The following is a 115343-nucleotide window of genomic DNA, read 5'->3' on the forward strand; positions in this document are numbered from 1 at the left end:
CTGTGCGCGATCAAGGCCGACGGCATGATGCGGCGGCTCGGCCTTCCGGCTCTCCCGATGCGGGAGCTGTACCGGCATCCGAGCATTCGCGGAATCTGCGGCACTCTCGCGCGGCTCTATCCGCCCCGACCGGATACGTAGGTTTCGACGAGTACGCCGATCGCCCGTGCCGGACCCGGTTTCATCATGTCGTTGTGTGCGCAATCGACGCGTTCGTCCTGCACGGTGCCGGTGATCGAGTGGCCCAATCCGGCGTTGACGGACGGCGCACCGCCGGCGCGGGAACTGTCCGCTGCGGTGAGCAGGAGCGCGTCACCGCGGAAGACTCTCGGGGCGAATCTCGTCGACAGCCGGGTCGACCGGGCATATCCCTCGGCGATTCGCCGCAGCTGGTCTGCCGTCAGAGCCGCGGCGGGACCGTAGGACTCGCCGAGACGGCGGCCGACGTCCGCGTACGTGAGAGACCGGGCGTCCTCGCCGGGGCTGCCGTCGACTCCCAGACCACGCAGAAGGTCGCCGGCATCCAAGGCTTCGGGATCGGCCGTCGCGCCGCCAGGGTGACTGTCCAGGAGCACAAGGGACCCGACCTCCTCACCCCGGTCCTGCAGCTCGGTGGCCATGGCATGCGCGATCAGCCCGCCGAGCGACCAGCCGAGCAGATGATACGGTCCCGCCGGCTGGACGGTACGGACCTCGTCGAGGTATCGGTGTGCCAGTTCCTCGATGGAGTCGTACTCGGGACCGCCGCCGAGGGAGGGCAATTGCAGTCCCCACACGGGCCGGTCCGGTGAGAGATGGCGGACCATGCCGGTGTACGCCCAGGCCAGGCCCATTCCGGCATGGACACAGAACAGTGGTGCGAGCCGACCACCACGGCGCAGCGGCACGACAACCCGGAGCGCATCCTCGACCGACGCGGGCAGCGCTTCGGTCGTGAGGCGGGCCGCCAGACCTGCGGGGGTGGGGTCGAGGAAGAGGGCGGGAAGCGGAACTGGCCGGCCCAGTCGCCGCTGCAGGGCCGCGGCGACGCGGACCGCGGACAGTGACGTGCCGCCGAGCGTGAAGAAGTCGTCGTCCACTCCGATCGCGCGGTCCTCGCCGGTGTCGACGACTTTCGCGAAAGCCTCGACGACGGCTCGCTCCACTGCCGTGGACGGGGCACGGAATCGTTCGGGCCGGGGGCCGAACTCGGGTTCGGGGAGGGCCGAGCGGTCGAGCTTGCCGGCCGGGGTGAGCGGCACCTCGTCGAGTACGACGACCGCGGCGGGAACCAGGTACGGCGGAAGCTGCGCGGACAACGCCGTGCGCACCGCACTCGCGTCTACGTCCGCGCCGGTCGCACCGCGGACGTAGGTGACGAGTATCGGTTCCCCGTCTGGTCCGGTTCGCCCGACGGTGGCCGCGAAACCGATGTCCGTGCGCGCCGCGAGGATCGAATCGACCTCGCCCGGCTCGACCCGGAATCCGCGCACCTTGATCTGGAAGTCGGTACGCCCGAGGTGTTCGAGCGTGAGGTCGGGCCGGGTGCGTACCAGGTCACCTGTGCGGTACATCCGCGACCCGGGGGCGGCGAACGGGCAGGCGACGAAATGGGTCGCCGTCGTGGCCGGGCGGGCGTGGTAGCCGCGGGCCAGGCCGGGCCCTGCCAGGTACAGCTCACCCGGGGTGCCCGGGGGAACGGGATGCAGCCGGGCGTCGAGGACGGCGGCGGTGAACCCGCGGACGGGGCGCCCGATGGTGACGGGTTCCGCCGGTGCCAGCGGTTCACTGACATGCGACCAGATCGTCGTCTCGGTGGGACCGTACGCATCGAGCATGCGCCGGGCGGACGCCCATCGCCGGACCAGGTCCGCCGGGCACGGTTCACCGGCGACGGTGAGGACCTGCAGCGAGTCGAGCCCCGTCGGATCGAGCGATGCCAGCGCGGTCGGGGTGATGAACGCGTGGGTGATCCGCTCGCCGGCCAGGATATCCGCCAGCGCCGCACCGCCATACGTCAGCGGGGGGACGAGCACGACCCGCGCCCCCGCGCAGAACGCCATCGTCAACTCGAACAGCGCCGCGTCGAAACTGGGGGACGCGAGATGCGAGACCCTCGCATCGGGGGTGACCTGCAGGTGGTGACGTTCCTGCTCGAACAGGTTCGAAAGACCCCGATGCGACACCACAACCCCCTTCGGAGTGCCGGTCGATCCGGACGTGTAGATCAGATAGGCGGGGTTGTCCGGGTGCAGCGGACCCGCGCGGTCGAGGTCGGTCACCGGGGTGGCAGGAAGGTGCCGCATCTGCGTCTCGAGGTCGGGATCGTCGAGCACCAGCCACTCGACCGTGTCCGGCAACTGTGTGCGGTACCGGGCGACGGTGACGCCGAGTACCGCTCCGCAGTCGTCGAGCATGTGGGTGATCCGGGTGGGCGGATACGTCGGGTCGACGGGTACCGACGCCGAACCCGAGCGGGCGACCGCCCACACGGCGCGGACCCACGCGAGGGATCGCGGCAATGCGAGGGCGACGAACCTTTCCGGTGCGGCACCCCGAGCGATGAGCAGCCGGGCGAACTGCGCGGAGTCGGCGTCGAGTTGGCGATAGGCGAGCGTGCGACCGGCGTCGCACACGGCCACCCGGTCGGAGTGCCGCTCCGCCGCCCCGGCCAGCAGGTCGGGCCACACCCGCGCCGGGAGGCCGGGCGGTCCGGAGACCGATGCGTCCTCGTCCTCGTCGCCGAGCGTCAGATCCCCGACCGGGTCGTCGGGGTCGGAGACGACCGCCGCGACGAGACGGGTCAGACGATCGGCGAAGCCCTGCACGGTCGCGGCGTCGAAGATGTCGGTGGCGTAGGTGAATCCGGCGGCGATCCCGTCCGGGGCACCGGACTCGTCGAACGTCTCGGCGACCACCAGTTCGAGATCGACCTTGGCGACGGGCGGCGTGTACTCCGCGACCGTGACGGTCAGGTCCGGCAGCGTGATCTCGGGTCGTAGGACGCTCTCGAATTCGAGGGACACCTGGAACAGCGGTGAGCGGGAGGTCGACCGCGGCGGGTCCACGGCCTCGACGACGCGCTCGAAAGGCAGGTCGGCGTGGAGGAAGGCACCGAGGTCGACGTCCCTGGTGCGGTCGAGTACCTCGGTGAACGACCGGGAGCCGTCGACAGGTGTGCGCAGGACGAGTGTGTTGACGAACATGCCGACGAGTTGGTCCAGCCGGGGATCGGGGCGGCCGGCGACGGGGGTGCCGATCACGATGTCGGAACTGCCGCTGAGGCGGGCGAGGAGGACAGCGAATAGCGCGTGGATCGCCATGAAGAGCGTCGAGTTGTTCTGCCGCGCGAGCGTCGATAGTGACCGGTGCAGGTCCCGTCCGATGCGGAACGCGACCCGGTCCCCGTGGTGGGTGCGGTGGGTGGGTCGGGGTCGGTCGGTGGGGAGGGGGAGGGTGTCGGGGAGGTTGGTGAGTGTGGTGGTCCAGTAGGTGGTTTGGGTTTGGGTGGTGGGGGTGGGGTGGTCGGGTGTGCCGAGGAGTTGGTGTTGCCAGTGGGTGTAGTCGGTGTAGGTGAGGGGTGGGGGTGTGGGGTGGGGTTGTTGGTGGTGGGTGTGGGCGGTGTAGGCGGTGGTGAGGTCGTGGGTGAGTGGGGTGAGGGAGTGGCCGTCGGCGGCGATGTGGTGGAGGACGAGGGTGAGGGTGTGGTGGGTGGTGTCGAGTTGGTAGAGGTGGGTGTGGAGGGGGGTGTCGGTGGTGAGGTCGAAGGGTTGGGTGGTGTCTGCGTTGATGTGGTGGGGGAGTTGGGTTTCGGTGGTGGGGGTGGGTGTGAGTGGTGGTGTGGTGGGGTGGGGGTGGATGTGTTGGGTGGGGTGTCCGTGGTGGAGGGGGTAGGTGGTGTGGAGGGGTTGGTGGCGGTGGATGAGGTCGGTGAGGGCGTGGTGGAGGGCGGTGGTGTCGAGGTGTCCGGTGAGGTGGAGGGTGAGGGGGATGTTGTAGGTGGGGGTGGTGGTGTCGTATTGGTTGAGGAACCAGATGCGTTGCTGGGCGGGCGACAACGGCACGAACTCGGGTTGGTTCCCCGGAGTGGGCACCGGCAACGGGGCATCGTTCGAGTCGTGGTCGAGGTGGGTGGACAGGACCCGTGGTGTCCGGTCCTCGAACACGGCCCGGACGTCGATGTGGGTGTGCAGCATCGAATTGACCCGCGCCACCACCCGTGTCGCCGTCAGCGAGTTGCCGCCCGCCTCGAAGAAGTTGTCGTCGACACCGACGTGCTCGAGCCCCAGAGCGGCCGCGAACGCGTTCGCGACGGTCTCCTCGACGGGCGACGTCGGTCGGTGCGCGGGATCGGCCGGGGAGTCGAACCGGGGAGCGGGCAGCGCGGCGCGATCGAGTTTGCCGACGGGGGTCAGCGGGATCCGGTCGATCGGCACGATCGCACCGGGCACCATGTGCGCCGGAAGTCGTTCGGTGAGATAGGCAGAGAGTCGTGCCGGGGCGAGCTCCGCGGAACCGACGACATAGGAGACGAGGATCGGGTCCCCGGCGGGCCCGGTGCGGGTGAGTGTCGCGGCGTATTCCACGTCCGGGTGGTCGCCGAGGACGGAGTCGATCTCGCCGGGTTCGATGCGGAACCCGCGCACCTTCACCTGGAAGTCGGCGCGGCCGAGGTACTCGACCACCCGACCGCCGGACGTGTCGGCGACCCAGCGGACGATGTCGCCGGTCCGGTACATCCGCTCGCCCGCCGGGCCGTATGGGGCGGCGACGAAGCGTCCGGCGGTCAGCCCCGGCCTCCGGTGGTATCCGCGGGCCAGACCCGACCCGGCAATGTACAACTCACCCGGAACGCCGTCCGGGACCGGCTGCAGCCGCGCATCCAGCACCACTTCGTCCGCACCGGCGACCGGGCCGCCGATCGTCACTTCGGACCCGGGTGTGAGCGGCGCGCTGATATTGGACATCACGGTGGTTTCGGTGGGGCCGTAGCCGTTCCGCAGAGCACGGCCACGGGACCACCGGGTCACCAGACCGGGCGGACACGCTTCTCCGGCCACGAGAATTTCGCCGAACCCGTCGTATCCGTCGAGGTCGTCGGGATCGGCCGAGGCTAGTGCGGCAGTCGGGACGAAGGCATGCGTCACCCGTTGGGCGGCGACGAAGCGGGACAGTTCCGTGCCGCCGACGATGGTCGGCGGGCTGATCACCAGAGTCGCGCCACAGCCGAACGCCAGAAGGTAGTCGAACACCGATCCGTCGAACGAGGGTGACGAGAAGTGGAGCACGCGCGAGTGCCGCCCCGGACCGAGGCCGGCCGCCTGCGCCGCGGCCAGCGTGGCCAGCCCGCGGTGCGGAACCACCACGCCTTTCGGGACACCGGTCGATCCGGACGTGTAGATCAGGTACGCGGGATGGTCGGGTAGCAATGGCACGCGGCGATCGGCGTCACCGAGGGCACCGCTCGACTGTTGTTCGACCGTCGTGATCGTCCCGGGTTCGTCCAGGACGAGCCACGGCACCGTGTCCGGGAGCCGTTCACGTTGCGGTGTCAGTGTGACGCCGAGCGCGACACCCGAATCGGCGATCATGTCGGCGATGCGTGCGGCGGGATAGCCCGGGTCGATCGGGACGAAAGCGGCCCCGGTCTTGGCGATCGCCCAGACCGCGAGCACCGAGTCGGCGGAACGCGGAATCGCCAGGGCAACGTAGCGTTCCGGGCCGGCGCCGTGCGTGATCAGCAGGCGCGCGAGCCGGTTCGACGCCTCGTCGAGGTCGCGGTAACTCACCGCGCGACCGGAGTCCTCGAGCGCGACGGCGTCCGGATCGAGGGCTGCGGCGTCGGTGACGATCGCGGCGAGAGTGCGGGTGGCGGGTGCGGGACCACCGCGCACGGGCGCGAGCGCACGGAACTCGTCGTAGCCGAGAAGCCGCACCGACGCGACGGTCGTCTCCGGTGCCGTCGCGATGACCTCCAGTGCCCGGCACATGCGCGCCGCGATCGCCTCGGTGTCGTTGCGGCTGAGGAACTCCGGCAGAAACTCGAACTTGAGGTGGAGTGTGGTGTCGGTGGTGGTGGCGGCGAGTGCGAGGGGGTAGTGGGTGGCGTCGGTGGCGGAGGTGGTGGTGATCATGAGGTCGGTGGGTGGGGTGGTGGTGTGGTGGGGGTAGTTCTCGTGGACGGTGATGGTGTCGAAGGTGGTGGCGTGGGGGTTGGGGATGTGGGTGAGGGGGAGGTGGTGGTGGTCGAGGAGTTGTGTGTGGGTGGTGTGGGTGTGGTGGAGGAGGGTGGTGAGGGTGTCGGTGGGGTGGAGGGTGATGCGGACGGGGATGGTGTTGATGAAGAGTCCGATCATGGTTTCGATGCCGGGGATGTGGGGTGGGCGTCCGGAGACGGTGGTGCCGAAGGTGATGTCGGTGGTGCCGGTGTGGGTGGCGAGGACGAGGGCCCAGGCGGTGTCGAGGATGGTGTGGAGGGTGAGGTCGTGGGTGCGGGCCACGGTCCGCAACCCATCGGTGTGCTCCCTTGACAGCGAGACCCGATACTCGTCGGGAAACGTGGAGGGGACGCGGCCGCGCGCGGACGGCAGCAGGATCGTCGGTCCCTCGAGTCCGTCGAGGACGTCGGCCCACGCGGCCCGGCTCTCCTCGAGGGACTGCTGGGTGAGCCACTCCAGGTAGCGGCGATACGGGAGGGGTCGAGGCACGGCGCCGGGGTCGGCGTGGTGCTCGTACAACTGGAGGAGTTCGTGCAGGAGAAGGGGCGTGGACCAGCCGTCGAGCAGGATGTGGTGATGAGTGAGTGCGATCTGGTGGTGGGTCGGTCCGTGGGTGATGAGCGTGAGCCGGAGCAGGGGTGGCTCGGTCAGGTCGAACGCGGTGGTGCGGTCGGCGGTGACGATATCGTGAGCGACCGTCCCGTCGCGTTCGTCGCTGAGATCGTGGTGATTCCAGGGAAGTGCTGCAGGAGTGACGATTTGAATCGGTGTGCCGTCGGGAGTGTGTCCGAAAGCGGCGCGGAGGTTCGGGTGACGGCCGAGAAGGGTGTCCGCGGCGTCGCGGAGGCGGTCAGGATCGAGGGGTCCGTCGATGTCGAGGACGAGTTGCACGACGTAGGTGTCGAGGGCCTGGCTGGTCAGTTCGTGGTGGAACAGCAGACCGGCCTGCAAGGGGGTGAGGGGCCAGACGTCGGTGAGGGTGGGGTAGTGGTGGTGGAGTGCGTCGAGGGTGGTTTGGTCGAGGTGGACGAGGTCGAGGTCGCTGGGGGTGAGCCGGCCGGCGCCGGGTCGGCTGATGTGGTCGGCGAGGGCGGTGAGCGCTTCGGTCCACAGGTCGGTGAGCTCGTCGACGTCGGCCGCCGGGAGCACACCGGGCGGATACACCCAGGTGGCGCGCAGGATCGGGACGCCCCCTGATTCGTAGACGTAGGCGTTGACGTCGAGAATCGCTGTGACGGGCACGTTTCCGAGGATCGTGGTGTCGAACTCGATGCTGGTTACCGGTTCCCAGCCGGTTCCGTTCGAGGGCCCGTGCGGCGGGTAGTCGAAGCGGCCGAGGTAGTTGAGGGTGGTTTGGGGTTGGGGGAGGTTGCGGAGTTGGGTTGCGGTGTGGGGGTTGAGGTAGCGGAGGGGGCCGTATCCGGTGCCGTGGTCGGGGGTGTTGTGGAGTTGTTCTTTGATGGTGGTGAGGGCGTGTCCGGTGGCGGGTCCGCCGGTGAGTGCGTTGTCGAGGTCGATGTCGGTGAGGTCGAGGAGGGTTGGGTGGATGGTGGTGAACCAGCCGATTGTTCGGGTGAGGTCGGCGCCGGGGATGAGGGGGTCGGTGCGGCCGTGGCCTTCGATGTTGACGAGCAGTGTGTGGGTGGGGGTGTGGTGGCGGTGGCGCCAGGTGGTGATGGCGAGGGCGAGGGCGGTGAGGAGGGCGTCGTCGATGCCGCAGTGGTAGGTGGTGGGGAGGGTGGTGAGGAGGGTGTGGGTGGTGTGGGGTGGGAGTTCGACGGTGGTGTGGGTGGTGGTGTTTTCGGTGTCGTGGGTGGGGTCGAGGGGTCTGGTGCCGAGTGGGGGGTCGGGGGTGGTGAGGATGTTGCGCCAGTGGGGGAGTTCGTGTTCGCGGTGGGTGGTGGTGTCGGTGAGGGCGTGGGCGTAGCGGCGTGCGGTGGTGTTGACGGGTGGGAGTGTGGGGGTGGTGCCGGTGGTGTGGGCGTGGTGGGCGGTGGCGAGGTCGGGGATGAGGATGCGCCAGGAGACGCCGTCGGTGGCGAGGTGGTGGATGGTGATGAGGAGGTGTCCGGGTTGGGTGCGGGGGTCGAGCCAGACGAGTTGGAGCATGATCCCGTTCTCGGGATCGAGTCGGTGCGTTGCGGCGTCGAGTTGCGCGCGTGCCATCGCGGCGAGGTCGTTGTCGGAGTGCGTCTCGACCGCGACGTGGGTGATGAGGGGTGCGGCCGCGATTGTTCCGGCCGGTGGGATCTCGAGGACGGTGTCCTGGTCCGATATCCCGCGCCGGAGTCGGGCTCGGAGCATGTCGTGGTGGTCGAGGACCGTCTGCACGGTGGCGGTGAGGGTGTCGGTGTCCAGGTCGGGTGGTGCGGTGAGCAGGACTGCTTGGCAGTACGTGTCGAGGTTGCCGCCGCGTTCGAGCAACCACCGCGCGATCGGCACGAGCGGTGCGGTCCCGACACCACCGCCGGGAAGCTCGGCCAGCACGTCCGGGTTCCGGGTGGCCGCCACCTCGGCGAGTGCGGCCACGGTCTGGTGCTCGAAAACGTCTCGGGGAGTAACGAAGACACCGTCCTCGTGGGCACGGGCCACCAATTGGATGGCCATGATGCTGTCGCCACCGAGTGCGAAGAAGGATTCGTCGGCACTCACGGACGGCACGCCGAGGACCTCCGCGAAAACCGCGGCGAGGGCCGTCTCCGTCACGGTCGCCGGAGCGCGACCCGTGGCGACGTGTTCGGCGAAGTCGGGTGCGGGCAACTGCCGGCGATCGAGCTTGCCGTTCGGGGTCAGCGGCAGGCGGTCCAGGACCACCAGCGTTGCCGGCACCATCTGCGGTGCGAGAGTCGTTCGGGCGAAGCCGAGGACGCGATCGATGTCGACAGTCCTCGTCTGTGCACCGTCCCGGGCGGGCACGACGTACCCGATCAGGCGCTCGGCGCCTCGGTCGTCGGAACGAACCGACACCGCGGCCTGTGCGACATCCGGGTGGCGGACGAGCGTGGCCTCGACCTCGCCGGGCTCGATTCGGTAGCCGTGCAGCTGAACTTGGGCGTCACTACGTCCGAGGAACTCGAGTTGACCCTGCGCGGTCCAACGTGCGAGGTCACCGGTGCGGTACATGCGTTCTCCGCGCCCGGCCGGGTCCGCCACGTACCGGGTCACCGTCAGCCCGGATCGGTGCAGGTACCCACGGGTGACCTGGTTCCCGGCAACGTACATCTCGCCGGTCACTCCGGTGGGTACGGGGTGGAGCCGCCGGTCGAGGACGTACACGCGCAGCCCCGGAACGGCCCGGCCGATGACCGACCGCGCAGCGGGACGGGTATCGCCGAGGGGATGCCTGGTCACGTGCACGGTGGTCTCGGTGATGCCGTACATGTTCACGAGCTGCGGCCGGGTTGGTTGGTGCCGGTCGAGCCAGTCGACGAGGTGACCGTGCTCGAGGGCTTCGCCGCCGAAGACGACGCACCGCAACGCCAGGTCGGTCGGCTGGTTCCGTTCCGCCGCGGCCAACTGGGCGAACGCGGTGGGCGTCTGGCACAGGACCGTCACCCGCTCCCGGCCGAGCAGGCCCAGGAACTCGTCGGGTGACCGCGCGGTGACGGTGTCGACGACGACGAGGCGGCCACCGTGCAGGAGGGCGCCCCACAACTCCCATACCGAGAAGTCGAAGGCGGCCGAGTGGAAGAGCGTCCACACGTCGGTCTCGGCGAACTCGAACGCAGTCCGCGCGTTGTCGAACAGCGTCGCGACATTACGGTGTGTCACCACGACACCTTTCGGGCGTCCGGTCGACCCCGACGTGTACACGACGTACGCGACCGCGTCGGGGGTGAGCGCGGCCCGTCGCTCCGGATCGGTGATCGGTTCCGGCGACAGATCCATCAGGCACCCGCGTGTGTCCGCGTCGTCGACGAGCACCGTGGGCAGGTCCCTCCGCAAGCGGGCCGCGTGGTCGGTGGAGGAGACGAGACACACCGGGGCAGCGTCGGACATCGTGGCGTCGAGCCGGTCCGCCGGGTGACCGACGTCGAGGGCGAGGTAGCCGGCTCCCGCTTGCTGTGCGGCCAGCAGGGCGACGACCAGATCGATCGAGGGTGGCAGTGCTACGGCGACGACCGTGTCGGGGGCGGCGCCCAGTTCGACGAGATGCCGGGCGAGTCGGTAGACGCGGGCACCGAGTGCCGCGTAGGTGAGCGTTTCGTCGGCATCGGTCAGCGCCGATTCGCCGGCGAAGCGGTGGACGGACCGAGTGAACCGGTCGGCGAGTGTGGCCTCGGCTGGTTCCGCCACCGGCGAAGGGGTATTCCACCCGGTCGTCAGCGTGGCCCGTTCGGTGACGTCGAGGAGGTCGACGTCCCCGACTGGCCGGGCGGGGTCCGCGGTCACCGAGTCGAGGAGCCGGAGGAAGCGCACCGCGACACTCTCGACGGTGGCGCGGTCGAAGATGTCGGTGGCATAGGTCAACGCGGCCGACAGGCCGGGGTGTGTGGGGTCCGCATGTTCGCGGAGGGTGAGCTGAAGGTCGAACTTCGCGAGGGGCAGAGCGTCCTCGGCGACCGTCACCGTCAGGTCCGGCAGCTCGAGGTGGAGTGGTACCTCGGTCCCATAGTCGATCAGGACCTGGAACAACGGTGTGTGCGTCGTGGACCGCTCCGGCGCCAGCACGTCGACGAGCATCTCGAAGGGCACGTCGGCGTGCATGAATGCACCGAGGTCCGCATCGCGGGTTCTGGTCAGCACTTCGCGGAACGAATCGGCCGAGTCGACCGGGGTCCGGAGGACGAGCGTCCCGACGAACATGCCGACGAGTTGGTCCAGCCGGGGATCGGGGCGGCCGGCGACGGGGGTGCCGATCACGACGTCGTCCGTGTCGCACAGGCGGGCGAGGAGGACCGCGAAGGCCGCATGCAGAGTCATGAACGTGGTCGCCCCGGTGCTCCGCGCGAGCGCACGCAGGCGGCGGTGTACGTCGGCGGGGATCTCGAATCGGACCGACTGGCCGTGGTGGGTGCGGTGGGTGGGTCGGGGTCGGTCGGTGGGGAGGGGGAGGGTGTCGGGGAGGTTGGTGAGTGTGGTGGTCCAGTAGGTGGTTTGGGTTTGGGTGGTGGGGGTGGGGTGGTCGGGTGTGCCGAGGAGTTGGTGTTGCCAGTGGGTGTAGTCGGTGTAGGTGAGGGGTGGGGGTGTGGGGTGGGGTTGTTGGTGGTGGGTGTGGGCGGTGTAGGCGGTGGTGAGGTCGTGGGTGAGTGGGGTGAGGGAGTGGCCGTCGGCGGCGATGTGGTGGAGGACGAGGGTGAGGGTGTGGTGGGTGGTGTCGAGTTGGTAGAGGTGGGTGTGGAGGGGGGTGTCGGTGGTGAGGTCGAAGGGTTGGGTGGTGTCTGCGTTGATGTGTTGGGGGAGTTGGGTTTCGGTGGTGGGGGTGGGTGTGAGTGGTGGTGTGGTGGGGTGGGGGTGGATGTGTTGGGTGGGGTGTCCGTGGTGGAGGGGGTAGGTGGTGTGGAGGGGTTGGTGGCGGTGGATGAGGTCGGTGAGGGCGTGGTGGAGGGCGGTGGTGTCGAGGTGTCCGGTGAGGTGGAGGGTGAGGGGGATGTTGTAGGTGGGGGTGGTGGTGTCGTATTGGTTGAGGAACCAGATGCGTCGCTGGGCGGGCGACAACGGCACGAACTCCGGCTCCCTCGCGGCGGCGGTCAGCGAGGGTCGCGGCTCCGATTCGGTGTCGTCCAGGAGCAGTCGCGCCAGAGAACGCGGGGTGGGGGCATCGAACAGACTGCGCACGGCGAGTTCCGTGTGCAGGGTCGCGTTCACGCGGGCGACTGCCCGGGTCGCCGTCAGCGAGTCTCCACCTGCTGCGAAGAAGTCGTCGTCCACTCCCAGACTCGACAGGTCGAGTGACGCGGCGAGGATTTCCGCGACGGTCTGTTCGAGTGGGGTGGTCGCCGAAAGCTGCGCGGGGAGCGGGGTGGATCGGAGGGTGCGGAGCGCGTCGCGGTCGAGCTTTCCCGACGGCGTCCGCGGAATGTCGTCGATCTCGACGACCGCGGACGGAACGAGCTGTGCGGGAAGCCGACTCGTCAGGTAGTCGCGGAGTTCGCGGGGTCCGGTCGCGCCGGTGGTCGTCACGTAGGAGACCAGTGTCGCGTCCTGGCCGCGCGTGTCCGGGCCGCCCGTCGAGGGGAGCGTCGCGCTGAACGTGACCGCCGGATGACCGGACAGCGCGGCGTCGATCTCGCCGGGTTCGATCCGGTACCCACGCACTTTCACCTGCGAGTCGCTGCGACCCAGGTATTCGAGGACGGCACACCGCTCGCTCCCGGTGTTCCAGCGGACGACATCACCGCTGCGATACATGCGACCACCCGGTGGGCCGAACGGATCGGCCACGAATCGGGTGGCGGTGAGTGCGGGCTTGCCGTGGTAGCCGCGGGCGATCGCATCGCCCGCGATGTACAACTCCCCCCGGGCCCGGATCGGGACCGGTTGCATCCGGGCATCGAGCACGACCTCGGTGACGCCGTGGATCGGGCCGCCGATCACATTCGCACCGTCGGTGGCCGGATCGTCCGAGATATCTGCCGCCACGGTACTTTCCGTAGGTCCGTACGCGTTGATGAGTCGACGGTGCGGAGACCACCGGCGGATCACGTCGGGGGTGCACTTCTCCCCGCCGGTCACGACGCACTCGAGGTCGTCGAGGCCCCCGGGGTCCAGGGTGGCCAGAGTCGTGGGGGTCAGGAAAGAATGGGTCACCCGGCTGTCGGCGAGATGCCGACGCAGTTCATCCCCGCCGTAGATCGTGGTGGGCACGATCACCGCCGTGGCTCCCGCAGACCACGTGAGCAGATACTCGAGTACCGACGCGTCGAAGCTGGGAGACGCGAAATGCGCCACCCGGGACGCTGCGGTCACCCCGGTACGTTCGCGCAACGTGGTTGCGAGTGAGTTCAATCCACGGTGACCGACCACCACGCCTTTCGGAACCCCGGTGGACCCGGACGTATAGATCAGGTACGCAGCATTGTCGGGGCGGATCGTGGGCGCCTGACGAGCCCCCGTGTCACCGGTGTGCGGTGTCCGGCCGGCATCCGTGCCCTCGATGTCGATCCACGTGACGGTGTCCGGCAGCGCGTCGCGACGACTGCTCGTGGTGAGGCCGACGAGGACTCCGGAATCGGTGAGCATGTGCTGGATGCGGATCTGCGGATACGTCGGGTCGACGGGCAGGAACGCGGCGCCGGTTCCGGCGACGGCCCAGACGGCGAGGACTGATTCGAGGGACCGCGGTATCGCGATGGCGACCACACTTTCCGGACCGATGCCCGTCTCGACGAGGCGGTCGGCAAGGATCAATGCGCGGGCCTGCAGCTCGGCGTACGTCAGCCGGCGGGCCCCGTCGTCTACGGCGATGGCGTCGGGCGAGCGCTCAGCGGCGTCCGCGAGGATCGCGCCCAGGGTCCGCGGCTCGTCGGCTGCCTCGCCCCGGGCCGGCACCACCGCTCGGTGCTCCGCGGCGTCCAGCAGGTTCAGGCGGGCGATCGGCAGGGACGCGTCGGATCCCATGGCGACGAGCACACGTGCCAGTTGCCCGAGGATCGCGTCGACGCTGTCGGCATCGAATGCCGACAGCTGAAAGATGCACCGCAGGTGGAGTGTGGTGTCGGTGGTGGTGGTGGCGAGTGCGAGGGGGTAGTGGGTGGCGTCGGTGGCGGAGGTGGTGGTGATGGTGAGGTCGGTGGGTGGGGTGGTGGTGTGGTGGGGGTAGTTCTCGTGGACGGTGATGGTGTCGAAGGTGGTGGCGTGGGGGTTGGGGATGTGGGTGAGGGGGAGGTGGTGGTGGTCGAGGAGTTGTGTGTGGGTGGTGTGGGTGTGGTGGAGGAGGGTGGTGAGGGTGTCGGTGGGGTGGAGGGTGATGCGGACGGGGATGGTGTTGATGAAGAGTCCGATCATGGTTTCGATGCCGGGGATGTGGGGTGGGCGTCCGGAGACGGTGGTGCCGAAGGTGATGTCGGTGGTGCCGGTGTGGGTGGCGAGGACGAGGGCCCAGGCGGTGTCGAGGATGGTGTGGAGGGTGAGGTCGTGGGTGCGGGCCATGGTCCGCAACGCATCCGTCTGGGCGGTCGTCAGTGTCACCACGCGCTCCGCGCAGGGACCCGCGTCCCGGTGAGGATCGAGACCCGGTGCGAGCCGCGTCGCGTCCTCGACCCCCTCGAGCGCACGACCCCACGTGGCGACGGACGCCGAGACATCGCGCGTGCCCAGCCATTCGAGGAAATCACGGTACGGCCGCACCGGCGCAAGCGCATCGGGATCGGCGTGGTGCTCGTAGAGCTGGAGGAGTTCGTGCAGCAGTAGCGGGGTGGACCAGCCGTCGAGTACCAGATGGTGGTTGGTGAGCACCAGGTGGTGGTCGTCGGGACCGGTCGTGACAAGGGTGAATCGCAGGAGAGGGGGCTCGGCCGGGTCGAACGGCGCGGCGCGGTCCGCGGTGAGGATGTCGTCGAGCTCTGCGGCGGGACGGTGTGCGGTGGTGACGTCGTGGTGCGCCCAGGCGAGAGCAGTGGTTGTCACGACCTGTACCGGTGTGCCGTCCGCCGTGTGGGTGAAGGCCGCGCCCAGGTTCGGGTGACGACCGAGCAGGGCTGCCACGGCGTCGCGCAGGCGGTCGTGGTCGAGGGGTCCGCTGATGTCGAGGACGAGTTGGACGACGTAGGCGTCGGCGGCGGGCCCGCCGAGTTCGGCGTGGAACAGCAGACCGGCCTGCAAGGGGGTGAGGGGCCAGACGTCGGTGAGGGTGGGGTAGTGGTGGTGGAGTGCGTCGAGGGTGGTTTGGTCGAGGTGGACGAGGTCGAGGTCGCTGGGGGTGAGCCGGCCGGCGCCGGGTCGGCTGATGTGGTCGGCGAGGGCGGTGAGCGCTTCGGTCCACAGGTCGGTGAGCTCGTCGACATCGGTCGCGGCGAGCACACCGGAGGCGTAGGACCACGTCGCCGTCAGCCGTGCAGTGCCCTCCGTGACGACCGTCGCGGCATCGATCGTCAGGACCGCGGCAGCGGCAAGGTCCGAGTCGGGGTGTCGGCCGAGATCCACATCGGTCACGGGCGTCCAGCCCGCCTCCGCACCTGACGGCGGGTAGTCGAAGCGGCCGAGGTAGTTGAGGGTGGTTTGGGGTTGGGGGAGGTTGCGGAGTTGGGTTGCGGTGTGGGGGTTGAGGTAGCGGAGGGGGCCGTATCCGGTGCCGTGGTCGGGGGTGTTGTGGAGTTGTTCTTTGATGGTGGTGAGGGCGTGTCCGGTGGCGGGTCCGCCGGTGAGTGCGTTGTCGAGGTCGATGTCGGTGAGGTCGAGGAGGGTTGGGTGGATGGTGGTGAACCAGCCGATTGTTCGGGTGAGGTCGGCGCCGGGGATGAGGGGGTCGGTGCGGCCGTGGCCTTCGATGTTGACGAGCAGTGTGTGGGTGGGGGTGTGGTGGCGGTGGCGCCAGGTGGTGATGGCGAGGGCGAGGGCGGTGAGGAGGGCGTCGTCGATGCCGCAGTGGTAGGTGGTGGGGAGGGTGGTGAGGAGGGTGTGGGTGGTGTGGGGTGGGAGTTCGACGGTGGTGTGGGTGGTGGTGTTTTCGGTGTCGTGGGTGGGGTCGAGGGGTCTGGTGCCGAGTGGGGGGTCGGGGGTGGTGAGGATGTTGCGCCAGTGGGGGAGTTCGTGTTCGCGGTGGGTGGTGGTGTCGGTGAGGGCGTGGGCGTAGCGGCGTGCGGTGGTGGTGACGGGTGGGAGTGTGGGGGTGGTGCCGGTGGTGTGGGCGTGGTGGGCGGTGGCGAGGTCGGGGATGAGGATGCGCCAGGAGACGCCGTCGGTGGCGAGGTGGTGGATGGTGATGAGGAGGTGTCCGGGTTGGGTGCGGGGGTCGAGCCAGACGAGTTGGAGCATGATCCCGTTCTCGGGATCCAAACGTGCCGCGGCAGCGCGGGACTCGACCTCGGCCCGGCCCCTCAGGTCGGCCGCATCATCGAGTGCGACCCGGCGGATCAGCGACTCGACCCGTGGAGCCTGGTCGGCGGCCAGGACCTCCAACGCCGTGTCTTCGTCCGTTGTGCCGCGCCGGAGTCGGGCTCGGAGCATGTCGTGGTGGTCGAGGACCGTCTGCACGGTGGCGGCGAGGGTGTCGGTGTCCAGGTCGGGTGGTGCGGTGAGCAGAACCGCTTGGCAGTACGTGTCGAGGTTGCCGCCGCGTTCGAGCAACCACCGCGCGGCCGGTGGCAGCGGGAAGGAGCCGATCCCGTCGCCGGGTAGTTCGGGGAGGGTCGCCCCCGGCTCCGGTCGTGTCGAGATCACGCGCGCGAGCCGGGCGATCGTCCTGTGCTCGAACACATCCCGAGGAGTGAGTGCGAGTCCGGCGGTCTTCGCGCGAGCCACCAACTGGATGGCCATGATGCTGTCGCCACCGAGCGCGAAGAAGGAGTCGTCGACGCCTACGGACTCGAGGCCGAGCACGTCGCCGACCAGCGACACCAGCGCGTCCTCGACAGCTGTTCCGGCAGCGCGGAATTCCGCGGCGCGGGTCGTGAAGTCGAGAGCCGGGAGCGCGTTCCGGTCGATCTTTCCGTGGGACGTGAGCGGCAGCGTGGACAGGGGGATCACTGCGGACGGAACCATGTGCGAGGGGAGAAGGGACCTTGTGTGGTCGATCAGTTCCTGCTCCGCCACTTCGGTGCCGGGGACCGGTACGACATACCCGACGAGGTGGTCTGCGCCGTTTCGATCGGCCCGCAGCACCACGACGGCCTGCGCGACCGCGGGGTGACGTAGGAGCACGGACTCGACCTCGCCGGGCTCGACGCGGTAGCCGTGCAGCTGTACCTGGAAGTCGGTGCGGCCGTGGTACTCCAGCCGCCCGTCGGCGTTCCAGCGGGCCAGGTCTCCGGTTCGGTACATGCGGGAGCCAGGGGCGCCGAACGGATTCGCGACGAACCGGCCGGCGGTGAGCGCGGGCCTGCCGAGATATCCCCGGGCCAACTGGGCACCGCCGAGGTACATTTCGCCGGTCACCCCGGGGACGACGGGGTGCAGACGATCGTCGACGACGTAGACCTGTGTGTTCCACACCGGCGTCCCGATGGGCGCCGTTGTGTCGGCGTGGTCGGTCGCGATGTTCTGGTACGTCGCTGTCACGGCCGCCTCTGCGGGACCGTACATGTTGCCGAGACGGACGCCCTGCGCGAGCACGCTGCTCGCCGTCCGTGCAGTGATCGCCTCACCCCCGGTCAGGACCCGTCGCATCGAACCGGGGAAGGCGTGCCGGTGATCGTTGACGAACACGTCGAGCAGGGAGGGCACGAACTCCACCAGCGTGATCTGCATGTCGTCGAGGAGGCCGGACAGGTAATCGAGGTCGAGTTGCCGTTCCGGGGGGAGGAGAACCAGGACGCTTCCCGAGCACAGAGCCGCGAAGCACTCCCAGATGGCGACGTCGAACGCGATCGGCGCCTTCTGTACCGTCCGGTCACCCTCGCGCAGTGGCAGCAGTGCCTGCGACCAGGCCAGCTGGTTCGCGATCGCCGCGTGGGATACCGCCACCCCTTTGGGCGTGCCGGTCGAGCCGGACGTGTAGACCACGTAGGCCAGGTTGTCGGGGCGCAGCGGTGCGCCGCGGTCCACGTCGGTGACCGGTGCGGTGTCTCGGGCCGAGAGGTCGACGTCGTCGAACCGCGCCACCGGAACCCCGGTCGGAACGGGTGGATCGGCGTCGGCGGTGGTGACGACGAGAGCAGCCGACGAGGATTGAATCAGCGATTCGATGCGGTCGGCGGGGTGGCCGGGATCGAGGGCGAGCACCGCCGCACCGGACTTGACCGCCGCATACATCGCCGCGAGCATCTCGAAGGAGCGTGGGATCACCAGGGCCACGACAGATTCGGCGCCGATCCCGCGGACGAGGAAGGAGCGCGCCAGCCGGGTCGACCAGGTGTCGAGTTCGGCGTAGGTGAGGGTTCGATCCTCACAGCGGACGGCAGGCGCGTCGGGTGTCGTCGCCACCCGTGCCTCGAACAGGTCCACGATCGTCGCGGCCGGAAGGTCGTGGGCCGTGGCGTTCCAGCGGTCGAGGACGAGCCCGCGCTCGGCGTCGTCGAGGATGTCGATGTCGCCGACCACGGCGTCGGGGTCGGTCAGGCCCGCGGTGATCACCCGAAGGAGCCGGCCGGCGAATGCACTGATCGTGTCGGCGTCGAACAGGTCGGTGGCATAGACGATCTGCCCGCTCATCCCCGACCCCGAATCGTCCTCGGCCGGTTGTTCGTGCAACACCACATTCAGGTCGAACGGCGACACCCGGGGGTCGAGGTCCGCGACAACTACCTCGAGGCCGGGCAGTGCGAGGCGTGGCGGCTCGATGTTCTGGAACGTCAGCATCACCTGGAACAACGGATGGCTCCCCGCCGAACGCGGTGGGTGGAGTTCGTCCACGAGGGTTTCGAACGGAATGTCGACGTGCGCGAACGCCGCCAGGTCTGCTCCCCGCACCGCCGCCAGGACGTCACCGAACGGGGCCGCGGGATCGATTGTCGTGCGCAGAACGAGTGTGCCGACGAACATGCCGACGAGGGGGTCGAGTTCCTGTTCGCCGCGGCTGGCGGTCGGGGACCCGACGACGACGTCCGTGGTGGCGGTGAGCCGGGACAGCAACACGGCCAGGGCCGCGTGGATGACGACGAATGTCGTCGTGTCGTGGGCTCGGGCGAAGTCGACGAGTCGGCGATGCGTCGTCGCGGGCAGAACGAACGGAACCGCTGCGGCCCGGTACGATGCGGTGGCGGGGCGCGGCCGATCCAGCGGCAACTCCAACCGTTCGGGAAGATCCGCGAGCGCCGTCCGCCAGAAGTCGAGTTGCCGTGCCACCGGGGACGCCGGGTTGGTGACGGACCCGAGGATCTCCCGCTGCCACACCGTGAAATCCGAGAACTGCACGGGCAACGGGTCCCACGCGGGGGCACGGCCGGCGCGGCGCGCGGTGTATGCGGTGGAGAGGTCGCGCGCCAGGGGAGCCAGCGAGGACCCGTCGGCGACGATGTGGTGCACGACGACAGCCAGGACGTGGTGGCTTTCGTCGAGTTGCCACAGTCGGACGCGAACCGGCGGACGGACGGTCACGTCGAACCCCTCGGCGACGGCCTCCTCGACGAGGCCGGAGACATGCGCTGCGTCGGCCACCGGGGACGGCGCCAGATCGACCGAAACACTCTCGGCGGGGACGACGACCTGCACCGGTCCGGTGTCGGTCAAGGGATAGAGGGTCCGCAACGGTTCGTGCCGGACGAGAACGTCGAGAAGGGCAGCGCGCAGCGCGGTGACGTCGAGGAGTCCGGTGAGCCGGACCACCATCGGAACGTTGTAGACGGCCGACGTCACGTCGAACTGATTGACGAACCACATCCGCTGCTGCGCGAACGACACCGGTGCAGGTTCGGTATGCACCCGGGGTCCCAGGGCGGGTCGATCGGGGTGTACATCGCTCGCGTCGAGGACGGCGGCCAGTCCGCGTACCGTGGGCGCCTCGAACAGGGAGCGGATCCCGATCCGGGTTCCGAACGTCGAATCGATTCGGGCGACCACCTTCGCCGCGTCGAGCGACGTGCCACCCAGTTCGAAGAAGTTGTCGTCGACACCGACGCCACCGATACCGAGAACCTGCCCGATCACCCTCGACACCGTCTCCTCGGCCGGAGTGGCGGGGGCACGGTAGACGGGCGAGTGCCGCAGTTCCTCGGGAACGGGAAGGGCATCGAGGTCGACGTCCCCGGTCTCCGTGACGGGCAGCCGATCGAGGACGACGACCGTGCCCGGGACCCAGGGCGGAGGCAGGATCATGGCGGCGTGGGCGCGGACGTCGGAGATGGCCGGCGCAGCTCCGTCGGCCGGCACGACATACGACACGAGCGCGGGCTTTCCGGATCGCGAGGTGTGGTCGACGGTGACTGCATTCGCAACGTGCGGATCCGCGGTGAGGACGGCATCGATGTCGCCGAGCGGCATGCGGTAGCCGCGCAGTGCGGCCTGGAAGTCGCGGCGCCAGAGAATGTTCAGGTTTCCGGTCGGCGTGAGGCGAGCGGCGTCGCCGGTGCGGTGCATGCGTCCGCCGGGCGGCCCGAAGGGACTCGCCACGAAGTGGGTGCTCGTCGCGGCGGCCCGGCCGTGGTAGCCACGAGCCAGTGCGGGGCCACCGACGTACAACTCGCCGACGACGCCGGGCGGGACAGGCTGAAGGCGGTCGTCGAGAACCGCGAATCTGCGTCCCCGCCCGGGCCGGTACTCCATCCGGTCGGCACCGGATTCCGGTGCACGATCCCCGGCAACGGCGAACCATACGGTCTCGACGGACGCGTATACGGCAACGACTCCGGGGGCAGCCACGACCGCGGCGTCGACGGGGTCACCGGTGAGCAGGACCGATCGACGTTCGTCCGCCCCCGGCGCGGATTCCCCTGCACGGGAGATGTACTCGTACGCGGCCGGACTCTGGGAGAGCATGGTCACGCCGCGGCGGTACAGCAGGTCGGCGAGGGCGGCCGGTGACGAGGCGGTGGTGTCGTCGACCACCTCGAGCCGGCCTCCGTGAAGGAATGCGCTCCACGGAGTCAGGACGGTGACGCCGGCCGCGAAGGCCGGGACCATTGCCCAGACATCCTCGGTCGTGACGGCGTGCGCGGGACGCGCCAGTGCGGAGAGTACTGCGCGGTGACTCACCGACACCGGTTTCGGCGGCGTCGTCGATCCGCGCGTGAGCAGGACGTACGCGGCCGCGTCGGGGGAGGGGCCGGCGCCACCGTCGACGGCGGCCAGCGGGAGACCCGACCTGCCTGCGAGGGCGGCGACGGTGCCCGGCGCGTCGAGGACGAGGGTGCGCAGGTGCCCGTGGGGAAGCCGTTCCGCCAGAGCGGACGTCGTCACGAGGGCGGCGGCATGGACGTCGGTGATCAGCCGGGAGAGTCGCGTGGGCGACGCCCATCCGGGATCGAGCGGGAGGCATACACCTCCTGCCGCGAGCACGCCCAGTGTGACGGCGACGTAGTCCACGGAGCGGGGAATCGCCACGGCGACGATGCGTTCCGGTTCCACTCCGTGCTCGACGAGAAGCCGGGCGATTCGGTTCACCCGTTCGGCGAGCTCACCGTACGACAGCGTGTCACCCGCGAACGACAGCGCGACGGCGTCCGGTTTCCTGGCCGCCATACGCGCAAACTCCTCGGGCAGAGTCGTCGCGGGGTCCGGTTCGTCCGGGGCGGCCCACGAACGGAGGGCGACGTCGCGTTCCCCGTCGGAGAGCAGATCGATGTTCCCGACCACGGCGTCCGGCTCGGTGGTCACGACGCCCAGGACGCGGACAAGTCGGTCGGCAATTCCACGCACCGTCGCTTCGTCGAACAGGTCGGTGGCGTACGCGATTCCGCCGTCGATTCCCTGCGGTGCCCCGTCGTCATCGACGCGTTCACTGAGCCACACCTGCAGGTCGAACTTACAGATCTTCGGGTCGTAGGCGACCGCCGAGACGTGCAGACCGGGCAGGTCGAGCTCACGCGCCTCGTGTCCGGCCGGAAGGATGTGCTGGAACTCGAGGAGAACCTGGAACAACGGTGAACGGCTGTCCGTGCGTTCGGGTTCGAGGGCGTCCACCAGTTTCTCGAACGGATAGTCGGCGTGTGCGAATGCGCCCAGGTCGACATCCCGCACGGTGCGCACGGTGTCCGCGAAGCCCGCCGCGGGATCGATGCGGGTGCGCAGCACGAGGGTGTTGACGAACATGCCCACCACGTCGTCGAGTGCGGGCTCCCCGCGGCCCGCAACCGGGGTGCCGATGCTCACATCGTCGGTGCCGGCGAGCCTGGCGAGCACGACGGCCAGAGCCGCGTGACACGTCATGAAGAGTGTCGATGTGCAGGTTCGGGATAGTGCCCGCATGCCGGCGTGCAGGTCCGGAGGCAGGTGGAATTCCACTCGGCCGCCGTGCAGGGACAGCCGCTGCGGGCGGGGACGGTCGGTCGGCAGCGCGAGAAGGGGCGGCGATCCACGGAGCGACTCACTCCAATAGTCGAGTTGCCGCGACGTGAGGCTGTCGGGATCGGTGGGCTGACCCAGCAAGGCGTGTTGCCACAAGGCGTAGTCGACGTACTGCACGGCCGGCGGTTCCCAGGCCGGGGCGCGTCCGCCGACCCGGGCTCGATAGGCGGCGGAGAGGTCACGGGCCAGCGGACCGGCCGACGCACCGTCGGCCGCGATGTGATGGATCACCAGCGCCAGTACGTGGTCGGTGTCGCTCATCGCGAACAGAGACGCGCGCAGCGGCCCGTCGACGGTGACGTCGAACGGCGCGGCCGCGGCCCGGGCGACGTGCTCGTCGAGGTCGGACGGACCGTCGACCTGCACGATCTCGACCCGGGGCAGCGCCCGCTCGGCGGGCAGGATCACCTGATGTGGTCCGTCGTCCGAGGACGGGTACACCGTGCGAAGCGACTCGTGCCGTTCGACGACGTCGCCGATCGCTGCGGCGAGGGCGACGACGTCGAGGTGCCCGGTGAGCCGGACGATCAGCGGAATGTCGTAGGCGGGGGAGTGTGGGTCGTACTGGTTGACGAACCACATGCGTTCCTGGGCCGGGGAGAGCGCAATCCTGGCGGGACGCGGGAACCGGCGGAGTGGAGGCCGCCCGGATCCGTCACCGCGTCGGCTGTCGACAACACCGGCGAGTGCGGCGACCGTCGGATGCTCGAAGAGATCACGGACGTCCAGCGACGTTCCCAGGGCGGAATTCAGCCGTGCCACCACCCGGGTCGCCGCCAGGGAACCTCCGCCGAGATCGACGTAGTCGTCGTCCACACCGACGCCGGTGACACCGAGCACGGTCTCGAACACCGACGCCACCGTGTCTTCCGTCGGCGTGCGCGGCCGGTGGCCGGTGCCGCTCCGCGGTTCGAACGTCGGCGCGGGGAGCGCGGCACGGTCCAGCTTGCCGCTCGGGGTACGCGGAATGACGTCGAGGGTGACGACCGCGGCCGGGAGCATGTGCGCGGGCAGCGTGCGCGCCAGCCGACGGCGCACTTCCTCGGCATCGACGCGCCACCCCTCGGCCGGGTGAATGTAGGCGATCACCGCGGCATCTCCCGTGTGCGGGTCGGTCGCGGCCGTCGCGACGGCGTACGTCACATTGGGATCGGCACGCAGGACTGCCTCGATCTCCCCGAGTTCGATGCGGAACCCGCGGACCTTTACCTGGAAATCGCTGCGCCCGACGTAGACGAGGTCGAGGGCGGCGGGTGTGTGCTCTTCGTGCCGGCCGTGCCATCGCACCAGATCGCCGGTCCGGTACATTCGCGTCCCCGGTGAGCCGAAGGGGGCGGCCACGAAACGGATGGCATCGAGTCCGGCACGGTCTCGGTACCCGCGCGCAAGGCCTGGGCCGGCGAGGTACAGCTCGCCGACGGTGCCCGGTGGAACCGGGTGTAGCCGGTCGTCGAGCACGACGACCTCGAACCCGCACACCGGCGCACCGAGGGTGACCGGCTCATCCGGCACGAGCGGTGTGCTGAGGGTCGACATGATCGTCGCCTCGGTGGGCCCGTAGGCGTTGAGGAGGCGGCGCCCCCTCGCCCATGTCGACGCGACTTCTGGCGGGCAGGCTTCGCCTGCGACGGTGAGATGCGACAGGGTCGGCACGCCAAGGGGATCGAGCGTGGCGAGGGTGGTCGGCGTGAGTACGGCGTGGGTCACCCGATGCTCGGTGAGTACTCGCTCCAGTTCCACGCCCCCGACCACTTCGGGCGGGACGATCACCACGCGCGCTCCGGATCCGAAAGCCGCGAGCAGTTCGAACAGGGAGGCGTCGAAGCTCGGCGACGCGAACTGGGCCACCCGCCCGGTCGGCGGCACGTCGAGTCCTTCACTCTGTGCGGCAATCAGATTCGCGATCCCGCGGTGGGTCACGACCACCCCTTTGGGGGCGCCGGTCGATCCCGAGGTGTAGATGAGATAGGCCGGATGGTCCGACCGCAGCGGTCGGGGGCGGTCGGCGTCGCCGACCGGTGTGGTGATCCGGTCGGACAGAGCGCTCTCGACGTCGCGGTCGTCGAGTTCGATCCACTCGACGTCGCCGGGCAGGGCGTCCCGGTGGCGACCGACCGTGACCCCGAGAGTCGCCGCGGAATCGGTGAGCAGGTGCGCGATGCGGGCTTCGGGGTATCCGGGATCGACGGGCAGGAAGGCGGCCCCCGACTTTGCGACCGCCCACACGGCGCGGACGAAATCCGCGGATCTCGGGAGAGCCAGGGCGACCACGGTTTCCGGGCCGGCGCCCCGGGAGAGGAGCAGTCGGGCGAGCCGGGTGGAGACGTCGTCCAGCCGACGGTACGCGATGCCGGTACGGTCGGCACCGTCGGCAGCGTCGATGACGGCGATCGCGTCCGGGTCACGGTGTGCCGCGTCCGTCAGCAGGTCCGGCAGCGTGCGCGGCGGAACTCCCGGATCACCGCGCGCGGGCACGAGCCGGCGCCGTTCGGCGGAACTCAACAGGTCGAGATCGGCGACCGCGATGTCGGGGTGCTCCGTGACCTGGGCGAACACTCGGATCAGACGGTCGGCGAATCCCTGGATAGTCGACGGCTCGAAGAACTCCCGCGCGAAGGTCAGCCGGAGGTCGAGCCCGGCACGATCGGGGTGTTCGACGATGTGGACCCAGAGGTCGGGGCCCTCGTCGGACCGCCCATCCGGCTCGCGCGAGTGGTCGATGGTCTGCACGTCGAACCCGGCCTGGAACGGGTGCCGGCCGCGGGAGGGTGCTGGAAACCCGAGTGCCGCGGCGACCTCGTCGAAGGTCACGTCGGCGTGTGTGAACGCGCCGAGTTCGGTCGTACGCGCGCGCTCGACGAGCTCGGTGAACGATTCGGTGCCGTCGACCCGGATACGCAGAAGCAGAGGCCATCCGCCTGAGCCCGCGGGTGTCCCGAGGACAATGTCGCGGACCCCGCCGAGACGAGCGAGCAGTGCCCCGAGGGCCGCATGCGTGACGGTGTACGCGGCGAAGGGGCAGTCCCGTCCGAGGATCTCGATCCGGTGATGCAGGTCCGCGGTCACGTGCGCCTCGACGTGCTCGCGCCGACTGTCGACGGTACCTACGCGGCGGGTGTAGTCGCGGGGAAGGGGCGTGTCGTGAGGCAGGTCGGTGAGCATCGTCCGCCAGTAGTCCAGATCGGCTGTGCGCCTGCGATTCCGCGTGCCTTCGTGTGCGGTCTCCGCGTGCACCCCTGCCACGGGATCGCCGCGATCTGCCGCCAGGAACTCCTCGAGGAGGCCCACGAACGACCGATGGTGACGAGCCAGCTCGTCCCTGGTGTAGCGGTGGGGGTTCCCGCGGAACTCGACGACCATCCGCCCGGCAGCGGCGGTGCGGTACACATTGACCAGCAGATCCTCCACCGGCCCCGAGGTGACCACGTGAAAGTCTCCGGTGAGCGGGCCGAACCGGATTCGGGGGCGGAAGAGCATGACGTTGACCATCGGCCCGGACAGCGAGTCCGCCGCGTCGGCATCGCGCCGGATGTCCTCCAGGGTGAATCGCTGATGACGGAGAGCGCCCAGAATTTCGTGGTGTACCCGGCGGGTGAGAGTCGCCACCGTGTCGTCGGGTGCGGTGGAGACCTGCAATGGAGCGAGTCCGACGAGCATCCCGCCGGATCGCTGCAGCAGCACGGTCGTGCGGCCCGACACCGGGAGTTCGACGAGCACGTCGTCCCGTCCGGTCATGCGGGCCAGATACGCGCCGAAGGTGGCGATCACGACGGTCGCCGGCGGCACACCGATCCGTTCGCCGGAACTGTCCAGTCGCTCCGTCGCGGACGCAGACAAGGTGCCCGTCTCGAGGATGCTTTCCGCGACCGCGGGTGCGACCGTCGGGGACAGGCTCGAGTTCGAACGGCGGCAGAAGAGGTGCTCCCGCCAGTAGGCGCGATCGGACGCGTAGCGCGTCGACGACCGGTACGCCTCGTCGAGGCGGTGAAGGGTGCGCAGATCTGCGGCACCGGCGGGTTCCGGCGTCCGGGCCTCCACGTGGGCGGTGTACAGCGCGGCGATCCGGTTCACGAGCGTCATCGCCCCGTAACCGTCCAGCGCGACATGGTGAATTCTGCTGTACCACAAATAGTGATCGTCACCGACTCGTAACACCGTCGATGTCGCCAGCCGATCCCGTGCCGGGTCGAGCGGCGCGGTGTAGTCCCGTGTCATCCACGTGTGGGCCGCCGCGACGGGGTCGGCCTCGGCCCCGAGGTCGACGAATCCGGTCGACAGGTCGATGGTCGGGTCGACGGTCTGGAACGGCTCCCCGTCGATCTCGAACACCCGGAGGAACGCCGACTGGAACTCGCGGCCCGCGGTCACCGACGCGTCGTCGAGGACGGCGAGGTCCAGGGCGCCGCGCACCTCGACGTACTGCGCAATGCACGTCGGGACGTCGGGAGCGAGGCGCTGGGTCAGCCAGATTCCGCGCTGCGCGTACGTCAGCGGGAAGGCCTCGGGACGACTGCGACCGGTTGTGTCGCTCCTGTTCGGCGTATCCACTTGTTCACACCTCCCGACGGCAATCAAAGAAGATGGCCCCTGGGGTCGGACGTTTTCGGCTAGCTGATCTATATCGCGGCCGCGAACAGGTCCGTTACTACCAGTATCTGCTGTCACCTGCGGCGATGCCTCGTCCGCCGCGCTGTGTGCCGTCGTTCGGGACTCGCCCGGTGCCCGCGATCGACCCGTGCGTAGGCGGTCATGGTCACGAAACGGTGACGACGGTCGCGAGTCGCAATCGACGAATTGGCATAGGCCCGTGCGAACTTGCGCGCGCTTCCTACAAATAAACCTCCTTGTCACGCGCGTTTACGGGCACGTAACCCACACCATGGTTTCCTGGCATTATCTTCAGTTTCATCACATGGTGATCGACGTACCGATCGCGCAATCCCATCCCCAGGAGGACCCCAATGACCGTTGCCGATTCGAGTGCGATCGGACAGACCGTCGCACCGTTCCGCGTCACCGCAGATTTCTGGAAGTCTCTGCCGCAGATGCCGGTTGCGGAATACCCGGGCACCGAAGGCTTCATCGACGACGTGTACGCAAACCCCGACGGGTCCGAGATGTCGGCCGGCTACTTCGAACTCCGGCGCACCGACGACCCCCTTGACTACCTCTACGAGTACGACGAAATGAAGGTTGTGCTCGAGGGCGAGTTCGTCCTCGAGAACCTCGACACCGGACAGAAGGAGGTCGCCAAGACGAAGGATGCGATTTTCTTCCCGAAGGGATCGCGGATCCGATTCAGCACCCCTGAGGGTGCGTTGGCGTTCTACGTCGGTCACCGCTCCTTCGCACCGTGATCAGCGATGGCAGTGAGCATGACCACCACCAGCGTGCCTGCTGGACGACCGCGCCGCCACAACGCGATGGTGACGTCGAGACTTCGGCGTCCTGTCACCCGGTGGCCGGGGGTGCTGGCGCGCGAATCCCGCGCACGCGCTCGGGGCCGGCGTGATCGACAGTGAATTTCGTTGTGGCGGTTGCCGAGAAACGCTGACCGTCTACCACCACTACTCCCGCCGTCACCATGCCTATCTTGGTTATCGAGCAGATTCGGAGGACCTCACGTGACCGAAGTAGTCGAGGCCGCGACAACCAGCGCCGGGGCAGGGAGCGACCTTTCCGTCGTCGTTGCCGACACCACGATGCTGTGTGAGGACATCTGTCAGGTCGTCCTGGCGCCAGTCGGCGGCGGAGCGTTGCCGTCCTTCACCCCGGGCAGTCACATCGCGGTCACCTGGAAGCCGGGGACACGCAATTCCTACTCCCTGACCGGCCCGGCGATCGAACCGGGCCACTACTCGATCTCTGTTCGACTGGACCGGGCCGGTGCCGGCGGGTCGCGGTGGGTGCACAACCTCGCCGTCGGCGACCAGGTGACCGCGTCCCGGCCGCGCAGTGCGTTCGCTCCGGTTCCGAACGCACGCCACCACGTCCTCGTCGCCGGCGGCATCGGGGTCACCCCCATCCTGTCGCACGTGCGTGCGGCGGTGCAGTGGCGTCGCTCGTTCGAGGTGATCTATTCCTTCCGCTCCGGCTTCGGCGCACACGTCGACGACCTGATGGAGCTGTGCGGGGACCGGTTGACGATGGTGGAAACCCCGGAACAATTCTGGGGCCACGTGACACCAACTTTGACCCGCCAGCCGATCGGCACCCACCTCTACACCTGCGGACCGATGCCAATGATCGACGCCGTCACAGAAGCTGCGCTCGCCCAGGGCTGGCCGCTCCAGCGTGTGCACTCGGAGCCGTTCTCCTCCGGCATCTCCGCCGGGGGTGAACCCTTCACTGCGACGCTGGGCCGCACCGGTACCGCCGTGACGGTCGGACCCGACACCAGCTTGCTCGACGCGCTGCTGGACAGCGGCTTCGACGTGCCGAATCTGTGCCGGCAGGGCGTGTGCGGGGAATGCAAGCTCCCGGTGCGCGGCGGTCAGATCGAGCACCGCGACCTCTATCTCACCGATGAGGAGAAGTCCACCGGTGACGTGATGATGCCGTGCGTGTCCCGGGCCGTTGGCGCGGATCTGGAGCTGGACCTATGACCTCCGCGGCATCAGACACCAGAGGGAATGTCATGACAAGCATCGACGACTCCGACAGCGCCACCGCGCAGGTCGGCATTACCGCGGCCAGCATGGACCTATCCGGCAGGCAGTACCTCCTGATCGCGATCGGTGATGCCCCCAGCACCACCGCCACGGTCGACAGGTGGGCGCGGGATCTCGCCTCCGCCCACCGGGCAACCGCGTTGTACAGCCTGCCCGACGGTGCGGGTGTCGAGGACCTGATCGACGCCAGCACTGTCGGGGTCCGCATCATGATTTCCGGGGCGGAGTCCGAGGTGATGAGGGCCGTTGCGGTAGCGCGCGCCGCGGGAATTCTGCCGTGCGAATTGTTCATCCACATCTCACACGTGGACGTGATCAACGTCTTCTGCCCGCACTGCGACACCGCCACCCGCGCCCTCGCGCGCCCAGACCACACCATCGAGTGCTCAGGCTGCGCCCGCGACCTCCTCGTGCGCCCGCACACCTCCTCGCATCGTGCGATGTATCTGGCATCGGTTGCCTGACGGCCGACTGGAGATCACCCCTGCACTTCCATTCCGTCCCGACACTGGAGCGAAGTACCGTGACCGAACTGCTCACAAGCGACCTGACCTGTTTGCCCTGGCCTTTCCCGGCAGGGGACGAAACCTTCCGCTACGCGGTCAATGTCGAGCCCGCACCCCGATATACCCCCACCCTCGCCGGGGGTTGGGGCCGACACGTCGTCGACCTCGGACTCGAATACGTGCCGATGATGCAGCTCAAACGGGAGATCCTGGCGAAAGATCCAGGGCGAGTGCAGATTTTGCCGCACATGATCCCTGCGTGTTGGGACGTCATGCTCTACCTCATGCGGCAGATGGCCGACTCCTACCCGGAGACCATGCAGCTGACCGGCCAGGGCGACCACTACCACTGGCGCAACGCATTGCTCGACATCGACCAACACTTCGAAATGGGTGATCTGGCCACGCTGCCGGAGGACCCGCTGACCTTCATCGGTTGCCAGGTGCCTGACGACATCCTCCTGCTCACCGAGCGCCACGACCAACTCTGGTTCGACGCGGCCATCGTCACCTTCGCAGCCGACTGGTCGATCAAGTTCGACGTCGGGATGAACTTCAACGAAATTCACCGCCCCGTACCCGGGCTGACCAGCGGCGGCATCACCAGCCGTGCGCAGCAGTTCATGCGTCATCTCACCACCGACCGCATCTTCCGCCGCGCCAACTGGACCTTCTCCGCCGTCGGCTCACCGCACCGCGACACCAGCCTCGAAACCCGGCCCGAATGGGAAGACGACATTCCGAATCTCGTCGCCGACGGAGACTACGGACGCGTGCAACTGCGCATCGAACTCGAACACCTCATCCGCCTGCCCCTCACCGGAGCACTCGTCTTCAACATCCACACCTACATGGCGCCACTGTCGGACATCGCCACCATCCCCGCGTGGGCCGAGCAACTCGCCGACATCATCACCGAACTTCCCGCCGACATCGCCACATATAAAGGAATCGACAGTTACCGCCACCACGCCGCCCGCTGGCTGCGGACACAGTCGTCGGCTCCCGCCTCCACCTGAGACAACCGAGGTCTCAGAAACACCGCGTCCGTCGATTCGGCACCGTCTGCCAGTGATCCCCGATATCACCGCGGAGTTCGACGCCGTGAGGTCGCCGCTCGGCGCCCTCAGATCAGGGTCGGGCCATTGGTCGCTGACACCGCGTCGAGAAAGGCGCTCGGGACCGGCGTCCACTCCGGCCGCCACAGCCCGTGCAGTTGATCGTCGCGGAGGCCGCGCAGGGTCGACACGACATACGGTCCTCCGTCGAGGAGGTACCGGATCATGTCGCGATCCGCGCACTGCGCCGCGATCGACGCCAGCACCTGTTTCGCTTCGTCGTTTCGGCCTGCGGCCGCGAGGCAGCTGACGAGCAGTCGATTGGCATGCAGTAGTCACCGGTGCCGTCCTCGGCCTTCGATCCTGTGTACCCCTTCCCCGGCCCAGGTGCAGGCGGCCGCGGTCGTCTCCGCCGATCGTTGACCGAGGAGAACGGTGATGGCGGTGGCGTCCTCGAGTTGCGCAGTGATCTCGTTTAATCCGTGGACCGGGTGTCGCTGTCGAGGTCCTCGGTGAGCACTTTCACCGCGACGGTGCGGTCCAGGGATGGTTGACGGCAGCGATAGACGATGCCGAACCCGCCACGCCCGGTTTCCCGGGCGTCCTCGAATCCGTCCGCGGCCAGCTCAGTGGTGATCGCGGGACGGGGAGGACGCTGAGTGGTCGGTGGATCGAACTCGGCCATCGGCGGCCGCCTCACTCCCAGACATCGGCATCACCAGACGTCGGTCCCTCGCAGGCACCGCTCGACGCGGGTGTTTGTCCGGGATAGTCCCCGAGCCCATCGGTCAGTCGTCGGATTCGGCCTCGCCGTGACGCGTACCCAGACCGGGTCGGCGCACTCCACCGCTTCGGCGCCGAGAACCTGGGTGAGCACCGTGAAAGGCGAGGTTCGCGGAAACTCCGAGCACACCAAACACCAACACCACCGTTAGCGCCTCGGGCGGTCTGCGGCTGAGCGCGTACCCATCGGGGAGCGTGTAGCCGCCGGTGGCTACGCCTGAAGTATGCGGGCGATGCCTTCGCGGGCGGTGTGTGCTTGGCGGATCAGGGGGAAGAGGGCGTAGTCGTGCTGCATCCCGATTTCCTCGGTGTAATCGACGGTAGCGCCGGCATCGCGTGCTCGCTGAGTGAGGGCGCGGGAGTCGGTGACGAGGATGTCGTGGGTACCGGTGTAGACGCTCATGGGCGCGAGGCCGGTGAGGTCGCCGAAGAGGGGGCTGACGCGCCAGTCGGTAACCTCGAGGTCGCCGGCGTAGAGTCGGCCGGCTTCTTTCAGTCCTCCGCGCGCGAGGAGGATGTCGCGCTTCTCGATGGTGGCTTGGGCGGGGTCACTCATGGTGACGTCCAGCCAGGGGGAGAGAAGGATCAGCCGCGATGGCTGTGGTGCGCCCCTACGTTTGAGTTCTTGTGCCGCGGCGAGCGCGATTCCGCCTCCGGCGGAATCGCCGATCACCGCAACGTTATCGGCGCCTTGGGTGGAGATTGCCGATTCGACGATGTCGGCGGCATCGGCGACGGTGCGGGCGGCGGTCCGGTGCGGGGCGAGGGGGTAGATCGGCAGCAGAAGCCGGACCGATGCCGCAGCGGTAATGGTTCGCGCGAACAGCCAGTGGAAGGACACTATTTCGCGGACATAGGCACCACCGTGGAAGTCGATCACAGTCTTTCCGTATCGCCCGCTGTCCGGTTCGATGGTGAAGACGGGAAACCCGCGCGTGCGGTCGGCGGAGAGCCGCACCCCGGGCAGGAGTGGAGATGGTGGCGGGTTGAACGATGCCGGCCGCAACGATGTCGCGTGGACGTCGCGGCGTGTGTCCTCGGCGGTGCGGAGTTTGGTGCGGCCCATCAGTATCCGTACTCCCGTGTGGACGATTGCGGGGCGGATGTCGGGAATGTTCACGCCACTCATTGTGACTGGGTTTGACGGATTCGGGTTGGTTTGCTGCGACGGGCGCGTATCGCGTTCTTGATGCGGCTACAACTAGGCGGAGTTGCGTTCGACGACACACTCGACGCAGGAATGCCGGGAGCGTTTCGATATCGTCCAGAGACAAATGCTGCACAGGAACACTCGATCGTGCATGTCACGGCTTCGAACATTGCTTCCTGGAAATGTCCGAACTGATCGCCGCCGGTGGAGCAGATGTCACCCAGATCGCCGCAGTTGCCGAGCGCTACGGTCTGCACTTCGGCGAACCCGACTGGTTTCCCGACGTGATCGCCCGATACGCCCTGACACGGTCGTGAGCCTTGCTCGAGCCTCGACGCTTGCGGTGTCGTTCACTGGTCCAGCGCAGACCAGAACCCTGACCATCAGGTCGATGCGCCGCGCCGCGCCGGGGTGACCGCAGCACATCCATGTCGACCACGCGGGCGGGGCGACAACCTCGCGGCCCACCCGATCTGGTGCTGCCGCGATGACGTGAGGACGACGTCCTGGCTGTAAACCGCCTGGACCGGCCGCGGCTCGCGCGATCAGTCCGACGAATTCAGCTCAGGTCGAGTTCGGTTGCGGTGGCCAGGTATTCGATCTGCTCGAACGTCACCGGGACGGTGGAACCCCTGATGGGTGGTGCTGATGATGACCTGTTGGGTGGAGGGGAGGGTGATCGAGAAGTAGGCGCTGCCGCCGTTGGCGGGGTAGTTCGCGCGGGTGACGGTGGATCCGTCCGGCGACGTGGTGGTGATGCGATTGATCTCGTTCAGGTACTCATCCTGCGGTGACGGCGCGGGCCGGCCACTGACGACGACGATATCCAGACGCCCAGCGGCCCTGGTGGGGGATACCACGGTATTCACCTCGCAGACGTTGTCCCTGCCGAAGTCGGTCAGCCGAAGTGATCCGATCGGCCGATCCAGGGTGAGATAGCGGAACTAGACCGAATTCGGTGAAGCTGGTTGGTGTGACACCGGTATTCCGACCATCGCCCCGCACCGGAGCCCGGTGCGGGGCGAACGTCGGGGTCTAGCGGTGTGTGAACTCCGGCGTGCGCTTCTCCACGAACGCGGCCATGCCTTCCTTCTGGTCCTCGGTGGCGAAGGTGGAGTGGAAGACCCGCCGTTCGAAGCGGATCCCTTCGGTGAGGGTGGTCTCGAATGCCCGGTTGACTGCTTCCTTCGCCATCATCGCGACGGGGAGTGACATCTCGGCGACGGTGGTCGCGGTCTGCAGTGCTTCGTCGAACAGGTCGGCGGCAGGGACGATGCGGGATACGAGTCCGGCGCGTTCGGCCTCCTCGGCGTCCATGGTGCGGCCGGTCAGGCACAGTTCCATGGCCTTCGCCTTGCCGATGGCGCGGGTGAGGCGTTGGGAGCCGCCGATGCCGGGGATGACGCCGAGTTTGATCTCGGGCTGACCGAACTTGGCGGTGTCGGCGGCGAGGAGGATGTCGCACATCATTGCCAACTCGCAGCCGCCGCCGAGAGCGTATCCCGCCACTGCGGCGATGATGGGCGTGCGTGCGGCGGCGATGCGGTCGCCGATGGAAAAGAAGTCGTCCAGGTAGACGTCCATGTACGACTTGGTGTGCATTTCCTTGATATCGGCGCCGGCGGCGAACGCGCGGTCGGAGCCGGTGACGAGGATGGCGCCGACATCGCTGTCGGAGTCGAGTTCTTCGACGGCGGAGACGATTTCGCGTAGAAGCTGGGTGTTCAACGCGTTGAGTGCTTTCGGGCGGTTGAGGGTGATGATCCCGACCCGGCCCTTGCGGTGGAGGAGGATGGTGTCGTAGTCGGTCATTGGTCTTCTCCGGTGGTGGTGGGTGGGGTGAGCCCGAGTTCGAGGTCGCCGAGTGGTGCGAAGAACGCGTCGACCCGCGCCGGGTCGACCTCCTCGATGGTGGCGGGCGACCACCGCGGGTTGCGGTCCTTGTCCACGACCTGCGCCCGGATGCCCTCGACGAGGTCGGGCGAGTTCAGGCAGGCGACGGACACCCGGAACTCGTCGTCGAGGACTTCCTCGAGACTGCCGGCCTGCCGGGCGCGGCGCAGCGATGTCAGGGTGACCGCGCACGCGGTCGGCGACTTCGAGCGCACCTGCTCGGCCGCCTTCTGAGCCTCGGGCACCCCACTGCCGCGCAACCGGGCGACGATGTCGGCGACACTGTCGGCGGAGTACGCGGCGTCGATCCAGCCCTGCTGGCCCAGCAACTCCGATGCCGGTGCCGGTTCGGTGAACGCGCCGAGCGCCTCCTGAACCGACGTCGCCGACAACGCGTCGATGAACTGCTCGATCTTCTCCGACGGAATGAAGTGGTCGGCGAACCCGCACGCGATCGCGTCGCCGGCACTGAGCCGGGCGGTGGTCAGGGCGATGTGGGTGCCCAACTCGCCCGGGGTGCGGGCGAGCAGGTAGGTGCCGCCGACGTCGGGGACGAAACCGATGCCGGTCTCGGGCATCCCGATCATCGACCGTTCGGTGACGATCCGCACGCTGCCGTGCGCCGACACCCCGACCCCGCCGCCCATCACGATGCCGTCCATGATCGCCACGTACGGCTTGCCGTAGCGCGCGATGGCCGCGTTGAGGAGGTACTCATCGCGCCAGAACTCCCGCGAACCGGTGCCCCCGTCCTTCGCGTCGTGGTAGATCGAGACGATGTCGCCGCCCGCGCACAGGCCCCGCTCCCCGGCACCGGTGATCACCACCGCCCGGACCGCGTCGTCGCCGGACCATTCGGCCAGGGCCGCCGCGATCTGCCGGACCATCGCATGATTGAGGGCGTTGATCGCCCTCGGCCGATTGAGCACGATCCGGCCCAGCCCGCCCCGCTTCTCGATCAGAACGTCCGGTTCCGTGGGTACCGCGTCGCTCATGCCGCTCCTCTGTTTCCGATGACGCTGCGGGCGATGACCACCCGCATGATCTCGTTGCTGCCCTCGAGGATCTGATGCACCCGCAGATCCCGGACGATCTTCTCGATTCCGTACTCGGCAAGATAGCCGTACCCCCCGTGCAGTTGCAGCGCCCGGTTCGCGACCTCGAACCCGGTGTCGGTGGCGAACCGCTTCGCCATCGCACACAGTTCGACGACGTCGGGGGCGCCGTCCTCGAGCGCCGCCGCCGCCCGCCACAGCAGGGTGCGGGCCGCCTCCAGTTCGGTGCGCATGTCGGCGAGCTGGAACTGCAGTGCCTGCGAGTCGATCAGCGGCGACCCGAACGCCTTCCGGTCCGTCAGGTAGGCGACGGCCCGCTCCAGCGCGGTCTGCGCGCCGCCCACCGAGCACGCCGCGATGTTGAGCCGGCCACCGTTCAGGCCGGCCATCGCGATCCGGAAACCACCACCCTCGGACCCGAGCAGGTTCGCCGCCGGCACCCGCACGTCCTCGAAGATCACCTGACGGGTGGGCTGGGCGTTCCAGCCCATCTTCACCTCGTTCGGCCCGAAGGACAGACCCGGCGACCCCTTCGGGACGATGAACGCCGAGATCCCGCGGGGACCGCTGTCCCCGGTGCGGGCCATCACCACGTACACCTCGGAGGTGCCGGCACCGGAGATGAACTGCTTGACCCCGGTCAGGACGTAGTCGTCGCCGTCCCGGACCGCCCGGGTGCTCAGCGCCGCCGCATCCGAACCGGCACCCGGCTCGGTGAGGCAATAACTGCCGAGCTGATCCATCGAACACAGCCCCGGCACCCACGCGCGCCGCTGCTCGTCGGTGCCGAACCGGTCGATCATCCAGGTGACCATGTTGTGGATGGAGATGTACGCGGCGATCGACGGGCACCCCTTCGCGAGCTGCTCGAAGATCCGGGCCGCGTCGACACGAGTCAACTCGGACCCACCCACGTCCTCGCGGATGTAGATCCCACCCATCCCCAAAGACGCCGCCTTACGCAGGACATCCACCGGGAAATGCTTGGCCTGATCCCACTCCACGGCATGCGGCGCGAGATGCTCGGCCGCGAAGTCGCGGGCAGTGTCGCTGATCGCCCGCTCGTCATCGGTCAAGGTGAACATATGAATCGACCCTTTCAGATCGGAGAAGTTGGAAGTACTATAGTTGGATATCCATGTAAATTGCCAATGGGTGTGACCCACTCCAAACCGAAACACTTCGACACGGGAAGTGCCGACACGGTCCCGTCGCCGAAAGCGAGATTCGCGAAATACACACTCAGGACGTTCATTCGATGCCCATTCCGGACAACTAGGAGGCTTCCGGTGGCCACTGCGCAACCACCCCACTCGGTGCCGGCTGCCGAATCTGTGCCGCCGTATACATCGCTGATCGCCGCCATACTGCAGACGCAGAAGCTGATCACCCATCACCTCAACTCCACGTTGCGACCACTCGGACTGTCGTTCGCCCGCTACGAGGTTTTGGCCATGATGGTCGCCGCGCACGCTCCACTGCCCATGGTGCGAATCGTCCGTGCTCTGGACAGGCATCCCACCACCATCGGAACGTTGATCGACGGACTGGAAGGTTCCGGATTGGCCTTTCGGACGATCAATCGGTCCGATCGCCGTTCGACCCTCGTCACGATTACCGACAAGGGTCGTGAGGTGGCAACCTCGGCGACGCGCGCCCTCGATGCCGTCGCCCTCGCGGACCCGAAGGTCATGCGCCGTCTCCACGAGGACCTGCAGCAGCTACTCTCCGCAACCCGGCGTGCATCGACCGCCGCACGGGGCGGACACCACACCACGGCGGCCGACCTACCGGGAGGCCGGCCGTGATCGACGTCCGCAACATCCGCTCGGATGACCTTCGGTACCTGCTCGCCGTCGCGCGAACCGGACGCCGCCAATCCGCGGCGCTGGACCTGGGCGTCGACCACACCACCGTCTCGAGGCGTGTGCGTGCGCTGGAGAAGGTCCTGGGTGTCCGTCTGCTGCAGCGTAGTGCCGACGGATGGGAGCTGACCGATGTCGGCCGATCGATCGCGGAGAAGGCGCGACTGATCGAGGAAGCCGTTCAGGAAACCGCCGACGTGGTCCTCGGTATCAGTGAGAATCCACTCCGGGGAACCATCCGGATCACCGCTCCGGACGGATTCGGGTCGTTGTTCGTCGCTCCCGCATTGGCCAAGCTGCGGATGAGTCACCCGCACCTTGTCGTCGAGTTGATCACGGATACAAGGCAACTGAATCTGTACCAATCAGGGTTCGACCTCGCTGTCGCGGTGGGCACACCGATCACCAGTCGGCTGGTCTCCGAACGTGTTTGCCAGTACTCGCTGGGGTTGTACGGCAGCGAAGGATACTTCCGCGAGCACGGTGAACCCGGCAGCCTGGACGAGCTGACAGCGCACCCGCTGGTCTTTTTCGTCGACTCCTTGCTGCAGGTCGGGGATCTCGACCTGAGCCGGCATCTGCCCGGTGTCGCGGCAAAGTTCATGTCCACCAACATCTTCGCTCATGTTGCTGCCACGCGTTCCGGCGGTGGCATCGGGCTGTTGCCGGCGTTCATGGCGGACCAGCACACCGATCTGCGCAGGATCTTGCCGGAGGCCGTCGATGTTCGCCTTGCCTTCTCCCTGGCCGCGCGCCGCGAAAGCCTCACCAATCCGGCGGTCCAGGCCGTCCGGCAAGCGATTCAAGAAGAGGCGCGCAGTCGGCGAGACGAACTGGTCCCCACTGTGTAGGTTCCCGGCGCACCCGGGGCGGTGTTGCACGAGGCAGACTCCTGCAACACCGCCCCGGTGTGCCAGTCGGACTCTCACCGAGTTCACGCCTGCGCGGGCACCATCGCATCGAGCGGATCGGTGGCCTCGACCGAGTCGAGCCAGTCGAGAATCTGTTCGGTGTGCTGTCCGAGCACCGGCGGCGCAACATGCGCGGACCGCACCAGCGACTCACCGCCGGCCGTTTCCATCCGCAGGGACGGACCCGGCAACTGCACCGGCCCCACCACAGGGTGCTCGACCTCGAGGAGCAGGCCCTGACTGCGGGTCTGCTCCCACTCGTAGACCTCGTCGATCGTGCGGATCGACCCGGCGGGAACACCCGCGGCCTCGAGCGCGGCGAGGACGTCAGCCCGAGGACGTCGGGCGAAATCGGCCTCGATGGCGGCGATCAACGCATCCCGCGCCGCGACCCGGTCCCGGTTGACGGCGAACCGCGGATCCCTGGCTGACAGCCCGGCCACCGGGGCGAATTTCGCCCAGATCGCCTCGCTGCCGACCGCGATCTGAACGTATCCGTCCGCGCAGCGGAAGCTTCCGTACGGCGCGATCTGCGGGTGGTGGTTACTGGACCGCTGCGCGACCTGTCCACCGACCGTCCACTTGGTGCCCTGGAAGGTGTGGGCGCTGATCGCGGCGGCCAACAGGGACGTCCGGACGACCATGCCCTTGCCGGTCTTTTCCCTCGAGGCCAGAGCGGCCGAGACTCCCGTGGCGCCATGGACACCGGCGAGGACGTCGGCGACCGGGACTCCGATCCGCGTCGGCTCCCCGTCGGGGTCACCGGTCACCGACATCAGCCCGGCCTCGCCCTGGGCGATCTGGTCGTAGCCGGCGCGGGATCCCTCCGGGCCGTCGTGCCCGAAGCCGGTGATCGACAACGTGATCAGCCGCGGGTTGAGCTCTTCGAGGACGTCGGCCGGAAAGCCCAGCCGGTCGAACGCGCCCGGCCGCAGATTCTCGATCAGCACGTCCGCCCGCCGGATCAGGCGGCGGAGTGCAACCTTGCCGTGCTCGGATTTGAGGTCGAGCACGATCGATTCCTTGTTCCGGTTCGCCGACATGAAGTACGACGACTGCGGGTCGTCGGCCGGCCCGACGAACGGCGGCCCCCACGTGCGGGAGTCGTCGCCGGTGCCCGGGACTTCGACCTTGATCACCCGGGCACCGAGGTCACCGAGCATCATCGCGGCGATGGGCCCCGCCAGCGCCCGCGAGAGGTCGAGCACGAGGATGTCGCCCAAGGGTCCGACAGTCATGGTGCGCTCCCTTCTCAGAGTGTGCGCAGGCGCACGTTGACCTGCTTGGTCTGGGTGAATCCGGCGATCATGCCCTCGAGCGACACCTCGCGGCCGAGGCCACTCTGCTTGTATCCGCCGTACGACTGGCCGACCATCTGGCCGCCGCCCTGGTTGACCTGCACCCACCCGGTTTCGAGGGCATGGGCGGTGGACAGCGCCAGATCGAGATTGTGGGTCCACACGTAGGCGGCCAGACCGTAGTGCGAGTCGTTGGCCATGTCGATGACGTCGGAGTGGTCGTTCCACGGGATCGCGACGAGCGCCGGCCCGAAGATCTCCTCACGGGACAGGCGCCAGGAGTTGTCGGCGCCGGAGAACACGGTCGGGCCCATGTAGTAGCCGTCGGAGTTGCCGAGCTTGTCCGGTGAGCCGTCGAGGACGGTGGCAACCTTGGTCGAGCTCAGGCCGTCGTCGAGGAACCCGCAGACCGAGGCGAACTGCTTGTCGTTGACGATGGCGCCCATGTCCGTGGACTCGGCGAGCGGATTCCCGACCTTCAGCCCGGCCAGGGTGTTCACCAGCCGGTCGAGGACCTCGTCGTAGACGTCCTGGTGCAGGAACAACCGGGAACCGGCGGTGCAGCTCTGTCCCTGACGGTGTACCCGGGTTGACAGCAGCAGTTGATTGATGAAGTCGTCGTCGATATCCACGTCGGGGAATACGATCGAGGGGTTCTTGCCGCCGAGTTCGAGGGAGACGTGTGCCAACCGGCCACCGGCCTCACGGGCAACATGACGTCCCACTTCGGTCGAGCCGGTGAAGGAGATCTTGTCGACGTCCGGGTGCTGGACCAGTGCTTCACCGGCCACCCTGCCGGATCCGGTGAGGACGTTGAGCACACCGGCCGGGAGGTGTTCGGCGCAGATCTCGGCGAGCAGCAACACGCTCAGCGGAGCCGCCTCGGCCGCCTTGACCACGACGGTATTTCCCGCGACGAGGGCGGCGGGGATCTTGAATCCGGCGATCATCAGCGGGGAGTTCCAGGGCAGGATGCATCCGATGACGCCGAGGGGCTCCTGGCGGGAGTACTGGAGCTGATCGTCGCCGGCGGGCAGAACCGTGCCCTTGATCTCGCCGGCGACACCGGCGAAGTACCGGAACAGGTTCGCCAGGGTGGCGACCTCGGGGCGTGCCTGGGTGCGCAGCGCGTTTCCGGTGTCGAGGGCGGTGAGACGGGCCAGTTCCTCGGAGCGGGCGTCGATGGCGTCGGCGATCTGGCTCAGGATCCGGCCTCGCGCCGTGAAGTGCTGAGACCGCCACCGAGGGAAGGCTTTCTGCGCAGCACGCACCGCGCGATCGACGTCCTCGGTGCCCGAGGACGGGACACGGCCGATCACGTGCTCACGCAGAATCGGGGTGGTCACCTCACTCCACTGACCGGAACTGGCGTCCACCCAGGCCCCGTCGACGAACATGGGGTAGTCGCGGGCCTCGGGAATATGGAGCTCAGCGAGTGAGGTTTGCGTGGAGGTCATGTCGGAATCTCCTTGATATACGGATGGCTCTGCTGGGGTGCAGGGAACAGCGTTCAGGTGGACGGAGCGACGCTTCCGCGCTCGGACAGCGCGCCGATCGCGAGGGCGTAGACCTCGTCGACCTCACCTTCCGCATCGACGGCTAGCAGAAGCGGCGCGTAGTAGTCGAGCAGCGGTCGGGTCTCGTCGTGATAGACCCGCAGACGACGACGAATGACGTCCTCGGTGTCGTCGGCGCGGCCACGGGCCAGCATCCGTTCGACGACTACATCGTCCGCTATCGAAAAGTCCAGGACGGCGTCGATCTGGCTCAGCTGTCGGCCAAGGAGCTCATCGAGGGCGATCGCCTGAACCACGGTGCGGGGGAAGCCGTCCAGAATGAATCCTGTGGCCGTGTCGTCGGCCGCGAGGCGCTCCGCGACCATCCCGATGGTGACCTCGTCCGGGACGAGTTCGCCGGCGTCGAGGAACGATTTCGCCGTCCGTCCCAGTTCCGTGCTCTGTGCGATGTGGCTGCGGAACAGATCGCCGGTCGAGATGTGGGAGAGCTGCAGCGCCGTCGAAAGCGACTGCGCCTGTGTGCCTTTACCCGCTCCCGGCGGCCCTGTCAGAATGATGCGCACAACGAGTTCCTTTCACATCGAGCAGCGTCTCACTCCCGCGGCACGGGGCGAGGTCTACGTGGGAGGGGCTACGACTGTTGTGCCTGCACGTCATATGCACCGGCACGGATTGCCGTCACGATCGCAGAGAAGTCACGGCCGGGGCCGTCCTGGGCGACGAACTGTTCGTAGAGTTCGGTGGCACGCCGTCCGAGCGTCGTTTCGACACCGTTGTCCGTCGCTGCGGACTGCGCGAGTCGGAGGTCCTTGAGCATCAATGCACTCGCGAACCCGCCGGCATAGTCGCGGTTGGCGGGGCTGGTCGGAACCGGTCCGGGAACCGGGCAGTTCGTGGTCAACGCCCAGCACTGACCGGACGCGGTCGACGAGACGTCGAACAGTGCCTGGTCGGTCAGGCCCAGCTTTGCGCCCAGCGCGAAGGCTTCGCTGACGGCGATCATGGAGATCCCCAGGACCATGTTGTTGCAGATCTTCGCAGCCTGACCTGCTCCGGAGTCGCCGCATCGGACGATACGGGACCCCATGGCGTCGAGCAGTGAGCTTGCTCGGTCCACCGCCTCGGCCGGGCCGCCGACCATGAAGGTGAGGGTTCCGCCTTCTGCGGCGACCGTGCCTCCGGACACCGGGGCGTCCACCGCCTGATGCCCGGCGCCGACAGCCAGTTCAGCGGCGGCTCGCGCGTCGCCGACATCGATCGTCGAGCAGTCGAGGAAGAGGGTTCCCTGCGATGTGGCCGGGACCAGGTCGGCGTAGACGTCGAGCACGTGCTTGCCGCTGGGCAGCATGGTGATGATCACGTCGGCACGCTCCGCTGCATCGACAGGAGATGCAGCAGAGTCGATTCCGTGTGATGACGCCTTCTCGGATGCCGCTGGGGAGGGGTCGAATCCGATGACTGTGTGGCCGTTGCGCACCAGATTCGTGGCCATACCCAGGCCCATGTTTCCGAGGCCGAGGAAAGCGATCTTGCTCATCTGTACTCCTAGCGGTGTGGTAACCGACGTTCAACGCGCGGTCCGAGTCGATGCCGGCAGGTGACGTCGACTCGGACGAGCCCATGGGATGGACCCCGGGAATCTCTTCGCTTCGCGCAGTTTCCGGCGGGGACGAATACAAGTGTGCCCGGGTATGGAGGCCGGGGGAATCACCTAACCTGCAATGGGGATGTGCAATATTGCATCACCGCGCGCCGACAGCAGACCCGAAACCGCCATCGTCGTCGGAAGGGGGCGATCACGTCGGACCGTTGGGCGGTGGGCCGAGGTCGACGGAGATTTCCACGCTCCCGAATCCGAGGTAATCCACTCGCAGCCCGCCCAGCCTCAGCGTGGCGGTCGCCTCCTGTACGTGGGTAGTCAGCGGGTGAAGCCGGGCGCGGTCCCATTCCGCGTGGAGGGGTCATCGTTGTCGAGCAGCAACGCGAACAGCTCGTCCAGTGCCCGCCGGAACTCGCGTACGTCCTGCCGGGTGGCGATGTGCTCGACCACGGTCCTCACCTCTGGTCGGTGTATCGGCGCCGGCTCTTCGCGCGTTGCACAACGACAGGAATGACCGGGTACGGCAATCGCACACCACCGTCGGACTACCCCGCGTCGGCGCGGTGCGCGGTGCCGAAGCGGCGTTGGTAGGCAGCCGGTGACATCGACAGCTCTCGCACGAAGACTCTTCGTAGGCTCTCGTAGCTCGGGAAGCCGGCGAGTGATGCTGCTTGTGTTGCGTTGTGCCCCTGGTCGAGAAGCGCCTTTGCCATGTCGAATCGGACCAGCTCGACATACCGGGCAGGTGTGGTGGACAGCTCGGTTCGAAAGAGTCGCGTGAGGTGTCGAGGGCTCACGTTGAGGTGTCCGGCGAGTTCGGCGAGCGAATGCTTCCCGGCGGGGTCCGCCGTCACCAGATCCACAATTCGACGGAGGGCTGGTGTGCGCGGCGGCGGGCCTTGGAGTGGGGCAGAGAACTGCGATTGTCCGCCGGCGCGCTGCAAGTAGACCACCAGGCGTCGGGCGACGTCGCGCGTCAGATCGGGGCCATGGTCTTCCTCGACCAGCGCCAGCGCCAGGTCGATGCCGGCGCTCACGCCCGCGGACGTGTACGTGCTGCCGTCGCGAACATAGATCGAGTCGGGTTCGACGAGGGTTGTCGGGTGCCGGGCGGCAAGTTCGTGTGCGACTTTCCAGTGCGTGGTCGCGCGTTTGCCCTCCAGGAGGCCGGCAGCCGCGAGGATGAACGCGCCTGTGCAGATGGAGCCGACCCGAGCAGATCGCGTTGCGAGCGTGCTCGTGGCCTCGACGAGGTCGCGGGAGATGGCGGTTCGCGGGTAGACGTCGCCGCCGGCCACGAGGAAGGTGTCGGGTGCCGGCTCCGATCCTGCGTCGCCGTCGACGGAGATTTTTATCCCGATAGACGACGCAACACCGGCACCGGTCGGCGACAACAACACGATCTGGTAGTCGGCGCCGCATCGATTCGCCTCCGCGAACACCTCGGCGGGGCCGGCGACATCGAGCAGCTTCACCCCGTCGTAGACCAGGACCGCGACCCGATGCGGGTGGGGGCTCGTATGCACGCTCACCGTCTGTCCGAATTCGGGTGATTCATGGCCGGACCGTGGCGGCGCCGGACGCTCGATGTTCGGCACCGTAGAGGGACGGACACATCGTCTGTTCTACAACATCGAAACCTGAAAGTGCAGGGCCCATGACCGAGATCATCGCAGGAGTAGAGATTCCCGAGACACAGGCGGCAGCCGAAGCCACTCGCCTCGTCCAGGATACGACGAGCCCCCTGATCTTCCATCACTCACGGCGCGTGTTCCTCTTCAGCACACTCCAGGCTCGCGAGCTCGGCCTGCAGCCAGACCCTGAGCTGCTCTACCTCTCTGCCCTCTTCCACGACACTGGCCTGCTCACGCCCTTCTCGAATGTCGAGCAGCGGTTCGAGCTCGATGGGGCCGATCATGCTCGCAAGTTTCTGCTCGATCGCGGTTTCTCCGCTGCTGCCGCCGAGGTGGTCTGGACGGCGATCGCGCTGCACACCACACCCGGGATTCCCGGCCGGATGGGGGACGAAGTCGCCGCCACCCACTTCGGCGTCCTCACCGATGTGGTCGGGCTGGGTCTGGCCGGACTGAACCCGGACCGGGTCGAGGAGATCACCGCTGTCCATCCGCGGGGTGACTTCAAGAACGAATTTCTGCGTGCCTTCGTCGACGGGCTCAGCAGCCGGCCGGACACCACCTACGGCACCGTCAGTGCCGACGTACTGGACCACTTCGTTCCCGGCTTCCGCAGCATGAGCATGGTTGATCGCATCACGGGGTCGCCGTGGTCTGCATGACTGGGACGCACCGGAAGACAGCGCGCGATCTTCAGGCAACCTCGTTCAGCACCATCGGTGCGGACGCCCGGACCCACAACCATTCGACAACCTACTCAGAAGGAACGTCATGACCAGCGTGAATCTGGGCAAGCAGCACCCGTCCGTCTATCGGAGCCTGACGACGCTGGACGCGGAAGTGAAAGCTGCTCTGGAAACGGCGGGAGTGGACCCGCTCCTGGTGGAGTTGGTGAAGATCCGCGTCTCCCAACTCAACGGCTGCGCCTTCTGCCTTCGCTTGCACACCCGCGACGCCCTCGCCAAGGGAGAGACGACGAATCGACTGGCCGTCGTCGCAGCGTGGTGGGAGTCGCAGTATTTCAGCGACCAGGAGCGCGCGGCTCTCGCTCTCGCCCAACAGGTCACCGCTCTCGCCGTTCCGGAACGGCGAACCTGGGATGACGGCTCCCTCACAGATGAGCAGGTGTCCGCGATCGGCTGGCTGGCAACCGTGATGAACGCCTGGAATCGGGTCGCGATCACCAGTCACTACCCGGTTGCGCCGTAAAGTTCTCGGCCCTCGGCCCTCGGCCCTCGGCCCTCGGCCCTCGGCGCTGTCGCCGAGGGCCGGCTCTCGGAAGGGCCTGCGACGACCAACTCGCCCTCTGAACGAAATGCACCGAAAGCGCTGCCGCACTGGATCCGGCGCGCTGTTGAGGTCGACCTGGGCTCGATCGCCAACGAAACATGCTCTACTACAAAGCTTGTGGAGATTCGAGAGTTTCCGGTGAGCCAGTGCGGGCGAAGGAAGGACAGAGCGTCGAAGATCGCTGTCTAGTGGAGTTGAGTGGTGACCTTGTCGCGTGCTTCGTCGCCGCTCAGCCTGCCGAGCGATGCCGCGATCGGCCGTGCATTCGTTGACGAGTTGCTCGACCCGCTGCGCGAGTTCCGGGACGGTCTGCGACTCGACGAACATGATCTTTCCGCGGCGCCGATGGTGCGATGTAGTCGGTGAAGGCGCGGACGACGTGCCGAATCAGATCGTGGGGCTGCGTGCGGCGTCTTGTGAATGTTGACATCGACCGCTGTTGACAGCGTGTGATGTCAGTTCTAGTGTCTTCGGCATGCGCGGCATCAACGAGGAGGGCGCCCGAATGGTCAGGTCTGCAATACCGGTGGAGCTTCCGGTCTACAACGTCGATCAGGCACCCGAAAGGGTCGACGTACTCATCGTCGGCGCGGGATTCGGTGGGCTGGGAACTGCGATCAGACTGAAACAAGCCGGCATCGACGACTTCGTCGTGCTCGACCGTGCGGAGGACATCGGCGGAACGTGGCGGGTCAATACCTACCCGGGAGCGCAATGCGACATCCCCTCGATCCTCTATTCGTTCTCTTTTGCTCCCAACCCGAACTGGACCAGGCTCTACCCGCTGCAGCAGGAGATTCACGACTATCTGCGCGCCTGCGCTGAGAACTTCGGCATCGTGCCGCACCTGCGGATGGGTCATGACGTGCAAGACGCGACCTGGGACGACGACTCGCAGGTGTGGCACGTGACCACCAGTCATGGAAACTGGGAGGCGCGGATTCTGGTCGGGGCGATGGGCCCGTTCAGTGAACCGGCGGTACCGAACCTTCCCGGGCTGGCGAGCTTCCAGGGCGCTGTCTTTCACTCCGCCGCCTGGGACCACGAGCACGATCTCGCCGGGGAAAGGGTCGCGGTGATCGGAACGGGTGCCTCTGCGGTGCAGATCATCCCCCGAATCCAGCCGAGCGTAGGTTCGATGACGGTGTTCCAGCGGACCCCGACGTGGATACTTCCGCACCCCGACCAACCGATGACCGGATGGCCACAAAGATTGTTCGCGCGGGTACCTGTTGCCCAGCGGCTGGCGCGGGCCGGTCTCGATCTGGTCCAAGAGGCGATGGTTCCGGGTTTCGTGTACAAGCCGGCGCTGCTGAAAGGGCTGGCGGCGGTCGGCCGCGCCCACCTGCGCCGCCAGGTCCGCAACGCGGAGCTGCGGACAAAACTCACGCCCACCTATGCGTTCGGTTGTAAACGACCGACGTTTTCCAACTCCTTCTATCCGGCGCTCGCGCAGCCGAATGTGGACGTGGTCACCGACGGAATTCGTGAAGTGCGATCGAACGGGATCGTCACCGAGGACGGCGCTCTCCACGAGGTCGACACGATCGTGATGGGAACGGGCTTCCGGCTGACCGACAATCCCGCGTTCGATGTGGTGCGAGGGCGCGACGGTCGTACCCTGGCCGAGGCGTGGAACGGCAATGCCCGAGCCTATCTCGGCACCACAATCAGTGGATTCCCCAACTTCTTCATGTTGCTCGGCCCCAATTCCGTCGTCTACACCTCGCAGGTGGTGACCATCGAAGCTCAGATTGCGTACATCCTCAGTTGCCTGCAGGAAATGAACGCGCAGGGGGCGGCGAGTATCGACGTCCGCCCCGAGGTTCAGCAGGCATTCGTCGACGAGGTCGACAAGAGGCTACAGACCTCGGTGTGGAACACCGGTGGGTGCACCAGCTATTACCTCAGCGGCGGGGGCCGCAACTTCACCTTCTACCCGGGGTTCAACCGCCGCTTCCGCGCGCGGACCCGGCGGGCGGACCTCGACCAATACATCCTCAGCGGGGTCGGAGCCTCGGCACAATCGACAGTGAGGACAGCAGGATGATGTCGTTTCCCCGAATAGGCCGAAACCCTGTGGTCGATCCGGTCGGTGCGCGGCGATACGCGGACGAAGCGCACGCGATCACCGCTCGTGACGTCGAGTTCTCCTGGGACGGAGTGCCGTTGCACTATGTTCCCGGCGAGCCGATGGCCACGCATGTCATCAACTTCATGCACTTGGTACTTCCCGAAGGCGAGCGCGCGATGTCCGCGACGTTGGCCGAGGCGCTGCCACTGATCGAGGACGAGCGGCTCCACGAGGAGGTCGTCGGGTTCGTCGGCCAGGAGGCGACTCACGCCGCGTCGCACAAGGGGGCCCGTGAACACCTCGCGGAACTGGGCATGGACATCGAACCGATGTCGAAGAAGATGGACTGGCTCGTAGACCGGATTCTGGGAGATCGAGGGCTGTCCGGCCGTGCGAAACGGGCGTGGCTGTGTGAGCGGCTGGGTTTGTTCGCCGCCATGGAGCACTACACCGCCGTGGTGGGGGAGTGGCTGCTGACGGACCCCGCACTGGAGAAGGCGGGCATGCACCCGATGATGCTCGACATGGTCCGGTGGCACGGCGCCGAGGAGGTCGAGCACCGCAACGTCGCCTTCGACGCCTACATGTACGTCGACGGCAGCTATGCCCGCCGCGTACGAACGGCACTGATCGCCAGCCTCACCCTCATCCTGCTGTTCCTGACATCGATGAACTACCTCTTCCGCACCGATCCGTCGGCGGACAAGGGGCACTTCTGGCCACTGCAATTGATCCGTGCAACCAGGCGGGGGCTCGTGCCCAACATCAAATTCCTGATCACGGAAATCCCGCCGTACCTCCGTCCCAGCTTCCATCCCTCGCAGATCGGTGACATGGATGTGGCGATGCGCTACCTCGCACAGTCGCCTGCCGCCAACCGTTCCTACCGAGAAGGCCACTCATGACAATGACGACGTCGGACAGTTCCGCAGGCTCGGACTCCGATACGCCCGACTTCGAACCCTCCAGGGTTCTCCGGCTGGCCGCACGGGCGACGGTCGCGTACCGGCACGTGTTCACCGCCAGTCGCGCTGCTCCGTGGCTGTCGAGGCCGAAGCCCGTGCGTCACTGGGGCTTCGATATGAATCTGATTGTTGCGGAGGTGCGGACCGAGGCGGCTGATGTCGTCAGCCTGACAGTGGTGTCGCCGGACGGGCGCGACCTCCCGTCCTGGATCCCAGGCGCGCACCTCGACCTGATCCTCCCGTCGGGAAAGCAACGGCAGTACTCACTGTGCGGCGACCCCGACGATCTGTCGTCCTACCGCATCGCGGTGCGTCGGATCGACACCGGCCTGGGTGGTTCGCGGGAGGTCCACGACTCCGTGCGGACCGGGACCCCGATCACCGTGCGGGGGCCTCGCAATGCCTTCCCACTGGTCGCCGCGGAATCGTATCTGTTCGTCGCGGGCGGAATCGGAATCACTCCGATCCTGCCGATGGTGAAGAGATGCCACGACCGTGAGTTGCCATGGAGGTTGGTCTATCTCGGACGCTCCCGAGAAACCATGCCGTTCCTCGACGAACTCGCCCGGTACCCCCGTGGCAAGGTCGAGATCCGGCCGGACGACGAATTCGGTCCTCCTGATGTCGCCGGCATCGTCGCCACGGCTTCCCCTGGTGCCGCCGTCTACATGTGCGGCCCGACACCGTTGATGACCACCGCGCGTCGGCTGATGTCCGAGATCGACCCGACCGGATCGCTTCACACCGAACGCTTCTCACCACTTCCGGTGGTCGATGGCCGTGAGTTCGAGATACGACTCGCCCGCCGAGGGACGACTGTGTCGGTCGGGCCGGACGAGACCGCGCTCGCGGCGATCCGCCGGGAGGTCCCGGGTGTCGCCTACTCGTGCCGGCAGGGCTTTTGCGGCACCTGCCGCGTGCGCGTCCTGGCCGGCGAGGTCGATCACCGCGACAAGATCCTGACGCACAACGAACGGGAGAATTCGATGCTGGTCTGTCTGTCCCGCTCGGCCGGTGGATCGCTGGTGATCGACCTGTGACGCGCTGGTACCCACTCGCCGCCACCGACGACGAGTTCCTGCAGACCGCCCGATTCCGGCTCGTGCACATCGTGAACGTGTCGACGGACACCGACCACGTGTGGAGTGTGTTGACCGCACACGACGCACTGGTGTCGTGGGCGCGGCTGATCACGGCAAGCGAGTGGACGTCGTCCCGGCCCTTCGGTGTCGGTACCACCAGAACCGTGACGCTCGGTCACGGCGCCGCGGCGCTGAGGGAACGCTTCTACCGCTGGGACGAGGGCAGACGGATGACCTTCACCGCCGAGTCCGCCAGCAGACCCGGATTCCGCCGGTTCGCCGAGGACATCACCCTGGAACCGACGTCCGACGGAACCCGGCTCACCTGGACCTTTGCGATGGACACCACGCCCGGGTTCGCCCCATTCCTCGTACTGTCCCTGCCAATCCTCCGTCGGGTGACACGGGGATGGGCGCGCGCGCTCGCCGACAAGACGCTCGACGAACCGAAGGGAACCCGCCGATGATCACCACCTCGGCTGCGGCCGACATGTTCGATGTGATCAGTCCGGCGACCGGGCGGGTGGTCGGAACCCACCCACGCGGGTCGGCCGACGACATCGACGACGCGGTGCGCCGAGCGCGCGAGGTCGCCGGCTGGTGGGGGTCGCTGGGATTCGACGAACGGGCCCGGCGACTCGACGCGTGGCGGGGCATCATCGCCCGTCGGGCACCGGAACTCGCGGAGCTCACCCACCTCGAGATGGGAAAGCCGCGCGCAGACGCGATGCTCGAAATTGCGATGGCCTCGGAACACCTGGCGTGGGCGGCCAAGAACGCCGCCCGCGTACTGGGTCGGCGCCCGGTCCGCTCCAGCCTGCTCACCGCCAACCAATCGGCGAGCGTCGAATATCTCCCCGTCGGAGTCGTGGGGGTGATCGGACCGTGGAACTACCCGATTTTCACCCCGCTTGGTTCTTTGTCTTTCGCGCTCGCAGCCGGGAACACCGTTGTCTACAAGCCCGGCGAGTACACCCCGGGCGTCGGTGTGTGGTTGGCCCAGGCATTGTCCGAGGTCGTGCCGGAACACCCGGTTCTACAGGTGGTCACGGGTGACGGCTCCACGGGAGCCGCGCTCTGCCGATCGGGCGTGGACAAGATCGGGTTCACCGGTTCCACCGCCACGGGAAAGAAGGTGATGACCGCGTGCGCGGAGACACTCACCCCGGTTCTGATGGAGTGCGGCGGAAAGGACGCCTTGATCGTCGATGCTGACGGCGACCTCGACGCGGCGGCCGACGCGGCCGTGTGGGGTGGGTTCTCCAACGCCGGTCAGACCTGCCTCGGGGTGGAGCGGGTGTACGTGCACGAAGAGGTATTCGACGCGTTCGTCGATCGGATGGTCACTCGTGCACGCACGATCCGGGCCGGTTCCGGCGGGAACGCCCAGATCGGTCCCATCACCATGCCCACACACATCGACGTCATCCGTCGCCACATCGACGACGCGACCGGGAGGGGTGGCCGCGCCGTACTCGGAGGGCCGGACGCCATCGAGGGCAACCTCGTGCAGCCGACCATTCTGGTGGACGTGCCGGAGGACAGTGTCGCGGTCACCGAGGAGACATTCGGGCCGACCATGACCGTGACCAGGGTGCGGGATATGGACGACGCGGTCGACCGAACCAATGCGAGCCGATACGGATTGGGGCTGAGCATCTTCTCCCGCCGACGCGGCGAGGAGATCGCGACGAGAATCCGCACCGGTGCAGTGTCGGTCAATTCGTACGTCATGTACGCCGCCGTCCCCAGCCTGCCGCTCGGTGGTGTCGGTGATTCCGGATTCGGCCGGGTCCACGGCGCTGACGGGTTGAGGGAGTTCACGTTTCCCCGTGCGATGACGAGGCAGCGATTCCCGTCGATTCTTCCGCTCACCACGTTTCGGCGCACACCGCGGATCGACACTCTGGTGCGCGTTCTCGTCAGACTGCTCCACGGAAGGCATTGATGATGGCCACGTTCAGAACCCGATCGACGATCGCTCGCACCCTGAGAGACCTGGGACTCCCACTTCCCGGTCGAGGCGCCGAGTACAACGTTGCCGGCAAGGTGGTCCTGATTACCGGCGGCGGCGACGGTATCGGTCTGGCATCGGCGCGAGCACTGCATGCCCGCGGCGCGACCGTCGCGCTGATCGATGTCAACCAATCCGCGCTGACGGCAGCCGAATTCGCGCTCGGACGACGGCGGGTCCTCACCCTGGTCGCCGACGTCCGCGACCGTCGCGGCATGGATGCAGCCGTACACCGGGTGATCGAGCGGTATGGGCGGCTCGATGTGGTGATCGCGAACGCCGGAGTGACCCCGCCCCCGTCCACCCTCCGCCAGATAGATCCGGCGGGCTTCGACCGCGTGATCGACATCAACCTCACAGGCGTCTTCAACACCGTCCACCCTGCGATCGACGAAGTGATTACGCGACGCGGCCACATCGTGGTGGTGTCGTCTGCGGCGGCCTTCGCACCCGGTCTCGGTGGTGCGTCCTACATGATCAGCAAGGCCGCCGTCGAACAACTCGGCCGGGCACTCCGTCTCGAACTCGCCGGCTACGGCGCCTCCGCGGGTGTCGCGTACTTCGGGATGGTCGACACACAACTGGCTCGGGCAACGCTGGACGACGACGAGATCGGCAGAAGGCTCGATGCGCGTCTTCCTCGTCCGCTGCGCCGCCGCATCAGTCCGGAGGACGCCGCGACTGTGATCGCGGATGCCATCGCTCGCCGCGCCGGACGCACCCTCGCTCCGGCGGCATGGCAACCGTGGGCACTGGGACGAGGACTGGTGAACGTGCTCGCCGACGGCTACCTGGCGGCCGATGCCGAATGCCACCAACTGATCCGCGAGCTCGAAGAACGCCCCGTCACCACATATCCGAGTGGATCCACAGCAGCCGGTCCTGAACCGAGGAGAACGCCATGACCATCGATGAAGCGCCCCACACCCTGTGCGCAGCATTTCAACGCACCGCCGCCATCGACCCGGACGCCATCGCACTGCGAACGGTCGGCGATTCACAGACGTTGACCTGGCGGCAATACTCGAGCCAGGTCCGGGAAGTGGCGGCCGGATTCGCCGCACTCGGAGTCCGCCGCGGCGACACCGTCGCCTTGATGATGGCCAATCGCGTGGACTTCTACCCCGTCGACGTCGGAGCGCTACATGTCGGGGCGACGTCGTTCTCGATCTACAACACGCTTCCTCCATCTGCCATCGCATACGTTCTCGGCAACGCCGAAGCCAAGGTCGTGGTGTGCGAGGCCCAGTACGTGGAGCGAATCAGGAAATCCGGCGCACTGCTGGAGCAGATCGTCGTCATCGATGCGGAGGCAGGAATTGCCCCGGCCGGGACACTCACCTTGGACGAGATGAAGGCTCTCGGCTCACCGGAGTTCGACTTCGACGCCGCGTGGCGCTCGGTGCGGCCCGACGATGTTGCAACCCTGATCTACACCTCCGGCACTACCGGCAACCCGAAAGGGGTGGAGTCGACTCATGCCGCATTGCTGTTCGAGGCCGGCGCGGTGTGCTGGATCCTCCCGATCGAGTTCGGGGACCGCATCACCTCCTTCATGCCGTCGGCACACGTCGCCGATCGGATGACGGCTCTGTACTTCCAGATGGTGTTCGGAACGCAAGTCACCGTGGTCGCGGACGTACGGCAGATCGCTGCCGCACTTCCCGACTGCCGGCCGACCATCTGGGGCGCGGTACCGCGGGTCTGGGAGAAGCTGAAAATCGCGGTCGAACGGGCGGTGGCGAACGAGCCGGACGACGCACGACGGCGCGCGTTGCAGTGGGGCCTCGAGGTCGGCGCGCGCCGGATCGAGTTGCTCCGGGTAGGTCTCCCCGTACCGGAAGAATTGGAACACGAGTTCGTCAAGGCAGAATCGGTGGTGTTGGCGCCGATGCGCGCCGAACTCGGATTCGACAAGCTCCGATGGGCCGTGTCAGGAGCGGCACCGATACCCGCCGACACGCTGGCGTTCTTCGCGGGGCTCGGGCTGCAGATCTCCGAGATCTGGGGGATGTCGGAACTGACCTGCATCGCCAGTGCGGCCCCGGCCGATCCCGCCAAACTGGGAACGGTCGGCAAGATCGTGCCCGGCATGGACATGCGGGTCGCGAACGACGGTGAGCTTTTCGTTCGTGGTCCCCTCGTCATGAAGGGTTACCGGGGCGAGCCTGCCAAGACTGCCGACGCCGTCGACGCCGACGGATGGCTGGCCACCGGTGACGTGGTGTCCATCGACCGGGACGGATACCTCACCGTCGTCGATCGGAAGAAGGAACTGATCATCAACTCCTCGGGGAAGAATATGTCCCCAGCCACCATCGAGAACGCAATCAAGGCCACCTCCTCGCTCATTGGCGGCGTGGCCACTATCGGAGATGCGCGGCCGTACAACACGGCCCTGATCTCGCTCGACCCCGAGGCCGCGGCTAGTTTCGCCGCGGCGAAGGACATCCGGGTCGATGCCGCTTCCCTGGCAGCGGACCGCGACATGATCACGATGATCGCCGCCGCGGTCGCGATGGCCAACACCGGCCTCTCTCGCGTGGAGCAGATCAAACGCTTCCTGATCCTCCCCACCTTCTGGGAGCCGGGCGGTGACGAACTCACCCTGACGATGAAGCTGCGCCGTAAACCGATTGCCGAGAAGTATGCATCGGAGATCGAGCTGCTCTACCGCGAACTCCTCGCCCAAGGTGTGTATGAGCCCGCCGCCGACCGGACGTCGGAGGTCCCGGTCGGGACCTGACATCGCTAACCCATCGTGACTTAATCGCAACAACTTTGGAGACGAACCCTTGACTTCTTCCACTGTCACTACGGAAAGCGGCGCATCCCCATGGATGGACGACGAGCTCGACGCGGTTGCCGAACTCGCACGCAACTTCTTCGCCAAAGAGGTCACCCCCCACCAACGCCGGTTCACCGAACAGGGCTTTCCGGACAAGGAGGTCTACGGCACCCTGGGTGAGCTGGGCTTGTCGGGTATGTCGATTCCTACGGAGTTCGGTGGAGGGGGAGGAACTTTCGCCCACGACGCCGTGCTCTTTCACGAACAGGTGATGGCAGGTGACCACTCGTTGCAACTCGGTGTGCACTCGGGAATCGTTCCGCACTACCTGAACGCGTACGGAAGCCACGAGCAGAAGTCGCGATGGCTTCCCAAGCTCACAAGCGGTGAATGGGTCGGTGCCATCGCCATGACCGAACCGGGAACCGGCTCAGATCTGCAAAACATCACTACCAAGGCCGTGCGCGACGGGGGCGACTATGTCATCACCGGCGCCAAGACCTTCATCTCGAACGGTCGCAACTGTGACCTCGTCATCATCGCGGCCAAGACCGATGCCACGCTCGGGGCGAAGGGGGTGTCTCTCATCGTCGCCGAGGTGAACGACGACACTCCCGGATTCTCGCGCGGACAGATCTTCGACAAGCTGGGCCAGAAGGGGCAGGACACCACTGAACTGTTCTTCGACGGTCTTCGCGTCCCCGTGGACAACCTGCTCGGAGCACGCGAGGGTGCCGGATTCGTCCAGCTGATGCAGCAACTACCACAGGAAAGATTGATCTGCGGCGTCGCTGCCGTCGCCGCGATCGAACGCGCGGTAGCCCTCACCATCGAGTACACCAAATCGCGGACAATGTTCGGGAAGACACTGTTCGATCTCCAGAACACGCGCTTCGAACTTGCCGAATGCGCTTCCCTCGCAAGGGTATCGCGCACCTTTATCGACGACTGCATCGGCAAACACCTTCGCGGCGAACTCGACGTCACCACCGCCGCGATGGCGAAGTACTGGTTGACCGATCAACAATGCGCCGTGATCGACCGCTGTCTACAACTGTTCGGAGGATACGGCTACATCCTCGAATACCCCATCGCCCAGATGTACGCCGACGCCCGCATCCAGCGCATCTACGCCGGATCCAACGAGGTCATGAAGGAATTGATCTCGAGAGCGCTGTAGCAAGCAGTCCGCTCAGCATCTTCGCGTAGTGGCCGATGCCACCAGTTCCTGGGGCACGGCGGCGGCGACGGCGGTCTTTCCCACCCCGGCGGGGGCGACGACGGGCTCGATCGTGACTGTGGGATCGCCGAGGAGTGTGAGGACTTCCGCGACGTCGTCCGCCCGACGTGACCGGTCGGTGGCGGCACAGCGCGCCGCGAACATCTGGGTCCATGGGAACCCCTCTGCGTCGAAGGTGCCGTGCGCAGCGGAGATGTGGATCGAACGGTATGCGATACCGGATCAGCGGGGCCGTTACCGCTGCCGGCGGTGGCTATTCGCGGGTGAGAGCCCTCCATGTCGAGAATGCTGCGCCGGCGAGGAGCCCACCGGTCAGCACGAAGACGGCGTCGGTCCCGGTGGAGCCTGCGATTGCGCCTGCGGTGAGTGGGATGAAGACTTGTCCGAGCCGATTGCCGGTCAGGCGAAGTGAGAGCGCCGACGCACGGTTCGAGGGAGGTACCAGTCCCGCAACCCAGGTCATGGTGAGCGGCTGTGCGAGGCCCCAGAAGAAGCCGGCAACTGCCATGAGGATGCCGACGATGATCGGTTGAGGCACAGCCGGTATCAGGGCGACTGGCAGTGCCGAGCACAATGTGCCGGAGATCAGGAGCCACCGGCGCGGTGCCAATTGCAGAAGTCTGGTCAAGAACACACGAGAAACGATCGCGGCGATCGAGCGGGCTGTCAGGATCGCGGTGACCGTCAGTACGGAAAATCCGTACTGCTCCCCGAGGACCGGCAGGTAGGCGGTGGTCAGGTCCATCGAGGTCAGCACGATCAGGCTGCTGAAGACGGCGGGGCGCATGCCGGAGGTGGACAGCATCGCCATCGTCGACTGGCGTACGGGAGCTGCGGATTTTTGCGGTGTCGCGGTCTTGGGTGTCCGAAGGTGCGGTGACAGGCTCGCGGTGGCTGCGAGTGCCGCGAGCACCAGCATCGCGAGTAGCGCGCCGTTGGTTTCGACGTGTCCTTCGTGGCTGCGGGATGCGATGATACCGGCCACCGGAATCCCGATGGATTGTCCCACGGAGATCCAGACGGTCAGGCCGCCGAATCTGCGGTCGTATTGATCGGGTGAGGACATGAGCGGTACGTATCCCTGGCCGGATACCAGGGTCAGGATGTGGCCGAATCCGAGCAGGATGCTGCCGGCGGCGAGCACGACCAGGTCAGTGCTGGTGATGATCACGACGACCGCGACGCCGGAAAGCGCTGCGCCGAGTCGCAGTACCGCGGCCGCGTGCCTGCCGTCCACGGCCCGGCCGATGGGGATCGCTGCGACGAGCGGGACGAGCGAATACAACGCGGTCAGGATCCCCACGGTCGCGCCGTTACCGCCGAGCTCGAGGGCTCGGTACGAGATCATCACGCGCACTGCCGCGTATACGGCCTGTAGGAGTGCGGTGACGAGGCAGAGGGAGACGAACCAGGACTTCACGAGTGAGTAGAAGAGATTCGGCGCTTGACGAACTCAGACATTCCCGAAGTCTTCGCGCTCGTCCGATCCGGCCGCGCGCAGTTCGGGTTGGCTCTCCCGAATCTTGTAGGCGCGCTGGATGTGCTGTGCCATGAAGTCACCAGCGGCCTGGGCGTCTTTCCGCACGATGGCCTCGAGGATCTGGTCGTGATCCTTTTCCAGTTCGTGGGCGTCGGGTGGGTGTCGCCACACAGTGGTGCTGGGTGTCAGTCTCGACCACAGCAGTTCGATGTGCTGGACGACCAGGGGAGAGGTCTGGCTGTAGATGGCGAAGTGGAAGGCCCGGTTCATCAGGGACAGGTCGGCCGCGGTTGCTGCGCCGTCGCGTTGCGCCCGGTCGAGGGCGGCGTGCTTTTCCCTGATCGTCTCGAGCCCTGCCGGTGTCATCCGTTCGACCGCCATCACGGTGGCCTCACGTTCGGCGGCGGCCCGCAGCCGGTACAGGTCGCGGGCGGTGTCCGGGGTCATCTCCCGTACGGAGGCGCCCTTGTGTGGGGAATAGCTCAGAACCCCGTCGGCCGCGAGTAGTCGCATCGCCTCCCGAACGGGTGTGGCGCTGACCCCGTACCGCTTGGCCAGTACGGTCTGCTTGATCAGTTCGCCCGGTTTGATCGCGCCGGATGCGACGTCCTGCTTCAGTCGCTCGGCGACGTATTCCGTCCGGCTCACCGGAGGAGCGGCTCCCATGTCACTCGACGTCATGACGGCTCCTTCCGGGAGCAAACCGAGCAGCGAAACCGCCACTCTATTTTCTGTACTACATAGTGTCTATCAGCCCGAACCGGAATGCGCCCACTCAGGTGGCTTTTCTATCGATAGTAGACAACACTCTATAGAGTATGTAACTTGTGTCACGCAGACACGCCGATGTGATCGGAGCCTCCACGGGGCTTCTCGGATCGCGGCCCGGAACTACTGATGGAGACCCCATGACCTCCTCTGATCGCCTGACCTGGAACATTGCCGAGTGGATCGTCGACCAGCAGCAACGCCCGCTGCCCGAAAGGATGGATCACCACGTCAGGCGGCTGCTGCTCGATCACCTTGCCGGTGTCGTTGCCAGTTCGCCGGGTGCGGTGTCCGGGGCAGTCGGCGAACACGTGCACCGCATGTACCCCGGCACCACGGCGACCGCCATCGGTCACGGCCGGAGCTCCGCGTTGGGCGCGGCCCTGATCAACGGCACCAACGGGCATGGCACCGAGACCGATGAGGGGTACACACCCGGCAGCATGCATCCCACCTCGGTGATCTTCCCGGCGGTGTTCGCGGTCGCCCAGGAGAAGGGGATCAGCGGGGATCGTGTGCTGACCGCGGCGGCCATCGGGATGGAACTGTCCTGCCGGATCGCTGCCGCCGGTCACCCGGCCACCCGGAACCGGCATTTCCACAACACCGCCATTGCGGGTGTCTTCGGGGCCGCGGCCGCAGTTGCGGTACTTCTGGAACTCGACGTCACCGGAGTGGCGAACACCCTCGGTATCGCCGGCTCACATGCGAGCGGATTGTTCGAATTCCTCGGCCAGTCGGCGGAGATCAAACGATTCCATCCCGGCAAGGCTGCCCGTGACGGCATCACCAGCGCAGATCTCGCACAGGCAGGGTTGACGGGCCCGACCACGATCCTCGAAGGCAAAGACGGATACTTCGCCGCCTACGCGGGTGTCGAGGGCACCGATTGGGACCCTGGGATCCTCCTGGGCGGCCTGGGGGAGGAGTGGGTGCTGCTCGGGACCTACGTCAAGCCGTACCCGTGCTGCCGTCACCTGCACGGGGCAATCGACGCCGCCCTTCACCTGGTCAAAACCCACACCATCGACCCGGCCGACATCGCATCGGTCACCGTCGGCACGTTCGCCATCGCCACCCGGCACGCAGGACGACAGCTCGACACCATCCTCCAAGCACAGTTGAGCCTTCCGTTCACCGTCGCCGTCGCGTTGCTCCGCGGCGGGGTGACCCTGACCGACTTCAGCGAAGACACTCGGTCGAACATCGCGGTACAGGCACTGATGAACAAGGTGCAGGTCGTCCTCGACGACGCCGCCGACGCGGCATACCCGAAGTCCGGCCGCCCGGCCGATGTCACCGTCGTCATGAACGACGGCACCCGATACCAGCACCGCGTCGAACAGCCCTACGGCGAACCGTCGAACCCGCTGTCCGACAGCGACCTCGAAGGCAAGGCCCGTGCTCTGGTCGAACCCGTCATCGGCGCCGACGGCACCAAGAACCTGATCGAGTCGTCGTGGAACTTCGACTCCCTCGAGTTCCTCGATTTCCTCGACTCCGCGGTCCGCAACGCCGACCCCCGATAAACGCCACGGCCCACCCACCAGCTCCACTAGGAAGGGACCTCTCATGGAGGTTGTAGTACAAGATCTCGAACTCGCCTACGGCGACTTCGTTGCGATCAAGAGACTCGATCTGACCATTCCGGACGGCGAATCAGTGGTCCTGCTCGGCCAGTCCGGGTGCGGAAAGACGAGCACCATGCGGTGCATCGCCGGACTCGAATCACCCACCGGTGGAAGGATTTCCATCGGAGACCGCACCGTATTCGACGGCGCCAGCGGAAAAGTCGTCCCGGTGTTCAAACGCAACGTCGGCATGGTCTTCCAGTCATACGCGGTCTGGCCCCACAAGACGGTCCTCGAAAACGTCTCGTTCCCGCTGAAGATGAAGGGCATCGCCCGGGCAGACCGCCGCCGCCAAGCCCTCGAGGTCCTCGAGATCGTCGGCCTGGCGCACCTCGCCGAACGCGGAGCCAGCATGCTTTCGGGCGGACAGATGCAACGAGTCGCGCTGGCGCGCTCGATGGCAATGTCGCCCAGCGTGCTCCTGCTCGACGAACCCCTGTCCAACCTCGATGCACGGCTGCGCGACGACCTGCGCGTCGAACTGCGCCGCATCCAAACCGAACGCGGCCTGACCAGCCTGTATGTCACACACGATCAGCAGGAGGCGCTCGCGCTGGCCGATCGGATCGCGATCATGCAGGAAGGCCGCATCACCCAACTCGGCACCCCCGAGCAGATCTATGGATCTCCCGTGAGCGCATCGATCGCCGGCTTCCTCGGCGTGACCAACATCTTCCCCATTGCCCCCTCGTCAACACCTCGCTCACTGGAGCTGACCGACCACGACATCACCCTGCGAAGCACTTACCCGGTTCCCCGCACTGCTGCCAGCGTATGCATCCGGCCCGAGGACATCACGGTGACGCTCGAACAACCGACCGACCGGGTGGGTCACGACGCCGACACCAACTACCTCAGCGGCACCGTCGAAGTTGCGGTGTTCCAGGGGGCATCCATCCGCTGCAAGGTGCGCACCGACAGCGGCCTGCCACTCGACGCCATCTGCGCACCGCCCGCCGTCGGGACCTTCGCACCCGGCGCCCGTGTGTCCATCTCCATCGACTCGGACCGGGTGAAGGTCCTCCCGAACGAGGCACCGGTCAGCGACATCCCGCAGGCGGTGGCGGCATGAGTACGACCAGCGTGCTCGAGCCTGCACCACCGATGACACCCCGGCCGCCGGCACCCACGCGGCGACGCGCCCGTCGCATCGGCCGGCGAGGAAAGGTGGCAAGCCTGCCGCTCCTCGCGGTGGTCGCCTTCCTGGTGCTGGTCCCCGCCGGGTTCGTCCTCCTCGCGGCATTCAGCAAAGAGGTACCGAGACCAGGCAGCATCGGCCTCGATCTGACCCTGCAGAACATCCGGGTTCTCACCGAAGCGGGCGTTATCGGCGCCACGCTGAACTCACTCGTCATTGCGTTCTCGGCAACTCTGCTGGCCTTGGCGATCGGTGGATTCCTGGCCTTCGTGACCGCGCGGACGAATGTCCCCTGCAAGGGATTCATCTTTCTGATCGGTCTCATGCCGCTGTTCCTGCCGTCCTACGTCGGCGCGCTGGCCTGGTCGCTGCTCGGCAGCCCCGGCGCCGGCCTGATCAACGTCGCCTTCCGCGATCTCGGTATGGGCAGCCCGGTCAACGTGTACACCATCGGCGGCGTCGTCATGGTGATGGCGATGTACTACGCGCCCTACGCGTTCCTGCTGATGCACAGCTCGATGTCCCTGATGAATCCCGACCTCGAAGACGCCTCCAGCGTCCACGGCGGATCCACCTGGCACACCATCAGATCGGTCACCACACCCCTTGCCCTGCCTGCCATTCTGGGATCGGGCCTGCTGATGTTCATCCTCATCCTGGAGAACTTCCCGGTCGCGCAGGTCCTGGCCACCCCCGGACAGATCGACACCCTGCCGACGTTCATCTACCGGCTGATGAACACCTCACCCTCACGCGGCAACGAAGCCTCCGTGATTGCCATCGTGCTGGTGGCCGCGGTCGTCACCATCACCCTGGTGCAGCGGCGGATCCTGGCCAAGCGCTCCTACACGACCGTCTCGGGCAAGGGCGTCAAGGCCCGCACCCTGCCGCTGGGACGATTCAAGACACCCGTCGTCGCTGTGGCCCTGGTGTACTTCCTGCTCGCGATCGTGTTGCCGCTGCTGGCCCTGTTCCTCTCGGCGATCCGCAGCTCCCCGTACATGCAGTCCTTCGCCAGCCTGACCGAGCCCGGCGCCCTCGACATCACCTCCTTCGCGCACGTGTTCACCTCCGAGGTGTTCACCACCGCGGCGACCAACAGTGTGATCGTCTCCTTGCTCGCCGCGCTCGGCGGCACCATCCTCGCGTTCCTGGTCGGCTACACCGTCTACCGCACCAGCTCCTACGCACGCGGCCTCCTCGAGGCGCTGTCGATGGTGCCCCTGGCAATCCCCGCGATCGTGCTCGGTATCGGGCTGCTGTGGACCTGGCTCGTCATGCCCATCCCGGTCTACGGCACCCTGTGGGTGCTGATCATCGGCTTCGTCGCGGTGCAGATGCCCCAAGGCTTCCGCGGCATCGCCGCCGCCATCCAGGCCACCGACCGCGACCTCGAGGACAGCGCCGTGCTTCTCGGCGCCCGCCGCACCCGCGCCATCGGCTATGTCACCATCCCCCTGCTGCGCGTCGCGGTGTCCTCGACCTTCCTGATCCTGCTCATGCTGAGCATGCGCGAGCTGACCGTGCCGCTGTTCCTCTACACCACCGACACCCGCATCCTCTCGATCGCCATCTACGACCAGTTCGAGAACGGCGGCGCACTGCAGGAAGCGTCGGCGATGGCCGTGATCTACTGCGCCATCATGTTCATCCTCAGCTACCTGCCCCGCCGATTCGGCGCCAAGAACGGAGCCGGCGGTGCCTGAGCGAACCCCCTCGAACACCGAAAGGAACGCCATGCGCAGCACCACACGCCCCGGTGTGCGCCGGTGGCTCACCGCGGCCGCCCTGGCCGCCGCGACCGTCCTGACCGTCACCAGCTGCGGCTCACCCGACGGCGGAAAAGACGACCAGGCGCGCGAACTCCGCCCGCCGTCCGCCGTCGACACCTCCGACGGCCTGCGCATCGACGGCGAACTCGTCGCCGACAAGCAGCTCTACGACGCCGCCAAGAACGACACCGTCATCTTGTACTCGGGTACCGGCAAGGAAGCCGAAGACCTCACCGCGGCCCGCTTCATGCAGGAAACCGGCATCAAGATCGAACTGACCCGCCTGCCCACCAACAAACTGGCCGAGCGCGCGCTCTCCGAACACGGAGCCGGCCAGCTGCCCGCCGAGATCATCCGCGTCACCGACCCCCGGGTCGCCCGCGAGTTCGAGAAGCAGAACGTGTTCGTGCCCTACCGGACCCCGTTCCACGACCTGCTGGTCCAGCAGAACACCGGTGTCCGCGACACCTTCGTGAACTGCTACTACTTCGTCAACGCGATGGGCTACAACTCCGCGATGATCGAGGACGACCAGCCCACCAAGTGGGAGGACCTGACCGATCCGCGCTATTCCGGCAAGCTCGGCGTCGTGTCGGTGACCACCGGCGGCACCTTGAACGCCCTCGCGCACTTCCAGATCGAGACCCTCGGCGAAGACTTCCTCACCGCCCAGGGCGCGCAGAACCCCCGCATCTTCGACTCCACCTCCACCGAAGTCGACGCCCTCGCCCGCGGCGAGATCGCAATCGGTTCACTGAGTTTCAACAATGCCTTCGCCGCCCAGCTCGCGGGCGCCCCGATCAAGCTGGTCATCCCGGACAAGGGTGTCTCCGGATCGGAGAACCTGATGGGGATGACCGCCAAAGGTGTGCGAAGCCCGGCCGCGAAGGTCTTCATGAACTGGACCATGTCGAAATCGGGCCAGAGCTTCGCCGCCGCACAGGGATTCGTCCCGGCCCGCACCGACATCGGGCTGGTCAAGGCCGGTGAATACCAGCTGCCGCAGGCGAACTCGCCACAGTTTCACCTCTTCACCGAGGAGCAGTTCGCGCAGTATGCGGTCCGTGACGAAGAGATGTGGAAGAAGGCCTTCAACTACATGGGCTGACAAGACCGTCCGCACGATTTTTCCGCCGTTATCCCTACCACTATCTCTATAGAGTATTGACTTAGGAGTGATCATGACCGCCGTACTGACCGAACGTGAGGCCCTGCTCGACTCGGTGCGTTCGTTCGCCCAGCGACATCTCGCCGACGGGGCGCTCGCACGCGCCCACGACCCGAACTACTCCTGGGACATCGCCCAGCTCCTCGGCGCCCAGGGCCTGCTCGGGCTGACCATTTCCGCCGAGGACGGCGGCCAGGGTGCCGGACTGGCCGATGCGGTCGCCGTCATCCAGGAAGTGGCGATGGTCTGCCCGAAGAGCGCAGACATTCTGCAGGCCGGCAACTTCGGTGCCATCCGCACCTTCGCCGAGTTCGGAACACCGGAGCAGAAGGCCAAGTACCTGTCCGATCTGATCGCGGGCCGGACCCTCATCGGTCTCGGGATGAGTGAGCCCGAGGCCGGGTCGGCGGCGACGGAGTTGACCACCAGCGCCACCGAGGACGGCGACGGGTACCGGATCAACGGCACCAAGATCTGGGGGACCCACAGCGTCGATGCCACCCTCTTTCTGGTCTACGTCCGATTCGGACCCGGGACCGGCAACATCGGCTCGATCCTCGTCGAACGCGGCGCGAAGGGGCTGACCCTCGGGAATCCGTCGACGTATATGAGCGGTGAGCAGTGGGCACAGCTGTACTTCGACGACTGCTGGGTGCCGAAGGGGAACGTCCTGCTCGGGCCGGGCGGATTCAAGAAGCAGATGAGCGGATTCAACGTCGAGCGCATCGGCAACGCCTCCCGCGCTCTCGCTCTCGGCCGTCTCGCGTTCAACCTCGCCCGCGACCATGTCAGCGAACGCACCCAGTTCGGCCGCACCCTCAACGAATTCCAGGGATTGCAGTGGAAGTTCGCCGAGGTCGCGGTCGCCCTCGACTCGGCCGAGTTGCTCCTCGATCGGGCCGTGCGGAACGCCGCCGCCGGGCTGCCGTCCGCCTATGAGACCTCGGTGGCGAAGCTGGCCGCCAACGAAGCCGGTTTCAAGGCCGCCAACGAGGCCATGCAGGCCATGGGCGCACTCGGTTACAGCACCGAATCCCTGGTCGAATACTGCATGCGCCGGACCCGCGGCTGGATGATCGCCGGCGGCTCCATAGAGATCCTGAAGAACCGGATCGCCGAGGAGATCTTCGGCCGCCGCTTCAGCCAACGTCGATGACCGGAAGGACACGCTCCATGACACAGCAGGTGTCCCCACTTTCCCTCGGCACCATCCCGGTCACCTACACCGTCGAAGACCGGGTGGGGGTTCTGACCATCGACAACCCCCCGGTCAACGCCAGCAGCGCCGCGGTACGCGCGGGCCTGATGTCCGGACTCGAGGTGGCCGAAGCCGACGACGAGGTCGACGCGATCGTCCTGATCGGGGCGAGCGCCAACTTCGTCTCCGGATCCGACCTGCGCGAGTTCAGCGGCCCGGTCCCCGAACCGCAACTGCCGTCGGTCATCGCCGCCATCGAGGCCAGTGCCAAACCGGTCGTCGCGGCGCTGTCCGGCGCCACACTCGGGGGCGGCTTCGAACTCGCGCTAGGATGCGACGGCCGGATCGCACTTGCCGGTGGGGTGGTCGGGCTCCCCGAGATCACGCTGGGCATGATCCCCGGCGCCGGCGGCACCCAGCGGCCACTGCGCCTGGTCGGGCCGGCCCGCACACTCGAACTGGTCACCTCGGGGGAGCGGCTGCCCGTGGAGCAGGCTCACCGCGAAGGACTGATCGACGAGGTGGTCACGGGCTCCCTTCGCGCAGAGGCGATTCGCTTCGCCCGTGCGCTGCGAGGCAAACGCATCCTGCGGAATCTGCCCGTTCGCGGTGCCGATCCCGGTGAGGTCGAGCAGGTGGCAACCAGGGCGCTCCGCAGAGCGGCCCGGCCGCAGACCGTCGCCGCCGTCGGTGCGATCCTCATGGGTGCCTCCGCGCCGGCGGACCGGGCCTTTCAACATGAGCGCGCGGAGTTCAACAGGCTGCGGAACGGCACCGAATCGTCTGCGCTGCGGCACCTGTTCTTCGCCCGCCGGGCCGCCCTGAAAGCCAACCGGCCCGCTCTGCCGCGAGAACTGAAGTCGGTCGGCGTCGTCGGCGCCGGGACGATGGGTGCGGGCATCGCCCGCGCCTTCGTCGAGGCCGGTGTCCCGGTGGTCCTCGTCGATCAGCAGCGCCAGGCGGCGGCTGCGGCGGCCGAACGGCTGCAGCGCACCTATCAGGGCATGGTCACTCGCGGTCGACTCACCGAATCCGATGCTCAGCACCATCTTTCCCTGCTCACTGCCGGGACAACGATCCGCGACCTCGAGGAAACCGATCTGGTGATCGAGGCCGTATACGAGGACCTGGAGGTCAAGCAAACGGTCCTGCGCCAGCTCGAGGCCGTCCTGCGCCCGCACGTGCCGCTGGCGACCAACACCTCGTACCTCGACGTCAACGAGATCGCCGCTGCGGTTGCCAGACCCACCCGGGTGCTGGGGATGCACTTCTTCAGCCCCGCCCACCGGGCCGCCGTGCTCGAAATCGTTCGCGGCGAGATGACCTCGACAGAAGCACTGGATGTGGCACTGACCGCCGCGAAGGTACTGGAGAAGATGCCGATCCTCGCCGGTGTCTGCGACGGGTTCATCGGCAACCGGATCTACAACGCCTACCGCCGACAGTGCGAACTCATGCTCGAAGAGGGCGCACTCCCACAGCAGGTCGACGCGGCTCTCACCGAATTCGGTTTCGCCATGGGACCCTTCGCGGTCTCGGACATGTCGGGTCTCGACATCGCCTGGCGGATGCGCAAGAGCAAAGCGGGTGCCCGCGACCCCCGGGAACGGTACCCGGACGTCGCGGACGCGCTGTGTGAACTGGGCCGATTCGGGCAGAAGACCGGGGACGGCTGGTATCACTACGAGCCAGGATCGCGCACCCCACACCCGGACAGCACGGTCGAGGCCCTCATCGAGCAGTCCTCGCAACGCAAGGCCATCACACGAGCGGCGTTCACCTCTCAGGGCATCGTCACTCGCGCGTTGGTCACGATGGCCAACGAGGCGGCACTGCTGCTCGCGGACAAGATCGCCGACCGGCCCTCGGACATCGACCTGATGCTCACCCTCGGATACGGATTCCCCACCCACGAGGGCGGGATCACCCACTGGGCCGGGCGACAGGATCGCCGCTTCCTCGAACACGAACTCGACGCCCTGGCAGCCCGCACCGGGCACGGCTTCACCAAGGGAGATCTCGACCTGCTGCGTTCCTGAGAACGACTCGTCGCCCGGTGAGCGGCCACCACCGTCCGAGACCGGTGCCGTCCGGGGGGATGCCCGACGATCCACACCATGTCCACGACCTGCCCGCCGTCCAGCACCCGGTTGGGCAGCGCAGCGGCGTCGACGACGGTGAGCTCGTCGAGCACACGGTAGGCATTGGTGCCGTCGAAGATGGTCGGTGGTGTGCCGGCCAGAAACGGCCGATACGAGTCCACCGCTGTGCTCAGCGGCGGCCCCACGGTCGCGATGCTGTGCAGGTCGACCCGAACCCGACGGGTCACGCCCAGGGCGCCGGTGCTGGGGTCACGCTGGCGGAACAGCAGCAGAAACCCGTCGTCGATGGTGTTCATCGACTCGATGTCGCCCCACCCGCTGGCACTGCTCGATACCGGATCTTGATCCGGTCGGACCAGCAACCGCTCGGCCGCATACGGCTCGGCACCGCCACGGCGAGCAGGACCTCGCCGTGGGTGGCGCCGTCGCGGATCGGCGCATCGCTGACCTCGGCCGCGGTGCCGTCCAGGTTGCAGTGGTAGATCCCGTCCCAGCCACCGACCCAGCACCCTCGCGCATGCGCCCACACGCGCCGGGTCCGGACTGCCGGAGGGTTGTCGAAGATCTGCCCGGAAGTGTGTACTCGGTGACGTGGCGGTTGGAGTCGAGACGGACGACCAGGGGGCAGCTCGCGGTCGACCTGCCACAGGTCGGTGCCGTGTGCGACACGGCGCCGGGGACCACACTGGGGTGCAGCGGTGGCGGTGGGGACGTAGGTCAGGTCCAGATCGACCAGCACGCCCACCTCGCAATTGCCGTCTCGGTGGTATCGGTCGGTGGCCACCTGGACGCCGATGATCCGACCGCGGATCCGTCCGGTGGTGGCGTACGCGAGGTCACCGATCAGTCGCCCCGTGACTTCGACCTGACCGAGTACCGGACGGCGGGTGTACCAGGTGGCCGTCCAGCCGGCACCACGCAACAGCACAGCGCAATCCCGCCACTGCTCACCGGTTCCGGGTTGCTGGCGTGTGGGTTTGCCCGCGTGCAGAGGTTCGCCCGAGGCGCGGAGCGTGACGATCCACGGATCGGCCGGATCGGTGGGGAACTCTTGGAACAGCAGAGGAAACTCGCCGATCACCCCGACTTCCGGTGGTGGTGTCTCGCCGTCCTCGACCGACGAATCCGTCACCAGCACCGGCAGGTGCGTTGGTGGACGCCACTTCTCGTGCTGATCGGTCACATTGTCAGCTTGCACGAGGTAGTGCTGTCCTCACCGACTTTCCGAGGATGGAGCGTCGAGATGAGCCAACGCACCGATCGTCGGCAACGAGGTGCCGGTCAAGGATCGCTCTTCGACCCGCGTGAGCGTACTGGTCCGAGACGCCCTACCCGGGCATACCCACGCGCCGGCGGTGGCGGGAGCCGGGCGACAACGTATTCGGCGCCGCGCCTGCTCGGGACTCTAGGGTGGTCAGCACATGACTACCGCAGAATCCTTGTTGGCAGGCCCACGCGGGCGTCGGATGCTGCTCGCCTACGCGAGGGACGCCGAACGAACTCTGCAACCCGATTTCCGCAGCGACTCGTTCGATCACGCCGTATTTCTGGCGTCGTATCACCTCGAGTCCGGTCGCGAAGGCGCACGCGTGCTGTTCGAACCCGTGCCACACCACCTCTATCCCGTCGGAGGTAGATTTCCCCGACTGGCAAAGAACTGGGTTCAATCATGGCCGTTCTTGTTCCGGCTGCGTTGAGCTACAAGGAGTCCTGCGATGGATATCAGCGGTTGATCATCGATGTGTGCGTTGGCGGGCCCGGCACCTAGGCCTCCGCAGTCCGCTGGACGCCGCGGCGTCTCGGCTCGTTGAGACTTTGCTGGTGATTGGCGATGGAGACTGGAAGACCCGTCGGTAATTCAGGTTACCGCGCGAGTCGCCGCATCGAGACAGGTCGGGGGTGGAAATTCCTGTTCAGCGGCATCGGGTGTGATCGCGGTCGCGTTCTCAGCGGCTCCTCAGCTACCGGCGCCGATACTGCGGCCGTGAGAGATGCAGGACAAGTCCCGGTGTCATTGGCGTCGGTGCTCGGCGCACCGGTCCATACGAACCTGGTCGGGCGGGCCCACGACACGGTTGCCGAACTACAACAGAACGGTGCCGCGACGCTCGCCCTGGCCGTCCTGATCGGGGGTGTGGCGATGTTCCTCGGAGCGTCGATGTGGCGGAGTTGGTCAGGTGAGCGGTGTGCGACCGGATCTGCGCTGGTCGGTCTGCAATGTGCCGGATTGGCGGCGGCGCTGGTCGCGCTGGCCTACCAGGTCAGAGTGGGGGCCTGGTTGATTAGTGCAGACCCGGCGGTCCTGGGCTGGTTCGCCGAGCACAGGTCGAACTCGGTGACCGGCCCGGCTATCGCGGTCACCGATGCCGGCGGACCGGCGGGCACCATTGTCCTCGCGGTCGTGTTCGGGGCGGTGCTGGCCCGCCGGACCCGCTCACCGATCCCCGCGCTGGTCCTCATCGGGACCGTCAGCGGCGCGGCCCTGGCCTCCACCATGACGAAATACGTTGTCGGGCGGACTCGCCCACCGATCGTGACGCAGGTGCTGCTCGAGACGGACCACTCCTTCCCGTCCGGTCATGCGACCGGGGCGATGGCGTTGTTCACCACGGTCGCCGTCATGGTCGGGTACACACTGCCGCCGATCCGTCGAGCCCTGCTGCTGATAGTGGCCGCGGCGGTGACGGTCGTGGTCTCTGCAACCCGCCTGTACCTCGGCGAGCACTGGCTCACCGACGTGATCGGCGGCGTGCTCCTCGGCGGCCTCGCCGCCGTGATCGGCGGTGCGCTCTACACGGCCTGGATGGACCGCACCCGCACCCACGGCTGGCAGTCGACGACCCCGAATGAGAACGCCGCGCACCCTGACCGCACCAACAAGACGACGGCGGGACGCGCAGGATGAATGTGACACTGGGGGTCGCGTTGCCGGACGTGGCCCGAACCTGGCGGGCACATACCCGGCGGCCTGCGCCCATGTGCGGTGGACGCACTTTCAGCGTTCTTTCAGCTTGCATGTGTGACGATCTGGCAAAGTGACCATCAACAACCGAACAGCGACAGCGGTTTCGTCCCGCGCGCCATGCACGACATTGCTTCGGCATGGTGATCCGAGCTGTGAGCTGAACGCGCACTTCGATCAGAGTTGGATCGCTGCGCTGACGGGAGGCTGGGAGGAAGTGGGGCGTTGGTGATCTTTCGTTTTCCGGGTGTGTATCGGCCTCAGCATGATTCGCGGCTGCTTGTGGATTCGCTCGGCGACGAGCAGGTGGACGCGGGTACGCGGATTCTGGATTTGTGTGCGGGTGCTGGGGTGGTCAGCGTGTGGGCGACTCGGTCCGGTGCGCGCAGCGTGACCGCGGTCGACGTTTCGCGTCGGGCGTTGGTCAGTACCTGGCTCAATGCGGCGGTTCACGGGCACCGTGTGCGGGTTGTTCGCGGTGATCTGGTGTCACGAGTACGTCACCGGCGGTTCGACTTGATCGTAGCGAACCCACCGTATGTTCCTGCCGAGCACGATGGGCTGCCGGCGAGGGTCGTGCGCGGTGTTGGGACGCCGGGCACGAGGGGCGGGCGTTGTTGGACCGGATTTGCGGCGATGCCCCGGATCTCCTTGACGACGGGGGGCCGGTTGATTCTCGTGCAATCGACGCTGAGCGGCACGGAGAAGACGCGAGTGATGCTGGGGAAAGCGGCTTACACGTTGAGGAAGCACGCCGCGTCCGCGTCCCGTTCGGTCCGGTGCTGCAAGCACGACGGGATCTTCTCGTTGATCGCGGTTTGATCGGGCCACAGCAGTGCACCGAGGAGCTCGTGGTGTTCCGGGCGGTCAAATGAGCACCCAGCTGACGCATTCCAAGTCGTTCGGCCGGTTGGTGCCATTGACCGCGGCGCAGCAGGCGATCTGGCTTGCGCAGCAGCTGACCCCCGAGGTGCCCTACGTCATCGCCCAGTACGTGGATCTGAGCGGGCCCATTGAGGTGGAGAAGCTGTGCGAGGCGCACACGCGGGCGATGGACGAACTGGGCGCGGAGGTCGTGCTGGTCGACGTCGACGGACACCCGTATCAACGTGAGAGGATTCGATCGGCAGGTCAAGTCCTGGTTTTGGACTTCCGCGCCGAACGCGACCCGGCCGAGTTCGCGCGGGAGTGGATGCGACGTGACTGCACGGTCCCACTCGCGATGGGCGATGACTCGCTGGTCTTCTCGCGTGTTCTGCGGGTCGGTGACGATCGTGTGTTCTGGTATGCGCGTGCCCACCACCTCGCATTGGATGGATATGCGGCGATGCTGCTGATGCAACGGACCGCGCAGTGGTACGTCGCGGCTCTCGGCGGCGGCGAGCCGGGTCCGCACCGGGTGGTGGGGCCCGAGCAGTTGAGCCGAGCGGATCGGGACTATCGATCGTCGGGGCGGTTCGATGCCGATCGTGAGTACTGGGCCGGGCTCGCCCCTGATCTGCCACCGGTGGTCAGTCTTGCCGGGCGGAGCGCTGCGCCTCGGCCGGCTGTCCGGGTCACCGGCGACCCCATGACGTTGTCTTCCATGCCGATGCCGGGGACCGGTCCGTCCTCGATCGCACCGCTGTCCTCGTGGCGGCCTTCGCCGTCTATTTGGCACGGATGACTGACGTCGACGACGTCATGGTGTCTCTTCCGGTGACGGCCCGCACCACCGGATCGTTGCGGGCGGCGGCGGGCTCGGTCTCGAATGTGGTGCCCTGGCGCTGCCGGGGATCGGGGCCACGACCGTCGAGGAATCGATCGGAATCGCCCGGGCGGCACTGATCGCGGCGTTACGCCACCAGCGGTATCGGCGTGAAGACATCGGTCGTGAGCGCGGCACGGCCACTGGTGAGCTCGCCTCGTTCGGCCCCGTGCTGAATTTGATGCTGTTCGAACCGGACATCAGCCTCGGTGCGGTCACCGGTCGTGTTCATGTTCTCACGACCGGTCCGACCGCGGATCTGGCAGTGAACATCTACCCGGGCTCCACGGATCTGATGCCGCGGATCGACTTCGAAGCCAACCCCGCCCTCTACGGCGAGAGGGAACTGAGCAGCCACCACCGCCGGTTTACCCATTTCCTGCAGACGTTCGTGACAGTCATCGGTGAGGACTGCGCCGTCGCCGACCTGGAGTTGTTTCTGCCCGGGGAACGCGAGGTCCTGACACCGGCGCGCGGCCCGGCCGATGTCGAACCGGCAACCCTCACCCAGTTACTCGCCGCCGCTACCGGTGCATCCGGTGAGCGAATCGCGGTCCGCGACCGCGGACGATCCTTCTCCTACCGGGATCTCGGCCGCCATTCGGCCGCGTTGGCCGGCACGCTGCTGGGCGCCGGCATCGGTCCGGAAGACCTCGTGGCGGTCGCCGTACCCCGCTCGTACGAATCCGTGGTCGCCGTGTGGGCGGTCGCCGCCACCGGCGCCGCCTACGTGCCCATCGACCCGACGCATCCGCGCGCACGCATCCAGTACATGCTCGACGACTGCACACCTGTTGCAGGCCTGACCTCCTCCGCCACTCGGGGCCAGCTGCCGGACACGGTGCGATGGCTCACCGTCGACCTCGATACCCTCGACGTGCCGCCACCGCGCCCGCTGCGCCCGGTGCGTCGGGAAAACGCCGCGTATGTGATCTACACGTCCGGGTCGACCGGCGCACCCAAGGGTGTCGTCGTCACCCACGACGGCCTGGCCAATCTCGCGCAGGAAATCCGTGACAACTACGCGCTCTCCGCCACCTCGCGGATCCTGCATTTCGCTTCCCCGAGCTTCGATACAGCACTGGTCGAAGTCCTCGCCGCCGCCCTGGCCGGCGCCACCTTGGTGGTGACCCCACCGGACGTCGTCGGCGGCCACGAACTGGCCGATCTCCTGCGCGACGAACACGTCACCCACGTGCTGTCGACCCCGTCGGCGCTGGCGACGGTGAACCCTGACGGCCTCGACGACGTGGAACTCGTCCTGGTCGGCGGTGAGGCGTGCCCACCGGAACTGGTGACGCGCTGGGCGCACCACCGGACGATGCGCAATGCTTACGGCCCGACCGAAACCACGTGCAGTGTCACACTCAGCTCCCCGATGGCCCCGGATCGGCCGGTGACGATCGGTGCACTGATGCGCGGCGTCGACGCGGTGGTGCTGGACCGGCGCCTGCGGCCGCTTCCCTCCGGCGCGGTCGGCGAACTGTATCTCGGCACCCCCGGGTTGGCCCGTGGTTACGCGCACCGAGGGGATGACCGCCGGCCGGTTCGTCGCCAATCCGTTCGGCAAACCCGGCTCGCGCCTGTTCCGCACGGGCGACCTGGTCCGATGGACACCCGAGGCGACACTCGAGTACGTTGGCCGCAGCGACGACCAGGTCAAAGTCCGCGGGTTCCGGATCGAACTCGGCGAGATCGACACCGCCCTGCGTGGCCACCCGGATGTGGAGTTCGCGACGACCGTGGTCCATAACAGGGCGGGGGATGCGCTGCTGGTGTCGTATGTGCTGTTGCGGACGTCGTCGGAGGTGACTCCGGCGATGCTGCGGGCAGCGGTAGCCCAGCTGCTGCCGGACTACATGGTGCCCGCGGTGATCACCGTCCTGGACGACGTCCCACTGACGCCGACGAAGAAGCTGGACCGGGCCGCTTTACCGACCCCGGATTTCGGCTCCGTCGCCTCTTCGGCGCGACCGCCGGGCACACCCGATGAACACTCGGTGGCCGGGGTGCTCGCCCGGGTACTGTGCACCGACGTGGTGGACGCGGAATCGTCGTTCTTCGACCTCGGTGGGGATTCGCTCTCCGCCACCCGGGTGATCGCGGCGCTCAACGCCGATTTCGGCACCCAGTTGGGGGTGCGCGATCTGTTCGAGTTCCCCACCGTCGCCGCCCTCGCCCAGCTTCTCGCCGAGGAACACCCGGAGTCCGGTGAACTATCCTCGCTGCGCGCGTTCGCAACACAACCGCTGCCCCAAAGGGTCCCACTGGCCCCAGCGCAGCAATTCCTCGACCGCACCGCAACCCGCCCAGCCCTGTACAACCTCCCGTTCACCGTCACGATCCGCGGTGTCCTCGACATCGAGGCGCTGCGCGATGCCACCACCGACGTGCTCGACCGGCATCTCCCTCTGCGCACGGTGTATCCCGATTCGGCGGACGGCCCCTGCCAGCGGTTCATCGACGTCACCGATGCCGTCCCCGACCTCACTCCGGTACACGTCACCGCATCCGAACTTGCGCAACACATCCGTTGGCTGCTGCACCGCGGCTTCGACGTTCGTACCGAACCGCCGTTGCGGGCCACACTGTTCGCCACCGGGCCCGAGGAGCACCTGCTCGCGTGCGTGATCCACCACATCTCCGCGGACGGGTGGTCGCTGGCAGTCCTCGCCCGCGACCTGTTGACTGCGTATGCGTCCCGTGCTGCGGGCACTGCGCCGAGGTGGGCGCCGCTGCCGGCGCAGTACCCGCACTACAGTCTCTGGCGGCACGACCTTCTCCGCGACGACGCTGATCCCGGCAGCCTCACGGCTCGTCAGATCGAGTTCTGGAGAGCCGAACTGGCTGGGTTGCCCGGGGAACTGACGCTGCCGGCGGACCGACCCCGTCCACAACGGTGGACGTATGCGGCCGGCCGGCTGAGCTTTGCGATCGACGAACAAACGCACCGAGCACTGTTGCATGTCGCCCACGCGCGGCGGGCGACCATGTTCACCGTGCTGCATTCAGCGCTGGTACTGCTCCTCGCACGCCTGTCCTCCCAGCGCACGATCGCGATCGGCATACCGACGGCCGGCCGGACCCATCCCGACCTCGACGAGGTCGTCGGCATGTTCGTCAACACAGTCGTTCTCCGCTCGACGGTCGACCCGGGCACGACCGTTGCTGAGCTTCTCGACCAGTCCCGCGCGACTGAGCTGAATGCGTTCGCGCACGCCGACGTCCAGTTCGAGCACCTCGTCGACGTGCTCGACCCGCGCCGGTCGCCGTCGCTGCACCCGTTCTTCCAGGTCGCGTTGTCGCTGAACAATTTCACCGCCGCCACCCTCGACAGCGAGGGACTGGAGTTCGAGATCGCACCGCAACCACTGGATATCGCCAAATGCGATCTGCACTTCCACTTCACCGACCACCACAATGCCGATGGTGACCCGGCCGGTATCGACTGTGAACTGGTGTACGCGGCCGACCTGTTCGACCCCGACACCATCGCCGGATTCCAGACTGCGCTCCAGGCCATCCTCGCCGAGGCCGCCGCATGAGGTTGGGCACACCGACACCGACACCAGGGCGGCGGATGCGGTGTCGGTCAGACTGAACACCATGGACCGCCGCAGCCTGAACCCCGGAAACTGGAATGTGCGTGTGCGATCCGCCGCGGCCGCGGTCCTCGCCGTCACGGTGTGCCTGCTCCTCGCCGGCGGTGCACTCCTGTTCGTGCTGTACCGCAATCTCGAACACTCCGCCCGAGCCGCCGCAGACTCACGGTCCCACCAGATCACCGAGCAATTGCGCACTCAGCCGCCGCAGGAACTCGACGCATCGCTACTCGCCACCGACGGCCAGATCGGGGCCGTCCAAATCCTCGACAGCGCCGGAAACGTGCTCGCCACCTCGGCCGGGATTCCGTCGTCACCGGTCCTCGCCGCCCCGCTGCCACCCGGCGAGTCCGCCTACCTCGGAAACCTCCACTTCGGGCACGAACGCGACTACTGGGTGGCCGCCCACGGCACCATGTCCCTCGAGGGCCGGTCACCGTGGTCACCGGAGCCGACCGCGAACCGGTTGAAGGTGTCCTGGCCACTGTCGCGGCGCTGCTCGCGATCGGTGCGCCGGTCGTCCTCGGCTTCGTCGCCGTCGCCACCTACCGGCTCATCGGCGCGGCCCTGCGCCCGGTGGAGAGGATCCGCGCCCGGGTGGCGGCGATATCGACCGATCAACTCGACGAGCGGGTTCCCGTGCCGGCGGCCCGAGACGAAATTGCCGATCTCGCGGTCACCATGAACAGCATGCTCGCCCGGCTCGAGGCCGGGCATCTGGCCCAGCGGCGTTTCGTCAGCGACGCCTCGCACGAACTGCGCAGCCCGCTGGCGACCATCACCGCCGCACTCGAACTCGCACAATCCCGTCCCGAATTGATCGACACGGCCCTGGTCGACGAGTCGTTGCTTCCCGAAGCCCGACGAATGCATGCGTTGGTCGAAGATCTTCTCCTGCTCGCGCGTGCCGACGAAGACTCACTGACCCACCTGCGCGTCGACGTCGATATCGACGATCTGATCCTCGCCGAACGCGCCCGCCTCCGGGGCCTTCCCGGCATAGCGGTCTCAGCCACCGTCAACCCTGCCCGGGTGGCCGGGGATCCGCAGCAGTTGGCCCGGCTGGTCCGCAACCTCGTCGACAACGCCGTCCGCCACGCACACACCCGAATCAACCTCGCCTGCAGCAGATGCGAGGGAAACGCCGTCATCGCGGTGGCCGACGACGGGCCGGGCATCGCTCCGGCGGACCGGGCCCGGATCTTCGAGCGATTCGTCCGCCTCGACACTCCCCGAACCCGCGAATTCGGTGGTTCCGGGCTCGGTCTCGCCATCGCCGCCGAGATCGTTGCCGCTCATCACGGGTCGATCGACATCCGCGATCATGACGATGAGGGTGCGCACTTCGTGGTCACGCTCCCGATCGGCGACGACCCCTATGTCTCCGACGGCATCGAATAGCCCACGCCGCGGACGGTGTCGATGCTCGTCGTGCCGAACGGGGCGTCGATTTTGCGTCGAAGGTAGCCGATGTAGACCTCCACGATGTTGTCGTCGCCCTCGTAATTGACATCCCAAACAGATTGCAGAATGTCGTGTTTGGTGACGACCGATCCGGCGTGACGCATCAGGTATTCGAGCACGCTGTACTCACGGGGCGTGAGCTGGAGGCGGGTGCCTCCGCGGGTGACCCGCCGCATGGCCGGGTCCAACTCCAGCCCCGCAGCACTGAGAACCGGGGGCCGCGGCGGAGCCCCACGTCGCACCAGCGCCCGCAACCGGGCCACCAGCACCACGAACGAGAACGGTTTGACCAGATAGTCGTCGGCACCGAGGTCGAACGCATCGGCGAGGTCGTATTCGCCGTCCTTGGCCGAGAGCATCAACACCGGCGTCCACACCTGCTGCTGCCGCATCTCCCGGACCACGTCGTACCCGTGTTTGCCGGGCAACATGATGTCGAGAACCACCACATCGAAGCCGCCACTAGCCGCGGCCGCCAGCCCGGCGACGCCATCGTGTTCGACCTGCACGGTGCACCCGTCAGCCGTCAAGCCGCGCCGCACCGTCTCGGCCAGGCGCGTTTCGTCCTCGACCAACAACACCCGCACCGCCGCCTCCTCCAACAACATTCCGCAATCAGTGGACCCCAACGGTACGACCGGCAGCGCGGTTACCGCCCTACCGGACCCGGACCGGTCGAAGGTGCTGCACCTGCACATTTCCGGACCAGCACCGGAAGGATGACGCTCCCGTGCGAAGGTCGGAGTGCCGGAGGCCTCCAAGATTGCCGGTGTTGCGGTGAGTGCCTCGGCGTCGCAAGGGAGCCCGGTGCGCCTTGGTGATCGACAGTTCATCGACGGCGTAATGCGGAGGACTCCCGTACCGTTCGCACTTCAATCGACCCTGGGGCACCACCATCACCTGGTTTTCCAGCGCCGTCGCACCGGTCTGCTCATGTCCGCACCCGGGCTACATCGACCCCCGTGTCCCGGGCGAAGTCGTCCCGGGCAGTGTCCGGTGCCATCCCGACAGTCGCCAAACCCAGCAGTACCCCCGCCAGCGCAAGCACCAGCGGCGCGGTTGCCGGGGTACCACCGACAGCGCCGGTCGATGCCAGCCACAGATGTTGCCAGCCAGGCAGCTCCGCCCATGCGTACTTGTGGTTGAGGACCCCGGTGTCGAGGTTCGCGCTCACGTGCTCATACACCCCGAACAGAGCCGCCGGAGCGGCGCACAGAGCGATGATCCGGGCCTGCACGATGGCGATCCGTGAACGGTTGAACACGACGATCAACGCCGAGCAGACAAGCACACCCAGCACAATCCACGGCACGATCTGCTCGGAACTCTTCCAGTGCCGCAACGATGCCAGCTCAACCGCGACGAATGCGGATGAAAGCAGAGACAGCGCGAGCAGTGCCGCCTGGAACCGCGCGACAAGCCGTGTTGGACGTGCGCCTCCGCGGTCCGGGGCAACCACCTCATCGTCCATGCCCGCTCATCTCCTACTGTGGGGCCAGAACACTCAATATCGTGTCCAGCGTCTGTTGATCGATTCCGTATTTGCCCAATTCCTTCGCCAGGGTGTCGGACATCGTGTCGGGACTGTAGGGGCCGTACTCCGTGACCTCCTTCGCCCACTTACCCGCGTTGCTGACGCCAGCTGCCTCGAACGCCGCCTGAATCTGACTCTGGCTCGCCGTGTTCGGGTCGACCTGAGCCACTCCCGCGGCACTGCCGCCTGGGGTCATGGTGGAAGTCGCAACCACCGACCCCGTCGGACTCGGCGACGACCCGGTGCCACTGTCGTTGGAGCTGCATCCTGCAAGCAGGCCGGCAGAAAGCAGAAGCGGAATGCCGAACTGGACGATCTTTTTCGCCATAGTGGTCAACCTACTTTCGGTGTCTCGGCAGCGCCCTGGCTGTCGGCTGAGAACAAGCTGGCAGAGCACGCCACGGGCCGCGACCGTCTCGCGAGGGAAATGCTCCCCGATACCCGACCGACATGAGCGCCATGGTTCGCGCCTGCCGCTGAAGAAATGCTGAAAGCAGTGCCTGACGTCGACTTGCGCCACCGACCGGCGGACCCCGCCGCCGACACCACCGTGCCGTAGCTCGGTAAGCGGTCAGCCGCGACGGTAATCGTCTGCCAGCACCGACACTGACAACGTCGGGATCGACACCTACTCCGCCGAGACCATGCACGGATTACAGATCGACATATTGACCAATCTCAGGTGGTCATCGCGTTGGGCAGTGGCCTTTGGGGGTCGCGCAGAATTAACTGGTAACTGGTGGATTCGATGAGCTGCGCACGCAATCCGCGAGTTGCCAGCGGATTCCGAGACTCGTCGGCCGAGAGGCAACCGACCTCAGCGCACCGTTCAACGCACCAGTCGGCGATCTTCACCGGACGGGTCAAATGGCGATCCGCCAGCTCAGACCGATGCCGGCGAATGTCCCTTCCGGGACGATGCCGGTCAGTGTTCGGCATTCGGGACGCCTGCCAAGGGAGAACCGGCAGTCCGGAGGCCGCCTCGGTAAGCACCCGCATGAGCAGACGGGTCTTGCGGTTGACGGTGGCGTCGGCCTATTCGCTCGGCTGTCGACACGATGATCCCTTCGGGTCCGCGCACGTAGGCCATCCATCAGATGTCCTCGTACTGACCGATCCCGCCGACCGGGCCGTTGCCGTCTGCGGCCACTCGGTGGAGGCCGCCCGGAGGTCGTCCACCTCGAGCGCCACGCTGCGCATTCCTAGTTCGGCGGGCATACGGTACGGATGCCCCAGGGTGTCCTGCACCGGGTGTTCCGGATGAGCAACGGTGCCGCACTGGTTTCGCGTCAGGTCGCGAATCGACGAAGGTTCGCGGTACGCATGCCCGCTGCCTCCGCAGCTCAGGTGCGGTCGCCTGCAGCGAAGTAGGCTTCTGAATGTGAGTTGGGGGGCCGGGCCGGTGGTGTGATTGCGCTGCGATCGGGTGTTTTCGTGATCGACGATCGCGTCCTGCCAGTGCAGCTCGGAGCAGTCGCAGCGGCGGTGTGGTGCAGGTATCGGGTATCCCGAACCGGTCGGCGATCTGCGTCCAGGACGCACCCGGTATCGGGGCGGCCGCCGCCGCTCGGGCGAGGAGTTCCTCGCCCCGCTCGCCCGGCGTCCCGGGTGCGGCGCACAGCCGCGGAAGTGGTGGAGGCTGTGGGACATGGTTCGGCGCTCCGGGAGATCACCCGGAGCGCCGAAACTCGTGGTGGATACGTCCTGGTCAGCCGACACCCAGATCGATCCCGAGCGCGACGCTCAGGAACTTGAGGAACGCGTCGAAAGCCAAACTGAAGTCGATTCCTGCCGAGCCCATAGCGGGTCACCTTTCCGTCGAAATTGTGTTTCTTTTCCATCCCCCGCCTATTGGGTCTATCCGTCGGGGAAGCCCGAATGTTTCACATTTTCGGGGATTCCTCGAGGAATTATTTTGAACAGTCGACCAAATGATTGAATGTTCAGATCGGTGACAGGGTTATCTGTTTGAGTCGGTGCATTTCAGGGAAATCCGCAGAGGCCCCCATGAAACACGTGGGTCCGTAGTCGGGGATTCTCGAATGAGGTGAATGAGCCATGACGAGGAAGATGGCAGTGCGTGCGGCTGTGGCGTCGGCGGTGATCGCCCCGGCGACGCTCTTCGTGGCCGGTGGTACCGCAACGGCGGTGCCGGCGCTGACTGCCGGTGCGACCGGTGAGGTTACGGTCACGGTCCCGGCGGGGGAGAGTTGGACCTGCTTCGGATTCGACTCGGCGTTCAATTTCAAGACCGGTGCGTTCGGTCCCGGGATGGCCGGCAAGCTCAGCGGTTTCGCGAAGGGTAACGCCACCGTCTTCTGCTTCGGCGGTACGGCTCCGTTCTTCTTCACCGGGAGCGTGAGCGTGTCGTGACCAGGCCCCAGCGGCCCGGTCTTCGTTGGCGTGCGAGCAGACCCGTTCGCCGACGTCAATTGAAAACGGCAACAGCTCAGTAACATTCGGTTCCCGAGCGGCGCTGACCCACGCGTCCCCCCGCCCGCGAAGTCTACGGCCGGGGTGCGGTCCGGTGTGGTTCTCGCCGGAGCGCGAACTGGCAAAAGTACTCCAGGGCGGCGGGTTCGGTGACAGCCGGGAGCAACAACTGCCGGCCTGGCTCATCGGTGTGGGAGGTCGGCGACCGCGTCGGGGTTCCTGGCGAGCACGCGAGAGCCGAATGCGGTGGTGACGACGGCCGCGGCGAGGGTGCCGGGGTCGGTGCCGGGCCGAAAGTCGCCTTCGGCGGCGACGCGGGCCGACTGGCCCCGGCAGCATGCGGTCCAGGTAGCGAACAGGGCGGGCCGTGCGGCGGTGGGGTGGTCCCGAGGTCGAGGACCAGGCGGAGCGCGGCGCAGATCAACGGGTCGTCGTGGCCGTGGTCGACGAGCGCGGTAGGACAGTTCGATGAGCGCTTCGAGCGCGCTGCTCGGTGTGCCGCCCGCTCGGTGCAGCCGTCGTCGAACCGGGTCAGACCGACGTGGCTCACCTGCCGGGCGAGGTCCCGTTCGGACCGGAAGTGGAAGTAGAGGCCGCCCTTGGCGGCGTGCGAAACTCCGGTGATCTCGTGCAGGGCGGCGTGGGTATACCCGTGCCGATCGAATTGCTCCGCCGCCCGCGCCAAGATGGTGGTGCGGGTCAGTTTGGCCCGTCGTTGCGTGACGGACCTCGCTTTCGCATAGTGTCCTCTGCCCTCGCGGGAAGAATCATAAGAAAATCGGTGCGGCCCGCTTGAATTATTTCATGTCGCGGCGCATGGTGTTATCCACGAACAACGCTACGGAAGTCACCACCAGGTTCCTCACGCAATTTCCTGCGGCGCCATCGGAATGGCGCCGCAACCGCGTCGAATTGGACGAGTGGTCAAAATGGAATTGGACGACTGATCAAAATAATGAAGAAAGCTTATGGGCCGATCGGTGCAACACGATGAGCCCTACAGGCGATACACGACCGGGCGGGACCGAGAGGTCGCCCATCGCCGAGCGGGGAGACCCGCGGAACAAGGAAGTTCGAGTTGCCGGTATGAATGTGTTCTGGATGGTCGAGGTCCTGATGGTCACGTTGTGCGTGATCGCGGTGTCGCTCGCCGCGGCGGTGACCGCCGATGCGGCGTCCGGACGCTCTCGCGAACGGGGACCTGACCGGGTCGCTGCTGCGGTCTCACCCTCGGCATCACCGGTCCTCACCGCGCGGGAGGTGCGCCGCGACCGGGACTGGCACCGGGTCGCGACACGGGCGTGGACGATCTGCATCCTCGCCTCCGTGGTCGCGGTTGCGGCCGTCGGGGTGCTGATCGTCGTGGGATAAAGCCCCCGGCCCCGACCGCCGGACGCTTACGCTCGATTGATGGCGAAGAAGCTGCCCGCCGATGAGCGCCGCGCCCAACTTCTGGAGGCGGCGCTGATGATCGCGGCCGAGCAGGGCGTCGATGCGCTGACCATGCGCCCCCTCGCGGCCGCCGCCGGGGTGTCCCTCGGAATCGTGCACTACCACTTCCACGACAAGGACACCCTCCTCACCGAACTGGGTGAGACTCAGATCTTGCAGGTCAACGAGGGGATGCGGTTGGCATTCGGCCAGTACGCCGAACCTGCCGGGCTGACCGGGATCCCGGCCCTCGAGGATCTGCTGCGCGCCGGAATCCGCGGTCTATGGCCGATCGTCGAAGCCACCCCCCACCACCAGTTGCTGACCTATGAGCTGACCGCCCACGCGCTGCGCCGCCGCAGCGCCGGCAACCTGGCGGCGGGGGCGATCGCCGAGCGGCAGTACTCCGCAATGGACGCCGAAACCGTCGCGTTCCTCACCCTGTGCGCGACCCGCGCCGACGTCGCCTGGAGCACCCCGGTCGAGCAGGTCGCCCGGTTCACGCTCGCGTGCATGAACGGATTGGTGCTGCGTTGGCTCGTCGACCGGGACAGCGACGCCGCCCTGATCGCCCTCGACGACCTCGTACAGATCCTCACCAGCAAAGCTCGCTGACTGTCGCGGACGTTCCGTCCCTGCGCGCGGTTGACGCATCGGGTCACACCGCAGCGGGCATGAGAGGAAAAGCCGGGGGGTGTGTGAGTGACTTCTCGCGCGGGGCCGCGCGAGGCCCGAGGGGGTGAGCGCGATCGTTCGTCCTCGGTCCACGCGCGGCGGGTGACGGCCCTCGGTCGAAAGGGGGAGTCGACAGAGGGTCTCGCCGCCCGCGGACAGCCGTCGAGCCGTGGGCAGCGTGCGGGTGGAGTACCCCGAATCGGTCGCACTATGTGTCCAACCCATGATGGGATTCTTGCTGACTCTGCGGTTTCAGCGAAGTTTCTGCTGCCGATATCTTCGTGGCGATATTCCTTGTGGCGGAGGGGCCCTCGGTCGTCGCGGGCGATGGTATCGGTCGCCCGCGCGGGTAGACATCGACGGCGGTTTCGAGGCGCATGCCCGCCCACGCTGTTCGCCAGACAGCGGCTGACGGATTGACCGTCGCCGCCACTGTGCAGCGGTTTGAGAGTAGGCGCTATCGGCTGCATCTCGAACGCACGCGTAGGAGCCGGAAGGGACCGGAGAAGGGACAGCGTGAGACCGCCGAGCGTCACACCGCGGATCGGTGTGCCTGGGGCCTGTTGATGCGGAAATCGGGCGTCGGCTTGCGGCTCGCAGGTGGGGTTCAAGTCGCGCTGGCGCGGGTAACCCGAGCCAATCCGAAACAACACCCGCGTACGGGTGCCCCCAACCAGGACCGATCCGACATGACCTCACACCGGCACATCACCACCGATCACGACGAGATCCGCGGTTGGATTCAGGCGCATCACGGCGTACCGGCACGAACGGCGACGACCACCGCCACCGCAGCCGCCTTGCACATCGACTTTGCCGCGGTTCGCCCCGGCGAGCTCGAGCACATCTCCTGGGAGGAGTGGTTCACCGCGTTCGATGCGCAAGGCCTCGCCCTGTGCTACCCGGATCCGCATCTGCGCGGCGGAGCGAGCGCGTGGTTCGAACTCGTGCCCCGCGGCGGCGGGATTCACCCGTGAGGTGAGCGGCGTGGCAGGCGTACCGCGGCATCGATGCGGGTACCCGATCCGGGTGGGGCAAGCCGATGTCGAGAGGCCCCGCGTGAAGGTGATCGTCGATGACCAATCTGTACTATCCACTGGCTGTTGCGCTGTACATCCTCGTGGCACTCTGGCAAGGCAATCTCGGCCACTGGTGACACCCGCCGAGTGCGTCCGGGCCCGGGTGGGGCGTGCCGCTCGATGTAGGAAATCGATGACAATCGAGGAACCGCTTTTGTGCTCCTCGATGGTGGAAGCGCGGTGTGCCCGAACCTTTGGGTGGATGGTTGATGTCGACGGACGGTGAGGATAGGTCAGCGCGACGACCGTGAGGGGATCGCCTGTGAGCGTGTGGATGCCGTTCGGATTCTGTGATCGACCGTTCTGACGTCCCGCCGGGGAGCGGCGTTTCCCTTCCTCATGAGGTCGGCGAGCATTGCGGGCGGTCGGCTCAGTTCCCGCCGCCGTTGCCGCGGCCGCCACCGCCGTTGCCCCCGTTGCCGTTGCCTCCGTTGCCTGGACCGCCCTGGCCGCTGCCTTGGTTGCCGCCGCCCTGGTTGCCGTTCCCGCCGCCGGTGTCCACGCCTGCGCCCGGTGCGGTGTCGTCCGGCGCGACAATCTCGGGTGCCGGGGCGATCGGTTCGGAGCTGATCATGGTGGCCGGCGGCGCCGGTGCCGGGGTGAGGTAGCTGCTCGGGATGGGAGCGGTCGGCGGGGGCACCGAGGTCGACCCTATGGTGCTGCCCTCGTCCTGCGACGCGAAGGCCAGTGCCAGCAGTGCGATGGTCACCAGTACCGCCGCGACCGCGCCGATGATCACCCCGGCACCGGGTGACCGGCGCGGCTGTGCGGGTGGACCGAGGGGAACAGCGGCGGCTGGGATGGAGGTGACCACCCGGGTCGGGGGTGGCGGCATCCTGCGTGGATTCGCGAGGGCGTTGCGCATCTGGGCGGCGGTGGCGAACCGCTGCTGGGGGTGGCGGCTGAGGGCGCGCTCGATCACCGCGATCAGCGTCGGGTCGAGGTCGGGGCATCCCGCGGTGAGCGGCTCGTGGTGCCCGTGAACGATCGCGTGGGCCAGCGAGAGGATCGTGTCCCCGGTGTAAGGGCGGTGACCGGCGAGGGCTTCGTAGCCGACGACACCGACGGCGTAGAGGTCGTCGGTTACCGAGGCAGGTTTTCCTGTGATTCGGTCCGGGCTCAGGTAGGCGACGGTGCCGAGGACCTCTCCGACGGTGGTGTGGTCGGTGTCGGCTCGCTTGGCGATGCCGAAGTCGGTGACCTTCACGGTGCCGTCGGCGTCGAACAGGATGTTGCCCGGTTTGATGTCCCGGTGCAGGATTCCCGCCGCGTGTGCGGCACCGAGCGCGTCGAGGGTTTGGGTGAGGATGGTCCGGGCTCGCGGTGCGGGGAGTGGCCCGGCGAGGAGGTCGTCGAGCAGGGTCCGTCCGGGCAGGCGTTCCATCACGATGTAGGGGGTACCGTGGTCGTCGCCGCTGTCGTGGACGGCGACGACGTTCGGGTGGTTCAGCGTCGCGGCGAGGCGCGCCTCGGACTCGAAACGCCGCCGGGTCTGCGGTTCCGAGGCCATCTCCGGGCGCAGCACCTTCACCGCGACCGCCCGGGCCAGGCGTTGATCCCACCCGTCGTACACGTCGGCCATTCCGCCCCGGCCCAGCACCTCACGCAGCTCATACCTACCTGTGAGAACCACCGACTTGGGCATACGTTCACGCTAATGGGCGCGGCCACCGCCCGGTAACCGCGGCGCCACCTACCGGCAATCGCCCGTTGGCCACGCCACACGCTGCGGGCGCCGCGGTGGGCACCCAGGGCCACCGAGTGCTCTTCCGTGTGGGATGGGTGAGAGGCGGGTACGCGAGGGGGCATGAGCACAATCACCGAAGAAGTCGATGTCGATGTTCCGGTCCGGGTCGCCTACGACTAGTGGACGCAGTTCGAGACGTTTCCGAAGTTCATGGAGGGGGTGCGGGAGATCCGTCAGCTCGACGACACCCACACGCATTGGGTTCTCGATATCGCGGGGCAGACCCGTGAGTTCGATGCCACCATCACCGAACAGCATCCGGACGAGCGGGTGGCATGGCATTCGGATGCCGGCCCCGATCATGCCGGGGTGATCACCTTCCACCGTCTCGACGACGCTCACACCCGGGTGACCGCGCATATGGACATCGACCCGGACGGGTTCGTCGAGAACGTCGCCGACAAGCTCGGCGTTCTCAACCACCGAGTCAAGGCCGACATGAAGAAGTTCAAGCATTTCATCGAAGAGCGTGGCAGCGAAACCGGCGGCTGGCGCGGCGACGTCGACCGCCCCGCCCCCTGAAAACACCCGCAAGAGTTGCTCCCTGCAACCGCCACGCCCCGTCCGGCGGGGCGGTCATCGATAGCGGCTAGCAGTGTCGGGTGGGGTCGGACCGTTTTCGTGCGGGCCGAATCGCCTAGCCTCCGGCGGTTTTGGCGGATTGAACTGCGGCCGTTGCGGGTAGTCCGGTAGTTCGCGCGCGGGCATCCGTTTTCGGGGTATGGCCCGCGCGGGGCGAGCCCCGGCCGGGGCGCCGAGCGGACCGCACACGACAAGTTCCGGGGCGGGTGGTGGCGGGGAGCGAGGAGCGATGCGATGACCACAGCGGGCGGTCCGAGTTCGAGCAGCTTGGCGGACGTCATCGACACCATCTTGGACAAGGGCCTGGTCATCGACGCGTACGTGCGGGTCTCGCTGGTCGGTATCGAACTGCTCACCATCGACGCCCGCATCGTGGTCGCCAGCGTGGATACCTACCTGCGGTTCGCCGAGGCGGCGAATCGGCTGGCTATCGGCAGCGAACCGAAGGGCCTGTCCGACCTCGTGTCCGACGTCAAGGGCAGCGGCAGCACGAAGTCCAAGACCAAGGGCGTCCTCGAGGGCGTGGGGGAGACGCTCGGTGAGCTGCTCGGCGGATCCGCGAGCGAACGCGAACCGGCACCGCGTCGGAGGCGGAAATGACCTCCACCGACGATACCCACGACACCGAGGTCACCGACATCGACGAGGGGGGCTGCGGCAGCCGTGATCTACGTGTACGCCATCGTGCCCGCGGACGTGCAACCGGAAGCGGACGCCACCGGCATCCACGACGCCCCGATCGGGATCGTCACCCATGGTGATATCGCGGCGTTGGTCAGCGAGATCGACCCGGACGACGGGCTCGGCACCCCCGCGGACCTGCAGGCCCACGCCCGCATCCTCGATGGCACCTCACACGTCGCCCCGGTGCTGCCGCTGCGGTTCGGTGCCGTCGTGTCCGACCGCGACGCCGTTGTCAACGAACTGCTCGCCGAACATCACGACGAGTTCGCCTCCGCACTCGGCGAACTCGAGGGCTTCGCCCAGTACATGATCAAGGGCCGCTACGTCGAGGAGAGCATCGTGCGGGAGATCGCCGACGAGAGTCCGAAGGCGTCCGCACTGCCCGAGTCGTTCCGGGGCCAGCCCGAGGAGCGCACCCGCGATGCCCGGATTGCTCTGGGCGAGCTCATCGGCCACAGCCTCGAGGACAAGCGGGAGACGGACACCCGTATCACTCTCGAGGCGTTGTCACCGCTGACCGACACCGTCACCGTCCGCGAACCCACACACGACGAGGATGCCGTCCAGATCGCGATTCTCCTCGAGGTCGACCGGCAAGACGAACTCGAGCAGACGGTCGGAGACCTGGCCGCGCGTCGGGAGAACCGGGGCACCATGCGCATCCTCGGCCCCATGGCCCCTACGACTTTGTGGTGAGACCAAAGCCGGAGGACTGACGAAAGATCTCCGGCCTGCAGGATTCGAAGAGTCTGTGTTCACCTCCTTTGTCCATGCTGCGGCCGGGAATTTCCGAGACCGATCACTCTCGTGCACGGTCAGATGAATATGCAGACACGGGACTCTCGGATATCCGATGCTGGCAAAATCACGTGTACACATTACGAGGCCCACATTCTCGAACCACGCTTCGCGCAAGGCTATTCCGTGTTCGACCGGCCCGATTCGGCGTGGCAATTTCGACTCGACTGCGCGCCCGCCGACCGAGCACCCCCTCAGACCGAGCCTCACCTCACGGCCGAGGATGGCGGTCGGGACTGGGGGACCGGGGCCGGTGATCGTGCTGATCAGGGCGGTGGCCCGGCTGCCCCTGGTGAGCCGGGCCACCGCGGCCTGATTACTCGGTCGGTCAGCTCGGTCCGATGCCGCCGCCGAAGGCGGCGCTCAGCCACCTACCTCTAACGCGAGGGTGAAGTCGATTCCTGCAGAACCCATAAGAATTCACGCCTTTCCTCGTGGTGAATCCACGGGATCGTAGATCCCCGCTTGCGATGCCTATCGCGCTCGGGGCCGAGGAGCGTTTCGCGAAAAGCGAATTTCTCACACTATGAAAATTAACAACCACCCATGATGTTGCTGGGCAAGCGATTTAGGAAATGGGGGTGACGTGAAATTCGGTGCATGTGCTTCTCGTGTATTTGCGTGAACCACGACGTTCCGAAGATCGGGGCCGCGCGCGGCCGAGGTCGGGGTGGGCGAGCACTCGACCTCGGTCGCTCAAGACGGGGCGCCCCGCCGGCCGAAGGGGTTCGGCGGCCGGAGCGGGGCTGGCTGCCCGGTCCGCCTTCGCGGCGCGGACAGCGTACTTAGCGGGTACCCACAGACAACCGCGGTACGCGGGTATCCCGAGGGCCGACAGACCCCACGGTCATTCGGTGCGGTCCTGTCCAATCGTGACGCGGTGACGAAACGAACTGCTCGCCGAATACGACGGCGAGTTCGCCTCCACCCTCCCGGAACTCGAGGCTTCGCGCAGATTGAGCGACGCCGACCCGGGGTAGTCGGCGGGAACGAAGGCACCACCCACCGACCACGGCCCCCATCCATTTCGCCGACGCCGGCGCCGAGGTGCACCACATCTTCTCGACAACAAGGGGTTGGGCGATGACAGGCAAAGGTCAGATGGCGTTGGCCGTGGGTGCCGGGTACATGCTGGGCCGCACGCACAAGATGAAGTTGGCGCTGATGCTCGCCGGGTTCGGAGCCAGCAGACGGTTTCCCAGCGGGTCACTGGGTGTTCTCAATGAGGGCCGCAAGCTGCTCGCCGATTCTCCCGAGGTCGCCAAGCTCGGTGTGACGGTGCGCAAGGAGTTGATGAACGCGGTGAAGGCGGCCGCGGTGACTGCGGCCAGCGAGCGCATCGACTCGCTCAACACCCGGCTGGAGTCGGGTGAGGACCTGGTCGGCGGCCTTGGCAAGGCTGTGGGCGGGAAGAAGAAGTCTACGTGGGCCCGTGACGAGGAACCCAAGGACGAGTACGAGGACGAGGCGTACGCGGAAAACGGCAGCGAATCCGAGGACGAGGGCGACGACGAGGGCGACAACGAGACCGGTGACGACGATTCCGATCAGGCGCCCCGCGGCAGGAGGCGGCCGGCCCCGCGCCGCCGCTCGTCGAGTGGCGGTAGTTCCCGGCCCACCCGGTCCCAGTCGCGGTCGTCGAAGGACGACGAGGAAGACGATCTGGCCCGAGCCAGGGCCCGCAGGACGCGCGTGAAGGCGACGACCGATTCTGTACCCGTACGACGACGCACCCGGAAGTGATCAGCGATGACCTCGAATCTTGACAGTGCGGCGAAGACGCTGCGCGAGAACGTGTCCGGTGCGTCCGGTAAGGCCGCATCGGTGTCACCGCTGAAGAAGGCGGCGCAGGGCCTGCTTGGCACGGTGGCGGACAAGGCACTCTCGACCGTCTCCGACAAGGTGCAGAACGCATCCGGGAGGCTCACCGACTACGCCGAGGGCGGCGGCGGAAGCCTGCTGTCCGCGGTCACCGGCAACGGCAACGGTGACGGTGACGGGGACGGGGAGGGCGACGGCAAGTCACTGTTCTCCGGGCTGACCGACAAGGTGAAAGAGACGGCGTCGGATGTGAAGGACGCGGTCACTGGTGGTGGTGGTGGCGGTGGCGGTAAGGGCAAGAAGCTCAAGTTGACCAATATCGTCGAAACGATCGATGTCGGAGTCCCGGTTCAGCTGGCCTACAACCAATGGACCCAATTCGCCGACTTTCCGTCGTTTATGAAGAAGGTCGAACGGGTCGAACAGGAATCGGACGAAAAGCTCGAATGGAAGGCACAGATCTTCCTGTCGCACCGAACCTGGGAAGCGACGATCCTCGAGCAGGTTCCCGACGAGCGGATCGTGTGGCGCTCGAAGGGCGCCAAGGGGTTCATCGACGGGGCGGTGACGTTCCACGAGGTGACTCCCGATCTCACCCGCATCGTTCTGATCCTCGAGTATCACCCGAAGGGGTTATTCGAGAAGACGGGGAACCTGTGGCGTGCACAGGGGCGACGAGCACGGCTGGAATTGAAGCACTTTGCACGCCATGTCATGACACAGGCCGTTCTCCATCCCGACGAAGTCGAGGGCTGGCGCGGGGAGATCCGGGACGGGGAGGTAGTCGAGCAGGAGGAGGACGAGACGCAGCCGGAGGAATCGGAGGATCTCGAGGAAGAGGAAACGGACGAGAGCGAGGGTGACGAGCCCGAAGGCGAAGAGCCACAGGACCAGGACGACGAGACCGCCGAGGATGGGGAGCCGGAGGACGAGACCGGCGAGTACGAGGACGAACCCGAGGAAGACACCGCCGAGGCGGAGGAGGAGCCTGAGGACGAGACCGGCGAGGACGAGGAGGGGGAGCCGGAGGACGAGACCGGCGAGTACGAGGACGAACCCGAGGAAGACACCGCCGAGGCGGAGGAGGAGCCTGAGGACGAGACCGGCGAGGACGAGGAGGAAGAGCCCGAGGAGGAGCCCGAGCCGCGGCGGCGTCGTCCCCGGAAGGCCGCAGCAAAGAAGGCCCCCGCGAAGAAGACCCCCGCAAAGAAGACCACAGCGAAGAAGACCCCGGCAAGAAAGACCGCAGCGAAGAAGACCACAGCGAAGAAGGCCCCGGCAAAAAAGACCGCAGCAAAGAAGGCAACGCCGCGGCGTAGGACAGGAGCACGCGCATGACCACGGCCGGTGGACGCAGCTCGACAGCCTCGCCGACGTCATCGACACAATCTTGGACAAGGGCCTGGTCATCGACGCCTACGTGCGCGTGTCGCTGGTCGGTATCGAACTGCTGACCATCGACGCCCGCGTCGTGGTCGCCAGCGTCGACACCTATTTGCGGTTCGCGGAGGCGGTGAACCGGCTCGAGATCGGTAGCGAGCCCAAGGGCCTGACGGACCTGGCTGGGGGCGGCACCGAGGGCGGCGTCGAGTCGAAGACCCAAGGCGCACTTGGGGCCGCCGGCGAGAAACTCGGCGACCTCCTCGGTGGCGGGAAGGAAGAACCTCAGCGCGAACGGGTTTCACGCAAGTCCACTCGCGACGACAAGTGACGTCAACGTCGGAACAGAAGACCAAACGACACACCCGAGGAGCCACGCCACCAGCGGTGTCTACGTGTACGGCATCGTGCCGGCCGGTGACCGGCGTCCGAGGATCCGACCGGTCGGACCGTTTAGCGCAGGGGTGAACGCATCGAATTGCTCAGTCCCTGGCGGTCTTTGATCGATTGAACTTCCGGGGTTCCGGGTAGTCCGCACTTACTTCGAACGTCGGGCATGCTACCGGGTTGGGCTGGACGAGGCGACGGCGAGAACGCAGAGCGGGCCGAGGAACGAGCAGGTTGCCGAGCCGCCCGCACACGGCGTTCTTGGAGGGGCGGTAGCGGGGGAGCAAGGAGCATGAGCATGACCACATCGGGTGGGCCGAGTTCGAGCAGCCTGGCCGATGTCATCGACACCATCTTGGACAAAGGCCTGGTGATCGATGCGTACGTGCGGGTCTCGCTGGTCGGTATCGAACTGCTCACCATCGACGCTCGCATCGTGGTCGCCAGCGTCGACACTTACCTGCGGTTCGCCGAGGCGGCGAACCGGCTGGCGATCGGCAGCGAGCCGAAGGGGCTGTCCGATCTGGTGTCGGGCGGGACGGAAAAGATCGCGAAGTCGAAGACGAAGAGCGCCATCGAAGAGAAGCTCGGCGGCCTGCTGGGCGGCGGGCAAGAGGAACCGGAACGGGAACGGGTGTCGCGCAAGTCGACTCGAGGTGACAGGTGATGGCTACAGAGCAGACGAAGAAGCAGAAGAGCGAGAACACAGAGAAGTCGGACAAGAAGCAGACGGCGGGGGTGTACGTCTACGGCCAATACCGTTCAGTTAGTGAACGAGGATGGTGCATTTCGGCGGTTGGGTGGGTTGTGGATGGTGTTGGTGGTATGCGCGTTTGGCGGCCCATTTGAGGACTTTGCGTTTGACGACGCGGGGGTTTGATCGGGGTCGGCGTGCTGGGTTGATGCGGCGCAGGATTTTGGCGATGCCCTGATTCCACAATCTGGTGGCGGCGTGGTGGTTATGAGGGGGAAAAAGAGCTGTGGGACAGGGATCGTCGGGTGATCCGCAGGGCGGCGACGAAGGACATCCGATCCGGGTCGTGACCGCCGGCGGTCGCGGCGTCGCGCATCAGCGTGCGGATGGCGTAGTGGCAGCACAGGTGCCCCCAGATTTCCTGCTGAACCAGCGGTGGGGATTTCGACCGCAGCACGGCGCGTGGTCCGCGTTGGTGGGTCTTGAGTTCGTCGAAGGTGTTCTCGATTTCCCAGCGTTGGGCGTAGGCGAGGGCGAGATCTTCCGCGGGTGCGTCGGAGGGGTCGAGGATGGTGGTCAGCAGTCGGTACTGTTCGGGGGTTTCCCGCCCGTCGTCGAGGGTGTAGTCGATCACGCGCACCGTCAGTGGTGTGCGTTGCTGCCGATTCTTCCCGGAGGTGGGGATGATCTGTGCCAGCCAGGATCCGTCGTCGAGGGTCTCGAGGTGGCGGGGTGAGAGCGTCGATTTGACCCTCCACAGCAGATCGGCGCCGGTGGCGGCGGCCCGGGTCCACATGTCGAATCCGTACAGGCCGCGGTCGGCGAGCAGCAGCATTCCCGGTTCGAGGGTGTCGAACAGATCGTGCGTCAACTCCCGCTCGGAGGTGCGGCACGGTCCGATCGCGGCGTCGAAGACCGCGTGGGTGCCGCATTCGGCGAGGGCCACCAATCGTGCCTGCGGGAACGCGGACTTCTCGCCGCGACTCGATCCGGGCCGGCCGAAATGCTCGGCGTTGGCCGGGGTGTCGGGCAGGTCGAGGCAGGTCCCGTCGAGGGCCACCAACCGGCGCCCCGCGAGCCAGGATCCGGGTGTATCCGCGTCGGCGAGCGGTCGTGCGACACGGCGGAAGAGCTCCCGCACCGGTTCGTGCCCCAGCCGGGACCGGGCCTGGAAGATCGCCGATTTCGTCGGCGACGACCAGGACTGCGACCATCCCGACGACCACGACAAACCGTCGGTGAGCTGCTCGAAGACCTCCTCATAGGAGCCTTGCGAATTCAATGCCATCCCGATCGAGAAATACGCCGTCACGCGAGCGGTCAACGACCTACTGCGCTGCTCGGTCCGCCCGCATTCCGCGATCACCTCATCAACCAAGGACGCGGGAAACACCCTGGTCAACAACCCCACCGACACCACATCCGACAACCGCCGATCCGAGACCGGCTTCACCCATCCACTCCGAGGCACGTCTCATCATAAACTATGTAACCGCTAACTGAACGGTATTGCGTCTACGGCATCGTCCCGGCCGACGTCGAACCCGGGGACGCGACGGGGGTCGCGGACGGGAAAGTGGACATCGTCACGGACGGTGACATTGCCGCCCTGGTGAGCGCAATGTCCGTGGACCGTCCGCTCGGCAAACCCGAAAACCTCCGAGCCCACGCGAACGTGCTGGACGGGACGTCCCGGGTGGCGCCGGTGCTGCCGCTGCGGTTCGGTGCGGTGCTCACCGACGCCGACGCCGTGAAGGAGGAACTGCTGGCGGCGCATGCGGACGAGTTCGCGGCGGCCCTCGAACAATTGGAGGGTAAGGCCCAGTACGTGGTGAAGGGCAGATATGTGGAGCAGGCGATCCTGCGGAGATCCTCGACGAGAACGAGCAGGCGGCGCAGCTGCGTGACGAGATCCGGGACAAGTCGGAGGACGCCGGCCGCCAGGCGCGGATGGCGCTCGGGGAACTGGTGAACAACGCGATCGCCGGCAAGCGGGAGGAAGACACCCGCAAGACGGTCGCGACCCTGGGCGACCACACCGACTCCGTCAATCGCCGCGAACCCACGCACGAGGAGGAGGCCGTGCAGGTGGCGGTGCTCGCCGACGTGGACCGGCAGGAGGAACTGGAGCGGGCGTTCGGGGAACTGGCCGAGGAGTGGGACGGCCGGGTCGAGATAAAGCTGCTCGGGCCCATGGCCGCCTACGACTTCGTGGTCACCCAGAATCCGGAGGGGCAGGGCTGAGCGATTGCTCTGCCCTTGCCGCCGGGACCCGCGACTCGACGCGGAACATCACCCGCGGCCAGATCCTTGCCCTGCCAGCCAAATCCGGTGCCCACGCTGAAGGAGCGACGGCGAATCGTGGACGCCGTAGCCCAGTTGTGCTCACAGGGCAACAAGCTGGAGCAACAGTTCTTGCCCGCTCAGGGCTCCCGCAAGAATCTGGGTGTTCAGGTCGCTGCACACGCCACCTCGACCGATGAAGGAACTCAGCAGCGTAAACGTTCGTGGTAGGCCCGGCGATCCGGGCTCGGAGCATTCGCGGTGCGGTCCGCAGGAGTTCCTGGCGCGGCACTGGCGACGGCCTACGCGTGGCCTCCGATTGATTGATTATATTCTAGCGCAGCGCGTTTCGCGATACAGATATGTCGTACCGGGCCCCTCATTCGTTTCGCCAGACGCCGCCACCGAGGTACCGGAGCGCCGGAATCGGCGGTGACGTCGCCGGGCCGGACGCGACGGACGGCTCTCACGACTTCCTCCCCGAGGCACACCACAACGGCGATACCTGTCGCCACAGGCACGATGTTGTTCGAGGCGGCCGCTCCCCTGCTGGGCGGCGCCCCTCGCTAACCGAGCTGTCAGGCCACCGGCCACGATCGCGACTTCATTCGATGGTCGGTGCGGTTCCGCCGTCCACAGTCGCTCGGTCACATCCCGGAAGCAGGACGACCAGAACCGGGTTGTCCTCCCATTCCGGCTCGGACTTGCTGATCGCCGCCCCGTAGAACCGCCACGGTGCGTGAGGGTCGCGACCTTGCCCGCCGACTGCCGCAGATCCTCCGCAGCCGGCCACGGAGGCGACACTGTCGGAAAATCGTGTATCGAACGCCCCGAAAGCGCATCATGCGGATGGCCCAACATGTACTCGAATGCCCGATTGGCGTGCACGACGTGACCGTCCCGGTGGAGGGGGAGCACTGGGACCGGGAGCCGGGCCAGGAGCACCAACGCGGGAGTCCTTCGAGGAAACTTAGTGCCGTGTCAGGACCCGCACGTCATCTCTCCATATTGATGTATCGACGGCACAACCTCACAGTTACCACCGACCTGGAACACCGGTAACGGCTGCGCCCCCAATCCTGGGGTTCGTGCTCGCGGTGCACTACGCAACAAAATGCGCCATCCACCCCCAAGCCGTCCCCTCGGGATCTGCTGGTCGGATCGGCGAGCGATCCGGGTCGGCCCCGGCGAACTCGGGCGGTCCTGAGGGCCTGGCCGGGGTTGGCGTTCATTCGAGGACATCGTCTTCGGGGTGGATCCTCCTAGTCGGATTAATCCACCAGCGTCCGGCGCTCGGCGGGGCTCAGCAGTTGTCGCACCCGCCGCGGGCGGCGCAGAACGGTATCGGTCGGTCAGGGACGACGCTGCAACCGACTCACACCGACTTTCTGACCTGAGCTCTGGTGTCCTCCGGGCGTAGCGGTCGCGCGTGGAGGTCGGGAGGATGGACGAGTTTCGCTGGGGTATACGGGTCTACTCGTGGGGTTGCGGGTGTTCGGCGAGTTCTCGGAGGCGGTCGCGCATCTCGTTCGGGCTGATGTCGGCGAGGTGGGTGAGGATTCGGGTGCCGGTGCAGGTGGTGTCGGCGACGAGGGCAAGCAGGAGGTGTTCGGTGCCGATGGTGTCGTGTCCGAGCAGAGTGGCTTCCCGCAGGCTTTGTAGGAGGGCCTTTTTCAGGGTCGGGGTGAAGGGGGGACTGGCACATCCGGGGTCGGTGTTCGGGTAGGCGGGGATCTCGTCGAGGGCGCTTTCGAGGTGGGGGCCGGTGATCCCCCAGGAGGTGAGGGTGGCGCCGGTGGGGCCGCCGGCGGCGTGGATGCCGGTGAGGAGGTGTTCGGTGCCGAGGTGGTTGTGGTGGTGGGTTCGGGCCGCGTCGGAGGCGAGCACGACGACGTGGCGTGCTTGGTCGCTGAATTTCTCGAACACCGTTGATCACTCCCTCGGCGAGTGCCCTGCGCGTGGGTGGAGAGCCGTCGCCCTTCCAGTCTCCCTGTGGGGGCGCTGAGCCTGCAACGATGAGTTGTCCGGGGAGGATGGTTCGGTGCTCGGTTGCGGCTCCGGGTGACTCGGTGCGCATGCAGGCGTGGGGCCGCGCGGTGCGGGGTACGTGGGATGGCACGGACCGGCGTCCACAGGTCCGGCGGAGAATCGCACCGGGCCACACCGGGAGCTGCGCTTCCACATGGGGTAGTCGCGCCCCGCCGGGCTCGTGAAACGGTCCTCGCGGGCTGACCGGGTGCCGGACGTCTTGGGGCCGTGCCGCTCGCCGTTGCTTCCGATGTGCGGCAACGGTTCTGGGTTGATCGACCGCATATCACCGCGGGGGTGTCATGGGGGTGCCAGCGAGAGTCGGGTCGGGCGTCGTTCGCTTTCGGACGGGGATCGACTTCGCTCGGGAATGGGTGGAGTTCCTCGATCCCGACAACTCCGAGCACCTCATCGCCGCGGACATGACGTGGCTGGTCTCGCACTGGATCTGCGTGTTCGGTACCCCGGCCTGCCAGGGCATCATCGCGGGCCGACCCGACGACGGCTGCTGCTCGCACGGCGCCTTCTTCTCCGACGAGGAGGATGTCGAGAGGTTGCACGAGTCGGTGAAGCTGCTCCGGCCCGAGGACTGGCAGTTCATGAAGCAGGGTCTCGGGAAGAAGGGGTACATCGAGGAGGACGAGCTCGACGACGAGCCGGCGCTGCGTACCCGCCGCTACCGGGGTGCGTGCATCTTCCTCAACCGTCCCGGCTTCGAGGGTGGCATCGGGTGCGCGTTGCACTCGATGGCGCTCGAGCGTGGGATCGAGCCGCTCGAGGTGAAGCCGGATGCCGAAAACGCTGCAACAAGAGCTAATTGACCATACTTCATGGGGTTCTCCTATGAGCCGACCCGTCGGCTCGATGCGTACGGAAATGGTGCTGCGAATGTGCTGCGTGAAGTCGCAGCAGTGTGACGTGCGTACGTCAGACGGACGACTGTATGACAGTAGGGATGCCGTGCACCACTGTCAACCCGCATGGTCGGCCCCACACCCCTCGTGGGGAAGACGCCAGGGCGCCCATTCGCCCCGATCATGAACGGGGCGAACGGGCGTCACATGCTGGCGAGCGGTGTCGGGGGTGTGGGGTCAACGAACTTTCTGCGCACGGTGCCGGAGATGCTGAACACCACTGACCGCGAGGGCGGTGGCCAACACCAGATACAGAGTGATGGTGATGGGACTGTCGACGAGGATGCCGAGGCTGCCTTCGGACACCGCCAGCGCGCGCCGCAACTCCGTTTCTGCCATCGGCCCAAGGATCACCGCGATCAGGACTGGCGCCAGGGGAATGTTGTAGCGGCGCATGATGACACCGATCAGTCCGATGCCCACCAGCAACCACAGGTCGATGACCGACGAGCTGATGGCATAGATCCCGAGCATGGAGAACACGGTGATGCCGGCATAGAGGTAGTGCCGGGGGATCGTCAACAGTTTCGCCCAGACCCCGGCGAACGGCATATTGATCAGGACCAGAATGACCAGACCGATGAAGAGGGACGCCAGCAGGGTCCAGACGAGGTCGCCGCTGCGCTCGAACAGCAGCGGGCCGGGCTGCATGCCGTATTGCTGAAAGGCGGCGAGCATGATGGCCGCCGTCGCCGAGGTCGGCAATCCCAGTGCCAGCAGGGCGCCCATTGCAGTACCCGCGGTCGCGTTCGCGGCGGCCTCCGGAGCCGCCAGGCCCCGGATGGAACCGGTGGTGCCGAACTCGGTGTCGTTGCTCCGCTTGGCCAGGTGCTTTTCGGTCCCGTAGGCCATGAAGGTAGGCACCTCGGAGCCGCCGGCAGGAATGAGACCGAAGGGCGCCCCGAACGCCGTGCCGCGCAGCCAGGCGGGCAGTGCCCGGCGGAAGTCGGCGAGGGTGAGCCGAGTCCTGCCGCCAGTCGGTGTCCTGGTTGCCACGGGGTCCCGGTGAATTCGGGTGCAGACGTAGAAGACCTCGCCGAGAGCGAGCAGGCCGACGGTGATGACGACAACCGAGATTCCGTCGAACAGTTGCGGCATACCGAGTGTGAAGCGGGCGGTACCACTCGGTCCGTCGATGCCGACCAGGGCGAGGGCGAGACCGATTCCGAGGGCGGCCAGACCGCGGATGACCGATTCGGACACCACGGCTGAGATGGCGAGGAACGCGAAGATCGCCAGCGCGAAGTACTCGGCCGGTCCGAAGATCGTGGCGAGGCGGACCAAGGTCGGGGCGAAGAACACCACCATCGTGGTGGCGATCATGCCGCCGATGAAAGCCCCGATGGCGGCGGTCGCCAGCGCCATGGCGGCCCGGCCACTGCGAGCCATGCGATGTCCTTCGAAGGTGGAGGCGATCGCCGAGGAATTGCCGGGGGTGTTGAGAAGGATCCCGGACGTGGAGTCCCCGAAGAGGCCGCCGAAGTAGATGCCGGCGAACATGATGAACGCAGCGGTCGGTTCCAGGGAAAAGGTCACCGGCAGCAGCAAGGCGACGGCCATCGACGAGCCGAGGCCGGGCAGGACGCCCACGGCCGTGCCGAGAAGCGCCCCGATCAGCACCCACAGCAGGTTCATCGGGGTCAGGGCCTGCGCGAAGCCCTCGAACAGCAGCGGAAGCTGATCCATCAGAACATCCCTCCCACGAACCCGGACGGCAGCGGTAATCCCAGGCCGGCACTGAATGCGAGCTGGATGACGGACGAGAACAACAGCGCGACACCGACGTCGAACACCGGGCGCGTACTGCCCAGGGCCCGGGCGACCACCCAGAACAACAAGGCGGCGCAGAGGATCCAGCCCACCGCGTTGAGCAGGACGATGAACACGATGGCGGCACCGAGAACCTGCGCGAGGGTGCGCCAGTCCGAGTACGTCTTCCAATGCGGAGACGTCGGTGCGGGCCGGGCGTCGGTGCGCTCGTCGCCGACGTCGCCGAGGTCGCGGAGCATGTCGGTGGAGAAGTCTCCGTGGCCGGGATGCGGTTCGGTATCGGGCAGGCGGGGGTGCCGCAGGATATCGATGGCCAGCGCGGTCGCTGTCCCGTACAGCACGGAGCAGACGATGATCGGGAAGAACTGCGGGCCCGGGACCGCGGTGCCGAGGACGTGCATGGAGACGGTGCCGATGGTGAAGCAGACGGCCAGCACGTAGAGCAGTGCGACGACCACGAATTCGCTGCGACCGGTCCAGAATCGTCGTCGCTGCGAAGCGCTGGTCGACGGGACGGCGTGGCTGTGGATGATACTCATCGTCCGAGTTCCTCGATGATGTCTTGGGCTCGTGCGACCTCGAGTTCGATGAACTGCGCGAACTCGGTGTCGGTCGAGAAGGTGTCGGTCCAGTTGTTGCGGTCGACGGCCTCCTGCCATTGCGGTGAGTCCCGCATCTCGGTGACGATGTCGACGAGTTCTCGTTTGGCCTCATCGGTGACGCCGGGGGCTGCAACCACACCCAGCCAGTTCGACATGGCCACTTCCACGCCCTGTTCCCGGAACGTCGGCAGATCGATTCCGTCGATGCGCTCGGGTGCGGAGATGGCCAGGGCCCGCAGGGTGCCGGCTTCGATCTGGTCACTGACTTCGTTGTAGCCGGACACTCCGGCCGTGGTGACGTGGGAGAGCAGGGCGGACAATGCTTCTCCTCCTCCGGAATAGGGGATGTAGTTGACCTCTCGCGGATCGATGCCGGTCTGTTTGGCGAGCAGACCGCTCAGGAGATGGTCGATTGAGCCGAGGGAGCCACCACTGACTGAGGTTCCGCCGGGGTCGTGCCGCCACGCGGCGATGAAGTCGTCGAGGGTCTGAATCGGAGAGTCTGCGGGGACGACCAATGCCGCGTAATAGTCGGCCATGCGGGCGATCGGCACGACGTCGGCGAGGGACTCGGGATTGTCCGACAGTTCCACCGCGCCGACCATCACCCCGCCGGTGACCATCAGGGCATCCTCGCGTCCCGGGTTCTGGACGAATTGGCTCAATCCGATGGTGCCGCCCGCACCGGGAACATTGACGACCTGGGGATTGTTCACCGTTCCCTGACTGCGCAGTGCTTGCTGAGCCTCCCGGGCGAAGCCGTCCCACCCGCCGCCGGGAGCCGCGGGGGCAACCAGGGTGAGTTTGCTGCGTGCGGTGGCCGTTCCTCCCGAGGAGGCGGCGTTGACGAAAGCCAGCACGGTGACTGCGGCGACCAGGAGGCCGAACAGAACGGTACGGAGCGGCTTCATGGCGGGTCCTCTCCCCGGACTCGTTCGAGGTCGGCGGTGCTCATCGGTCGGCGACGTGCGTGCAGCGCGCGGCATGGCTAGCGACCGGTGAAGTACAGGCGGCGGGCGAAGTCGGCGACCGCTTCGCTCATCGCGGCGGGCTGCTCGGGCGCCAGTGCATGCCCGGCGTCGGGGATGACGGACACGGTGACGCGCTCGCCGAGCATCGGCTTGAAGATGTCGGGCACGACGACCGCGTCGAACTGGGCTTGCAGGTCGAGCATAGGGACCGTGCCACCGGCGAAGTAGGCGTCGATCGGGGTCACGGTGCGCGCGTGTGCCTGCGCGCGGTGGGTCTCGGGGAACCACCCGGTCAGCCACGGACGGGGGTCGTGGCCGGGGGCGAAGAACGCTTGCTGGAGGTAGTGGAGGCGCTGTGCTTCCGGCAGCGACAGATCGCCGGCCCCGTCGATGGCCTCACGCAACCTGCCGTAGGGCTTCTCGGTGGACTCGGGAGGCAGCTTGCCGGCCGACGCCGCGGCCATGACCAGCCCGCGCACCAGCTCCGGCCGGTCCTGAGCCAACATTCGCGCCGGCTGGCTGCCCCAGGCGTGCCCGACCACGACCGCGGGCCCGGCCTGCTCGTGGTCGAGAACAGCCGCCACATCCGCCGCGAAGGCGTGCAGATCGAGGTGGTCCATCGGCCCCTTGCTCGCACCGATCCCGCGTGGCTGGGGGCGCAGAACCCGGAAACCGGCAGCGGTGAGGCGGGGAGCGACGTCGTCGTAGTCCTCGGCTGCGCGACCGAGGGACGGCAGGATGACGATCACGGGACCGCGGCCCTGGCTCAGGGTTTCGATCTGAACATCGTTGTAGGCGAGGGTCCTTCGTTCCACCTCCGCCGAGGTGCCGGGGGCCGGGGCAGGTGATGCCGTCGAGGGCGCGGTCGCTGCGCCACGCAGCGGGCCGGGGGGGTAGGTCACTCGGGTTCACAGGGTTCCCTTCATGCCGAATCGGCAGGTATCGAGTTCTGAGGTGGGGAGGGGAGAGATGTCCGGAACCCACACGTCAGACGAGGGCGAAGCGGGCTCACCGCCCGCTGAAATATTCGTCAGACGTACATTCGTACGGCTGTCGAATACGCTAAACGTGCTCCACGACACTGTCAACACCTCACCGTGACTTCCATCACTGTACGTTGACCTGCTCCAATTCGACCTTGCGCGCTGTGGTCGGCGCCCGAGCGGCTGTTGACAGAGATCCGCGCCACTCCGTATCGTCGTGAACGTCTTACGTACAAATGTACGTCCTGCGAACAAATGGACTTCGATATGTCTGACTCGACCCCCACGGCACCCGCGAAACGCCCCTCGCTCTTCCGCAAGGCCTTCACCACGCACCTGTACGTCACCGTCCTGGTCTCGATCGTCCTGGGCGCGGTGGTCGGGCTGATCTGGCCGAACGTGGGTACCGCCCTGCAACCGCTCGGTGACGGCTGGATCTCGTTGATCCGCATGCTCATCGGCCCGGTGGTCTTCTGCGCGATCGTGACCGGCATCGCCTCGGCCGGCCAGCTCGCCGGAGTCGGCCGCATCGGCCTCAAGGCGCTCGTCTACTTCGAGGTCGTCACGACGATCGCGCTGATCGTCGGCCTCGTCGTGGTGGACGTGATCAAACCCGGCGCCGGCGTCAACGCCGACCCGGACGACCTGGCGATCACCGGATCGGCCGAGAAATACATCTCGACCGCCGAGAACACGCACTGGTACTCGTTCCTGATCAACATCATTCCCGACACCGTGGTCAGCGCCTTCACCGGACACAGCATCCTGCAGGTGCTGCTCGTCGCACTGCTGTTCGCGATCTCCCTGCGTGCGGTCGGCACCCCCGCGGCACCGGTGGTCAAGGGAATCAAGATCGTCGGCGACATCTTCTTCGACATGGTCCGGCTGGTGCTGTACTTGGCACCGATCGGCGCCTTCGGTGCAATGGCCTACGCCACCGGTGCCTACGGCTGGTCCACCCTGCAGAGCCTGGCCTCGCTGGTCGTGACGTTCTGGGTCACCGGAATCCTGTTCTGCCTGACAGTCTTCGGCATCATCTGCCGGATGGCCGGCATCCGGGTGCTGCGCCTGTACAGCTACTTCAAGCCCGAGATCCTGGTGACCCTGGGAACGTCGAACTACGAGGCCGTCATGCCGCAGCTGATGGAAAAACTCATCAAGATCGGCTGCCCGCCCCGCATCGTCAACCTGGTAGTTCCCGCCGGATACGCCTTCAACTCCGACGGCGTCTGCCTCTACCTCGGGTTCTCCTCCCTGTTCCTGGCCCAGGCCTTCGGCATCGACATGAGCTTGACCCAGCAACTCGCCCTGCTCGCCGTTTTCCTCATCACCTCCAAGGGCGCGGCCGGGGTGGCCGGCGCAGGATTCGTCATCCTCGCCGCGACCTTGCCCACCACCGGGGTCATTCCGGTCGCCGGCATCATGCTCATCCTCGGCGTCGACCGGTTCATGTCCACCATGCGCGGCCTGGTCAGCCTGTCCGGGCAGATGCTCGGCAGCATCGTCGTCAGCCGCTGGGAAAAGCAGTTCGATCCCACCTACGCCACCGAGGTCATGAAAGGGCACACCACCCCGACCGTGATCGACGCCGAACCGACTGTCGCCCCCAAAGAATTCGCCGCGAGATAACGCGCCGACCCGCCAGAACACCGATCGACCAAAGGACGAATAATCGTGGCAAGAGTCGTACCCGCGACGGGTACCGGAGAAGTCGCCGACCGAGTGCGCGCTCGCCGCGGCGGCCACCTCACCCCGCTCGACGAGGCGCTGCTGCACAGCGAGCCCTTCGCCGACGGCTGGAACACCCTGCTCGGCGCGGTCCGCAGCAACATGGACCTGCCGGGCGAGTTGCGTGAGCTGGCGATCTGCCGGGTTGCCGACCTCAACAGCGCCGAGTACGAGTGGCGCGCCCACGCCCCGCTGGCACTGCGTGAGGGCATGTCCGCAGAACAGGTCGCAGCCCTACGGGACGGCGCCGACTCCACGCCGCTCACCCCGCGGCAGCTGATGGTCCGCGACTACACCGATGCGATGACTCGGACGGTGTCGGTTGACGACGAACTGAGCAACCGACTGCACTCCGAACTGGGCACCCAGCAGTTCGTCGAACTCACCGGAACCATCGCCGCTTACAACATGGTGTCGAGGTTCCTCGTCGCCCTCCACGTCGGACAGCAACGACAGACCGAAGAAAGTGAAGTAACAGCATGAGTGCACGCCTGCAGGGCAAGGTCGCGATCGTCACCGGAGCCGGAAGCGTCGGCCCGGGCTGGGGCAACGGCCGGGCAGCGGCCGTCCGCTTCGCCGAAGAGGGCGCACGCGTCTTCGCCGTCGACCTCAACCGCGACGCCCTCGACGAAACCGTCGCCCGCTTCGACGGGCCCGACGATGCCATCGTCCCGTTCCAGTGCGACGTCACCGACACCGACGCGGTGCGCACCATGGTCGACGAATGCCGTGGCACGCTCGGAGCCATCGACGTCCTGGTCAACAACGTCGGCGGATCCCGCGCCGGGGGACCGGTGGAGATGAGCGAGGAGGACTGGAACCGTCAGCTCGAATTCAACCTCACTACCACCTTTCTGACCTGTAAGCATGTGCTCCCGCACATGAAGGAGGCCGGGTCGGGCGCCATCGTCAACACCGCCTCCACCTCCGGTATCCGCTGGACCGGCGCCGCCCAGTCCGCCTACGCGGCCTCGAAGGCCGGCATCATCGCCTTCACCCGTTCGATCGCCGTGCAGCACGCCCCGCTCGGCATCCGCGCGAACACCGTCGTTCCCGGCCAGCTGCACACCCCGATGGTCGAGGTCCGGCTCGCGGGCCAGCGGACCGGGGGAGACGTCGACAAACTGCTCGAGCAGCGCGTGGCCCGGATCCCGCTCGGCTTCATGGGTGACGGCCGCGACACCGCGAACGTCGCGCTGTTCCTCGCCTCCGACGAGGCACGGTTCATCACCGCCACCGAGATCGTCGTCGACGGCGGCATGTCCGCCCGCTGCGACTGACGACCCGCCCGTCGCCCGACAGGAGATCTCATGACCCTCGGACCCGAACCCACCATCCCTGGACCACTCGTACACCCCACACCGCCGTCCTTCCGGCCCCCGCCGGGATCGTGTGACAGCCACTGCCACGTCTTCGGCCCGGCCGCGACGTTCCCCTTCGCCCCGGACCGCACCTTCACCCCACCCGACGTCCCCGAAGCCGCACTGGCACGGTTGCACCGGACGCTCGGGATAGACCGTGCGGTCATCGTCCAATCCGCCTCGCACGGACGAGATCACGCGGTTCTGATCGATGCGCTGCGTACCGGCGGCGGCCGCTACCGCGGTGTCGCCCTGATCGGACTCGACACCCCGCGCAGCGAACTCGACCGACTGCACGCCGAGGGTGTGCGCGGGATCCGGCTGCAGTTCATGCCGCACCTCGGGGCGGCACCGACGGACGAGGAGATTCTGCGGTACGCCGACCTGGTCGAGCCGCTCGGCTGGCACGTCGAGATTCACGTCGCGGGCACCGGAGCCGTCGACCGCTTCGGTGTCATCACCAAGATCCCCACCCGCGTGGTGATCGACCACCTCGGCCGGGTGGACTTGAACGACGGCCTCGACAGCCCGCCCGTGCAGGCACTGCGACGACTGCTGGACACCGGCACCGTCTGGCTCAAGCTCAGCGGCACCTACCGAGTCACCCTCACCGGCGCGCCCTATGACGACGCCAACGCGCTCGCCGCATCCTTGGCGGCGCACGCCCCTGAGCGGGTCGTGTGGGGGACCGACTTCCCCCACCCCAATCTGCACGGCCCGATGCCCGACGACGGGATCCTCCTCGACGGCATCCCGGACATCGTTCCCGACGAGAAAAACCGACACAAACTCCTCGTCGACAACCCAGCCGAACTGTTCGACTTCTCCTGACCACCAGCACCGTCTGAAATCAGTTCGGGCGCAGATCCTTTGCCGGGTCTGCGCCCGTACTGATGTGTCAGCCCGAGGCGGTGTGATGCCGCGAAAAGCGGCTGTGACTCGAGATGGTCTCCGCAGTACGGAGCAGCTGCGGAACCACCTCCTCTTCCAGAGACTGCACCGTCACCCGTGCCGCATTGGCAGAGACGTTCAGCGCCATGATCGGGCGGCCCTGATGATCGTGCACCGGCACGGCCGCCGACCGCACCCCTTCCTCCCGCTCGCCGTCGATGATCGCGAAACCTTGCTTGCGGACCCGGGCCAATTCCTCACGCAGCTCGTCCGGATCGCAAATCGTCGTGGGCGTCAATCGTCGGAGTTCGGTGCTCGCGAGATACTCGTCCAGCGCCTGCGGCGACAACGAGGCCAACAGCACCCGGCCCAACGACGTGGGATACGCCGGCAGCCGGGCTCCCACAGTCAACGTGATCGTCATAGACCGGGCAGCCGGAACGCGGGCCACGTACACGATATCGGGAGCGTCCAGGACCGCCAGAGACACCGACTCCCGCACCGAATCGGCAAGATCGCGCATGTAGGGCATCGCGTGATCCCACACCGGCGTCGACGACAGGTAGGCGTACCCGAGTCGCATCATTTGCGGCGTCAGCACGAAGGTCTTGTTCTCCGCGGGTGATGCGAAGCCCAGTCGCACCAACGTGAGCAGGATCCGCCGCACCGTGGGGCGGGTCAGCCCGGTCAGCGCGGACGCCTCCGAAATGGTCAGGGCGGGATGCTCGGCGCTGAACGCCTCGATCACCTGAAACGCCTTGCTGACCGACTCGATGTAGTCCGGATCGTCTCTCGGCATCTGCCTGTGCTCCTCCTCGCGTACGCACCCGGTCGTACGCCGCTGCAGTCTCTGAGCACGCTGGGCACGGCCGAAACCCATCCTAACGTCCTCGCGGCCAGTACCCCCGACGCAACGCTGCCACCTGCCCGATCCCCTGGGGATGTGGCAGGTGGCAGCTGGCAGGGGAAGTTTGTCAGCTCCGTGCAGGCACCGCCACGGACTCGGTGGCCGCGGACGCGCCCGCGGCCACCGGGATCCGCCGAACGAGAGCGTCGAGCGCAACCACGCCCCCGCCTGCGGCACCGATCGACAGCGGGTTCACCTCCGCTTCGAGGACGTCGGGATCGTCGATCGCCAGCCGGGACAGGCCGACGATGGTCTCCGTCAGGGCCGCGACGTCACCCTCGGGCAGACCCCGGTATCCGGTGACGACCGAGAGTCCCTTGACCTCGTCGATCATCTCCCGCGCCGTCGCGGCATCCACCGGCGCGAGCCGCACAGCCGAATCGGCGAAGATCTCGGCGAGCACGCCACCGGTCGACAGCACCACCATCGGCCCGACATCGGGCGAGACCCGGTATCCCACGAGAGCGTCGGCCAGACCCTTCGGCGCCATCTTCTGGACGAGCACTCGGTCGACCACCACGCCCGGGTCGTAGCCGGCGACGTTGGCCACGATCTCCCGGGCCGCGCGCCGCACTCCCTCGTCGTCGGTGACCCCGAGGACCACGCCGCCGGCATCGCTCTTGTGCGGCACCTTGTCCGAGAGCACCTTCACGACTACCGGATAGGCGAAAGGAAGCCCGAGGTTGCTGTCGAGTTCGTCGACCGACACCGCCACCGACGGCGCGAAGGCCACACCCTGGCGCGTCAGCAGATCCGCCGACACCTTCTCGTCGAGGACTTCGGTGTTCGCGGCCGCATCGACGGCGAAGCGAGCACCCTCACCGATGGTCGCCGACACGCGTGTGAACGCCGCCGCCACCACATCGGCGCACGACTCAGGAGTCCGGAACGCCGGGACTCCTGAACGATTGAGGAGTTCGGCGGCCTCGGGCGCCTCGGGCAACGCGAACGCCACCACCGGGACCTCGTGCCCCCCGCTCTCGGAAATCGCCTGCACGGCCAGTTCCGGGTTCAAACGGGCGGAGGAACCGATGACGAAGACGATCAGGTCGAACTCACCGCTGTCCTGGAGCAGCCGCAGCGCCGTGGTCACCACGTCGTGCCGGGCCCCGGCCAGGCCCAGGTCCGCAATCAAGCTGTGGGGGATGGGAGCCCCTGCCGCGTTCATGTCGGCGACCAGCTGCTCGCTCGGACCGGCGATCGTCATTCCCCGAATAGCCAACTGGTCCACCATGATCGCCGCACCGCCGCCTGTGGTGGTGACTACACCGATCCGGGGTGTCCGCGGCTGGTCGGCCGTCCCGACCCGCTTCAGCAGAGCCGGCGCCTCGACCAGCGACTCGAAGTTGTTCACGCGGGCGAAACCGCAGGCCCGGAAGAATGCCTCCGACTCGCTGTCCTCACCCGCAAGCGCGCCGGTGTGTGACACCGACAGTGCGGCAGCCTCTTCCGAGCGTCCCAGCTTATACACCGCAACCGGCTTACCGGCCTTCTGGGCGGCATGTGCGAACGACGCCAGGTCCTCGGAATGGCGCAGCGATTCGAGGAACAACGCATACGAGGTCACCCCAGGATCGTCGAGTGTGGCCTCGCAGATCGAACCCAACGACAGATCGGCCTCGCCACCGGTCGACACCAGGCCGGCGAACCCGATTCCCCGACCGCGAGCCCGGCTGACCAGAGACCCGATCACGCTGCCGGACTGCGATGCCACGAAGATGCCGCCCTTGGGGATGTCCGGTTCGCCGAACGCGGCGTTACCCGTGAGCATCACACCGTTGCGGGGATTGACCACGCCCAGGCTGCTCGGACCCACCACCCGCACGCTGCCTTCCGCCGCCGCGGCGCGCAGGCGATCTTCCCGTTCCTGCCCCTCCGAGCCTTCCTCGGCGAAACCGGACGAGAGCACCGTCGCCACAGCGACGCCGAGGCGGGCGCACTCGCGGATCACCTCGATCGCGGCCTCCGCACCGGTCATGATGTACACGTGCTCGGGAACCTCCGGCAGCGAAGACAAACTCGGCCACGCTTTCACTCCCTGCACTGTCTCCCGCCGCGGATTGACGAAATAGGCCTGCCCCTCATATCCGGCCTGCGCCAGGAACTGTTGCGGTCGGGCCGTCGTCTTCGTCGGATCATCCGAGGCGCCCACAATGGCCACACTCTTGGGCGCGAGCAGCGGTCGCGCGATAGCCCTATCTGACTGCTTCTGCATAACTGTCAACTCCTGTGCAGCGAATAGTGCGAAAGGGGTGATGCACCCCCAGGTCCGAAGCGGCACAGCGACCGGATTCGGATTCGAAGTGCGCCGAATCACCGGCCTCCATGCCTTGTGACCATAGTTACATACTCTATAGAGTACTGTCTATGGAGACAGGAAGCAGCGTTCGACGAGCCGATGAGAAGCTGACGGGACCCACCGATTGCGCATATGGCGACGACTCATCTATCCGCGGCATGGTGAATACAACCTCACTCGCCGACCGACTGGCGCTGACTGCGGTCGCTGCGGATCGCTTCGTCGGACATCCACCAGACGGCTTCGATCAACGAGTATTCGGCGGACATCTTCTGGCCCAGGCGCTTCTCGCGGCTACCGGCACGGTGGACGACAGCCGAATAACGAACTCGCTGCATGCATACTTCCTGCGTCCCGGACGGCCGGGGGAGTCCATCAACTATTCCGTCACCCGTGTCAGGGACGGAAGATCTTTCTCGACCCGATCGGTCACCGCACACCAGGGAGCTCGGGAACTGATGACCTTCCAAGCATCCTTTACCGAGGCTCGCCCGCTGCAAGAGGTGGTCTCCAAGTCCCCACCGCCGTCGCCCGATCCCGAATCGTTGTTGCCACTTCATCAGCGTCACCGGGACCCCTCGGTACCTCCGGACGGGATAAATTGGCCGACCCGCACCCGGTGGCGCACCGCATCCAGGCCGTTGGATGTGAGGTACATAGACGACGGTGACGATCCGGCGCTTCGGCGCTTCTGGTTCCGTGCCGAAGCGCTCAGGTCTACGGCATCACAAAATCTGCACCGGGCGATTGTGGCGTTTGCTTCCGATCGGTCGTTACTTCCTGTAATCGCAAATACACGTGGCGACCTTCGCCGTTCCGGTGAACAGAAGGTGGCAAGTGTGGACCACGCCTTGTGGTTTCACCAAGACGTGCGCATAGGCGAATGGTTGTTGTACGTTCAGGACAGTCCACACAGCACCGCACACGGGCTAGGTACCGCACGCGGTCTGATCTACTCCGCCTCAGGGGATCTCGTCGCCACAGTCACCCAACAGGGATTTCGGCAGTGAGATGTCAATTCCAAACCCGTCGTTGACAGGCCCTCGTCGACTATCGAATTCGAGGCCTCCCAAGCGCACCGGTCCTCTGAAAATAGTCTGTCCGATTCTCCTCGGAGACCGGATCTGCAGTCCGCCCAGTACAGAATCGTCATCGAAAGTGGCCCTCTTTGCGGGGCTATCGCGGTGAAGCCGGGGTCTGGTCGGTGTTCATCAGCCGATTGTTGGCGGCGTTTCCTTGAAGCGGTGGCCGAAGACCTCGATATTGCATTGATTCAGAGTCTCGCTCGACCCACTGGCGATCATCACGTTGCGTGTGCGGGCGATGCAGGCGTACATCGATCCTGATCACCCCCGAATGTCTGTGCCAACTCGATTCGCTTCACCCTTGGATCGGTGACGTCCTTGGCGGTTGATTGTCGGCGTGGTGGTTGTTGAGGATCTCGCTCTGTCGGAGGGCTGATAGCCGATTCTGCGGAACCGGTGCGTTTCGTCCTTGCGTCCGTTGGGGGTTCAGGAATGGCCTATCGCGTGGTGTAGTGCACCCGCGGCGTCGCCGAGTGCGAAACCTCTCTTGCCGGATGTGCTCGGTCGGATCCCGCGCTTGCACGCGCATACGCGCTGGTACACGGCCTTGTCGGAGCACCTCGAACGAGTCCATACCGTCGTCGAGTGCAATCGCTCGCGGGGTCGCCGATCCACACCACCAGGCACGGCTTGTCGTAGTTCCCGGACCGATACCACTGAATGAGGTCTTGTTTCATCGCATCCATCTTGCGGTAGTAGTCCTCGGAGGCCTCACGGAACTCCCACGAACCGAAACACCCGCACATCGCCGACCCTGGTGCGTGAGACCATCGTCGATGGAACCTTCCCTCCGAGATCGCGGCTGTCCGAACCAGAAATATGCTCTGCTGTGGGGGTTTCCTGAAATACTCTGCGCGAGTCCTTCCATCTGAGCATCTGTCGATAACTCGATGTGCGGGACAGAGCGGGATCTTCGGGTTGGAGGCTTGGTCGTCGGGCTGCTCCTCGTGCCGCACGAGGCCCGCGCTCCCAGAGCGCAGCTGGGCGATCATTCCCAGTGTGTGGGGACATTGCGCTCGAGTTCGTCGAGCCAGATGCGGGCGGAGGCGTCCGAGGGCGCGCGCCAGTCTCCCCGGGGGGACAGTGATCCTCCGAGGCTGACCTTGGGACCGTTCGGCATCGCCGATCGTTTGAATTGGCTGAACCCGAAGAAACGTTCGACGAACACCGTCAGCCACTGCCGGATGTCGGGAAGTTGGTAGGCGACTCGGGTAGAGGGCGGGTACCCGGGTGGCCAGTCGCCGCCGGCTGGGTCGTGCCAGGCGATGAAGGCAGTCTTCGAGGGGGTGAATCCGTAACGGAGTGCGTGGAAGAGGAAGAAGTCGTGGAGGTCGTACGGTCCGATCGTGGTTTGGGTGCTTTGGGGCGGCTCACCGGGTGCGGCGGGAATCAGCTCGGGGCTGATCACGGTGTTCAGTACCCGCGCGAGGGTGTGTGACACGTCATCGGAGAACTGGTTGGTCGTCACGACCCATCGGATGAGGTTTTGTATCAGGGTCTTCGGGATTCCCGAGTTGACGTTGTAATGAGACATGTGATCGCCCACCCCGTAGGTCGACCAGCCGAGTGCGATCTCGGAGAGGTCGCCCGTGCCGAGGACGAGTCCGCCGCGTTGATTGGCGGCGCGGAACAGGTAGTCGGTGCGCAGACCCGCCTGAACGTTCTCGAAGGTGATGTCGTACAACGGAATTCCACGGACAAAGGGATGGCCCAGTTCGCTGAGCATGAGACGTGCCGTCGGCGTGATGTCGATCTCGGTGAGGTCGACGCCGAGTGCCGCGCTGAGCCGGCTCGCGTTGGTGCGTGTTCGGTCGCTGGTGGCGAAGCCGGGCAGGGCGTAGGCGAGGATGTCTCGTCGTGGCCGGCCGAGGCGGTCCATCACCTTGGCGGCCACGATCAGCGCTTGAGTGGAGTCCAGACCGCCGGAGACCCCGATCACGACCTTCGATCCCGGTCGCGCCCGCAGTCGTTGTTCGAGCCCTGCGACCTGAATGTTGTACGCCTCGTAGCAGTCTTGTTCGAGCCGGGCGGGATCGACGGGGACGAAGGGATACCGGCTGATTCGGCGGTGCAGGCCGATGTCCTCGGAGGGGGGATGCAACTCGAAGGTGATGCGGCGCAACGACTCGCCTCGTGCGCTGTGTTGCCGCCGGTTGTCGTCGAACGTCCCCATGCGGGTCCGCTCACTGCGCAGAAGCTGCAGGTCGATGTCGGCGACGGCGCGTTGGCGCCCCCGCGAGAACCGTTCTGCCTCCGCGAGCGGCACCCCGTTCTCGTAGATCAGGGTCTGTCCGTCCCAGGACAGGTCCGTGGTCGACTCGCCCGGACCTGCGGCGCAATAGATGTACGCTGCCAGGCAGCGGGCGGACGCTGACCGAACCAGCAGTCGGCGTTCTTCGGCTCGTCCGATTGTGACGGGACTTCCGGAGAGGTTGGCCAGCACGGTGGCACCGGCCAACGCCGCCTCGGCGCTCGGTGGTATGGGAACCCACATGTCCTCGCACACCTCGACATGAAACGTGAATCCGGGAACGTCGCCGGCTTCGAACAGCAGGTCGGGGCCGAACGGCACCTCCGTTCCGCCGAGCCGGGTCGTGCGACCGCGCAGGTCGTCCCCGGGCGCGAGCTGCCGTCGCTCGTAAAATTCACGGTAGGTGGGCAGATATGACTTCGGGACCGCACCCAGTAGGCGTCCGCGATGAATCACGGCGACAACGTTGTACACCCGATGCCCGTGGCGTGCGGGCAGGCCGACCAGGAGGACGGGCAACAACTCCGCCGAGCCGGTAACTACCTCACCCAACGCCTGCTCGGCGGCGTCGAGCACGGTGTCCTGCATCAGAAGGTCGTCCACCGAGTAACCCGAGAGTGTCAGTTCCGGGAATACCGCCAACCCGACGCCCTCCTCATGGCAGGGGCGTGCGGCACGCAGAACGGACACCGCGTTCACCCGGGGTTGGACAATTGCTGTGGGAATGGTGCAGGCTGCCGCGCGGAGGAAACCGTTCCGATAGCTGGAGCGGAAGTTCATCGATCACCACCCTCGTCCCGCCGTGTGCGGCCGTGCACCTGCACGTATCCACGATAGGACGTGCGGACCGGATTGGAGACGATCCCGCATCGCGCAGGCGCGCGGCAGCGAGACCGAAAGCGCCGAGACCACGCTGGGGTCACCAGCACCACCCACTCGTCCACCACGACCTTGCTGGTAGTCAGTTCCTCCGCGGCCGCGATGAATGCACCTGACTTCCGATACGTGTCGCCGACGAAGTTGTGTGCACTGTCAATTTTTCTCCCGGAGCGTGTGCAATCGGCCTTCGAAGGCGACAGTCGGCGAGTGCACACAATTCAGGTGGGTAGCGGGGAGCGCCCCTGCTACCAAGCTTTCGTGTCGGTTCCGTACTCCTGTCGGTCGGGCAAGAGTTGAGCCATGACGTGGACCGACGGGTCGAGGTCAGGAACGTGCGATGGAAAGCAGTGGCTCTGGTCCGGCAGCGTAGGCGAACGATCCGAGACGCTTCCCCATACTCCCCTTACACCGTGTCAAGGGACATGGGGGCGTCCCTGTAGGCGGACAGGTGGTGTCCCTGTGCGCGGACAGCTGATCTCCCTGCCGGTGGTCAGCTGATCTCCCGCACCGGTCAGGTCAGGGGCATCACCCCGCGTCCGGCGGTCGCGTCCTGCAACCGCAGCGAGGTGCCTTCGGTGATCACGACATGTGCATGGTGCAGCAGTCGGTCGACCGCGGCGGTCGCGAGCGTTTTCGGCATGATCGTGTCGAACCCGGACGGGTGCAGGTTGCTGGTCACCACGACACTGCGCCGCTCATAAGCGGCGTCGACGAGGCGGTAGAACGCCTCGGCGGCGGCCTGACCGGACGGCAGCATCCCGATATCGTCGACGACGATCAACTCGGCGCGGGTGATCTTGGTGATGGTCTTGGTGATCGACCCGTCCACCGCGGCCCGCCCGATCGCGGCGGTCAACGATTCGAGGGTGAACCACGACACCCGCATCCCCGCATCGATCACCGCATGCGCGAGCGCCTCGACGAAATGGGTCTTGCCGGTCCCCGACGGCCCGCTGACCGCCAGGTTCTCGGCGCGCTGCACCCACTCCAACGTGACCAGGGCCTGCTGGGTGGGAGCCGGGATCGACGAATCCTGTTCCCGCCATGAGGAAAACGTCTTCCCGGCGGGAAGCCCGGCGGTTTTGCGGCGCATCGCCTTCGTCGCCTCGTCCCGACCGCGGACCTCCTCGTCGAGGAGGACCTTGAGGACCTCGGTCGGATCCCACCGCTGGGCTTTCGCCGTCGCCAGCACCTGCGGTGCGGCGGCCCGAAGATAGGGCAGGCGCATCCGTTTGAGGACGGCGAGGAGGTCGTCGGGCAGTGGTGGCGCGGTCGGGTTCACGAGCGTGCCTGCGCACTGGTGCTGCCGAATCCGGCCCAGGCGGCGGTACCGGGTTGGACCGAATGCTCCTCGTCGGCGACGACAACCCCGCCGGCTGTGTCGGTGTGGTGCGCGACGATCGCCGGCAGGTCCCCCTCGGCGAACCGGCCCGCTTCGGCTGCTCTCGACAACGCCGAGTCGACGATCTCGGCGCCGACGAATGCGGCCAACTCGACTGCGGCGGTCATCTTCGCCCGGATCCGGACCGTGCCGGTCGCCGACGCGGCGACCAACCAGGTGTGCGCGCCGGGCCCGAGGTCGAGGAACCGGGCTTCGGCCGCGGAGCGGGCCTTCGGTCGTGGTGGGCGTGGCGCCCCGTCCGGGTCTTGGGGGTGCCCGGGGTAATGCGCCGGGTCGATGCTCGGATTTCCGGGTGTCGAAAGGCGGTGCCGCGCAATCTCTGTCAAACCACGACGGTCACCGGCCCAGTCCGGGGTCCGCGGCAGGGAGTCGAGGTCGGCGACGACCACCAGGTCGGTGCCGGCAGCGCGCACCCACACTTCGGTGCCGACCAGCCCCGGCGGCGTCGAATACCGCACCGACCCGAACCGGATCGTCTGATCGGTGCCGACGCTGCGGGTGGTGCCCAATGCCAGGGTGTGCGGGGCGGTCGGCAGGGTGTGCAGCCGGGGCCGTTCCTCGGCCAGGGCCTCGTTCGGGATGCGGGCGCTTTCACGGTGCCGACGGCCGTTGACCGTGGCGCAGAACTGCTCGCACGCGGCCTCGAGGTCGACGAACGAGGCGTAGTCCGGCAGCAGGTTCGCGTCGGTGGGCACCAGATCGGCCTTGGCGATCTTGACGGTTGCTTCGCTGCCGCCCTTCGATTCCGGGTCGAACGGCACACAGGTGGTGCACGGCCATGCCGTAGTGGCGGGCTGTTTCGACGATCTGCGGATGCCGCACCGGGATCCCGGCGACGTGGTCGATGCTGACCGTGCGCGGATTGTCGGTCAACGCGTAGGTCGGCACCCCACCGAAGCGGCGCACCGTGGCATCGAGGCACGCGATCAACGTCGGCAATGTCTGATCCCACACCGGGATCACCACCCGGTAGCGTGACCATGCCAGCCAGGCGCAGAACAACAGCGTCGAGCGCAGGACCCCGCCCGGTCCAGGTACTTTCGGGCCCTCACCCCAGTCGAATTGCATCCACAGCCCGGGTTC

General features: G+C 66.8%; 75 protein-coding genes and 9 pseudogenes (2 of these 84 cut by a window edge). 48 read left to right on the forward strand and 36 right to left on the reverse strand.

The features are described from left to right. A protein-coding gene (locus FND50_RS16925; RefSeq protein WP_144289081.1) for a non-ribosomal peptide synthetase crosses the window boundary here: on the forward strand, positions 1 to 141 show its end. 2658 nt of this gene lie to the left of the window's left edge; 141 of the gene's 2799 nt are visible here — the last part of the coding sequence; its start codon lies off the left edge, out of view; the stop codon is at positions 139 to 141. Here FND50_RS16925 and FND50_RS16930 read toward each other — a convergent pair. Beyond that, the gene (locus FND50_RS16930) at positions 117 to 26783 is read right to left on the reverse strand and encodes a non-ribosomal peptide synthase/polyketide synthase (protein WP_186301299.1); all 26667 of its coding nucleotides are present in this window, start codon (positions 26781 to 26783) and stop codon (positions 117 to 119) included. The two genes, FND50_RS16925 and FND50_RS16930, sit on opposite strands and share 25 nt — an antisense overlap. 413 nt (positions 26784 to 27196) lie before the next feature. Between FND50_RS16930 and FND50_RS16935 the strand changes: the two genes are divergently transcribed. From FND50_RS16935 to FND50_RS16950, 5 genes are all read left to right on the forward strand, one after another. Then, positions 27197 to 27592 carry an ethanolamine utilization protein gene (locus FND50_RS16935; protein ID WP_144286438.1) on the forward strand — a complete coding sequence of 132 codons (396 nt, stop codon included), beginning with the start codon at positions 27197 to 27199 and terminating at the stop codon, positions 27590 to 27592. 151 nt (positions 27593 to 27743) lie between these two features. Beyond that, positions 27744 to 27863 carry a hypothetical protein gene (locus FND50_RS37780; RefSeq protein WP_397494080.1) on the forward strand — a complete coding sequence of 40 codons (120 nt, stop codon included), beginning with the start codon at positions 27744 to 27746 and terminating at the stop codon, positions 27861 to 27863. Further along, positions 27860 to 28840, forward strand: coding sequence for a PDR/VanB family oxidoreductase (locus FND50_RS16940; protein WP_144286439.1), 981 nt, complete (start codon positions 27860 to 27862; stop codon positions 28838 to 28840). The genes FND50_RS37780 and FND50_RS16940 overlap by 4 nt, the downstream gene beginning before the upstream one ends. 32 nt (positions 28841 to 28872) lie before the next feature. Continuing rightward, positions 28873 to 29370, forward strand: a complete 498-nt coding sequence (locus tag FND50_RS16945; protein WP_144286440.1) for a dimethylamine monooxygenase subunit DmmA family protein — start codon at positions 28873 to 28875, stop codon at positions 29368 to 29370. Positions 29371 to 29429: 59 nt separating this feature from the next. Further along, positions 29430 to 30431 carry a DUF3445 domain-containing protein gene (locus tag FND50_RS16950; protein WP_144286441.1) on the forward strand — a complete coding sequence of 334 codons (1002 nt, stop codon included), beginning with the start codon at positions 29430 to 29432 and terminating at the stop codon, positions 30429 to 30431. A gap of 107 nt (positions 30432 to 30538) precedes the next feature. Here FND50_RS16950 and FND50_RS36120 read toward each other — a convergent pair whose 3' ends face one another. The 3 genes and pseudogenes from FND50_RS36120 to FND50_RS16965 form a co-directional block, all read right to left on the reverse strand. Continuing rightward, positions 30539 to 30736, reverse strand: a complete 198-nt coding sequence (locus FND50_RS36120) for a hypothetical protein (protein WP_186301300.1) — start codon at positions 30734 to 30736, stop codon at positions 30539 to 30541. A 227-nt stretch (positions 30737 to 30963) separates the two neighbouring features. After that, positions 30964 to 31155, reverse strand: a pseudogene (locus tag FND50_RS16960) (hypothetical protein); the annotation flags it as partial. A gap of 309 nt (positions 31156 to 31464) precedes the next feature. After that, complete coding sequence (locus tag FND50_RS16965; RefSeq protein WP_313905320.1) at positions 31465 to 32373, reverse strand: alpha/beta hydrolase fold domain-containing protein; 909 nt, start codon at positions 32371 to 32373, stop codon at positions 31465 to 31467. Between the two features lie 212 nt (positions 32374 to 32585). On the opposite strand from FND50_RS16965, the gene FND50_RS16970 reads away from it, so the two are divergent. Further along, complete coding sequence (locus tag FND50_RS16970; RefSeq protein WP_260851003.1) at positions 32586 to 32720, forward strand: hypothetical protein; 135 nt, start codon at positions 32586 to 32588, stop codon at positions 32718 to 32720. 228 nt (positions 32721 to 32948) lie between these two features. On the opposite strand, the gene FND50_RS16980 is transcribed toward FND50_RS16970, so the two are convergent. The 4 genes from FND50_RS16980 to FND50_RS16995 form a co-directional block, all read right to left on the reverse strand. Continuing rightward, positions 32949 to 33272 (reverse strand): hypothetical protein, encoded by a 324-nt coding sequence (locus FND50_RS16980; RefSeq protein ID WP_260851004.1) that lies wholly within the window; start codon positions 33270 to 33272, stop codon positions 32949 to 32951. Positions 33273 to 33438: 166 nt separating this feature from the next. Beyond that, positions 33439 to 34215 (reverse strand): enoyl-CoA hydratase, encoded by a 777-nt coding sequence (locus FND50_RS16985; protein ID WP_144286442.1) that lies wholly within the window; start codon positions 34213 to 34215, stop codon positions 33439 to 33441. Then, positions 34212 to 35291: an enoyl-CoA hydratase/isomerase family protein gene (locus FND50_RS16990; RefSeq protein ID WP_144286443.1), complete on the reverse strand. Its 1080-nt coding sequence runs from the start codon at positions 35289 to 35291 to the stop codon at positions 34212 to 34214. Before FND50_RS16990 ends, FND50_RS16985 begins: the two co-directional genes overlap by 4 nt. Further along, the gene (locus FND50_RS16995) at positions 35288 to 36436 is read right to left on the reverse strand and encodes an isobutyryl-CoA dehydrogenase (protein WP_144286444.1); all 1149 of its coding nucleotides are present in this window, start codon (positions 36434 to 36436) and stop codon (positions 35288 to 35290) included. Before FND50_RS16995 ends, FND50_RS16990 begins: the two co-directional genes overlap by 4 nt. A 204-nt stretch (positions 36437 to 36640) precedes the next feature. Between FND50_RS16995 and FND50_RS17000 the strand changes: the two genes are divergently transcribed. Next, positions 36641 to 37159, forward strand: coding sequence for a MarR family winged helix-turn-helix transcriptional regulator (locus FND50_RS17000; protein WP_186301301.1), 519 nt, complete (start codon positions 36641 to 36643; stop codon positions 37157 to 37159). Then, positions 37156 to 38067, forward strand: a complete 912-nt coding sequence (locus tag FND50_RS17005) for a LysR family transcriptional regulator (RefSeq protein WP_005568041.1) — start codon at positions 37156 to 37158, stop codon at positions 38065 to 38067. Before FND50_RS17000 ends, FND50_RS17005 begins: the two co-directional genes overlap by 4 nt. Before the next feature lie 83 nt (positions 38068 to 38150). Here FND50_RS17005 and FND50_RS17010 read toward each other — a convergent pair whose 3' ends face one another. The 6 genes from FND50_RS17010 to FND50_RS17035 form a co-directional block, all read right to left on the reverse strand. Further along, positions 38151 to 39365, reverse strand: a complete 1215-nt coding sequence (locus FND50_RS17010; RefSeq protein ID WP_144286445.1) for a CaiB/BaiF CoA-transferase family protein — start codon at positions 39363 to 39365, stop codon at positions 38151 to 38153. 14 nt (positions 39366 to 39379) lie between these two features. Continuing rightward, entirely contained in the window at positions 39380 to 40882 is a 1503-nt protein-coding gene (locus FND50_RS17015) for an aldehyde dehydrogenase family protein (RefSeq protein ID WP_144286446.1), read from the reverse strand. Between the two features lie 53 nt (positions 40883 to 40935). Then, positions 40936 to 41505 (reverse strand): adenylate kinase, encoded by a 570-nt coding sequence (locus tag FND50_RS17020; RefSeq protein ID WP_144286447.1) that lies wholly within the window; start codon positions 41503 to 41505, stop codon positions 40936 to 40938. A gap of 68 nt (positions 41506 to 41573) precedes the next feature. After that, a complete protein-coding gene (mmsB, locus tag FND50_RS17025) occupies positions 41574 to 42479 on the reverse strand; it encodes a 3-hydroxyisobutyrate dehydrogenase (protein ID WP_144286448.1) in 906 nt (301 codons plus the stop codon). Between the two features lie 381 nt (positions 42480 to 42860). Then, on the reverse strand, positions 42861 to 42992 hold the full coding sequence (locus tag FND50_RS36780; protein ID WP_260851005.1) for a hypothetical protein: 132 nt from the start codon (positions 42990 to 42992) through the stop codon (positions 42861 to 42863). Positions 42993 to 43087: 95 nt separating this feature from the next. Continuing rightward, on the reverse strand, positions 43088 to 44140 hold the full coding sequence (locus tag FND50_RS17035; RefSeq protein WP_144286449.1) for a GlxA family transcriptional regulator: 1053 nt from the start codon (positions 44138 to 44140) through the stop codon (positions 43088 to 43090). Between the two features lie 59 nt (positions 44141 to 44199). Between FND50_RS17035 and FND50_RS17040 the strand changes: the two genes are divergently transcribed. From FND50_RS17040 to FND50_RS17085, 11 genes are all read left to right on the forward strand, one after another. Continuing rightward, complete coding sequence (locus tag FND50_RS17040) at positions 44200 to 44838, forward strand: HD domain-containing protein (RefSeq protein WP_144286450.1); 639 nt, start codon at positions 44200 to 44202, stop codon at positions 44836 to 44838. Between the two features lie 109 nt (positions 44839 to 44947). Then, positions 44948 to 45385 (forward strand): carboxymuconolactone decarboxylase family protein, encoded by a 438-nt coding sequence (locus FND50_RS17045; protein ID WP_144286451.1) that lies wholly within the window; start codon positions 44948 to 44950, stop codon positions 45383 to 45385. 282 nt (positions 45386 to 45667) lie between these two features. Further along, positions 45668 to 45832 (forward strand): hypothetical protein, encoded by a 165-nt coding sequence (locus FND50_RS36125; RefSeq protein WP_186301302.1) that lies wholly within the window; start codon positions 45668 to 45670, stop codon positions 45830 to 45832. Positions 45833 to 45971: 139 nt separating this feature from the next. Further along, complete coding sequence (locus FND50_RS17050; protein ID WP_144289084.1) at positions 45972 to 47516, forward strand: NAD(P)/FAD-dependent oxidoreductase; 1545 nt, start codon at positions 45972 to 45974, stop codon at positions 47514 to 47516. Then, a complete protein-coding gene (locus FND50_RS17055) occupies positions 47513 to 48445 on the forward strand; it encodes a metal-dependent hydrolase (protein WP_144286452.1) in 933 nt (310 codons plus the stop codon). The genes FND50_RS17050 and FND50_RS17055 overlap by 4 nt, the downstream gene beginning before the upstream one ends. Further along, positions 48442 to 49545: a PDR/VanB family oxidoreductase gene (locus tag FND50_RS17060; protein ID WP_144286453.1), complete on the forward strand. Its 1104-nt coding sequence runs from the start codon at positions 48442 to 48444 to the stop codon at positions 49543 to 49545. Before FND50_RS17055 ends, FND50_RS17060 begins: the two co-directional genes overlap by 4 nt. Beyond that, a complete protein-coding gene (locus FND50_RS17065) occupies positions 49542 to 50054 on the forward strand; it encodes an SRPBCC family protein (RefSeq protein WP_007297038.1) in 513 nt (170 codons plus the stop codon). The genes FND50_RS17060 and FND50_RS17065 overlap by 4 nt, the downstream gene beginning before the upstream one ends. Continuing rightward, complete coding sequence (locus FND50_RS17070) at positions 50051 to 51535, forward strand: aldehyde dehydrogenase family protein (RefSeq protein WP_144286454.1); 1485 nt, start codon at positions 50051 to 50053, stop codon at positions 51533 to 51535. Before FND50_RS17065 ends, FND50_RS17070 begins: the two co-directional genes overlap by 4 nt. Beyond that, complete coding sequence (locus FND50_RS17075; RefSeq protein ID WP_065490757.1) at positions 51535 to 52506, forward strand: SDR family oxidoreductase; 972 nt, start codon at positions 51535 to 51537, stop codon at positions 52504 to 52506. Before FND50_RS17070 ends, FND50_RS17075 begins: the two co-directional genes overlap by 1 nt. Continuing rightward, entirely contained in the window at positions 52503 to 54347 is a 1845-nt protein-coding gene (gene fadD11 / locus FND50_RS17080; protein WP_144286455.1) for a fatty acid--CoA ligase FadD11, read from the forward strand. The genes FND50_RS17075 and fadD11 overlap by 4 nt, the downstream gene beginning before the upstream one ends. 94 nt (positions 54348 to 54441) lie before the next feature. After that, entirely contained in the window at positions 54442 to 55569 is a 1128-nt protein-coding gene (locus tag FND50_RS17085) for an acyl-CoA dehydrogenase family protein (protein WP_144286456.1), read from the forward strand. A 12-nt stretch (positions 55570 to 55581) separates the two neighbouring features. Here FND50_RS17085 and FND50_RS17090 read toward each other — a convergent pair whose 3' ends face one another. The 3 genes from FND50_RS17090 to FND50_RS17100 form a co-directional block, all read right to left on the reverse strand. Next, positions 55582 to 55773, reverse strand: a complete 192-nt coding sequence (locus tag FND50_RS17090) for a hypothetical protein (protein WP_144286457.1) — start codon at positions 55771 to 55773, stop codon at positions 55582 to 55584. Positions 55774 to 55882: 109 nt separating this feature from the next. Beyond that, on the reverse strand, positions 55883 to 57049 hold the full coding sequence (locus FND50_RS17095) for an MFS transporter (protein WP_144286458.1): 1167 nt from the start codon (positions 57047 to 57049) through the stop codon (positions 55883 to 55885). A gap of 33 nt (positions 57050 to 57082) precedes the next feature. Continuing rightward, positions 57083 to 57790 carry a GntR family transcriptional regulator gene (locus FND50_RS17100; protein ID WP_007297032.1) on the reverse strand — a complete coding sequence of 236 codons (708 nt, stop codon included), beginning with the start codon at positions 57788 to 57790 and terminating at the stop codon, positions 57083 to 57085. Positions 57791 to 58017: 227 nt separating this feature from the next. Here FND50_RS17100 and FND50_RS17105 point away from each other — a divergent pair, with 227 nt between their 5' ends. The 6 genes from FND50_RS17105 (at position 58018) to FND50_RS17130 (ending at position 66823) form a co-directional block, all read left to right on the forward strand. Continuing rightward, positions 58018 to 59406 (forward strand): MmgE/PrpD family protein, encoded by a 1389-nt coding sequence (locus FND50_RS17105; protein ID WP_144286459.1) that lies wholly within the window; start codon positions 58018 to 58020, stop codon positions 59404 to 59406. Between the two features lie 43 nt (positions 59407 to 59449). Then, positions 59450 to 60580 carry an ABC transporter ATP-binding protein gene (locus FND50_RS17110; RefSeq protein WP_005568070.1) on the forward strand — a complete coding sequence of 377 codons (1131 nt, stop codon included), beginning with the start codon at positions 59450 to 59452 and terminating at the stop codon, positions 60578 to 60580. Then, on the forward strand, positions 60577 to 62352 hold the full coding sequence (locus FND50_RS17115; protein WP_260851006.1) for an iron ABC transporter permease: 1776 nt from the start codon (positions 60577 to 60579) through the stop codon (positions 62350 to 62352). Before FND50_RS17110 ends, FND50_RS17115 begins: the two co-directional genes overlap by 4 nt. A gap of 31 nt (positions 62353 to 62383) precedes the next feature. Next, complete coding sequence (locus FND50_RS17120) at positions 62384 to 63526, forward strand: ABC transporter substrate-binding protein (protein WP_144286460.1); 1143 nt, start codon at positions 62384 to 62386, stop codon at positions 63524 to 63526. Between the two features lie 73 nt (positions 63527 to 63599). Further along, positions 63600 to 64742, forward strand: a complete 1143-nt coding sequence (locus FND50_RS17125; protein WP_144286461.1) for an acyl-CoA dehydrogenase family protein — start codon at positions 63600 to 63602, stop codon at positions 64740 to 64742. Positions 64743 to 64759: 17 nt separating this feature from the next. Further along, positions 64760 to 66823, forward strand: coding sequence for a 3-hydroxyacyl-CoA dehydrogenase NAD-binding domain-containing protein (locus FND50_RS17130; RefSeq protein WP_144286462.1), 2064 nt, complete (start codon positions 64760 to 64762; stop codon positions 66821 to 66823). A gap of 355 nt (positions 66824 to 67178) precedes the next feature. Here FND50_RS17130 and FND50_RS17140 read toward each other — a convergent pair whose 3' ends face one another. Continuing rightward, the gene (locus tag FND50_RS17140; protein WP_144286464.1) at positions 67179 to 68069 is read right to left on the reverse strand and encodes a hypothetical protein; all 891 of its coding nucleotides are present in this window, start codon (positions 68067 to 68069) and stop codon (positions 67179 to 67181) included. A gap of 801 nt (positions 68070 to 68870) precedes the next feature. Here FND50_RS17140 and FND50_RS17150 point away from each other — a divergent pair. From FND50_RS17150 to FND50_RS17165, 4 genes and pseudogenes are all read left to right on the forward strand, one after another. Beyond that, positions 68871 to 69791 carry a phosphatase PAP2 family protein gene (locus FND50_RS17150; protein WP_260851007.1) on the forward strand — a complete coding sequence of 307 codons (921 nt, stop codon included), beginning with the start codon at positions 68871 to 68873 and terminating at the stop codon, positions 69789 to 69791. 285 nt (positions 69792 to 70076) lie between these two features. Continuing rightward, positions 70077 to 70723: pseudogene (locus FND50_RS17155) on the forward strand (HemK2/MTQ2 family protein methyltransferase). Next, positions 70720 to 75140, forward strand: a pseudogene (locus tag FND50_RS17160) (amino acid adenylation domain-containing protein). Before FND50_RS17155 ends, FND50_RS17160 begins: the two co-directional pseudogenes overlap by 4 nt. A 40-nt stretch (positions 75141 to 75180) precedes the next feature. Then, positions 75181 to 76598: pseudogene (locus FND50_RS17165) on the forward strand (sensor histidine kinase). Here FND50_RS17165 and FND50_RS17170 read toward each other — a convergent pair. From FND50_RS17170 to FND50_RS17180, 3 genes are all read right to left on the reverse strand, one after another. Further along, positions 76574 to 77248 carry a response regulator transcription factor gene (locus FND50_RS17170; protein ID WP_144286466.1) on the reverse strand — a complete coding sequence of 225 codons (675 nt, stop codon included), beginning with the start codon at positions 77246 to 77248 and terminating at the stop codon, positions 76574 to 76576. The pseudogene FND50_RS17165 and the gene FND50_RS17170 sit on opposite strands and share 25 nt — an antisense overlap. A gap of 344 nt (positions 77249 to 77592) precedes the next feature. Next, on the reverse strand, positions 77593 to 78132 hold the full coding sequence (locus FND50_RS17175) for a hypothetical protein (RefSeq protein ID WP_144286467.1): 540 nt from the start codon (positions 78130 to 78132) through the stop codon (positions 77593 to 77595). Between the two features lie 13 nt (positions 78133 to 78145). Beyond that, positions 78146 to 78523, reverse strand: coding sequence for a hypothetical protein (locus FND50_RS17180; RefSeq protein WP_144286468.1), 378 nt, complete (start codon positions 78521 to 78523; stop codon positions 78146 to 78148). 1730 nt (positions 78524 to 80253) lie between these two features. Here FND50_RS17180 and FND50_RS17190 point away from each other — a divergent pair. Then, a complete protein-coding gene (locus tag FND50_RS17190) occupies positions 80254 to 80568 on the forward strand; it encodes a hypothetical protein (RefSeq protein WP_144286469.1) in 315 nt (104 codons plus the stop codon). Between the two features lie 133 nt (positions 80569 to 80701). Here the strand turns inward: FND50_RS17190 and FND50_RS37785 are convergent, their stop codons facing one another. Further along, positions 80702 to 81313: a TetR family transcriptional regulator gene (locus FND50_RS37785; protein ID WP_186301303.1), complete on the reverse strand. Its 612-nt coding sequence runs from the start codon at positions 81311 to 81313 to the stop codon at positions 80702 to 80704. A gap of 401 nt (positions 81314 to 81714) precedes the next feature. Here FND50_RS37785 and FND50_RS17205 point away from each other — a divergent pair, with 401 nt between their 5' ends. From FND50_RS17205 to FND50_RS17215, 3 genes are all read left to right on the forward strand, one after another. Then, positions 81715 to 81999, forward strand: coding sequence for a hypothetical protein (locus FND50_RS17205; RefSeq protein WP_144286470.1), 285 nt, complete (start codon positions 81715 to 81717; stop codon positions 81997 to 81999). Between the two features lie 39 nt (positions 82000 to 82038). Beyond that, entirely contained in the window at positions 82039 to 82674 is a 636-nt protein-coding gene (locus FND50_RS17210) for a TetR/AcrR family transcriptional regulator (RefSeq protein ID WP_144286471.1), read from the forward strand. A 749-nt stretch (positions 82675 to 83423) separates the two neighbouring features. Continuing rightward, complete coding sequence (locus FND50_RS17215; protein ID WP_144286472.1) at positions 83424 to 83711, forward strand: hypothetical protein; 288 nt, start codon at positions 83424 to 83426, stop codon at positions 83709 to 83711. Positions 83712 to 84183: 472 nt separating this feature from the next. Here the strand turns inward: FND50_RS17215 and FND50_RS17220 are convergent, their stop codons facing one another. Further along, entirely contained in the window at positions 84184 to 85458 is a 1275-nt protein-coding gene (locus FND50_RS17220; RefSeq protein WP_144286473.1) for a serine/threonine-protein kinase, read from the reverse strand. 252 nt (positions 85459 to 85710) lie between these two features. Between FND50_RS17220 and FND50_RS17225 the strand changes: the two genes are divergently transcribed. The 7 genes and pseudogenes from FND50_RS17225 (at position 85711) to gvpJ (FND50_RS17260) (ending at position 91879) form a co-directional block, all read left to right on the forward strand. After that, entirely contained in the window at positions 85711 to 86082 is a 372-nt protein-coding gene (locus FND50_RS17225; RefSeq protein WP_260851008.1) for an SRPBCC family protein, read from the forward strand. Between the two features lie 294 nt (positions 86083 to 86376). Further along, on the forward strand, positions 86377 to 86742 hold the full coding sequence (gvpJ, locus tag FND50_RS17230) for a gas vesicle protein GvpJ (protein WP_144286474.1): 366 nt from the start codon (positions 86377 to 86379) through the stop codon (positions 86740 to 86742). After that, positions 86739 to 87542, forward strand: a pseudogene (locus FND50_RS17235) (GvpL/GvpF family gas vesicle protein). Before gvpJ (FND50_RS17230) ends, FND50_RS17235 begins: the two are co-directional and overlap by 4 nt. Before the next feature lie 1165 nt (positions 87543 to 88707). After that, positions 88708 to 89367, forward strand: coding sequence for a hypothetical protein (locus FND50_RS17245; RefSeq protein ID WP_144286475.1), 660 nt, complete (start codon positions 88708 to 88710; stop codon positions 89365 to 89367). A 6-nt stretch (positions 89368 to 89373) separates the two neighbouring features. Beyond that, complete coding sequence (locus FND50_RS17250) at positions 89374 to 90783, forward strand: SRPBCC family protein (RefSeq protein ID WP_144286476.1); 1410 nt, start codon at positions 89374 to 89376, stop codon at positions 90781 to 90783. Continuing rightward, positions 90780 to 91156: pseudogene (gvpJ, locus tag FND50_RS17255) on the forward strand (gas vesicle protein GvpJ). Before FND50_RS17250 ends, gvpJ (FND50_RS17255) begins: the two are co-directional and overlap by 4 nt. A 354-nt stretch (positions 91157 to 91510) precedes the next feature. Then, on the forward strand, positions 91511 to 91879 hold the full coding sequence (gene gvpJ / locus FND50_RS17260) for a gas vesicle protein GvpJ (RefSeq protein ID WP_144286477.1): 369 nt from the start codon (positions 91511 to 91513) through the stop codon (positions 91877 to 91879). A gap of 292 nt (positions 91880 to 92171) precedes the next feature. On the opposite strand, the gene FND50_RS17270 is transcribed toward gvpJ (FND50_RS17260), so the two are convergent. Next, a complete protein-coding gene (locus FND50_RS17270) occupies positions 92172 to 93377 on the reverse strand; it encodes an IS4 family transposase (protein ID WP_144286478.1) in 1206 nt (401 codons plus the stop codon). A gap of 51 nt (positions 93378 to 93428) precedes the next feature. Between FND50_RS17270 and FND50_RS17275 the strand changes: the two are divergent. Beyond that, positions 93429 to 94150: pseudogene (locus tag FND50_RS17275) on the forward strand (GvpL/GvpF family gas vesicle protein). 366 nt (positions 94151 to 94516) lie between these two features. On the opposite strand, the gene FND50_RS17280 reads toward FND50_RS17275, so the two are convergent. After that, the gene (locus tag FND50_RS17280) at positions 94517 to 95134 is read right to left on the reverse strand and encodes a PAS domain-containing protein (RefSeq protein ID WP_313905324.1); all 618 of its coding nucleotides are present in this window, start codon (positions 95132 to 95134) and stop codon (positions 94517 to 94519) included. Positions 95135 to 95662: 528 nt separating this feature from the next. Next, positions 95663 to 96115 carry a Clp protease N-terminal domain-containing protein gene (locus FND50_RS17285; RefSeq protein ID WP_144286479.1) on the reverse strand — a complete coding sequence of 151 codons (453 nt, stop codon included), beginning with the start codon at positions 96113 to 96115 and terminating at the stop codon, positions 95663 to 95665. A gap of 404 nt (positions 96116 to 96519) precedes the next feature. On the opposite strand from FND50_RS17285, the pseudogene FND50_RS17290 reads away from it, so the two are divergent. Next, positions 96520 to 97008 (forward strand): annotated as a pseudogene (locus FND50_RS17290) (hypothetical protein); the annotation flags it as partial. 300 nt (positions 97009 to 97308) lie between these two features. On the opposite strand, the gene FND50_RS17295 reads toward FND50_RS17290, so the two are convergent. From FND50_RS17295 to FND50_RS17310, 4 genes are all read right to left on the reverse strand, one after another. Then, positions 97309 to 98817, reverse strand: coding sequence for a tripartite tricarboxylate transporter permease (locus FND50_RS17295; RefSeq protein ID WP_144286480.1), 1509 nt, complete (start codon positions 98815 to 98817; stop codon positions 97309 to 97311). Further along, entirely contained in the window at positions 98817 to 99440 is a 624-nt protein-coding gene (locus FND50_RS17300; protein ID WP_144286481.1) for a tripartite tricarboxylate transporter TctB family protein, read from the reverse strand. Before FND50_RS17300 ends, FND50_RS17295 begins: the two co-directional genes overlap by 1 nt. Next, positions 99437 to 100414 (reverse strand): tripartite tricarboxylate transporter substrate binding protein, encoded by a 978-nt coding sequence (locus tag FND50_RS17305; RefSeq protein ID WP_144286482.1) that lies wholly within the window; start codon positions 100412 to 100414, stop codon positions 99437 to 99439. The genes FND50_RS17300 and FND50_RS17305 overlap by 4 nt, the downstream gene beginning before the upstream one ends. Before the next feature lie 77 nt (positions 100415 to 100491). Next, positions 100492 to 101376, reverse strand: coding sequence for an alpha/beta fold hydrolase (locus tag FND50_RS17310; RefSeq protein WP_260851010.1), 885 nt, complete (start codon positions 101374 to 101376; stop codon positions 100492 to 100494). Positions 101377 to 101724: 348 nt separating this feature from the next. On the opposite strand from FND50_RS17310, the gene FND50_RS17315 reads away from it, so the two are divergent. The 4 genes from FND50_RS17315 to FND50_RS17330 are packed head-to-tail and all read left to right on the forward strand — an operon-like array spanning position 101725 to position 105377. Next, positions 101725 to 103086 carry a cation:dicarboxylate symporter family transporter gene (locus FND50_RS17315; RefSeq protein WP_260851011.1) on the forward strand — a complete coding sequence of 454 codons (1362 nt, stop codon included), beginning with the start codon at positions 101725 to 101727 and terminating at the stop codon, positions 103084 to 103086. A gap of 45 nt (positions 103087 to 103131) precedes the next feature. Continuing rightward, on the forward strand, positions 103132 to 103668 hold the full coding sequence (locus FND50_RS17320; RefSeq protein WP_260851012.1) for a carboxymuconolactone decarboxylase family protein: 537 nt from the start codon (positions 103132 to 103134) through the stop codon (positions 103666 to 103668). Then, complete coding sequence (locus FND50_RS17325; RefSeq protein WP_144286484.1) at positions 103665 to 104465, forward strand: SDR family NAD(P)-dependent oxidoreductase; 801 nt, start codon at positions 103665 to 103667, stop codon at positions 104463 to 104465. Before FND50_RS17320 ends, FND50_RS17325 begins: the two co-directional genes overlap by 4 nt. A gap of 30 nt (positions 104466 to 104495) precedes the next feature. Continuing rightward, positions 104496 to 105377, forward strand: coding sequence for an amidohydrolase (locus FND50_RS17330; protein ID WP_144286485.1), 882 nt, complete (start codon positions 104496 to 104498; stop codon positions 105375 to 105377). Between the two features lie 67 nt (positions 105378 to 105444). Here FND50_RS17330 and FND50_RS17335 read toward each other — a convergent pair whose 3' ends face one another. From FND50_RS17335 to FND50_RS36785, 3 genes are all read right to left on the reverse strand, one after another. Then, entirely contained in the window at positions 105445 to 106236 is a 792-nt protein-coding gene (locus FND50_RS17335) for an IclR family transcriptional regulator C-terminal domain-containing protein (RefSeq protein ID WP_005242619.1), read from the reverse strand. Positions 106237 to 106411: 175 nt separating this feature from the next. After that, positions 106412 to 108559, reverse strand: a complete 2148-nt coding sequence (locus FND50_RS17340) for an acetate--CoA ligase family protein (RefSeq protein WP_144286486.1) — start codon at positions 108557 to 108559, stop codon at positions 106412 to 106414. A 257-nt stretch (positions 108560 to 108816) separates the two neighbouring features. Next, positions 108817 to 108981 carry a hypothetical protein gene (locus FND50_RS36785; RefSeq protein ID WP_260851095.1) on the reverse strand — a complete coding sequence of 55 codons (165 nt, stop codon included), beginning with the start codon at positions 108979 to 108981 and terminating at the stop codon, positions 108817 to 108819. Here FND50_RS36785 and FND50_RS17345 point away from each other — a divergent pair. Continuing rightward, complete coding sequence (locus FND50_RS17345) at positions 108949 to 109653, forward strand: acyl-CoA thioesterase II (protein ID WP_260851037.1); 705 nt, start codon at positions 108949 to 108951, stop codon at positions 109651 to 109653. The two genes, FND50_RS36785 and FND50_RS17345, sit on opposite strands and share 33 nt — an antisense overlap. A gap of 1063 nt (positions 109654 to 110716) precedes the next feature. Here FND50_RS17345 and FND50_RS17355 read toward each other — a convergent pair. The 3 genes and pseudogenes from FND50_RS17355 to istA all read right to left on the reverse strand — a co-directional run. Continuing rightward, complete coding sequence (locus tag FND50_RS17355) at positions 110717 to 112759, reverse strand: NAD(+) synthase (RefSeq protein WP_144286488.1); 2043 nt, start codon at positions 112757 to 112759, stop codon at positions 110717 to 110719. A 610-nt stretch (positions 112760 to 113369) separates the two neighbouring features. Beyond that, on the reverse strand, positions 113370 to 114140 hold the full coding sequence (gene istB / locus FND50_RS17360; protein WP_144286489.1) for an IS21-like element helper ATPase IstB: 771 nt from the start codon (positions 114138 to 114140) through the stop codon (positions 113370 to 113372). Further along, positions 114137 to 115343: pseudogene (gene istA / locus FND50_RS17365) on the reverse strand (IS21 family transposase); it runs 363 nt beyond the window's last position. The gene istB and the pseudogene istA overlap by 4 nt, the downstream one beginning before the upstream one ends.

Source organism: Rhodococcus sp. WB9 (genome assembly GCF_007558985.1).
GTDB classification, from domain to species: domain Bacteria; phylum Actinomycetota; class Actinomycetes; order Mycobacteriales; family Mycobacteriaceae; genus Rhodococcus_F; species Rhodococcus_F opacus.

Excerpts from the sequence above, each read along its gene's own strand:
- FND50_RS17245 (WP_144286475.1), top strand. The coding sequence starts at position 88,708 with ATGACAGGCAAAGGTCAGATGGCGTTGGCCGTGGGTGCCGGGTACATG.
- FND50_RS17040 (WP_144286450.1), top strand. The coding sequence starts at position 44,200 with ATGACCGAGATCATCGCAGGAGTAGAGATTCCCGAGACACAGGCGGCA.
- FND50_RS17175 (WP_144286467.1), bottom strand. The coding sequence starts at position 78,132 with ATGGACGATGAGGTGGTTGCCCCGGACCGCGGAGGCGCACGTCCAACA.
- FND50_RS17220 (WP_144286473.1), bottom strand. The coding sequence starts at position 85,458 with ATGCCCAAGTCGGTGGTTCTCACAGGTAGGTATGAGCTGCGTGAGGTG.
- FND50_RS17300 (WP_144286481.1), bottom strand. The coding sequence starts at position 99,440 with ATGAGTATCATCCACAGCCACGCCGTCCCGTCGACCAGCGCTTCGCAG.
- FND50_RS17325 (WP_144286484.1), top strand. The coding sequence starts at position 103,665 with ATGAGTGCACGCCTGCAGGGCAAGGTCGCGATCGTCACCGGAGCCGGA.
- FND50_RS17010 (WP_144286445.1), bottom strand. The coding sequence starts at position 39,365 with ATGACTGTCGGACCCTTGGGCGACATCCTCGTGCTCGACCTCTCGCGG.
- FND50_RS36785 (WP_260851095.1), bottom strand. The coding sequence starts at position 108,981 with ATGCAGCGAGTTCGTTATTCGGCTGTCGTCCACCGTGCCGGTAGCCGC.
- gvpJ (WP_144286474.1), top strand. The coding sequence starts at position 86,377 with ATGACCACAGCGGGCGGTCCGAGTTCGAGCAGCTTGGCGGACGTCATC.
- fadD11 (WP_144286455.1), top strand. The coding sequence starts at position 52,503 with ATGACCATCGATGAAGCGCCCCACACCCTGTGCGCAGCATTTCAACGC.
- FND50_RS17295 (WP_144286480.1), bottom strand. The coding sequence starts at position 98,817 with ATGGATCAGCTTCCGCTGCTGTTCGAGGGCTTCGCGCAGGCCCTGACC.
- FND50_RS17340 (WP_144286486.1), bottom strand. The coding sequence starts at position 108,559 with ATGCAGAAGCAGTCAGATAGGGCTATCGCGCGACCGCTGCTCGCGCCC.
- FND50_RS17335 (WP_005242619.1), bottom strand. The coding sequence starts at position 106,236 with ATGCCGAGAGACGATCCGGACTACATCGAGTCGGTCAGCAAGGCGTTT.
- FND50_RS16985 (WP_144286442.1), bottom strand. The coding sequence starts at position 34,215 with ATGACCGACTACGACACCATCCTCCTCCACCGCAAGGGCCGGGTCGGG.
- mmsB (WP_144286448.1), bottom strand. The coding sequence starts at position 42,479 with ATGAGCAAGATCGCTTTCCTCGGCCTCGGAAACATGGGCCTGGGTATG.
- FND50_RS17205 (WP_144286470.1), top strand. The coding sequence starts at position 81,715 with ATGAATGTGTTCTGGATGGTCGAGGTCCTGATGGTCACGTTGTGCGTG.
- FND50_RS17070 (WP_144286454.1), top strand. The coding sequence starts at position 50,051 with ATGATCACCACCTCGGCTGCGGCCGACATGTTCGATGTGATCAGTCCG.
- FND50_RS17190 (WP_144286469.1), top strand. The coding sequence starts at position 80,254 with ATGACGAGGAAGATGGCAGTGCGTGCGGCTGTGGCGTCGGCGGTGATC.
- FND50_RS17120 (WP_144286460.1), top strand. The coding sequence starts at position 62,384 with ATGCGCAGCACCACACGCCCCGGTGTGCGCCGGTGGCTCACCGCGGCC.
- FND50_RS16935 (WP_144286438.1), top strand. The coding sequence starts at position 27,197 with ATGACCGTTGCCGATTCGAGTGCGATCGGACAGACCGTCGCACCGTTC.
- FND50_RS17250 (WP_144286476.1), top strand. The coding sequence starts at position 89,374 with ATGACCTCGAATCTTGACAGTGCGGCGAAGACGCTGCGCGAGAACGTG.
- FND50_RS17125 (WP_144286461.1), top strand. The coding sequence starts at position 63,600 with ATGACCGCCGTACTGACCGAACGTGAGGCCCTGCTCGACTCGGTGCGT.
- FND50_RS16970 (WP_260851003.1), top strand. The coding sequence starts at position 32,586 with ATGTCCGAACTGATCGCCGCCGGTGGAGCAGATGTCACCCAGATCGCC.
- FND50_RS17305 (WP_144286482.1), bottom strand. The coding sequence starts at position 100,414 with ATGAAGCCGCTCCGTACCGTTCTGTTCGGCCTCCTGGTCGCCGCAGTC.
- FND50_RS16990 (WP_144286443.1), bottom strand. The coding sequence starts at position 35,291 with ATGAGCGACGCGGTACCCACGGAACCGGACGTTCTGATCGAGAAGCGG.
- FND50_RS17110 (WP_005568070.1), top strand. The coding sequence starts at position 59,450 with ATGGAGGTTGTAGTACAAGATCTCGAACTCGCCTACGGCGACTTCGTT.
- FND50_RS17085 (WP_144286456.1), top strand. The coding sequence starts at position 54,442 with ATGGACGACGAGCTCGACGCGGTTGCCGAACTCGCACGCAACTTCTTC.
- FND50_RS17330 (WP_144286485.1), top strand. The coding sequence starts at position 104,496 with ATGACCCTCGGACCCGAACCCACCATCCCTGGACCACTCGTACACCCC.
- FND50_RS17180 (WP_144286468.1), bottom strand. The coding sequence starts at position 78,523 with ATGGCGAAAAAGATCGTCCAGTTCGGCATTCCGCTTCTGCTTTCTGCC.
- FND50_RS17075 (WP_065490757.1), top strand. The coding sequence starts at position 51,535 with ATGATGGCCACGTTCAGAACCCGATCGACGATCGCTCGCACCCTGAGA.
- FND50_RS16945 (WP_144286440.1), top strand. The coding sequence starts at position 28,873 with ATGACAAGCATCGACGACTCCGACAGCGCCACCGCGCAGGTCGGCATT.
- FND50_RS17130 (WP_144286462.1), top strand. The coding sequence starts at position 64,760 with ATGACACAGCAGGTGTCCCCACTTTCCCTCGGCACCATCCCGGTCACC.
- FND50_RS17225 (WP_260851008.1), top strand. The coding sequence starts at position 85,711 with ATGGAGGGGGTGCGGGAGATCCGTCAGCTCGACGACACCCACACGCAT.
- FND50_RS17090 (WP_144286457.1), bottom strand. The coding sequence starts at position 55,773 with ATGTTCGCGGCGCGCTGTGCCGCCACCGACCGGTCACGTCGGGCGGAC.
- gvpJ (WP_144286477.1), top strand. The coding sequence starts at position 91,511 with ATGACCACATCGGGTGGGCCGAGTTCGAGCAGCCTGGCCGATGTCATC.
- FND50_RS17115 (WP_260851006.1), top strand. The coding sequence starts at position 60,577 with ATGAGTACGACCAGCGTGCTCGAGCCTGCACCACCGATGACACCCCGG.
- FND50_RS17105 (WP_144286459.1), top strand. The coding sequence starts at position 58,018 with ATGACCTCCTCTGATCGCCTGACCTGGAACATTGCCGAGTGGATCGTC.
- FND50_RS17210 (WP_144286471.1), top strand. The coding sequence starts at position 82,039 with ATGGCGAAGAAGCTGCCCGCCGATGAGCGCCGCGCCCAACTTCTGGAG.
- FND50_RS17055 (WP_144286452.1), top strand. The coding sequence starts at position 47,513 with ATGATGTCGTTTCCCCGAATAGGCCGAAACCCTGTGGTCGATCCGGTC.
- FND50_RS17050 (WP_144289084.1), top strand. The coding sequence starts at position 45,972 with ATGGTCAGGTCTGCAATACCGGTGGAGCTTCCGGTCTACAACGTCGAT.
- FND50_RS17015 (WP_144286446.1), bottom strand. The coding sequence starts at position 40,882 with ATGACCTCCACGCAAACCTCACTCGCTGAGCTCCATATTCCCGAGGCC.
- FND50_RS17355 (WP_144286488.1), bottom strand. The coding sequence starts at position 112,759 with ATGAACTTCCGCTCCAGCTATCGGAACGGTTTCCTCCGCGCGGCAGCC.
- FND50_RS17045 (WP_144286451.1), top strand. The coding sequence starts at position 44,948 with ATGACCAGCGTGAATCTGGGCAAGCAGCACCCGTCCGTCTATCGGAGC.
- FND50_RS17315 (WP_260851011.1), top strand. The coding sequence starts at position 101,725 with ATGTCTGACTCGACCCCCACGGCACCCGCGAAACGCCCCTCGCTCTTC.
- FND50_RS17100 (WP_007297032.1), bottom strand. The coding sequence starts at position 57,790 with ATGACGTCGAGTGACATGGGAGCCGCTCCTCCGGTGAGCCGGACGGAA.
- FND50_RS17060 (WP_144286453.1), top strand. The coding sequence starts at position 48,442 with ATGACAATGACGACGTCGGACAGTTCCGCAGGCTCGGACTCCGATACG.
- FND50_RS16995 (WP_144286444.1), bottom strand. The coding sequence starts at position 36,436 with ATGTTCACCTTGACCGATGACGAGCGGGCGATCAGCGACACTGCCCGC.
- FND50_RS17215 (WP_144286472.1), top strand. The coding sequence starts at position 83,424 with ATGACCTCACACCGGCACATCACCACCGATCACGACGAGATCCGCGGT.